This window comes from Polynucleobacter sp. AP-Nickl1-40-C4 (genome assembly GCF_035012665.1).
Lineage (GTDB): Bacteria > Pseudomonadota > Gammaproteobacteria > Burkholderiales > Burkholderiaceae > Polynucleobacter.
In genome coordinates, this window is the sequence record NZ_JAYGQR010000007.1 from 1 (window position 1) to 113,155 (window position 113,155).

Genomic DNA, 113,155 nt, shown 5'->3' on the forward strand with positions numbered 1-113,155 from the left:
GATCTGCCTCTTGTAATATCCGAACAATTTGTTCGTCTGAAAACCGTGCTCTCTTCATACCTGCTCCTTAGGTTGAAGGAGTCATTATCTCTAAAAGCTTTTGGTCTGAAAATCCTAGGGCAGGTCACCAGGTTTACCGCGACAAGGGATTGAAGTGGGAAAAGATTCATAGCATTCCTGTACCAAAAGATATTGATGCACTCTACTCATTTCGAGTTAGCAAATCAATCCGGGGCATTGGCTTCAGAGAAGATCATTTCCTAAGGGTTTTATTAATTGAACCAGATCATGATGCTGCTTATGGCAAAAAATAAACCGCCACACAAAAGCGTTGGTTACACCACTGTTGAGCAGATCCTCAATTCGCCTGATCCCGATATTGTTGGATCTTATTACGCCATGCAGCGTGCCGGTCAAGCGGCGATTGACCTAGCCATTAAACGAACACCGCAATCGTAACCATGGTTGATGGGAAGATCGTTCGGATCCCAGCTTCTGAGCTCATTAAAAAGCGCCAGCCTAGCGTCTAAGTGCCCTTGGTCGCGAGTTCGAATCTCGCCCGACCCACCAGTTATACAAAAGCCTCTAGAGAAATCTAGGGGCTTTTTCTTTAGATATAAAGAAAACCATAACTCTATATAAAATTCTTTAATGTCAAAAAAATACTCTAGCGAGCCTTTAAGGCGCCAATTTATTGTCAATAACGCTTTAGCATCTGCGCGTATTGAGGGATTTACGCCTTCAACAGAATTTGTTAAGAGTCTTTTAGACTACATTCAAGGCCATCGAAATATTGATGAATTGATAAAAATGGCTAAAACTCGTTATAAAAAAGAACTTTAAGTTTCTTTATCTAAATTTAGTAATTTTTTATCTTCAAAAATTCTTTGCTTGACAGATTTTTCTTCCATCTCATCTAAGAATGCAGTCTCTCGCAGGCGATAATCAATCGTAGGCATTGATAGTAATTTCGCCTTAAGTCCCTCTTGAATCCAAACGCGGTCCCGAATTTCACCGCGGGCGTATTTGGATATCGCGGCATCATTTAATTCTAAAAATAATGCCCTTACATCGCCAAAGTCATGAATCACAAAACGGTCTTCCCAACCATCTGGCAATGTTGGCAAGTCGGGACTAGCAGCATCTACATAGTATCCATACTCATCTTCAAACGGACTGCCCTGGCCAATTAGCGCAGCTATTTCGCCAGCGCGACCTGGATCATCCTTTGGGTACATGTCCACATCGATGGAGCGAACCATTTCATCCGGGGGATCCGCTTTCAGCCCAAGCGCAGTCAAACTACCAATAATGACGTAGTCAGTATGGTTGGTGATCTTTTTGGCTTCGGTGAGTACGTGATGAATATGGCTCAGATTCACTGAACTTCTTTCATCAGAAAACTAAATGGTGAATTTTGGGCTAGTGCATGTGCTTGCGGAGCATCTCCACAAACCTCTCGCTCCATTTCGGAGGGGTCTGAATTTATCAGTCTTCTCCAAGAGTCTATATAGAAGCGACTACATAAATCCCGCTCTTCCCACTTTTGAATACGGCCTTCAGCTTGATGTAATACATCATTCCGGCGATCGGAGCGGAGCAAAACCAAGACGTGTTGATGCAACCTACTGAGCTTTTCATACTTCTCGGCATCAGCCTTACGAGCTAAAACACGCATAGGAATGGAGGGCTTTGACTTAATGCTTTGCATTGTTCAAGTATATATAGGAGGCTATAGAAGGGCAAGATTGGCAAAAAACCCTTCATACCATCAAGTTTTAAGCAAAACAGAGGCTTTCAGTTACGTAAAATAATCAGATAAACAGGAGGAAAGATGAAGTCCATTGTTAAAGATATTCGTAACTTTCCAGACCCCGACATTGCGGGCTCCTACTACGCCATGCGACGTGCTGGGCAAGCAGCAATTGACTTAGCAATTCAAACGAACACCGCAATCGTAACCATGGTTGATGGAAAAATAGTTCAGATCCCAGCTTCTGAGCTCATTAAAAAGCGCCAGCCTAGCGTCTAAGTATCCTTGGTCGCGAGTTCGAGTCTCGCCCGACCCACCAGCTATGCAAAAGCCACCTTCTGAACTGACCCCCAAAAGTTGGACATTATGTCCAACCAAGGGGGTTTTGTTTTATGAGCAAGTACAGCAAGCAGTTCAAGCTAAAGGTAGTTAAAGAGTTTCTAAGGTCAGGCGGTCTTAGGCGGGTAGGTCACCTATTTAAGATTAGCCATTCAGATGTCCGCAAATGGACCTTGGCCTATCAAGCCCATGGTCATAGCGGTCTTAACCCCAGCTTCCAACGCTACTCCCCAGAGTTTAAAGTCCAAGTTCTGCAGCACATGGCTGCGCACCAGATATCAGCAAGGCCAGCTGCCGCCCACTTCGGCATTGGGAGTATGACTACGATTTTGCAGTGGCAAAAACTCTACAATGAAGGCGGTATTACAGCCCTTGCCAATCGACCGAGAGGACGACCGCCGATGTCTCAATTTAATATCAAAGCATTACTCAAAAAGCCGATCTCTGAGCTCACGCCGGCAGAGTTGCGAAGACGCTTAGAGTATGCCGAGGCAGAGAGTGCTTACCTAAAAAAGTTAGAAGCCTTAGCTCAGAGCAAAGCAGTAAAAGAGAGCAAGCCCAAGTAATTACTGAGTTAAGGCTGCATTACCGTTTACTAGATTTACTCCAGATTGCCAAGATGGCGAGAAGCGTCTATTACTACTGGCGGGATGCCAGTAGTAAAGCCGATCCTTATCAGGATGCTAAAGAGCATATCACCCAGATCTTTAATGCCCATCGGGGTCGCTATGGCTATCGGCGAGTGCTACTAGAGCTACGCAATCAACAGCAATACTTAAACCACAAGACCGTGCAAAAGCTGATGGGCCAACTTGGCCTAAAGTCCACTGTTCGCCCTAAGCGCTATCGGTCCTATAAAGGCACTATCGGTAAGGTGGCACCCAATTTACTAGAGCGTAACTTTGGAGCAAGCAAACCTAATCAGAAGTGGGTCACTGATGTCACTGAGTTCAATATCAAAGGTGAGAAGGTGTATCTCTCACCGATCTTAGATCTATACAACCAAGAGATCATCTCCTATGAGATTGCTGATCGGCCACAGATTAGCTCGGTCATGCAAATGCTCCAAAGCGCATTTAAACAACTGGGACCAAAAGACAGGCCTATGTTGCACTCAGACCAGGGTTGGCAATACCAGATGGGGCTTTATCAACAGGCCCTTCACCAGCAAGGCATTACTCAAAGCATGTCTAGAAAAGGCAATTGCCTAGATAACGCTGTCATGGAGAACTGGTTTGGGATTATGAAGACCGAGTTCTTCTACCAAAAGAAGTTTGAGGATGTTCAGTCATTTAAGGCAAAGCTAGAGGAATACATCCACTACTACAACCATGATCGAATCAAACAAAAACTAAAGGGATTAAGCCCGGTAAATTACCGAACTCAATCCCTCGTGCTAACCTAACTAAACTGTCCAACTACTGGGGGTCAGTTCATTCGGGTAGCTTTTTCTTTGGAATCTAGAAGCTTGGATTACGGAAGTTAATTTGGGGTAATGTATGCCTAATATTGCTTAATTTGGAGATGCAATAGTGCCATTCAAAAAATTACTGAGCATTACTTTGTTCGCCCTCTTGGCAGGATGTCAGAGCATGGGGTATCAGGAAGGCGCCGCCCCCGTGAATCCCGGCGGAGATGTCACCCTTACCTTTAATCGCACAAGTACGGTTTTTTTGGACTTGTGAAAAGTGCCCAAGTTTATGTGGATGGCCTTAAAGTCTGTGTCATCCCCAATGCAGGTAATTGCACCGTAAACATACCTTCAGGAAAACATATTCTTAAGGTAGACGGCACAATGTCCGGCTCTTTCGACGTATTTTCTCAAACCAATCAATTTGACAGCGGTAAAACCTATCGATTTGTTATTTCGCCAAATAGATCTGAAATGCTTTTAGAAGATCCTAGCGGCCCCGTAGGATTCATAGCTGAACCTACATACTACGAGCTCAATAAAACCGCTAACAGCAGCGATAACGGCGAGTTCACTATGAAACCAGCTGATTAGTCGTCAGTGATTGATTAGTCGCGAGTTCTAATCTCGCCCGACCTACTAGTTATAAAAAGGGATTACAGAAATGTGGCCCCTCTTCTGTTGATTGCTTGGAATGTGTCGGTAATTTGTGGTGGCAATAAGCGATCCGTTGGACTGTTGTTGCCTAGGATGGCAAACGACCAAATAAAAAACCACCCGAAGGTAGTTTAAGTATCTCTTGCTTGCCTGGGGCCACATCAAACAGGGCCTGCGATTCTTGGCAAATATTAATTTAACTTGCAGTTTTAAACCTCAAAGCTATCAATATCGTCTCTTAGGCGCACCAGCAAAAGATTGCTTCTTCTCAAGATGTCTAAATGTAATACGGCCTTTGCTCAAGTCATAAGCGGAGATCTCCAAAGAAACCTTATCTCCTGCCAATATACGGATGTGATTTTTTTTCATTTTCCCCGCTGTATAGGCAATAAGCTTATGGCCATTATCTAAAGTAATCCGATAACGAGAATCTGGCAGAATTTCATCAACCAGGCCTTCCATTTCAAGCAACTCTTCTTTTGCCATTTAACATCCTTTATAAAAATAAAAAGCCCAGTCATGCTGGGCTTTAGGCCAGGCAAATAAGTTCCGCCTGGCATTTGCTTCTGATTTAAACAGGTTGAATATTGGATGCTAACTTGCCTTTAGGGCCAGTAGTAATATCAAAAGTCACTTTTTGACCTTCAGCTAAAGACTTAAATCCGCTGCTATTAATTGCTGAAAAATGGGCAAATAAATCTTCGCCACCGAGTTCAGGGGTAATAAAGCCGAAGCCTTTAGCGTCGTTAAACCATTTCACAATTCCGTTTGCCATATCTGACTATTCCTTAAAAAAATATAAAAGGGGCTATGCCCCAAATGAGGCGAAAGTCAAGAATGGCGGGGGAGATGCTAAGAAGAACTATCGCAGAACTGCGGTATTAATTAATAGTACAACAACACTATTAGCTTGAAAGTCGCTAAATGTATTTTACTCTACTTTGGTCATAAAAGGGTTACTTACTAACAAATCACCTTCATAACAGCCATAGATAAAGGTAAAAGTGCTTTGGCAATCCGTTGGTCGCAAGCTCAAATCGCCTGACCCACCAGTAATATCAAGCTCCAAATGAAGGTTCGGGGACTTTTTCTTTGGAGTTCCGCTAATATCCAATAACAGGCGTTGCTTTCCGCTAAATATCAACCCAAAAAGAACTTTAAAAATGAGTATGGACCCAAAAATACTAGCCTTTGATGTCTTTGGAACAGTAGTTGACTGGCATGGATCAATCGCGGCTGAAGCCAAAAGACTCAGCCTGCCAGTTGATCCCAATGAATTCGCTACAGCATGGCGTAATGGTTATAAACCAGCAATGGCTAAGGTTCGCTCTGGAACTCTGCCATGGACAAAGATTGATGATTTACATCGTATGATTCTTGATGACATATTGAAGACATTCAACATTACCTCGCTGTCCGAATCACAAATACATGAATTAAATCTAGTTTGGCATCGCCTCAATCCCTGGCTAGATACAGTCGAAGGACTGACAAAATTAAAAAGTAAATTTACTATCGTTACCTTATCTAATGGAAATCTTGGCCTGCTTGCAGATATGGCCAAGAATGCAGGACTTCCTTGGGACTTAATTCTTTCAGCTGAAGTATTTCGTCACTACAAGCCTGATCCAGAAACTTATTTAGGTGTCGCGGAGATTTTCAATGTCCTACCCGAACAGGTGATGCTTGTGGCGGCTCACAAAGATGATCTTCTGTCAGCAAATGCCTGTGGACTTCAAACAGCTTTCATTGAAAGACCACTAGAGTTTGGCCCTAACTTCTCAAGGCAAGATTTGCATCGTGAAGAATTTACCACTTACCACGCCGAAGATCTTATGGACCTTGCAACACAATTGAATTGCTAATCCCAAATTATTGCAACAGGTATCAGGCAGTCGCTCAATCGCATATTCATCCAATAAGACCCAACCCGGGGATTACTCCAATATAGAACCACTCAATGCGGCTACTGAGTCCTGCAATATCGCCCATCAAAATGGCTTTTATCCAACACACCTAGTGGATCAGCGGTACATCAATCACTACACCCCAATTCTGGAGGCTAGACTTAAACTTGCAGGTGAGCGACTGGCTCAGTTACTCAATAAAACTCTTCAATAGACATCAAAGAGATTACGACTGAGGTTTTATTTGGTTCTATCCATTAATGCATCATAAATAGGCTCTTGTTTTAGCAAGACAGGAATGATGGAGCAAATCACACTAGTAATCAGCAGAGGAATAATTAAGCTAACTTTGCCGCTCATCTCTATTGCGAGCAAAATTCCGGTAAGGGGCGCTCTAACGACTACTGTAAAAAAAGCTGCCATGCCCACTAATGCATAGGCAATGGGATCAAGTTGACCTAGTGCAAGATGGCTCAATAGTGGGCTCATTGCAAGTACAAATAACACGCCAATACCAGAGCCCATCAACAGGATTGGTGAAAATATTCCGCCTGGCACTCCTGTGGAATAACTAATAGGCCCCAGAAAGAAACGGCCAAGTATCAAGAGCATGAGGGGCAGCAAGAAATAGCCTTTACTCAAGATGGATTGAACTTGTAAATCTCCTCCACCCACTAGATTTGGATAAAAATAAGCCAGTGACCCCACCCCAAAACCAATGATGAGCGCTTTGTTCACCGGAGAAATGCCAGAAAATGAATCGGTAATATTTAAGGCGCCAATAATCGTTCGACTATACAGAGTGGCTATGAAACTCAATAGCACTGCAAATACACCATAGCAATACAGACTAAAGCCAGAATCTGGCAACAGGTCACCAACTACAAATTCAATTGAATTTCCAAAGTAAGCTCGAAACACAATGACACCTGAAGCTACTGCAGCAATAGACACCATGAGTCTTTTAATGGAGATTTTTTTAGATATCTCCTCAAATGAGAATGCAATTCCCGATAGTGGCGCATTAAAAGCCACTGACAATCCTGCGCCAGCTACAGCGGTATATAAAAGTGATTGCTCAACCACTTTATGGCGGAATAATTTTCCACATTCGGAGCCAATAATGGCAGCCATCTGAACCGTTGGCCCCTCCCTGCCCAAAGCCATTCCAGATCCAATGGATAACAAGCCGCCAAAAAATTTAATTGGTAAGGCCCTAAACCTACTAGGTTTAGCTGCCCCGTGCATGACTGCCTCTACATGCTGAATACCACTACCGATTGTCGAAGGCTCTAACTGAACCAACATGCGAGCTATTCCTACACAGGAGCTAGTGATGAACCCCACTACGATAAATCCAGAAATGAACCATCCTGTATCGATGGTATGCAAATAGGCAATAAATGAAAGAAAGTGAATAGTGATGAAATTTAGTGCAGCTCTAAATGTGCCGCCCACTATGCCCACCAAAGCCCCTGCAAAGGCAGCCACCAACAACACCTTAAGAGTGTCGAATGGCGAATCAGGTAAATCTTCTGATTGAATGCTATTCATTATTCACAAAGCCCGGTCAAAAGCAGGCTTCCTGAAAAGAAACCAAATGGCTTCTTTTTTCCTTTTACAAACTCATCGATATTCAAATAATCAACAAAGGCTCCGCCACTACCTTCAGCCTTCTGCTCCCAAATTACTTTGTAGGAATTTTTCCCACCAATTGACGGAAATACTTTAGGATTATTAAGAGCATCCATTACGTCCCCAATCACCTCACCGGTACCCTTTATCACAGTAAACTTCTCCCCGACCCTTGGGCTATCTCGCAATACATCTAGAGAACCATCCGCCTTAATGTAGGCATCGCTCATCACTTGGCACTGGTAAAAATGAGGATCGGCATAGGCTTGCAATGGGGCGACTACTGCAGCCATAAAAAATAGAGTGGTTAAGCGATTCATAGTTTTATCTTTTGGCGACTGTTTAGAAATGAAAATTTGATGCGAATAGTTACACTCAGTCTACTAGAAATACAAAAGCCACCCTATGAACTGACCCCCAGTAGTTGGAAAGTTTAGTTAGGTTAGCACGAGGGATTGAGTTCGGTATTGCACCGGGCTCAATCCCTTTAGTTTTTGTTTGATTCGATCATGGTTGTAGTAGTGGATGTATTCCTCTAGCTTTGCCTTAAATGACTGAACATCCTCAAACTTCTTTTGGTAGAAGAACTCGGTCTTCATAATCCCAAACCAGTTCTCCATGACAGCGTTATCTAGGCAATTGCCTTTTCTAGACATGCTTTGAGTAATGCCTTGCTGGTGAAGGGCCTGTTGATAAAGCCCCATCTGGTATTGCCAGCCCTGGTCTGAGTGCAAGATGGGCTTATCTTTTGGTTTTAGTTGCTTAAAAGCCTTTTGGAGCATTTGTATGACTGAGCTAATCTGTGGCCGATCAGCAATCTCATAGGAGACGATCTCTTGGTTATAAAGGTCTAAGATCGGCGATAAATAGACGCTGCTCAGCTGGAATGCCATATTTATTAACCCAGGCATACAGGCTATGGGGTGAGGTGCCCAGCCTAGCAGCCACATCTCGAACACCAAAACCCCGTTCAACTACCTGTTTGACTGCTTCTAACTTGAACTCTTCAGTAAACCGCCTTCTTGTACTCATGACACACCTCCTAATAGACTAAATATTAGGCTAGAAAGTGTCTAGAGAAGTGGTAGCGATTCAGCTTAACCCACCTCATTCAAGCAAATGATAGGCCAACCATATTATTTCTTATTTATTGAGCGCGGCGTAATTCATCTACATAACTAGGCTCAGAATGCAATACGTTGGTAGTGCCGGCCTTTGCCACTTGCCCGGGAACCTCGTGCCCCACAATCTTTGGTAGTTCTCTTGCTAGTTGTATTAACTTAGGAATATTCATACCGGTGTCATAACCCATCGCATCAAGCATATGGATCGCATCCTCACTAGATATATTGCCGCTAGCTCCAGGCGCGTATGGGCATCCGCCCAGGCCACCTAGCGAACCATCAAAGCGAACAATACCAGACTGTACTGCAGCTAAGACATTGGCTAAGCCCATGCCTCTGGTGTTGTGGAAGTGCAATGTCAGTTGTAGATTTGAGAATTGCTTCTGCAATGAGTCGCACATTCTCTTTACTTGATCAGGATTTGCCATGCCCGTGGTGTCGCAGATTGTTACACCTCTTACACCGAGGTCTGCAAAACGTTTTGTAAATCCTTCAACCACCACTTGAGAAACCTCCCCTTCCATGGGGCAGCCAAAACTGGTGGAGAAGGAAACATTAATAGGCGTTCTGCCATCAACATACTTAATTACTTCAGCCAATCCAGCAAAGCTCTTTTCTCGACCCATTCGTAGGTTGGCTAAGTTATGAGTCTCTGAAGTGGACATCACGAGATTAAATTCATCGGCCTTAGATTCCAGGGCGCGCTCGGCACCTCTTAAATTGGGGACTAAGACGGTGTACTCCACTCCAGGTACGCGCTTAATGCGCCCCATCACTTCCTCAGCATCTCGTAGCATCGGAATAGCTTTGGGAGAAGTAAATGAGGTCACCTCAATTTTGGCAAAGCCACACTCACTGAGCGCATCAACCAGCTTTACCTTATCGTCCGTTGGTACAAAGTTGGGCTCAATCTGAAAGCCATCCCGCATTACGACGTCATTGAAATAAATTCTGGTCATGGTTTTATCTTTATTTAGTAAATGCAATGCCGCGCTCTTTTAAAGAGGCGACCTGATCATCACTCAAACCAATGCTTTTGAGTATTTCATCGGTATTTTGTCCAATATCAGGCGCAAGAGTCTTAATGGATCCCGGTGTACGCGATAACTTCGGAATCACGCCCGGTACATCCAACTTCGTGCCATCTTGCATCTGGATCGTTTGAATATTTTCACGGGCTTTGTAGTGTGGATCGCTTGCGATATCAGCAACGGTATAAATTTTTCCAGCTGGTACAGATACAGAATCCAGTGCTTCCAAAGCTTTGGTAGTACTCACTGTTTTAGCCCACTCACCGATAGCTTGATCAAGCTCAGCCACTCGTTTGACGCGACCATCATTGGTTTCCAGCTGGGGGTCATTGCCTAAATCTTCGCGCCCAATCACTGTCATCAGGCGCTTGAAGATGCTATCACCATTGCCAGCAACCAATACATAGCCGCCATCAGCGCACTGGTAGGCATTGGTTGGGGCAATACCAGGCAAAGCGCTACCAGCCGCTTGGCGCACCTCACCAAATGCGCTGTATTCAGGCAACAGGCTTTCCATGCAATTAAAGACTGCCTCATACAATGCAATATCAATAATCTGACCCTTGCCACTGTTATGGCGTTCTTGCAGAGCTAGCAAGATACCAATCACACCATGCAAAGACGCTAAAGTGTCACCGATGCTGATACCAACGCGCACCGGTACTCTGCCAGGTTCAGCAGTGAGATGTCGCAAACCGCCCATAGCTTCCGCAACCACACCAAATCCTGGTTTATCTCTGTATGGACCAGTCTGACCATAACCGCTGATACGAAGAACAATTAACTTGGGATTGAGTTGAAGTAATTTTTCTGGATCAAGACCCCAGCCCTCCAATGTTCCAGGGCGAAAGTTTTCGATTAATACATCCACCTCTTTTACCAGTGTCCTGACAATATCTTGAGCTTCTGATTTTCTTAAATCCAGGGAAAGTGATTTCTTATTGCGTGACTGCACTTGCCACCAGACTGAAGTGCCATCTTTAAGAAGGCGCCACTTGCGCAATGCATCGCCCTCTTTGGGTGGTTCGATCTTGATAACATCCGCACCAAAATCAGCCAAGGTCTTAGCAGCAAATGGCCCAGCGATGAGCTGCCCCATCTCCACGACTTTTAACTTTGATAATGGCTCCATCAAATCCCCTGAAATATGCTTTTGTGCCCTAAGTGGGTACTTTAAATCAATCAGCAATTGATCTAATAAAAGTCCATTTTCTTAGCCTAAAACACAGCTCTTTTTAAGGTGGGTGTTACTCAATCTTTCCAGGTGGGATGTTTTTGCATCACTGAATCGAATAAATCAGATTCAAGCTGCTGATTGAGCCATTTTTTGACTGCGGGTATAGGGAGTTGCTCAAACCTCTTGGAGTCAACCATTGAAAACTGCCTAATAAATGGGAAGATGGCCACATCCACCCAAGTTAATCTACCCCCCATTAGGTATTGGAAGTTTTGCAGCACCTGCTCCATAGGAATCAACATGACTTGCAATACTTCATCGAGAACTGCTTCTGGATCTAGCTCTGGGAATCGATTAGGGTATTTGTATTGATCCAATAGAGTCTTAAATGGGCCATCATTTTTTTCAATCCAAGAATTGGCAATAGACTCATCAACCTCTTTCCACCCATGCGGGTCAGACTGTTGCAATGCCCAGTGCAAGATATCCAGGCTTTGATCTATTACGAGATTATCCATCCGTAAAACAGGGACCGTTCCCTTGGGAGAGAGTTGCAACATCGATTGCGGTTTATTGCGTAACTCAATCTCTCGGTGTTCAACCTGAATACCCGCATACTTCAATGCCATGCGGGCTCGCATGGCATAGGGACATCTTCGATAAGAATACAAAGTGGGTGTCATGCAAGCACTTTACTCCTAGCATTTAATATGCCACTCGTTGCCAGCCACTTGGACAGGCCTGTGTCTGTGGATAGTACAGTCCATTTTCAGGGCAATAGGCAGCAGCTTGTGGTTGCGGTGGATAAACATATTGCGGGGTGTAATAAACGCGCGGAGGTCTGTAGTACGCATTGGCAACAGCCACTCCAGCCACAGCACCAACCGCAAAAGGCGCCCAGCCGCCACGCCAACCGCCATATCCACCATACCAACCCCTACCACCATGAGCACTGGCTGAGCTGGCCACCCCTGCAAGCATGACACCTGTAAGCAGGCATATTAGTATTTTTTTCATATAGACCCCCATTCATAAAGGCATTAAGCCTTTTCTTACATAACGGATCAGCTTTAAGGTGGGTTGACGCTATCAAATTAAATACTTTTGTAAGCATTAATAGGCAGGTCTTAAGGGAGTTTTTTCTTCCTACAAGCATCAGAGCAGTATTTGACCGATTCCCAATTTTTGGCCCAGGATTTTCTCCAGGTCATTTCTTTTTTGCAGGCAACACAAATCTTACTTGGGAGAGCGCTTTTGTTTCCCTTAAACGTTGTCTTCATGAGTGTTTTTATAGCGCGTCGAGCTGATTCAGAATCTTTTGGGCATGCAGCACAATTTCTTTTTGATCTTCATCACTAATTCTTTTGAGGTTGGCCGTCATTAACTTAGTACGTGGGCTCGCTTCAAATTGAGCACGATGCTTGATCAAAAAGTTCCAATACAAAGTTGTGACGGGGCATGCCTCTTCCCCATAGCGTATCTCAGGCTTGTATTTACATGAGCCACAATAATTGCTCATGCGTCTGATGTATGCGCCACTGGCGATATAAGGCTTACTGGTAAACCGTCCGCCATTCGCAAATAAGGCCATCCCAGCCGTATTAGGTAACTCCACCCACTCAATCGCATCTACGTAAATTGCTAGATACCAGTCACACACTTCTTGAGGCAGAATTTCAGCTAGAAGTGCAAAGTTTCCGGTCACCATTAAACGCTGAATATGGTGCGCATAACCATATTGCAGTGTTTGACCAATAGCATCTTGCATACAAGCCATCTGGGTCTGCCCAGTCCAATACCATTTGGGTAATGGGCGCTGATGTTGATAGTAGTTATCTTGTGCCATTTTTGGCATGTCAAGGTAATACATGCCCCGGACAAATTCTCGCCAGCCTAATATTTGTCGAATGAAACCCTCGATTGTTGATAGATCCAAGGCATACTTTTTCCAAGCAATGATGACCGCATCAATCACCTCACGAGGATTTACTAGCTTTAGGTTTAATGCGCTCGACAAAATAGAGTGCCATCCAAAGGGGGTATCCGTCCACATAGCATCTTGATACACACCAAAATTTCTGAGGCGGTATTCGACAAAATACTCCAGAGCTTGGAGAGCCTGGCTTCTGGTAACGGGCCAGTTAAATGACTCCAGAGATCCAGGATGATCTGGGTAAGTCTTTGTAACGAATGCCAATACTTCCTTGGTAATCACATCTACTTCAAACGCCGCAGGGGCATCGATGATGCCAGGTCCCTTTTTCGGATAGGGCTTGCGATTATCTTGATCGAAGTTCCACTGACCACCCTCGGGGTTACCTTCAGCGTCTATTAATACCTGGTGCTTCTTACGCATTAGGCGGTAAAAGTACTCCAGCCGGAGTTCTTTCTTGTTTGCCGTCCACTCCACAAACTCTTGTCGCGAGCAATAGAAATGCTCATCCTCAAGCATTACCAGCTCAATATTGAGTTCTTTTGCTAATGCCTCAATCGCCTGCTTGAGACGCCATTCACCAGGTTCAATACAAACTAAATGCTTTATCTTCTTTTGCAGAATATGCTCTTTGAGAACCTCGACAATAGGCAGATGAGAGCCTTGAACGTAAGTCAGCGTGTATTCCAGCTTTTTCAGCTCAACTGCAAAGTGACGCATTGCCGAGAGAAATAAAGCAATTTTGGCCTTATGAGACCAAACATACGGAGCCTCATTGGCCGATTCAATCATGATGATTTCATCTGCTTGAGAATCAAAGCCTCGTAATGCAGCGCTCTGTAAATTGAGCTGATCCCCTAGAATCAGAACTAAGCGCTTAGGCTCCGTGGTTTGCTGCTTGGCTTGCTGCTTGATTTGCTGCTTCATTTATTTTTATATTGAGTGGGGCAATAGGCTCGAGTCACATCCTCACTACGCAAGGCGCTATGTTTTGTTACTCTTCCAGTCACCCGCTTACGCCAAAGTTCAAAGGAGCTCCGTTTCAGCTCTTTACGCATAATGGCTATCACCTGAGGCTCACCTAGGCCAAAGGTTTTCTCAATGGCATCAAATGGCGTGCGATCTTCCCAGGCCATTTCAATAAGGCGAGATAAATCAGGTTCTGCGAGGGTCTTGGGGGCTAGTTTTGGCACCCTGCAAGTTTAAGACTTATTCAATAAACTAGTTTGAGCCCATGATTGGAAAAATTCGTCAAAAACTGATTTCTCAAGAAATTCCGGCCATACAAGAGCCGACGGTAATCATTTGCCCTATCTGTGATCGACCCATCCCAGATTCCCAGAAGGATGCCCACCACCTCATCCCCAAATCTAAGGGCGGGAAGACAACCGAATACCTTCACCGTATTTGCCATAAGCAAATACATGCCTTGTTTACCGAATCAGAATTAGCTCAGCATTACCATCATGCTCAGATCCTAAGAGAACATCCGGAGATGAAGAAATTTATTCAATGGGTAAAAGGCAAGCCCAATTCTTTTTATGAAAAAACCCGCAAGAGCACGCGCTTGAAAGGCTCTAGTTAAGTATTTACCTTGCCCTATTTAAGTGCATTAAAGAGTCTAATAGACTTATTAGCGACTCAAGAACCTTTTCTTAAAAGGCTGTCGAAGAGATTTCAATAAAAACCCCTCTTTGGTGCATGAGTTTTTGAGCTTGTGCAAACCTAAATATCGTTCTAATTATTAAAACCTAAGATACGTTATGCGTATAAAAATTACAAAAAGCCTGGTATTACCGGCCCAAACACTCGAGACCGAAAGCATTCCTGAGGCACTGTTTCCTGAGGGGGATTATCTTGCCAACCTCACCCCTGATGGGAAGATTGAGGTGATCAATACACGAAAAATAAAGGCCTTTTTTTCTTTCTCGCAATTTAGAGAAAGAGTCTCACTAGGTGAATTTATTGTGATGGAAGCCTGAGCTCAGATTTCAGTGGGCTAAATCTAGACTCACCACTACCGCCGTGATTGCAGCTATGGATTCAAATGCTTTTGAATTAACACCACTAATATCAATATCCTCCCAGTTGAACTCCAAGGAGAAATACGCGGACTCGACGATAAGCTCATAATTAGTAGACACCTTATTACTCTCAATCCCTTTAGGCTCATCACTCACAGGAACGCGTAAGGACTCGATAGCAGCAATTAATGTACTTACTTCGTTACCCGTTAACTCTCGAGTACGCAGCACATCATCTGTGCGCTTAATAGAAATCTTGGAGACCTCATCAATTGTCACTTCGTATTGATTAAGACCCAAATCTTCCCAAACGGTTAATTCCAGAGCAATCGGATATGTTTTCATCAATCTACCTCGTCAACATGGGGTTCATCAAAATGCGTCTTTTGAGGCCGGAGCTTTACAGCTAGCTGAGTCCATTTACTTTGATGGATTCGGTAGTAGCAATGCTCAGCATGATTCTCTAGCAAACCAAAAATAATGGTAGTTGGGATTTTGCAATGAAGGCACCGATAAGCATGTTGATCCTCTTCAATCTTCTCTTGGGGGTAGTCGATATAAAACGGTTTCAATTTGAGCCCCCTTTTTTTCTTAGCTAGATCAGGTCAATAAAACCATCTTACACCTGAGCTTTATTCAAGTGGGATTCATTTAAAGGTATTTAACTACCCCTCAAGCTCACCTTCCCATTTAGAGATCACGGCTGTTGCCAAGCCATTTCCCAATACATTAGTTGCTGAACGCGCCATATCCAAGAAGTGATCTACCCCAAGGATCAAGAGGACGCCTGCTTCTGGCAAGTTAAATTGGGATAGAGTTGCAGCAATGACTAACAATGAGGCTCGCGGTACACCTGCTATTCCCTTTGAGGTGATCATTAACACCAGCAACATCAAGAGCTGCTGGCTGAGCTCCATCTCAATACCGTAGACCTGCGCAATAAAGATGGCAGCAAATGTGCAATACATCATCGATCCATCTAAGTTAAAGGAATATCCCACCGGTAAAACAAAAGAAGCAATTTTGTTTTTACAGCCAAAGCGCTCCACTCTCTCTAAAGTCATTGGATAAGCCGCTTCTGAACTCGCAGTTGTAAACGCAAGTAAAGCCGGCTCACGCAGCATCTTCACTAAAGTCCAGGTGCGATTTTTTAATACCAAGGAACTAATCAGAATGATGACGATCCATAAGGTGAAAATAGCAGCATAAAAACTCAGCATGAATTTTCCGTAGGTCATCAATATGCTGACACCGTTTTCGGCAATAACGGATGAAACTGCCGAGAAGACTGCGATAGGAGCCATCTTCATTACTGCAGTCGTAATCTTGAGCATGATGTGGGAGAGCATATCCAGATTACGAATGAACTCATCTGCTCTAGCCCCCATGCCTGCTGCGCCAACACCAAAGAAAACAGCAAAAACTACGATCTGTAAGATCTCATTTTTAGCCATCGCATCAAAGATGCTGACCGGGAAAATATGTCTCACAAAATCTGGAAAATTAAGGCTCGCTTTATTTAATCCAGTATTGGCTGCAATCTCCGGCAGAGTTAATTCCACGCCAATACCCGGATGCAGAATATTGACCATGACCAAGCCCAACAATAAAGAAACCAGCGACATGGAAATAAACCAAGAGAAGGTTTTTAAACCCACTCTACCGATAGTCGAGGCATCACCCATTTTGGCTATACCAACAACCAAGGTGGCAAATACCAAGGGAGCGATGATCATCTTGATCAAACGCAAAAAGACATCCGTCAAGATTGAAATGTAAAGGACGTACTGATCGGGGAAAGAAGTTCCTGCACCGTATAAGTTGACGAGGTAGCCAACCAAGACACCCAAGACCATCGCCCCTAGAATAAAGTGAGTTAGCTTTTTAGAGTTCATGGATGGCCTAATTAATGAGGGGAACAGAAAGATTCTACCTACCTTTAGGCCCGCTAAAAATCAATCAAGACTGAAAAAGTTGATAATGAATGATTGAACATACATCATGGAAAATAAATATGCTGCCCTGCATCGAATTGGAAACCAGCCCGAATCCAACAGCTGCCGTTATCTGGTTGCATGGTCTTGGGGCCGACGGCAATGATTTCGTACCCATCATTCCTGAATTAAAACTAGCTGGATGCCCTGGTATTCGCTTTGTATTTCCGAGCGCCCCAAGCATGCCCGTCACCGTCAATGGCGGTTACGTTATGCCAGCCTGGTATGACATCATTGGCAGAAACCTGATGGATCAAGAAGATGCGGCAGGCATTCAAAAATCAGCAGCAGCGATTGTTCAGTTAATCGAAAATGAGGCTGAGCGCGGGATTGCCTATGACAAGATTGTTTTGGCTGGCTTTTCTCAAGGGTGCGCAATGGCCTTGCATATTGGCTTACGCTTTCCACACAAGCTTGCTGGCATTATTGCCCTATCAGGCTACCTACCCTTAGCAATGACTGCCAATATTGAAAAGCATACTGCCAATGCTAAGACACCGGTCTTTATGGCACATGGCACTTATGATCCCGTGGTTGCCCTTGACCGCGCCGAAGCATCGCATGCCTTACTAGAACAAATGGGTTATCCAGTAGATTGGAACGAATACCCCATGGAGCACTCCGTTAATCATGAAGAGCTCATGGATATCTCGCGCTTCTTACAAGAAGTATTGGCGACTAAATAAGTCCATCCGCTATTAACTTAATGCTGGCAATGAGTAAAAAGAATCTCACTGTTCGGTAATACCATTTCATTGAGATTCTTTTAGCTAAGTAAAAGCCAAAGTAGACACCTACTGGTGCACAAGGTAACAAGATAATTGAGGTTGCCAATTGCTTGTAATTTAATAGATCTAAATAGGCATAAGGCCCCAGCTTCCCAAAATTCATGACCGTGAAGAAGACTCCTAAAGTCGAGGTGTAAACCATTGGCAAGAGCTTTTCTCTGAGCATGTACACCGTAATCGGTGGCCCACCAATATGTGCAACAAAGGAAGTGAAGCCAGACGTCAACCCCATAGCTCGCCCAAGCCAAGGATAGGACTTTGTCTCCTTCACCTCGATGCGAGACATAGCAAGATTCTGAATCAAAAAGAGGAGGGTAAAAATACCAATCGACAGCGTCAATACCTGAGGCGTGATGGCAGTAAAGAAAATCATTCCCAATAGAAGGCCTGCTATGGCTGGCGGAATAACAATCTTAAGAATGTCCCAGTTCGCATTCTGAATGTATCGACGCAAACCCACTAAATCAATCACAATTAAGAGTGGCAACATAATTGCTAAAGCTTCATTAATTGGAGCCTGGCTAGCCATCAAAGGTAGTGAGAGGGTGCCAAGCCCGGCCCCAAAGCCGCTTTTAGATATACCTAGAATGGTGACGCTGATGACTGCACATACAAAAAAAGCAAGTGAGTGTGCGTTGAAAGATTGCACCAAGGAGGTAAAGAGTAAATCAAGCATCCAGCGATTTTACCAAGCTATGAATAGGTAGGCAGCGGCTACAGCCATAAAGCCTGTGGCTAGCCATCCGAAAATCCTCATACTCAAAGAGGCGACATGAGCCCCCATCACTGACTGTTTTGATGACAAAACCATAATGGCCACCATGAGTGGTACAGCGACGATTCCATTGATTACCGCACTCCAAAATAAGGCCTTCATAGGGCTAATGGGTGAGTATTGAATCGCCAGAGCAATCAACACGCTCAGAGCAATGATGGCGTAAAACTTGCTTGCTTGAGCAGCGCTATCCTCCAAGCTAGAGCGCCAGCCAAATACCTCTGACAAAGCATAGGCAGCCGAGCCAGCAAGAACAGGCACTCCCATCAGCCCGACGCCCAAGATCCCCAGCGCAAAAAGCAGAAAGGTAAACTCGCCGGCGAGAGGTCTCAGTGCTGATGCAGCTTGAGCAGCAGTATTGATGTCACGTATACCAGCAGCATAGAGAGTCACTGCCGTAGCGAGAATAATGCAGTACGCAGCCACATTGGAGTACAGCATACCGCTCCACGTATCCCAATGAATTCTTCTGAGTTCTGAAGTGATCACCTCGGGATTTTTCTGTTCAAGCAGACTGGGCTGACCACGCAAGTTCATATCCTCGACCTCCTGAGAAGATTGCCAAAAAAATAAATAAGGGCTAATGGTGGTGCCAAAGATCCCGACCACCACTGCAGCCGAATCTGCACTCCAAGTCAACTGAGGAAAGAAGGTGCTCCAGATGACATCGCCCCAAGAAATATGCACCGTAAAAAGGACGGCACCATACGCCAGTAGAGAAAGTGATAACCACTTCAAAAAGAAAACATAGTGGCGATAAGGAATCAGTATCTGCAAAACCAAAGTCAACAATACAAAGAGGCCGGTCATGATATGCCAATTAATACCCGTAACCAACTGTGCTACCTCACCCATCGCAGCAATATCTGCAGCGATATTGAGAACATTTGCAATCAATAGCAGCAACACTAGAGAAACCAATACAACTGGCGGAAAAGCTAACTTCATATTGGCGGATAAACCACGGCCAGTCACCCTACCGATACGAGCGCATAAGACTTGAATTGTCGACATCAAAGGATATGCAAAGGGCATTGTCCAAAGCATATTTAAACCAAATTGCGCACCCGCTTGAGAATAAGTGACGATCCCACTTGGATCATCATCCGCTACACCCGTCACCAATCCCGGACCTACCCGAGATAAAGGATGTTGCTTAATGCGGACCCAGATTTCCGAGAGATTCATATGGGTTTCGGTGAGAAGATCATTCTTTGAGTGTAGTCTTTAATAGGATATTCGGGAGGATCGGCTCAAAAGATAAGGGCTCATACAGAGCCCTTATGCTGATTGATTTAACTATCAAAGTTTCTTACTAAAACTATATTGAGCAAATGCTTGCTCAGCCACATTAAACCACTGCGCTTCCATGTTTCTAAATGCACGGTAGTCCTCAAAAATCTTTTTGAATTGCGGATTCTTGGCAGACTCCTCTGCATAGGTTTCTTGACTTGCTTTAAAGCACGCATCTAGGATAGAAGTATTGAACTTACGAAGTACGGCACCGTTTTGCAGGAGGCGTTGCAATGCAGGTGGATTAAGCGCATCGTACTTTGCGCACATATCGGTATGCGCTTCGAAACAAGCTGCCTCCCATGCTGCTTGATAGGCAGGCGGCAAAGAATCCCACTGCTTTTTATTGACCAAGAAAGAAAGTCCAGCGGCACCCTCCCAGAAAGCCGGGTAGTAGTAATTCTTGGCAACCTTTGCTAGGCCTAGCTTTTCATCATCATAGGGTCCAACAAATTCTGCAGCGTCAATCGTGCCCTTTTCCAGCGCCGAATAAATCTCACCAGCTGGAAGCTGCTGTGGCACTACACCGAGTTTTGCAAGTACCTGCCCTGCAAATCCAGCGATGCGGAATTTCAAACCCTTTAGGTCTTCTGGTGATTTAATTTCTTTGCGAAACCAGCCACCCATTTGTGTACCAGTTTGACCGCCTAAGAAATTCACAATGTTGTAGCTGGCATAGAGTTCGCGCATTAACTTCATGCCATTACCATGCAGCATCCAAGCAGATTGTTGGCGAGCAGTTAAACCAAATGGTGCAGCAGTATCAAAGATGAAAGCACTATTTTTACCTAGGTAGTAATAACTTGCGGTATGTCCACACTCTACGGTGCCGTTTTGTACGGCATCCAATACCTGAAGAGCTGGAACGACTTCACCAGCTGCAAATACCTTGACGTTAAATTTTCCGTCAGTAGCTTTACGCAAAGCGTTAGCAAATACTTCAGGCGTACCAAATAAAGTATCTAATGATTTAGGGAAGCTCGAAACCAAACGCCAGTTCAGAGTTGGCAAACTTTGTGCAAGCGATGGCGCTGCTAAGGCAGCAACTCCGGCACCAATAGTGGCTTTCTTTAAAAATGAACGTCTTTGCATTTCCGTCACCCCTTTTAAAAATAATGAAGTTTTATATTGATACTATTTTTAGAGTCCGCATTGATTGTCTTGCTTTATTTTCCACCAACCGTCATTGAGCCCAGCAAAATCGATCCCGTTTCTTTGGTGCCACGAATGAGGGTATCGCTCCCAATCAACTGAATATCCATCAGCATATCGCGTAGATTGCCAGCGATGGTAACCTCTTCAACAGGGTATTGAATAACTCCATTTTCAACCCAGTAGCCAAATGCACCGCGAGAATAATCACCCGTCACGTAATTGACGCCCTGCCCCATTAATTCTGTCACCAATAAACCGGTTCCCATTTCTTTTAATAGTGCAGGCAAGCCACCCTTAGGCGTTTTCTTACTTTGTAAAGTCAGGTGATGTGACCCACCAGCATTACCGGTGGTTTTCATGCCCAACTTGCGAGCAGAATAAGTCGATAAAAAATAACCTTCGAGTATTCCTTTATCTACCACTGTTCTAGCAGAAGTTTTGACGCCCTCTTCGTCAAAAGGTGCACTACCAGTCATTGACTTCAGATGTGGATCTTCAAACAAGCTGATATGTTTGGGCAACACTTGCTTACCCAAACTGTCGAGTAGAAAGCTGGAGCGGCGATACAAAGCGCCGCCTGAAACAGCTTGTACTAGACCTCCCAATAATCCCGCAGCGAGAGGCGCTTCAAAGATCACCGGGCAACGTCGAGTTGTCAAAGATCTGGCCTTGAGACGCGACAGGGCCCGCTGAGCTGCATACGTTCCGATTGCGGCAGGATCGGCCAACTCCTCAGGAATGCGGGAGCTGGAGTACCAATCGTCACGTTGCATGTGAGCTTTCTTGCCACCTTCGCTAGCGATTGGCGCACAAGAAATATAGTGACGAGAAAAAGGATAGCCGCTCATAAATCCATGCGACGTTCCCATCATGAAATGCGCATGGTGTGCGGATACCGATGCGCCATCACTATTTTTAATTTGTTTGCTCACTGAAAATGCCGCGCCCTCAGCACTACGTGCGATTTCTACTGCAGCAGCTGCATCAATATTCCATGGATGAAACAAATCTAAATCCAGCGGACTTTTTTCTAAGAGATCAGCCTCAGCAGGACCTGCACACAAATCCTCTGCCGTGTGTTGTGCGATGTGATAGGCAGCATCAACCGTTGCCTTTAATGATGCTTTTGAGAAATCGCTAGTGCTGGCGTTACCGCGGTGATGACCCAAAAATACGGTGACCCCCACTTGCTTATCCAGACTTTGCTCGATAGTCTCAACCTCACCCTTACGAACAGTAACGGAGAGGCCCTGACCCTCTGAAACCTCCGCTACGGCATCTGAGGCACCCCTTCTTTTGGCCTCTTTGAGCATGAAATCGATGATTTCTTGAAACTGGTTGGATGTATATGTAAACATACCCTAATAATAGCTAGAATAGAAACATGAAGCATACAGAAGCCCTGAAACGAAACAGCCCTAATGAGGTCAAAATTGGCCTCATCTCCATCTCGGATCGCGCTAGCAAAGGCGTCTACCAGGATGAAGGCATTCCCGCCCTACAAACCTGGCTCATTAAAGCCATTAGCAATCCCTGTGTTTTTCATGAACGCCTCATTGCCGACGAGTCTGAAGCTATTACCGAGTCGATTGTTGAATTGGTAGACGAGTTAGGCTGCGATCTAGTGCTCACTACAGGGGGTACTGGCCCATCCAGAAGAGATGTCACCCCTGAGGCTACTCGTGAAGCCGGCACTCGTGAGATGCCTGGTTTTGGGGAACAAATGCGTCAAATTAGCTTAAGTTTTGTACCGACCGCCATTCTCTCTAGACAGACAGCCGTCCTCAGAGAAATTGATGGTCATGCTGCCCTGGTCATTAACCTGCCCGGACAACCTAAAGCAATTGCAGAAACGCTTGAAGGCCTGAAAGACGAGAACGGTAAATCGATTGTTCCCGGCATCTTTGCAGCGGTGCCTTACTGTATTGATTTAATTGGCGGCCCGTATATCGAAACTAACGAAACAGTCATTAAAATCTTTAGACCAAAAAGTGCTCTTAAGAAAACTGGGGCTTGATTCGCTCCAACCATCAATAAAAAGGTCCGCATTGCGGACCTTTTCTTTTGAGATGGCTACTGAGGAAGCGGCACAATAAATTTCTCACGGTAATACTTTAGCTCTTCGATAGACTCTTCTATGTCTGCTAATGCTGTATGCGCCTGGTTCTTTGTGAAGCCTTTCACCAACTCAGGATGCCAACGCTTACAAAGCTCTTTCAAAGTAGAAACATCAATGTTTCGATAATGAAAGTAAGCCTCTAACTTCGGCATGTATTTCGCCATAAAGCGTCTGTCTTGCCCAATCGTATTGCCGCACATTGGGGCGATACCGGCTTTAATATATTTCTTTAAGAAGGCAATGCATTCTGTCTCCGCCGTTGCCTCATCTAGAGTGGATGCCTTCACTTTATCGATCAAACCAGATCGCCCATGCGTACCTTTATTCCAGGCATCCATGGCATCCAAAACGGCATCCTCCTGATGCACTACCCAGACTGGGGCCGTGGCAATAGTATTGAGGTGGGCATCTGTCACGATAATAGCAATTTCCAGAATCCGTTCGGTTTCCGGGTTTAGGCCTGACATCTCCATATCCACCCAAATCAGGTGTTCATTCGCTGGCGCCGCCTTGGTTGCCGCTGTGACTGCTGCTGTGGTTGTAGTGTTAGTTTGCTCGCTCATATCTATAATGATCTCATGACATTCACAATTATTTTTCTAATTGCCTTTATTGCTAGCTTTGGCTTACGCCACTGGCTTTCCCAACGTCAAATTCGCTATGTGGCGCAGCATCGTAATGCCGTCCCCACGGATTTCGCTGAAAAAGTGACTTTAGCTGAACATCAAAAAGCAGCTGACTACACCATCGCTAAATTACGCCTTGGTATTTTAGAGAATGGGGTCAGCGCTATCATTTTAATTGGCTTCACCTTATTGGGTGGCCTACAGATTCTGAACATGGCATTACTGCAATTTTTGGGCGAAGGCATTGCTCAACAAATTGCTCTACTGGTTTCCGTCGTGATCATTTCTGGCGTGATTGATATGCCTTTCTCCTGGTACAAGCAGTTCCATTTAGAGGAACGCTTTGGATTTAACCGCATGGGTAAAAAACTATTCTTCACGGATATGTTTAAAGGAATGGCAGTGGGCGGCGCGATTGGCATTCCACTACTGTGGGTCATTCTGACTTTAATGTCTAAGGCTAGTGAGTTATGGTGGCTTTGGGCATGGGCAGTGTTGACAGCATTTAGCTTGCTCATGCAGTGGATCTTCCCAACTTTTATCGCACCACTTTTCAATAAGTTTCAAGCCTTAGAAGATGGTCCTTTAAAAACACAGATTGAAGCGCTACTGAAACGCTGCGACTTTGCGAGCCAAGGTCTGTTTGTGATGGACGGCAGTAAACGTAGCGCTCACGGCAATGCATTCTTTGCCGGCATGGGTAAAGCCAAGCGCATTGTATTTTTTGACACCTTGATTGAAAAGCTTAATCCGGGCGAAGTCGAGGCGGTTCTCGCACATGAGCTTGGCCATTTCAAATGCAAACATATTCGTAAACGTCTCTTGGTCTCGTTCGCTCTCAGCTTTGGGATGTTTGCTCTATTGGGTTGGATCAGCACCAAAGTCTGGTTCTACACTGACTTAGGCGTGATGCCCAACCTCAATGGTTATAACGGTGGCCTCGCATTGGCACTCTTTATGCTGGTCTCACCTGTATTTAGCTTTTTCTTCACGCCACTTTCTAGCCTAGCCTCACGCAAGCACGAGTACGAAGCGGACGGGTTTGCTGCCGAGAAATCTTCCGCAAAAGATTTAATTGCGGCACTAGTGAAGTTATATCAAGATAATGCCTCGACCCTCACTCCCGATCCGATCTATACCGCTTTTTATAGCTCACATCCGCCTGCGCCCTTGCGCATTGCCAACTTACAGCGGTTTAGCTCATAACGATGGAGCAATTTCATGCGCTACTCATTGCCTCCTACGGAAGGCATTATTTAGCGCAGCGTTTAATTGCAGATGCTGCTGGTCAAGAATCACCTGATGGTCCATTAATACAAGTCAGCACGCCAGCTAAGCAACATATTGGCGCTGTGGGTGATCGCATGTTGCTTGAAATGACTTCAGCTGATCAAGCGCGCATTATCAAAATTGAGCCCCGAGAAAATCTTCTCTATCGCTCGGATGCATTTAAGAGCAAGTTGATTGCCTCGAATGTAGATCAAATCTTAGTAGTGCTTGCTACTCAACCCGCTTTCTCACCAGACTTATTGGGAAGAGCAGTAGTAGCTGCTGAAACCAATCAAATTGGTCTACATATTTTGCTCAACAAGTGTGACCTTAAAGACAATCTTGAGCACGCACGCAAAATCATCGCGCCCTATGCTCGTATGGGTTATCAAGTCAGCGAAGTCTCTGCCAAATTTGATCCAGCCTCAATCGATTCCCTACAGACCGCTCTACAGGGTAAGGTCTCCGTCTTTGTGGGCCAATCAGGCATGGGCAAATCCAGCCTATTAAATGCTTGGATACCGAATGCGGCCGCACTGACCCAAGAATATTCTGTGCGCCTAGATACCGGCAAGCACACTACTACTGCATGCCGTTATTTTGAATTGCCTGAGGCTTGGGGTAGAGATGCGACAGGTAAGCTTGGTGCTTTGATTGATTCACCAGGCTTTCAGGAGTTTGGTTTAGCGCACATGTCTGTTAGTGAATTGCAGCATGCCTTTAGGGAATTTAAAGACTTGCTAGGTAAGTGCCGCTTTCATAACTGCGCGCATTTGACTGAGCCAGATTGCGCAGTACGTGAAGCGGTAGATAGAAATGAAATAGCGCCAGAAAGACTGGCGCTATTTAGACAGCTGCACTCGGATTCAAAAACAGCTGATGTACAAATTCAGGGAATTAGCCAAGCCAAAGAGCGATGGTCAGCATTAGCAACAAAGCCATCCAAGCGATAACTAAGCGCCATACCAATCCTACGGCAGAGCGCATCGTACGCTCAGTAGGCTCAAGACCTACTTCATAAACAACCGGTTCACCGGCTTCAGCCATACGTAATGCCTCATCACTATCAGGCTCACTCATTGGCTCACCAAGACGCACACCCAATGCACCACTACCTGCGGCCAAAATCACTGCAGACAAAGAGTCTGACCATTTTTGCGTGAGATAGCGCCAGCCATATAGAGCACCTTCGAAATTGCCAACAATGGCAAAGCCCATTGCGGTAATGCGCGCAGGAACCCAATCCAATACGTAGAAGAAATGACGGGCAGATTCGCTGAGGTTAAAGTCACCGCGCTCTGACCAACGTTGAGAGGCAATATCAGCCAAGCGGTAGAGCACAACACCAGCCGGGCCCATTGGCATCATGAACCAGAACAACACACCAAACACATGGTGGTGTGAACCGATGATGGCGCGTTCTAGTGCCAAAGAAATCACCTCTGTCTCTGAAAGATTGGACGTGTCTAATTCAGGGCCATACCACTCACCCAAGGCCGCACGCGCAGCAGGTAAGTCATGCGCTTCAATTGCATCATGCACGGCAGTAAAAGAATGACTGAACTGACGAAAACCAAAAAACAAATAAGCGATGACGATATTCCAAAGAAAACCCAAGATTGGATAAGTCACCATACAAGTAACATACACAATGAAGACTAAAAAAGTTGGCAATATGAAGGCTACTAAACAGGCCATGCGAGCACCGACAGGGCTTGCACCGTCTTCAGTCTTGCCGCCGAATTCAGCAGCAACCCAATCTAACCAGCGAGCGCATACGCGCGCAATCCAATGGCTTGAAGTGACTGGGCGGTATTGCTCAGCAATAAGGGCGAAGAGAATAGAAAAGAAAGTCATACTTTTAATAAATGATAAAGGTTACGCAACATTCCCGCAGTGGCACCCCAAATAAAGCGGTTCTCATAAGGCATTGAATAAAAACGTCGTCCACCCTGCTCACTTTGCCACAATCTGACTTGATGATTAGCGGGATCTAACAAAAAACTCAGGGGCACCTCAAAGACATCGGCCACCTCAAACTCGTCTAAGACATATTCTGCCTGAGCTTGGACCAATCCTACTACTGGTGTAACGCTATAGCCAGAAACCGTTAAATACTGTGGCAAATGACCAATAATCTCCACTCGCCCAGGATCTAATCCGATCTCTTCTTTGCTCTCACGCAAGGCGGTGTCATTAGGACTTTGATCCTCAGGATCCATACGACCCCCTGGAAAACTAATTTGGCCCGCATGATCGCGCAAATGATTGGTTCTTTGCGTGAGCAATACTGACAAACCATCCTCCCCCAATAGAAGTGGAATCAGTACTGCTGCTTTAGTGACTTTTCCGACGGCTTGGCGCTTAGCAATAATGTCAGCCGCAATCACATGACGGTTTTCATCGGTAATCTCAGGCTCCCATTGAGGCGGTGATTGCAAACGCGCTTTTAACCCAGCGGGCGCCAAAAATTCAGGTGCTACCTTTTTTTCACCAGCACACACCGCATGAATCGGAATCGCCTGTGCATCAAACCCTGGAGGCGCAGCAACATTGATTGCATTATCTTCAGGTGTTGAGGTCTTGGGCATATTCATATTCTAAGGCAACAAAAAAGGCGACCGAGGCCGCCTTTTTAAATCAAGCCAGCATTAATTATGCAGCTGGAGTTGCTACTGCTACTTTACGTGCAGGAAGCTTCTCTTTAATACGTGCAGACTTACCTGAACGATCGCGCAAGTAGTACAACTTAGCACGACGTACATCACCGCGACGCTTCACTTCAATGCTAGCGATCAATGGTGAGTAAGTTTGGAATGTACGCTCTACACCTTCGCCAGATGAAATCTTGCGAACGATAAAGCTGGAATTGAGTCCGCGATTGCGCTTTGCAATCACAACACCTTCAAACGCCTGAGTACGCTTACGCGCACCTTCAACAACGTTCACACCAACAACTACTGTATCGCCAGGAGCAAAGCTTGGCAAAACCTTGTTAGCACTTAAGCGAGCAATTTCTTCTTGCTCAATTTTTTCAATTAAATTCATTTTTAATCCTTAAACATCGTATTAGCGTTTAATCCCGAGACCTAAATCAACGGACCTAATAGAGGATGCAGTTAAAACAATTTCACTAAACCAAAAACTAAACCACCCATTCACCACTGCACACTACTGAAAGTATTTACAGAGAGCGAAGAAATTGTTCATCTTCTCGGGTTAGCAACCCTTTGGCTCTGGCCGATTCAATTAAGTCCGGCCTTAACCTGAACGTCAGCTCTAAAGACTTCTGCCGACGCCAATCCGCTATTTTAGCGTGATGTCCGCCCAAAAGCACGTCCGGGACGGATAAATTTTCATATATTTCGGGGCGGGTGTAGTGCGGATAATCCAAAAGACCGTTCATAAAGCTATCCTGAGTGGCAGATTCACCATCTCCAAGCGCTCCTGGAATCAATCTAATTACCGCATCCATCATCGCCATAGCGGGGATTTCACCCCCAGAAAGTACAAAATCACCGATAGAAAGCTGTAAATCAACGTTTCGATCGACAAAACGTTGGTCAATGGCCTCATATCGACCACAAATAAAGCTCAAATTGCCGTAATCCAGGATATCTGCCGCTATCTTCTGAGTAAAACGCTCGCCCTGGGGTGCCAATAAGCAAATTGGGCCTGATTTGATGTTTGCCACCTGATGGGCTGCCTTAATTCCGGCAACTGCATCTTCTAAGGGCTTGGCCATCATCACCATGCCAGGTCCACCGCCATAAGCACGGTCGTCCACGGTTTTACGAGGATCAGAGCAAAAGTCACGAGGATTCCAAAGATGCACGCTGGCTAATGATTGTTCACAGGCGCGACCAGTAATGCCCCACTGCGTTAATGCAGAGAACATCTCAGGAAACAAGGTGACTACATCAAAGCGCATATCGGTGATTATTTTTTGAAATTGATCTTTGCGTTCTTATTGCCAGTCAGACTGCCAATCAAGAGTAATCGCTTTATTTGGCAAGTCGACGTTTTGCACTACTTCTTTTACAAACGGCACCAAATACACAATCGTTTTAGTTTCTGGATTACCAATCGCGATAACACCATGTGCACCATTCTCAGTGACATCAATCACTTCCCCAAGCGCTTCGCCTTGCAAATTCACGGCATGACAACCAATCAGATCAACCCAATAATAGGAATCACTATCCGCCTTTGGAAACGCATCGCGCGCTACCAAAATGCGAGAACCTTTTAGCGCAAGCGCCTGATCACGATCAGTTACCCCATCCAGAGTAAGCACCACATTACCGCTATGCATCTTGGCGCTTTTCACTTTGTATTGCGTCAAAGAGGCTTGTTCTAGTGACGCAGAAACGCCCGCATCCCCACGAGGAATCAGAGACAGCCAAATGGATTTAGAAGAAAGAAGTGCTACAGGCTCTGATGAGTGAGGTCTTACCTTCACTTGGCCTTGCAAACCTTGCGCCTCAGATATGGCGCCAAGCTCAATCAAATCATTCAGGGAAGGCGTACTCATTTGTAAGACACCTTATTTTCCCAAAATAGAACTACTATAAATTCTGCCGCTAAAAACCTCATCACATCGATGAAGTTTTTAGCAATCGAATATTAAACAGCTGGATTGTTTTTGATCAAACGAACTACTGTTGGGGAAACCTGCGCGCCAACACCAGTCCAGTATGTCAAACGGTCTTGAGCAATACGCATTGCTTGCTCAGTTGCCGCTGCTTGTGGATTGAAGTAACCAATACGCTCGATGAAATTCGAGTCACGACGGTTGCGTTTATCAGTAGCAACAATGCTGTAAAAAGGGCGCTTCTTAGAACCGCCGCGTGCCAGTCGAATGACGACCATACTTATTCCTTAAAATCTAAAATGAAAACAGGTTGATTACAACCCAATGAAATTTCTACAAAAAACCTTGGGCTCCAGCTCACCAAATACAGATACGGTAGAGCGGAAAACCTCATATTCTAGACGAAAACCCCTACTTCTTCCACCTATTTAAGCATCTAAGACAGTAGAATAGAATGTGTACTTAGATAAAAAATACATTAAAAACAATAACTTAGGTAAATATGATCCTTAAATCCAGACTTTTAGACTCCCTCAGAAGGCCTTCAAAAGGGTTCTTTCTGACACTTTCTTGCCTAAGTCTTGGACTTTTAAGTGGCTGCGCAAACGTCATACCTCCATGTGGAGCCAAAATAAGCCCACCAAGCAGCGAACTCAAAAATACCAAATGGGAGCTGACCCGCTGGAACTTACCCCCCAATAGCAATGGAGAGGTGCGTACCCGTCAAATTCCGCAAGGCGATGCCAGCAACCCGATTCAAATCATTTTTGATGCTAGCGGACAACGACTGAGCGGCTCGACAGGATGCAATCGGTTTACTGCAACCCTCGATGAAGACGCCCGCGGTTTTTCTCTTAAGCAAATCGCCAGTACCAAGATGGCTTGCAACCCTCAGCGTATGGAATTAGAAAATGATTTCCTCTATGAGTTAAATGACTATCGCAGCATTGTGCGCAATGGTGATCAATTACTCATGATCGGCACTGATCGTGAAGTACTCAGTTTTATTCAAAAGCCAAACAACACTAAGTAAGCACTCAATTATTCATTAGCAATATCACTGAAAGATTCATGAAAAAATCCAAACTTCTTTTTTGCGCACTCGGATTACTCCTTCCGGGCAGCGGCCTCAATTGTTTTTATCTACAAGGACTCAAATCTTTTTGGGCATGGGTTCAGCTATTTGCCTTGATAGGTGGCGCAGTAGGCTGGGTCATTCTTAAGGACGCCCACTTTCATTCGGCGCCAGGATGGGTGCTCGTTACTTTTGGTTTTATGGCTATTGAAGCAAGCTGGTTAACCACCATTGCCTTTGGTCTTCGCTTGGATGAGAAGTGGGATGCCCAATTTAATCCCGGCATTGAAGAACACCGACGGAGTCGCTCTGGCTGGCTCGAGATACTGACAGTAATTTTCTCTTTGGTATTGGGTGCTGGTGTAATGATGACTTTTTTAGCAGTCTCATTTGAGCAATTCTTCATTTCTCAAATCTATGAAGCAAAAAAGCTATCCCAATAATTACAGATAGCTTTCATTTTGCAAGAGCCGCTCTTAAGAGCGGTTTTTTTATTCTCTTTTGCGCCCCTTTAGAACTGCTCTACTTCTAGGGCATTGGTAGAGTGACCGCTTTCAACAATCGAAGTTGCCAGAGCTTGTGCTTGAGGCATGAGATTCTCAGCAAAGAAACGGGCAGTAGCAATCTTCGCGCCATAGAATTTTGGATCATCATCACGCAAACGCTCAGAAGCTAACAGTGCTCTCGCCATTTGCCAGCCGCCCAATACCAAGCCAGATAAGCGTAAGTAAGCAAAGCTACCGGCATAGACAGCCTTGATGTCCGTCTTTGCATTCGCAACAATGTATGCAACTGCTTGTTCGAAGGCCGCGCGTGCCAAAGTGAGTTGTTTGAGAACCGCTTTAGCATCAGCACTTCCACTGGCAGCTAAATCTTTTTCAGTAGCAGCAATTCTTTGGGAAAGCTCTTTGGCAATCGCCCCACCATCACGTACTGTTTTTCTACCAACTAAGTCATTCGCCTGAATTGCAGTAGTGCCTTCGTAAATCGTCAAGATGCGGGCATCACGGTAATACTGCGCTGCGCCAGTTTCTTCGATAAAGCCCATACCACCATGCACTTGAACCCCCAGACTAGCCACTTCAATCGACATTTCTGTAGAAAAGCCCTTAACGATTGGGACCAAGAATTCATAGACAGCTTGATTGGCCTTGCGAACCGCTTCATCAGGAGCAGCATGCTGTGCATCATATGCAGAAGCAGCGTAGTAGGCTAATGCACGCGATGCTTCTGTGTAGGCACGCATCGTCATCAACATGCGCTTCACATCAGGTTGATGAATAATTGCAACAGGGCCCGGTGAACCGGTTAGGTCACGGCTTTGTACTCGATCTTTGGCGTATTGCACTGCCTTTTGATATGCGCGTTCTGCAACAGCCACGCCCTGCATACCTACTGCAAAGCGAGCCGCATTCATCATCACGAACATATATTCAAGACCGCGATTTTCCTCGCCAACCAAGTAGCCGATCGCACCACCATGATCACCAAACTGTAGAACCGCAGTTGGGCTCGCTTTAATGCCTAACTTATGCTCAATCGAAACGCAATGAACATCATTACGTTCACCCAATGAACCATCTTTATTTACCATAAACTTCGGCACTACAAATAATGAAATACCCTTTACGCCCTCTGGCGCATCGGGTGTTCTGGCTAACACCAAATGGATAATATTCTTAGCCATATCGTGCTCACCATAGGTGATATAAATTTTGGTACCAAAAATCTTGTAAGTACCGTCACCCTCTGGAACAGCACGTGAGCGAACCATCGCAAGATCAGAGCCAGCTTGCGGCTCAGTCAAATTCATTGTTCCAGTCCACTCACCAGAAATCATCTTCGGAACGTATTGCTCCTGAAGTTCTGGGCTAGCAGCAGTTAAGAGAGCTTCAATAGCACCATCAGTTAGCAAAGGACATAATGCAAAAGAAAGATTGGCTGCATTCACCATCTCTAAACATGCAGTAGAGATCAATTTTGGTAAACCTTGTCCACCAAACTCTGCGGGATGAATGACGCCTTGCCAACCAGCAGCAGCGTATTGCTCGAAAGCTTGTTTGAAGCCGGGGGTAGTTGTCACTACACCATCTTTTAAGGAGCTTGGGGTTTGATCGCCAGCCCAATTGAGGGGGGCCACTACGTCTTGATTAAATTTGGCTGACTCCTCCAAGATCGCAGGGGCCAAATCTACATCCGCACCAGCATCAGCATAGGAGGGGTAGGCGACAACATCTGATAGCCCAGCTAGTTCATTCATCACAAACAACATATCTTTCACTGGGGCTACGTATGGCATTACAACTCCTCTTTATACAGTTAGATACTTAATTAATCTTTAGCTTCAATCTTCAACTCAACCAAGTGCTTTTGTTAACTCCGGCACAGCAATGTTCAAATCCGCCACTAGACCATAGTCAGCAACACCAAATATTGGCGCCTCTGGATCTTTGTTGATTGCTACGATAACTTTGGAGTCTTTCATACCAGCCAAATGTTGGATGGCACCAGAGATACCAACAGCGATGTAAAGCTGAGGAGCGACAATCTTGCCAGTCTGACCCACTTGATAATCATTGGGAACGTAACCCGCATCCACCGCAGCACGGGATGCACCCAAAGCAGCACCGAGTTTGTCGGCCAAAGGCGCAATGAGCTCCTGATACTTTTCACCGGAACCCAAACCACGACCACCAGAAACAATAATCTTGGCGGCGGTCAATTCTGGACGATCAGATTTAGTCAGCTCACGACCAACAAAGGATGATGAAACTTTACTATCAGCAACAGCAGCTTTTTCTACAGCAGCCGAACCACCAGTAGCGGCAACTGGATCAAAACCAGTAGTACGCACAGTAATCACTTTGATTGGATCGGTGGATTGCACGGTCGCAATCCCATTGCCCGCATAAATTGGACGCTCGAAAGTATCCACAGAGATGACTTTGGTAATGTCAGACAACTGAGCTACATCTAACTTAGCAGCAACGCGTGGCAAAACATTCTTTCCGTTGGCTGTTGCAGGAGCGAGAATATGGCTATAGCCATTCGCAATGGAGAGGATCTGCGCAGCCAAAGGTTCAGCCAATTGATCAGCCAAATTAGCGGCATCAATTTGAATGACTTTGCGCACGCCAGCAATTTGCGCTGCGGCAGCTGCAGCAGCATCAGCACCACTCCCAGCAACGAGCACATCCACCTCAGGAGAGCACTGCAAAGCAGCTGCTACAGCATTAAGGGTTGCCGCTTTTAATAATTGATTGTCGTGTTCAGCAATAACAAGTGCAGCCATTTAGATCACCTTCGCTTCATTTTTGAGTTTTTCTACAAGGGCTGCCATATCAGCAACCATCACGCCAGCAGAGCGCTTTGGCGGCTCTTCTACTTTAAGTGTTTTCAGGCGTGGGGCAATATCGACACCCAATTCTTCAGGCTTCACGATATCAATTGTTTTCTTCTTGGCCTTCATGATGTTCGGCAAAGTGACATAGCGTGGTTCATTCAAGCGCAGGTCAGTGGTAATCACTGCCGGCAAAGTTAGTGCAATAGTTTCTAAGCCGCCATCGACTTCACGAGTCACAGTGGCTTTGCCGTCTGCAACTACAACCTTAGAAGCAAAGGTTGCTTGAGGAATATCCAGCAAGCTAGCCAACATCTGACCGGTTTGATTGCTGTCATCGTCAATTGCTTGTTTACCAAGAATGATGATTTGCGCTTGCTCTTTATCAGAGAGCGCCTTGAGAATCTTCGCTACTGCTAAAGGTTGCAGCTCTACATCTGTCTCCACCAGGATGGCACGATCCGCGCCAATTGCTAAAGCGGTACGGAGGGTTTCTTGGCATTGGGTTGCACCAGCAGATACTACAACCACCTCAGTTGCGACACCCGCCTCTTTTAAACGCACCGCTTCCTCTACTGCGATTTCATCAAAGGGATTCATACTCATTTTGACGTTCGCTAAATCAACTCCAGAGTTGTCTGATTTCACCCGAATTTTGACGTTGTAATCAACAACGCGTTTTACAGCCACTAAGACTTTCATCCCTCAAACCTCTCCAATAATATATAAATCGAGGATAAACCCTCAATAAAAAGCACGATCGTTTTATTTTACCTGAATATTTGCCAAATTAAACATCAATTGCGGTAGCTGAACCCGCCTGTTTCCGAAGCTCAAACTTCTGAATCTTGCCAGTCGAGGTCTTTGGTAGTTCACAGAAGATAATAGCTCTCGGAACCTTAAAGCCTGCTAAATGCTTTTTACAGTGGGCAATAATCTCCTCGGCAGTCACCTCTGAACCAGGTTTGATTTCCAAGAAGGCGCAAGGCGTTTCACCCCATTTAGGATCAGGCTTAGCAACCACCGCAGCAGCGTTAATAGCTGGGTGTCGATAGAGTACATCCTCAACCTCTACAGAGGAAATATTTTCACCTCCAGAAATAATGATGTCTTTGCTGCGGTCCTTCATCTTCACATAGCCATCTGGATTCATTACTGCCAAATCGCCCGAGTGAAACCAGCCACCTTCAAATGCCTCTTGGGTTGCTTTTTCGTTCTTCAGGTATCCCTTCATGGCAATATTGCCCTTGAACATAATTTCACCCATGGTTTCACCATCTGCTGGAACCGCCTGCATGGTTTCTGGATCAAGAACAGCAATTGCCTGTTGCATGTGATAACGCACACCTTGGCGTGCATTTAAACGAGCACGCTCACCGATATCAACATTATTCCACTCGTCTTGTTTAACGCACACAGCTGCTGGCCCATAGGTTTCAGTCAAACCATAGACGTGCGTTAAATCAAATCCTAACTTTTCCATACCCTCAATAATCGATGCAGGTGGTGCGGCACCGGCGATCAAGCCTTTAACTCCTGTGGGCACTCCCACCTTCAGCTCATCCGGCGCATTGACCAACAAGTTATGCACGATAGGTGCTGCGCAGTAGTGGGTCACACCATGCTCTTTAATTGCCGCAAAAATATGTTGCGCATCAACCCGACGCAAGCAGACGTTGACACCAGCGCGAGCAGCGATAGTCCATGGAAAGCACCAACCATTGCAATGGAACATTGGTAAAGTCCAGAGGTAGATGGGATGCTTATTAATATCCCAGTCCAGCACATTGGAAACGGCATTTATTGCAGCGCCACGATGGTGATACACCACACCCTTAGGGTTACCAGTAGTTCCTGATGTGTAATTCAAGCAAATCGCTTGCCACTCATCTGCGGGAACTTGCCATGCAAAATTTGGATCCCCTTCGGAGAGTAATTTCTCATAAGTGAGTTTGCCTAACTTCTCGCCAGGAACTTCAAACTCTTTTTCTTCAACATCTACCACCAAGAAATGACGACCAGAATCTTTCTTAGCAATCTCAAGCGCTTTTTTCATCACCCCTGAAAATTCAGGATCAACAATGACTACTTTAGCTTCGCCATGATTCAGCATAAAGGCCACTGTCTCTGCGTCTAAACGAGTATTAAGAGCATTCAAAACTGCACCCGCCATTGGAATACCAAAGTGGGCTTCTACCATTGGAGGCGTGTTGGGCAACATCACCGCTACGGTGTCACCCAAACCAACACCATGCTTTTGTAAGGCGCTAGCCAAGCGACGGCAACGCTCATAAGTTTGTGCCCAGGTCTGACGCAATTTCCCATGAATAACGGCAGTTTTATCGGGGTAAATTTCTGCTGAGCGCTCTAAAAATAAGAGCGGTGTAATTGGGGTGTAGTTGGCTGGATTGCGAGCCAAACCTTGTTCATAAATATTTGCCATCTTCAGCTTTCGATTTCTGTTTTACTAAATTTTTTATTAAATATCTGCTAGCGCTTTAATATGGGCCACCACACTGCGGCCCAAAGCAGAGAGGTTATAACCACCCTCTAAGCAGCTCACAATGCGTCCTTGCGCATACTCATTAGCAATCTCTTTTAAACGTTTGGTAATCCAGACATAGTCATCCTCCACCAAGCCCATCTGACCTAAATCATCTTCGCGATGGGCATCAAACCCTGCTGAAATAATCACGAGCTCAGGCTCAAAATTACGCAAAGCTGGCAGCCATTGCTCTTCCACAATGGAGCGCACCACATCGCCCCGAGTTGCAGCAGGCAAAGGTACGTTGACCATATTGTTAGCATGATCAAGGCCGCTATAGGGATAAAAAGGATGTTGAAAAAAGCTGCACATCAAGACATTGGGGTCATTGAAAAAAGCAGCTTCAGTACCGTTCCCATGATGGACATCAAAATCAACGATGGCGACACGCTCAATGCCGTATGTTTCCATTGCATATCGCGCAGCAATCGCCACGTTATCAAATAAACAAAATCCCATAGAACGCGTTGGTTCCGCATGATGTCCTGGCGGTCTTACAGCACAAAATACGTTCTCAACCTCACCCTTCATCACAGCATCTACACCTGCAATAGCAGCGCCTGCAGCTCTGAGTGAAGCTCTGTAAGTATGGGGATTCATAATGGTGTCACCATCGAGCATGAAATACCCGCTCTCTGGGGCACGATCTCGAACAAAAGAAACGTGGTCAGGACTATGGACCAATTCCAATTGGTCTTCAGTGGCCAATGGCGCATCTAAATGATGCAAAAATTGATCAACACCGCTGCGAATCAGTTGATCATTGATCGCCTGAATTCTCTCTGGACACTCTGGATGATGGCTTCCCATCTCATGTTTCAGAAAGTCTGGATGAGTTATGTATCCTGTTGTCATTACTCGAAATCCTCAATAGCAAATTTGTAATTTTTATAATCTAATTAAACGTGCTCAACATTCGAAAATCCAATACCAATAAAAATACCTTAAGCATGAACTTTCGCGTCTCCTACCTACTGCTTGCTCTTGCGTTAGCAGGGTGCTCTAGCACCCCCACACAGCCAACCCAATCACAACAGCCCATCGTAAACCAGACTGACGATGCCGCTACCGAGGCGCGTTTTAGCCAGAACCTCAACGAACTCCTTACCCAGGTCTCCCAAAACCAAGAAATCCCACTCCCAGCCCTAGAAATGGGCTTCCTAGATGCTAAAACGGTTCCCTCAATTCGGAAATTGGTATTACCCCCATCGGGTACATTTAAGAAGAACTGGCTGGCTTATCGCAAACGCTTTATTGAGCCCGTACGCCTTAAGGCTGGCAGGGTCTTTTGGGACCAAAATCAAGCCTTTTTGAGCCAAGTTGAGCAAGAATCAGGGGTGCCAGCTGAGATTATTGTGGCCATTATTGGCATCGAAACCATCTATGGACGCCAAACCGGCAATTTCAGGGTGAAAGACGTTCTATCTACCCTCGCCTTTAGTTACCCAGATACCCCTAATAAACCAGCACGTGAGCAACTCTTCAAGGACCAACTCAAAGAACTCATTCTGATGTGCTGGACTGGGGCGGGTGGCAAGCTGCCCTCCAAAAACAGTAGCCAAGACATCAATAGCGCACGCTTTAGCGCCTGCCTAAATCAAAACAGCTCCTACGCTGGCGCCATTGGTCTGCCACAGTTCATGCCTAGCAGTATTCGCAGCTTTGCGGTCGATGGTGACGGCGATGGTCAAATTGATTTAAAGCAAAGCCCTAAGGACGCTATTGCGAGTGTTGCCAACTTCATGAAAAAACATGGCTGGCAACCCGGTATGCCGATTTCATTTCCAGTTCAAGAAAATGGCATCAGTGCTGCCAAAGCATTGGCTGATGGTGAACCGCAGTTGAAATTTACTGTACAAGAGCTCATTGAAAAGGGAATCTTGACTCAACAACAAGGCGATCTACAAAGTGGTGGTGTAGAGCCGCAAAGCAAAGCTTTCATCGTTGACCTACCGTATCCAGATAAAGATGGTGTAGACCAAGTGCAATATTTTGTTGGCTTAAATAATTTTCTGACGATAGTGCAATATAACCGTAGCTATTTTTATGCACAAAGTGTTGCAGAGTTTGCCCAAGCCCTAGGATATAAAAACCAAAGTGTTGTGCCAGTAGAAAACCCAAGCAAAGCTGGTGGCTCAAAGGCGACTACTGAAAAGTCTAAACCTAAGAAGTCCAGCGCTAAGAAAAAAGCAAAGTCTTAAGCTGGAAAAACGCCAGTAGATAGGTAGCGGTCACCACGGTCGCAGACAATAAAGACGATCGTGGCATTTTCAACTTGACGGGCAATGCGCAAAGCCACTACCAAGGCACCTCCAGCAGAAATGCCGCAGAAAATACCCTCTTCTGCTGCCAAGCGACGGGCCATCTCCTCTGCATCTGCTTGCGAAACATACTCAATTAAATCAACGCGATCACCTTGATAAATCTTAGGCAGATATGCCGGCGCCCACTTCCGAATGCCGGGAATTTGAGAGCCCTCTTCTGGTTGTGCACCAATAATCTGAATCGCAGGATTCATAGACTTCAGATAAGTGGAGACTCCCGTAATGGTTCCAGTTGTACCCATGGCGGATATGAAATGCGTAATCTGCCCATCAGTGTCTCGCCAAATCTCTGGTCCAGTAGTTTCTATATGTGCTCTAGGATTGTCAGGATTGGCAAATTGATCGAGCAATCTACCGCGTCCCTCTCTTTGTAACTGCAAGGCGTAATCTCTGGCAAATTCCATGCCACCAGAAGCTGCGGTCAATATTAATTCAGCGCCGTAAGCCGCCATGCTTTGACGACGTTCAATACTTTGATTTTCTGGCATTACTAAAATCATTTTGTAACCAAGCATAGCTGCAGTCATTGCCAAAGCAATGCCTGTATTACCGCTAGTTGCCTCAATTAATGTATCGCCCGGTTTAATCTCACCGCGCTCTTGGGCGCGTGAGATCATCGACAGCGCAGGTCGGTCCTTCACCGACCCGGCTGGATTATTTCCTTCCAACTTACCCAAGATTACATTATTGCGATTCTCGTTTTCCAAACCAGGAATACGCTGCAAACGAACTAAAGGCGTATTGCCCACAGTCTGCGAAATAGTAAGGTAGGAAGGTTTGCTCATGAAGCCATTTTAGCCATAAGCCGCCTTACACACGGAAGGGTTTAATTTCTGCGACCTGATCCCGAACGCTCCTGCTGATTGCGAGGGCTAGCTTGATTACGAGAATGGCGTCGGCCAGATGCTCCACCCTCTTTCTTCGTGCGGCCATTGGGCTCCCGAAAAGAGCTCGGTGCTTCAATGGTTAATCCGTTATCGACCATTTTTTCGACTGATTTCATACCAATGCCACGAACCCGCTTCTGCAGATCATTAGCATCCTGAAAATGGCCGCCATCCAAACGTTCAGCAATAATGGTTTTTGCCTTAGCGGGGCCAATACCCTTAATGCTCTCAAGCTCGGTTTGAGTGGCAGTATTGACATTAATGGGCGAAGCGTAAGCCGCCCCAGAACCCAATACCAATACAGATAATGCTAGTGCTACTGCTCTAACTAAAGCCTGAACTCTACCTAAAGTTAAATTTTTTCCCATCTTCTCTCCTGTAGTAAATAAAAAATCCACGGACACAAAGTGCGCGTGGATCGTTTACAACGAGGAGAAACTACTTTTGTTGACTGACTTACAAGGGGTTAGCCAGAAAACCAGCATTGGCCTCCAACCACTCAATATATTTTCCTACGCCCTGCTCTACATTGAGGAAGGGTTCCATATAGCCAGCCGCTCTAAGTTTGGTGAGATCAGCTTGAGTAAAGCACTGGTATTTACCTTTGAGTGCATCCGGAAATGGAATGTACTCAATCGCTTTTTCTTTGACTAGCTCTTGTAGAGTTGCGGGCGCTGCTTTATCAAGCTTACGCATGGAATTAGCTACAGCGTGGGCGACATCATTAAAAGGTTGCGCACGACCACTACCCAAATTAAAGATGCCACTGATTTCTGGATGATCTAAGAAGAATAGGTTTACTTTGACTACATCTTCAACCGATACAAAGTCGCGACTTTGCTCACCAGGCGCATAACCACCGTACTCACCAAACAGCTTTACATGACCATTAACTTTGTATTGGTGATATTGATGAAAGGCAACCGAAGCCATGCGGCCCTTATGTGATTCACGCGGACCATAGACATTGAAGTAACGAAAGCCTACAACCTGTGCCGCATTGGCTTTTTCAGCAAAGCGCTTACGCATGACTTGATCGAATAAGAACTTAGAGTAACCATAAATATTAAGAGGCTTCTCATGCTCACGACTTTCTACAAATACGTCCGAGCCTCCATAAGTTGCAGCAGAAGAAGCATAGAGGAGTTGTACTTTTTGCTCAGTACAGATATCCAATAAATCCATGGTGTAGCGATAGTTGTTCGCCATCATGAAAATACCATCTGTTTCCATGGTGTCGGAGCAAGCTCCTTCATGGAACACAGCCCTAACTTTTCCAAAGCGTCCACTTCTAAATGCTTCTAAAAACTCATCTTTATCGAGGTAATCAATGATATCCAAATCAGCAAGATTGCGATATTTATCTGCAGGACGAAGATCATCTACTGCAATGATATTTTTCTCGCCACGCATATTGAGCGCTTGAACGATGTTTGCTCCAATAAATCCAGCTGCGCCGGTTACGATAATAGTCACTGTAATTCCTCTGAAGTAACGGTAGCAGTTCCCAACTTGCCAACGACGATGCTACCAGCGCGGTTTGCAAGCGCCATGGCTTTTTCTAAAGGCCACTTCGCAGCTAATGCCACAGCCAATGTTGCAATCACAGTATCGCCAGCACCAGATACATCAAATACCTCACGTGCCTGCGCTTTAACATGACTCACGCCGGATTCAGTATATAGACTCATTCCATCCTCGGAACGCGTTAGGAGCAGGGCTTGTAAGTCAAGAGACTTTCTAAGATTTTGGGCTTTCTTAGTCAAATCTTCTTCGCTAGTCCACTGACCAACCACTTGACGTAATTCACTACGGTTGGGCGTTAAAACAGTAGCGCCACGATACTTCTCATAGTCTTCGCCCTTAGGGTCAACCAGGATCATTTTGTTTTGTGCTCTAGCCTGCTCAATCATATGAGCTACTTGGCCCAATGCACCTTTGCCGTAATCGGAAAGTATTACTACGTCAGCAGCACCAACAAGCTTTTCAAAACGCTCCAATTTATGAGCAAGCGCTTTTGCACTTGGGGTTTCTTCGAAGTCCAAGCGAATGAGTTGTTGCTGACGAGCAATTACACGGAGTTTCACAATGGTGGGAACATCTGCATCAATTTCTAATTGACTATCCACACCACCGGCTTTTAATAGCTCAACTACACGCTTGCCAGGTTCATCATCACCAACAATACCGAGAATAGTTGCTTTAGCATCGAGCGCAGCTACGTTACGAGCTACATTAGCAGCGCCACCAAGACGTTCGTCAATCTTGCCTACCTGCACTACTGGCACTGGCGCCTCAGGAGAAATGCGATTGGTATCGCCAAACCAATAGCGATCTAGCATGACATCACCGACTACTAATAAGCGGGCTTTAGAAAACTGTTCGCGATTTGCTTTTTCCATTTGCATCTACTTTAATTATGTCTACCAATACCATGGTACTCAATACCTAATTCTTGCATAGCAGCTGGCTCATACAGGTTGCGGCCATCAAAGATCACTGGACGCTTGAGTTTTTCCATCACTTGCTCAAAATCTGGGCTTCTAAAGGCCTTCCACTCCGTCACAATGACTAGAGCATCGGCATCATCTAGGGCTGCCATAGGACTTTCAGTCATTGATACCTGCTTACGCCCATCTGGGTTGCCATTAAAGTCAATCTCCAGGGCATGGCCTGCTTCAGGCATGGCGACTGGATCATGGGCAACTACCTGAGCACCACGTTTAACTAATTCTTGAATAATGACGCGACTGGGCGCTTCACGCATATCGTCGGTATTCGGTTTAAAGGCCAAGCCCCAGAGTGCAAACTTCATACCCTTGAGGTCTTTACCAAAGCGCTTTTCGATCTTTTCGACCAAGATGTACTTTTGCAATTCATTGACGGCTTCTACAGCATCCAAAATCTTCAGATCCCTGCCATGCTCTTTCGCAGTCTTTGATAAGGCAGACACATCTTTGGGGAAGCAAGAGCCACCATAACCAGTACCTGAGTACAAAAAGCCATAACCAATGCGTGAGTCCGAACCAATACCTTGACGCACTGCTTCAATATCAGCGCCTACTAAGTCAGCTAAGTTCGCTAATTCGTTCATAAAGGAGATGCGAGTAGCCAACATCGCATTGGCTGCGTATTTCGTGAGCTCCGCACTTTTGACATCCATGTAGTACGTCCGCTCATGGTGACGATTAAAAGGGGCGTAGAGCTTGCGCATTTGCTCTTTGGCGTGCAATCCTGCGAGGGTACTTTCTGTACCGATCACAATGCGGTCTGGGCGCATAAAGTCTTCTACAGCAGCACCTTCTTTGAGGAACTCTGGGTTAGAGACTACTGAACACAGTTCTGGCGATAAGTTTCTTTTTTCTAGCTCTTCAGTGATGGCTGCTTGAACTTTTTCAGCGGTACCCACTGGCACGGTGGATTTATCGACAATCACTTTAGGGGTAGTCATATGACGACCAATATTGCGCGCTGCCGCCACGACGTATTGCAAGTCAGCTGAGCCATCTTCATCGGGAGGTGTACCTACTGCAATAAATTGAATTTCACCATGAGCAACTGAGGCAGCAATATCAGTAGAGAACTGCAAACGACCTGCAGCGCGGTTACGCTCAATCATCTCTTTGAGACCAGGCTCATAAATAGGAACGCCGCCAGAGTTGAGAATCTCGATCTTTTTGGAATCGACATCGACACAAAAGACATTATTACCCTGCTCAGCTAGGCATGCGCCTGTCACTAGACCTACGTAACCGCTGCCGATGATGGTGACTTTCAATTTCTCTCCAAATCTTTACATGGAAGGGCCGCTAGGTGCCGCACCCTCACTCCGTCTCGGGGAGTATGCCTCCCAATGATTACAGCCAGGACATTGCCAATAAAATCTTCTCGCTCTAAATCCGCAATTACCACAAGTGTAGCGAGCTAGGCTGGTGGTACGCTGACGCAAAAGATTCAGAATGGACTGTAATTCCAAAAGTCTTTCTGGGCTGGCACTACCTTCTTCCAATGCAAGGCGAGTTTCAGCCATCTTAGACAAAGCAATCAAAGTCGGCGAATGCTGCATCACATCAGACAACATCGCATTTGCTGCCTGTGGACCACGAATTTTCATCAGGTGCTTATGCACAATATCGAGCAACTCACCAGTGGCTTGAGTTTTTAACAATTCACAGAGGCGATCTAAACCCTCACTCTCTTTATTAACTGCTGCGTGAGCAAGCATCCAACGATCGGCCAACAAATGCATATAAGCAGGGTGAGAACTAGCAATCACACTCCATGCCTCAATTGCTTGAGCGGGACGATCCATCGCCATTAAGTAATCGCCTTGCAAAATCAAAGCACGTGCATGATTCGGGACAGCCTGCAGAGCGCGCTGGATGGACTGCTCCGCCTCAACCAAGTCTTTGCGACGCAAGGCCTCTTGACCAAGCTCGCAGTGAAATTGAGCAATTTCAGTATGGTGCGATTTACCTTGCAGACCTTCAAGCTCACCTGCAGCAATGATGGCTTTTTTCCAATCATGCTCAATCTGATACATCTCCAACAAGCTCTCTTTTGCAGGCTCAGCATATTTGCCATCACCCACTCGATTTAGGGAGGCTTCTGCGCGGTCAAGCAAACCTGCCCGCAAAAAGTCACGGCCCAACTCATAGGCAGCATGATCACGATCGCGGGGCTTTAAATCATCGCGATTTGCCAGGTGTTGATGAATGCGAATAGCACGCTCCGTCTCACCACGGCGACGAAATAAATTACCTAATGAGAAATGTAATTCAATAGTCTCTGGATCTAATTGCGCAATTTTGACTAAGGTTTCAATCGCTTGATCAGGTTGCTCGTTGAGCAAAAGACTCAAACCTTTAAAGGTAGAGCGCTGCTGACGCATACGCTCACGTTCATCCATGCGATTTTCAAGACGCAAATCCCAGCGTGCAGCTAACCAACCGATACCAAACATCACCGGCAGTAACAATAACCAAGCGGTAGCTATCTGAATCATTGTGCGCAGAATTTAAATAAAAAAATGGCCCGAATGGACCACTGAGGTTGAGCCTGAATCTTAGGCACCAGAACCCTCTTTGGGGCCCGCCTGCTTCAAAGGCTTGTAATCTACTCGCTCACGCAACTCTTTGCCAGGCTTAAAGTGTGGAACGCGTTTTTCTGGAATCAATACTTTCTCACCAGACTTTGGATTGCGACCAGTACGCGCAGGACGATGGTGAAGTACAAAACTTCCCACGCCGCGCAGTTCAATGCGCTTACCCTCAGCCAAAGCATGAGTCATTGTATCTAGCAAAGTTTTCACCGCCAACTCTACGTCCCTAGGCAGAAGCTGCGGAAACTGTTCCGCGAGGCTCTCCACTAGTTCGGAGCGGGTGATTGCTTGTTGCTCTTGATCTGTCATGATCTATCAATAAAAAATCGCCGCTCCCCTAATGGAAAGCGGCGATATTGATTTAGCCTTGATTGTCCAATTTTGCTTTTAACAAAGCACCCAAATTGGTTGTGCCAGACTGCGCATCACCTTGGAGCTTGCTCATTGCATCTTGTTGATCAGAGCTGTCTTTTGCTTTGATTGAAAGATTGATAACGCGTGACTTACGATCAATATTAATGATCATTGCAGTAACGCTATCGCCTTCTTTCAATACATTACGTGCATCTTCAACGCGATCTGTTGAGATCTCAGAAGCACGTAAGTAAGCTTCAACTTCATCAGCCAAGTGAATAGTTGCACCCTTAGCATCAACCGCTTTCACAGTACCAGTTACGAGGCTACCCTTGTCGCTGACAGATGTGTAGTTGTTGAATGGGTCACCAGACAATTGCTTAATACCGAGAGAGATGCGCTCTTTCTCAACATCAATTGCCAATACAGTGGCTTCAACTTCATCACCTTTTTTGTATTTCTTAACAGCTTCTTCGCCTGGCTCATTCCATGAAATGTCTGAGAGATGAACTAAACCGTCGATACCGCCAGGCAAACCAATGAACACACCAAAGTCAGTAATAGACTTGATTGCGCCAGTTAACTTATCGCCTTTTTGTTGGGCACGTGAAAACTCTTCCCATGGATTAGCTTTGCACTGTTTAATGCCCAAGCTGATACGACGCTTGTCTTCATCAATGTCCAGAACCATTACTTCAACTTCGGTTCCTAATGCAGTAGCCTTGCTTGGAGCAACGTTCTTGTTAGTCCAGTCCATTTCGGAAACGTGTACCAAACCTTCGATACCAGATTCGATTTCAACGAATGCGCCGTAATCAGTCAGGTTAGTTACTTTGCCGAATAAACGGGTGTTTGGTGGGTAACGACGAGCGATACCAACCCATGGATCATCACCAAGTTGTTTCACGCCGAGTGAAACACGGTTCTTTTCTTGATCGAACTTCAAAATCTTCGCAGTAACTTCTTGACCAACAGTCAACATCTCGCTTGGGTGACGCACACGACGCCATGCCAAGTCAGTAATGTGCAAGAGGCCATCGATACCACCGAGGTCAACGAACGCGCCGTAATCTGTGATGTTCTTAACGAGGCCAGTAACAACTGCACCTTCTTTAAGGTTAGACATCAACTTAGCACGCTCTTCACCTTGGCTAGCTTCCACCACTGCACGACGTGACAACACTACGTTGTTACGCTTACGGTCAAGCTTGATAACCTTGAACTCCATCGTCTTACCTTCGTAAGGGCTGGTGTCTTTGATTGGGCGTGTATCAACGAGTGATCCAGGCAAGAATGCGCGGATACCGTTAACCATGACAGTCAAGCCGCCTTTAACCTTACCAGTAACAGTACCAGTAACGATCTCAGCTTGCTCAAGCGCTTTTTCCAAGTTCATCCATGATGCCAAGCGTTTCGCTTTATCACGGGAGAGGATGGTGTCGCCATAGCCGTTCTCAAGAGCGTCAATAGCAACAGAAACGAAATCGCCAGGAGCTACTTCAATCTCGCCAGCGTCGTTATGGAATTCTTCAACAGGAATAAACGCTTCAGACTTTAAGCCAGCGTTAACAACGACGAAGTTATGGTCGATGCGGAGAACTTCAGCCGAAATAACTTGGCCGGTCTTCATATTCGATCGGGTTAATGATTCTTCAAATAGTTCTGCAAATGATTCAGACATGTGTATTCACTTTGTGCCGTCAGAAGGCCTGACGGGTTAGATTGAAAAAGTCTTCAAGAAACACGCTAATGAAAAGTCGCGTTGTGGAGTTTCTTAAGACACCAAAAACTACTGCTTACAACTCACTGCTAAAACAACTACAAACTAAGCAATCGCAGATTGATACCAATCCAAAACTGTCTTAACTGCTTGATCTATCGACAAATTCGATGTCTCAAGCACTTTTGCACCATCTGCAACTAACAAGGGTGCGGTACCTCGACTACTGTCTCTAGCATCGCGCTCCTGCAAATCTTGCAGCAAGTCCTCAAGTTTAGCAGAAATTCCCTTAGCTATCAATTGCTTATAGCGACGCTCGGCTCTGGCAGCTGCCGTTGCAGTCAAGAAAACCTTCAAAACGGCGTCTGGGAATATGACACTTGCCATATCCCTGCCATCGGCTACCAACCCAGGAGATTGACGAAAACTGCGTTGCAGGCCCACCAAAGCGGATCTCACCTCAGGGTGGATGGCTAAAGCGGAGGCCCTTAAACCCATACTTTCAGTACGAATAGCATCTGTGACATCCTCGCCATTTAGCAAAATTCGCCCATTTTTGAATAAAATCAATAACTTAGGGACTAAAAGTCCAAGTTCTAGGCCATTTTCAACGTTAATTCCCTTTTTTTCGCTAGCTAAAGCCACTAAGCGATAGAGGGCGCCACTATCCAAATAATGAAAGCCCAGCTTTTCTGCAACGAGTGAGGCAACCGTACCTTTGCCCGAAGCAGTTGGACCATCAATAGCAATGACTGGGAAAGAGCTCATGAACTTAGTTCACTACCTTTGCAAACTCTGTGAAGTAAGTCGGGAAGGTTTTTGCTACGCAATTAGGGTCATTGATCTTGAGTGCATTTGGGCCAAATGCAGCAAGTGAGAAGCACATGGCCATGCGATGGTCATCATAGGTATCAATACCTTCAATCGGAGACTTCCAATCACCGGGTAATGCAGGGGCTTGCACAACAATATAGTCAGCACCTTCTTCAACGATTGCACCAACTTTTTTCAATTCTTTTGCCATTGCCGCAATGCGATCTGTTTCTTTAACGCGCCAGCTAGCAATATTGTTTAAACGCGTTGGGCCTTCTGCAAACAAAGCAGCAACAGCCAAGGTCATCGCAGCATCCGGAATTTCAGTGCAATCAATGGTGATGCCATTAAGCTTGCCATTGGCATTTTTCACACCAGATACTTCGATCCAATCTTCACCAGCATTGATCTTGGCACCCATAAGCGCAAGTGCATCAGCAAAAGCCACATCACCTTGAATACTATCCTTACCAACGCCAAGAACTTTTATGGGACCAGCGCCAATAGCACCAAGAGCCAGGAAATAAGAGGCTGATGAAGCATCGCCCTCAACAGATAACTGACCAGGACTCTTGTACACAGAATCCGAATGTTTTGCAGGAATAATGAATGACTGTTTATCGGGGCAAGCAACCGTCACGCCAAAGCGCGCCATCAGTTTCAAAGTGATATCGATATACGGACGTGAGATGAGTTCTCCAATTACCTCAATACGTACCGGCTCCATCGCAACCAAAGGCAAGGCCATGAGCAATGCAGTTAAAAATTGGCTTGATACATCGCCGCGCACTTTAACAACATCTTTAATCCGAATCGCTGCAGCGGATATTCTGATCGGTGGATAGCCTTCCTGCAATTCATAGTCGATCTTTGCGCCCACTTGACGTAAACCATCCACCAAATCCCGTATTGGTCGCTCATGCATGCGGGCAACACCAGATAAACGATAGTTACCACCTTGCATTGCTAAAGCTGCGGTTAATGGACGCATCGCAGTGCCGGCATTACCCATAAAGAGGTCCGCCTCCTGCACCGGGAACTTACCACCACAACCCTCGACTACGCATACTTGATTAGGTTGATCGGTAAAGGACAATCCTAATTGACGCAAGGCACTGCGCATGACTTGAGTGTCATCTGCATCTAATAAATTCTTGAGAGTGGTTGTGCCACTGGAAAGGGCTGCAAGTAGCAATGCCCGATTTGAAATACTCTTAGACCCTGGCAAAACAATCGAGCCTTGGGCTCGCTTGAATGGACCAATACTAATATCTGGCAAACCACTCATCAAAGTACATCCAAATCTTGACGCGCTTTACTCGCCTTATTGAATAATTTTTCTAATCCAGGGCCATCGTTCTCAGCAATCAGTTTACGCATATGACTCACAATCAACAGATACTGATCTAACTCTTTCAGAATTGCAGTGCGATTACCTAAGCAAATGTCGCGCCACATCTCGGGACTTGAAGCTGCAATACGGGTGAAATCTTTAAAGCCAGCACCCACATGACTAAGCTTTTGATCAGCGTCTTCAGAATTCACTACGCTAGCCATTAAGGCATAAGACAAGATATGAGGCAGATGCGAAACTGCTGCATAAATCGCATCATGTTGTACAACACCAATCTTTTTCACCTCAGAACCAACGGATTCCCAAAAACCCGTGATCAAAGAGGTATCTTCTGGTGAGTTTTCCTGCAAAGGACAAATAATGGTTTGCTTACCTTGAAATAAATCTGCCTTAGCCGCACTGGCCCCGTGCTGAGCGCCGCCTGCAATCGGATGAGCCGGCACAAATTGACATGCCTTCTTACCCAACACCTCCTTGGCAGCCAAAATCACATCGCCTTTAGTGCTGCCGGCATCGGTAATCATGGTGCGAGGCTCAAGATGTGGCTCCATCATTTCAAATGCAGCGCGCATTTGCGCTACGGGCACACAAAGTACGATGACATCAGATTGCTTGGCTGCCTCAACCAAATCCACCACACCATCAATCGCACCCATCTTTTGCGCTTGATCTAAATTTTCTTTGCTACGACCTACGCCCAAAACTTTTGTCACCACACCCGCCTGCTTGAGTGCCAAACCCAATGAGGCACCAATCAAACCAACACCAACGATGGTGACGGTACCGTAATTACTTGCTGGATTAATGATGGTCATTAGGACAGTATTTCTTTTAAAGCGGCAATGAAGGCTGCATTTTCTTCTGGCAAACCAATCGAGATACGCAACCATTGTGGCAAGCCGTAGTTACCCACTGGGCGAACAATAATGCCGCGCTTAAGTAATTCCAAATTAATGCGAGCACCAGCTTGGTCATCATCACCCACCTTAACGAGTACAAAGTTGCCTGCAGACGTCAGATAGCGTAAGCCTAGTTCATCGAAAGCTTTGGTGAGCTGGGCATAGCCAGCACGATTGAGTTCAAAACCTTGCTGCAAAAATTCTTTGTCCTGAAAGGCTGCAATAGCAGCAGCCTGGGCTAGACTATTCACATTAAATGGCTGACGAATACGATTCAGTAGATCAGTTAAATGCGGTTGTGCAACCCCATAACCAATGCGCAGACCGGCTAAACCATAAGCCTTGGAGAAACTGCGCGACAAAATCATATTAGGGAAGCGCTTTACCCAAGCAATGGCATCGTAGCGTTGCTCAGGCGTGAGGTACTCGTTATATGCTTCATCAAGTACAACAACTACATTTGATGGAACTGCAACTAAAAAGTCTTCAATCTCTTTAGCTGTCAAATAACTACCAGTAGGATTATTGGGATTAGCCACAAATACCAACTTTGCCTTGTCGCCAGATGCTTTAATTGCCGCCAACATGGCTGGTAGGTCGTGGCCATAAATATCCGTAGCAGCCACTTCAATTGCCTTAGCGCCAACAGCCTGAGTGGCTAAGGGATAAACAGCAAAGGCATGCTTTGAGAAGATCACTTCATCGCCCGCTTGCGCCACTGCACGGGCAGCCAATTCCAGAATATCGTTACTGCCATTACCTAAGGTAATCCAGTCTGTTGGCACACCCAATCGATCGGCTAAAACATTCTTTAACTCAAATCCATTGGAATCTGGGTAGCGGCCTAAGTCACCTGCAGCCTTGAGCATTGCATCTTGTGCGGACTTTGGCATGCCTAATGGATTTTCATTGGAGGCTAGCTTCACAATTTTATTTTCATCAAGGCCATACTCACGCGCAACTTCGCTGATAGGGCGACCACCAACATAAGGGGCGATCGCATGAATATGTTTTAAGCCAATCTTAGAAGTCATTCGAGCTTTACTAATTTATTTACTAATACACAGTTAGTTACAGTTAATCTTGGATTAGGTAGAGTGAGGATACGAGCCAAGGTTCTTATAGAAAGCTGCAACCCCTTTTAACTCTTCAAGCGCCTTCACCACTTTCGCATCATCTGCATGACCAGCAATGTCAATATAGAAGTGATATTCCCAAGTACCTTTGCGTGCAGGACGAGATTCGAAGCGATTCATAGAGACACTATGCGTTGCCAAAGGCGCTAATAAGCGATGAACGGCACCAGGCTGGTTATCAACAGAGAGCACCAAAGAGGTCTGATCTTTACCGGTTGGCTGGCAGGCGTAGTTACCAACCACAACAAAACGGGTGCGATTATGCGGATCATCCTGAATCTGTGCAGCCACTGCTTGCAAGCCATAAGCTTCTTGAGCGGGATCACCAGCAATTGCAGCCAGAGTAGGATCACTTGCCGCCATGCGAGCTGCTTCCGCATTACTACTCACCGCTTGACGCTTGAGTTGTGGAGCGTGCACGCTTAACCATTGCTGGCACTGCGCCAATGCTTGAGCATGAGCGCAAACGGTGGTTACACCATCCAAGTTACCGCTCTTAGTCAACAAGTGATGACGAATTGGCAATACGACTTCGCCGCTAATACGCATAGAAGAGTCGAGCAATAAATCCAATGTGCGAGAAATCGCACCTTCATTAGAATTCTCAACAGGCACTACGCCAAATTGTGCCGCGCCCTTCTCTACTGCTTTAAAAACCTCATCCAAACTGGCACAAGGCAATCCAGCAATGGAATGACCAAAATAAGTTTGCGCAGCTTGCTCAGAGAATGTTCCAACTGGGCCAAGATACGCAATGGTTTGACGTGCTTCTAATGCTCTGCAAGCAGACATGACTTCACGCCAAATTGCAGCAATGCCATCTGGCAACAACGGGCCTTTATTAATTTCTTGCAGGCGAGCAACTACTTGGCGCTCACGTTCTGGACGAAATACTGGCGAAGCAAAACCGCCTTTAATGTGCCCAACCTCTTGCGCTGCTTTAGCACGCTGAGTCAACAAATCTAATATTTGCGCATCTAATGAATCAATTTTTTCCCGCAAGGGTGCTAAGCGCTGTTCTTCAGTACTCATTAAGCCCGCCTTTCAAAGTCGCGCATAAATTCAACTAAGGCTTTTACACCCTCAATTGGCATTGCGTTATAGATGCTGGCACGCATACCGCCTGCAGCTTTATGGCCACGCAAGGCAACCAAGCCAGCTGCGTTTGATTGCGCCAAAAACTCTGCATTCTGGTTCTCATCTTTTAAGAAGAAAGTCACGTTCATGCGTGAGCGATATTCTTTGGTGACACGATTCTCATACAAGCTACTTTGATCTAAGAAGTTATAGAGTAAATCCGCTTTTTCTTGATTACGCTTTGCAATGGCTTTCACTCCGCCTTGCTTAAGCAGCCACTTAAAGCCTAGGCCAGCCATATAAATCGAAAATGTCGGCGGCGTATTGATCATCGACTGAGTATTGGCCTGCACAGCCCAATCCCAAATCGTGGGAGTAATGCCCATGCTGTGACCAATTAAATCCTTACGCACAATCACAATCGTCACGCCAGAGGGGCCGATATTCTTTTGCGCACCACCAAACCAAACGGCGCACTTGTTCACATCCATTTCTTTAGAAAGAATATTGCTAGAGATATCCGCAACTAGTGGAATATCACCAACGTCTGGCACATCTGGGAATTCAACACCGCCAATCGTTTCATTGGCACAGTAGAGAACGTAAGCAGCATCACCAGATAACTTCCAAGTTGATCTTGCCGGAATGGTATTGAATTTTTCTGCGGCTGAAGAGGCAGCTAAATTTGCAGTGCCATACTTCTGCGCTTCTTTATAGGATTTTTCTGACCACACGCCAGTAACGATGTAATCCGCCTTCGGTTCGCTCTTGGCCAAAGGCATCAGGTTCATGGGGATGGCTGCATTTTGCCCAAGACCACCGCCTTGCAACAGCAAAATTTCATAATTATCAGGAATATTCATGAGGGTGCGCAAATCTTGCACCACCTCCTCATACACTTCCATAAACTCTTTGCTGCGATGACTGATTTCCATCACGCTTGTACCAAGTCCACGCCAATTGAGCATTTCATCGGCAGCCTGCTTCAGCACCTCTTCAGGCAAGGTAGCAGGCCCCGCAGCGAAATTGAAAATGCGGCGGTCAAAAGTCATGATGTGTCTAGCCTAAAGGTGACGCTTAAGCGTCACCTGCCGTATCGTCATTAGAGTCGGTTGTTGGGTCAGCAGATACATCACCTTCTACTGCGCCATCAACTTCTTCGTCCGAATCGCTCTCAGCAATACGCTGCAGACCTGATAAGCGCGTACCTTCATCCACATTGATCAAAGTAACGCCTTGAGTAGCGCGCCCCATTTCACGGATTTCAGAAACACGCGTGCGAACCAAGATACCGCCAGTAGTGATCAACATAATTTGATCTTCTGGAGATACCAATGCAGCCGCAACTACCTTACCGTTACGCTCTGAAGTCTGAATGGCGATCATGCCCTTTGTGCCGCGTCCATGTCGAGTGTATTCAGCGATTGGCGTACGCTTACCGTAACCATTCTCTGTAGCTGTCAATACGCTACTTGGAATTGCAATTCCGTCCGCATCAACCACAGCCGCTTCAGCACCTTCTGCAGCTTCTGCTGGAGCAACCAACATAGCGATCACTTGATGACCTTCACCTAAGTTCATGCCGCGCACACCGCGTGCGGTACGACCCATTGGGCGAACATCGTTCTCGTCAAAGCGCACTGCTTTACCAGCGTCAGAGAACAACATGACATCGTGCTGACCATCGGTAATCGCTGCGCCAACTAAGAAGTCGTTTTCATTCAAGTCAACCGCAATGATGCCGGCCTTACGTGGGTTAGAGAAGTCAGACAAGCGAGTCTTCTTCACAGTGCCCAAGCTAGTAGCCATAAAGACGTAATGATCATCCTGGTAGCCCTTGATCGGCAGAATCACAGTGATCTTCTCGCCTTCAATCAGAGGGAACATATTGACGATTGGCTTGCCACGAGAGGTGCGACTACCTTGCGGCACTTCCCAAACTTTGAGCCAATACATCCGACCGCGATCGGAGAAGCACAAAATAATGTCATGGGTGTTCGCAACGAAGAGTGTGTCAATCCAATCTTCGTTCTTAGTAGCTGCAGCTTGCTTGCCGCGACCACCACGTTTTTGTGCGCGGTATTCACTCAGTGGCTGACTCTTCATGTAACCAGTATTTGAAAGCGTCACCACCATGTCTTGCGGTGTAATCAAATCTTCTGTGAAGAGTTCAGTGGCATTCATCTCAATAAATGAGCGACGACCTGTGTCGCCACCAGCAATACCAAACTCCGCTTGAACTTCTTTCAACTCGGATTCGATCACTTGAGTGACACGCTCTGGCTTTGCTAACAAATCAAGTAAGTCAGAAATCTCTGACATCACTTCTTTGTATTCGTTAACAATCTTGTCTTGCTCAAGACCAGTCAAGCGTTGCAAGCGCATCTGCAAAATTTCTTGCGCCTGACTATCAGAGAGACGATATAAGCCAGTAGTTTGCATACCATACTCAGGCAACAATCCTTCTGGGCGATAGGCGTTACGGCCGCCTGGTGTATCTGTCTCAGCACGTGCCAACATCTCACGCACCATCGATGAATCCCAAGCTTTGCCCATCAATTCTTGCTTAGCAATCACTGGGTTCGCAGCAGCTTTAATAAGCGCAATGAACTCATCGATGTTTGCCAATGCAACAGCCAAACCTTCTAAGACGTGACCACGATCACGAGCTTTGCGTAATTCAAAAATCGTGCGACGTGTCACTACTTCGCGACGGTGTTGCAAGAAGTACTCAAGCATCTGCTTCAAGTTCAACAAGCGTGGTTGGTTATCTACCAAGGCCACCATGTTCATGCCGAAGTTATCTTGTAACTGAGTGCTCTTATACAAATTATTGAGAACGACTTCGGGCACCTCGCCGCGCTTCAACTCAATCACAACGCGCATACCAGATTTATCTGACTCATCACGCAAATCAGAAATACCTTCTACTTTTTTCTCATTCACTAACTCAGCGATGCGCTCGAGCAAGTTCTTTTTATTTACCTGGTACGGCAACTCATCAACAATGATGGCTTGACGCGCGCCCTTATCCAAATCTTCAAAGTGAGTCTTAGCGCGCATAACCACACGGCCGCGGCCAGTGCGATAACCCTCGCGAACCCCTTGAACGCCATAAATGATGCCGGCGGTTGGGAAATCCGGGGCTGGGATGATCTCAATGAGCTCATCAATTGTGCATTCAGGGTTGTGCAGCACGTGCAAACAGGCTGTAACCACCTCATCGAGGTTATGAGGGGGGATATTGGTCGCCATACCTACAGCAATGCCAGAACTGCCATTTATGAGCAAATTAGGCACTTTGGCAGGCAGAATCAAGGGTTCTTTCTCGCTACCGTCGTAATTCGGCCCAAAATCGACAGTTTCCTTGTCCAAATCGGCCAAAAGCTCATGAGCTATCTTGCGGAGACGGATCTCGGTATAGCGCATTGCAGCAGCGTTATCGCCATCTACGGAGCCAAAGTTACCCTGCCCATCAACCAGCATATAGCGCAGAGAGAAGTCCTGGGCCATCCGAACGATCGTGTCATACACCGCAGAATCACCGTGCGGATGGTATTTACCGATTACATCGCCAACTATGCGGGCAGATTTTTTGTAAGCTCGGTTCCAATCGTTGTTTAATTCATACATTGCGAATAAGACCCGGCGGTGAACCGGCTTGAGGCCGTCACGCACGTCTGGCAGGGCTCTGCCGACGATGACGCTCATTGCGTAGTCCAAATAGGACCGCCGCATTTCGTCTTCGAGGGATATTGGTAGTGTTTCTTTAGCGGCTTGTTCCATCTAGAAATAATATCATTTTGATGACAGGTAGGCCCTATGCTAAGATTCTGTCAGTTTGTACGAAATTGAGATGTGTCGCTTTGCAGTTTTTGCATCAAGGTAGGGCGAATTACATTTAAGTTTGACTTTAATTAAAAAAGAGATTTTTGAGGACTAAAAATGAACAAAACCCTAAGAGTGTTGCTCGCTTCTGTTATTACTGTTTCTGCTACTGCAGCGATGGCTTCTGATAACTGGCAAAACGGCGATGGCGCCCTAAACTGGAAAAACGGCGATGGCACATTGTGCTGGCGCGATAACAACTGGACACCTGCTACTGCAGCTAAAGGTTGTGACGGTGCGTTGACTGCTGCTGCTGCTGCTGGCGTTAGCCAAAGCAAAATCACTTTGCAAGCTGACACACTTTATGACTTCAATAAGTCTGATTTGAAACCAGAAGGTAAAGCTACATTGGACAAGATCGCTGCTGACTTGAAGAAAATTAAGTTAGAAGTAATCATCGCTGTAGGTAACACTGACAGCGTTGGTACAGATGCATACAACATGGCCCTCGGTCAGCGTCGTGCTCAGTCAGTTAAGACTTACCTGACAAGCAAAGGTGTTGACGGTAGCCGCATCTACACAGAATCAAAAGGCAAGAGCAATCCAGTTGCATCAAATGCAACTGCTGAAGGCCGCGCTAAGAACCGCCGTACTGACATCGAAGTTGTTGGTACAGCAGCTCAGTAATTCACTTTACTTGTAAAAAAGCCCGCTTCTAGCGGGCTTTTTTATTTCCGCTATATTCATAAACTTCTCCTATAGCCTTACAGATAAGCAATTCATATGAACGTCGACCAGTCAGAAATCGCCAAATTTAGCGCTCTAGCCCATCGTTGGTGGGACCCTAATAGTGAATTCAAACCCCTGCATGCCATCAACCCACTGCGCTTGAACTGGATTAAGTCCTTTGTTAGCCTGGAAGGCAAGAAGGTTGTTGATATTGGTTGCGGCGGCGGCATCTTGGCGGAATCCATTTCTCAATCAGGCGCAGACACAACCGGTATTGATTTATCAGAAAAAGCACTTAAGGTTGCTGAATTGCACGCATTAGAAGTGGGCGCAAACCTCACCTATCGCTCTATCTCGGCCGAAGCGTTGGCTGATGAGCAGCCCGAACAATACGATGTAGTGACTTGCATGGAGATGCTTGAACATGTACCGGACCCAGCTTCAGTGGTGCGCGCTTGCGCCAAACTTTGTAAGCCTGGTGGCACGTTATTTTTTAGCACCCTCAACCGCAGCCCTAAGTCCTACTTATTTGCCATTATTGGCGCTGAATACATTCTGAAATTACTACCCAGAGGTACTCACGAATACGCTAAATTCATCAAACCCTCTGAACTCGTTGCTTTTACACGTCATGCAGGCTTAGAAATGCTCGGCATGAAGGGTATGAGCTACAACCCACTCACTCAGGTCTATAGCTTGAGTGATGATGTGGATGTGAACTACATGATTGCCGTTCGTAAATAATTCAAGATATGAGCAATCTTTTCAGCCCTTATGCCGGCATCTTTTTTGATTTAGATGGCACATTAGCCGATACTGCACCTGATTTAGTAGCGGCAACCAATCAATTGCTCGTTGCGCGCAATCTTGCGCCTAAGCCTTATGAATTTCTGCGTCCCTATGCCTCAGCTGGTGCTCGCGGATTACTCGAAGGCGCCTTTGGCATTAGCCCCGATCATGCAGATTTCACTCTATTGCGCGATGAATTTTTCAGTAATTATGAAAAAGCATTGCTGGTAGAGAGTAAATTATTCGATGACATGAGCCATTTACTCGATCAAATGGATCAAGCCAAGCTCCCCTGGGGCATTGTTACAAATAAAAGTGAGCGTTTCACCAACCCTCTTACTGAATTAATGGGTTTGCGCCAACGAGCTATTTCTACAGTTTCTGGCGATACAACACCGTATTCAAAACCCCATCCTGAACCTATCTTGCACGCCGCTAGAATAGCTAAAGTAGATCCTACAAAATCACTTTATATAGGCGATGACATTAGAGATGTTGTGGCAGGCAAAGCAGCAGGAATGAAGACTGTCGCAGCCGCTTATGGCTACTGTGGCTGTAAAGAGCCTCCAGAGGCCTGGGGAGCCGATTACATCGTTAATCAACCCCTCGAGCTATTGCAAATCATCTTTCCCAATAGGGAATAAAAGATATTCAACAATTTAAAGCTAGCGGCTTTAAAATACCCTTTCCTAAGCATGCAATCTGGGACCGACATGGTTTCGACGTGGGTTACAAAGCATCAAGGGCATACCGAGGACCCGTTATCTCGTAAATCAATGGGAATGTTTTAACTGCAAACGACGAACGTTTCGCACTAGCCGCTTAATTGCGGTTGCCCCTGAACTGATTCTCTCTTGGGTCAGCTAGCGCAAGCTAGATCAGGGTCATTTACAAGAGATAAGATCATTTCATGTCACGGGGAATGATTCGAAAACTTAGTGAATCGTCAGCGTGGAACGTGTCAATCTGTGCCTAGCTGGCTAAATTAAATGATATGACTAAGTATGTAGAACTTGTTGTGGAGGATTTGCGGACGCGGGTTCGATTCCCGCCGGTTCCACCATTTTGAAGTAACAGTCAAACGCCACCTATCTGGGTGGCGTTTTTCTTTGCTTTAGGAATCCATCATTCTTATTAATTGAATTGATAACTCATGCCAGCTTGGAAATTGAGAGGCGCTCCAGCAAAAATCCCGTCAGGACTCCGGCTGGAAATATATCTCTTATTAAATACATTATTAATCACTCCAAACACTTTCCAATCTTTGTTGATGGCGTAGTTAGCACTCCAATTGACTGTTGTAAAGGCAGGAACCTCGCCTAAAGTTCCAATGGCATTTTGCGCAACCGTATTTGCCGAATCCGCATACTGAGCAGAAACATAATTCAGATTGACTAAAGTATTGAAGCCATTCTTTTCGTAGCTAACACCCAAATTTGAGGTTAATTTAGGCGTGTACGGAATGCGATTACCATCTCGCCCCAAAGAGCTCGTGCCAACAAACTTAGCCACCGGGATATAAGTAGCATTACCATTAATGCCCCATCCCCCTCCTAGCGCATAAGCCAAGGACATCTCGGCACCTTGATGCAAACTTTTACCGCCATTGGCTTTAGAAATTCCGGCAGCTAAGCTCTGATTCACAACTTGATTACTGAAGTTCATGCTAAAAATAGCTGAATCATAAGTAAAAGCACCAGAGCGACCACGTAGACCGAGCTCCGTATTGGTTGAGCGTTCTGGGGCTAACTGCTGATCAACTCCTTTGTCATCAATTGCGGTGGCTAACTGTGCTGGCGCAAAACCTTTATAAACACTACCGTACGCCTGCACTTGGGGAACAAGCTGCCAGGTAGCACCAATTTGTGGAATAGTTTCTACATTCTTAGCGCTACCAGCTTTTCCAGTAGCAGCATTTGAACGGGTCTGGTTATAACTTTCCACTCGTACCCCAGGAATAAGGGCAAAGTCTTTGCTCAGCAAGAAACGGTTTTGCGCATAGACCGCCACTGAATTAGCCTTGTTATCTTCCTGCGAAGTGAGTCGACCAGAATAGGCTAGAGTTTTGGAACTCACTACTTGATTGATTTGAGATTCGGTATGCATGCGCAATCCAAACTCTGCTTCATTCGAAATCCCCAGAGCCTTATAGGCATGACTTACCCGAGAATCGATGCCCAGCATTTGAAACTCTCGATTTCGTCCAATCAGACAATCACCACCTACATTGCAGGCTCTAAAGACTGTCGATTCCTGTGTACGTTTAACAATACTTTGCCGCCAATAATCTCTAGATAACCTGCTCCAATACATCAAAGTATTGATTTTGGTCTCAGGACTAATTTCGATAGCATGATTGAGATCTACTGCATTTCTTTGGGTAATAAAGCGGTCATTTGACGCTGGATTATCTCTTGAGTGAGTGCTGTACTGATTTGGTCGCAGACCTACATATGAGGTATTGATATTGTTATCGTAATGGGTATATTTGAGACTTAACCACTGATTCTGTGCAATCTCCATCCCCCCTTTCACCAAGATGTCATACATCTTGAAACCATTGCCTTGGTATCCATTGGACTCAGATTGAATCAGATTTATTCCTCCAATGGCGCCATTCGATGATGATTTTCCCCCTGCCTCAAGCTCTGCTAAACGATATCCGTAGTTACCCACTTTGCCGGTTAACTTAAATCCTGGAGCAGGTGTTTTGCTAAGGTAATTCACCACGCCACCAATATTGGATGGGCCATATTTCAGGCCCGATGCGCCCTTTAAAACTTCAATCCCACCGATTTGCTCTACAGGTGGGCTGTAATAGGAAGCATTGGAAATGAAGAGACTTGGTTGAATGGGAGCGCCATCCTCCAGAAGAAGAACCTTGGAGCTGCGACTCGGATTTAATCCCCGAATACCAATATTCGGAATAGATCCTAGGCCACCCTCATCTCCACGGACATTGACACCAGGAACTGTCTTTAATACGTCTTGTAGCGACTGAGGCTGTAACTCCTCCATCCTCTGTTGGTTAATGACATCAACCGTTCCTGGAATTTTATAAAGGGCATTCTCCTCTCGACCAACAATATCAATCCTAGGTAACTCAATATCTTGAGCATTAGCCCAAACTGAAAAAGATCCTCCATATAACAATGCAAACGATGAAAACCAGGCCAACCGAATTCGAGGACGAACAACTTCTTGATGCTTCATATACCATCTCCAGTGATAAAAACAAAAAATCGCTGGCTATATGCATATGAAAATGCTCTTGCTGGCTAGTAAGTTAATTCATATTTACTTCGTCAAAATGAGCTTCCCTAATTTAGTGATGCGCAATTGATATGAATGCCCATCATGCAAAATGAAGATCTGTTTTGTTCGCCCCAATAAGATTTCGCTTGGAATGGTTATGGGAAAAATCTGGGTTGATCGAATGCATTTTGAATCAATATCTAAGATATTTTTCTCGCTCAAGTACTAGCCTTCCAAGGTAAATTGAATTGGTGTTTGAAAGCATTGCAAAGAAAGCTGGGTGGGAGTTATTGCAATAGGCGCAAATCTCCACTGAGCCAAAGCCTTGATGACTGAACGATCTAAACCCTGAAAGCCTGAGCTCTGGGTGATGCCAACTTCTTGCACAAGGCCTTGATCGCTGACACATAGTCTTGCAATGACCAAGCCTTGTTCCTTAAGCTGTCTGCTGACTAAGGGGTAATGTGGTTTAGGGCTGTGTATGGCCTGTCTAGCTGCGCCTGCTGCTAGAAGCCCAGCCCCCTTGCTATCACTATGCGCATGGGATTCATTTACAGCACTGGAACTATCAAGCTCACTTTTAGGGGGTGTTTTGACTTGGGATGCAACCAGAGATTTTTGCTGCTGAGGTGCCGGGGCACTTTTACCCACAAGATTTACCATCAGAAAATCTGGGGCAGATAAATTAGACCCCGCAAATGATCCCGATAAAAGCATCAATAGCGCTAATAAATGAGAGAAAGTTACCCCCGAAATTAGCAATACATTTCTAGACAATGCACCAGAAAGCAAATGACACCCTTAAAAAATAAATGAGAAAAACTATATTCAACTTACCGAAAAAATGTGTAGTAAGTTAACTACTGCTCTCAATGATTTTAAGGGTGATGTAGTGGATTAACAACCATGATCCCAATGGGGGCGGGGCTTGTAGGGCTATTTAATGTGGTACTACCTTTGGGTTAATCGCCAGAGTGAAGTGACTTCTTTAGATCTCGCTGCATGCAATGCATCAGCTTTATCAAATGCTTTTGGATGTGTTGGTTTGGTATCTAAATGCGTAATCACTTTCAAGCCTGCATGCTCAATCCAAATTAAAAGCTCTTCTCTCGTTCTCAATCCTAAGTGCTCTGCTAAGTCAGAAAGAATGAGCCAACCCTCACCATTTGGTAGTAGATGATCCTTTAATCCACTCAAGAAACCCTTCAGCATCTGACTCTCAGGGTCATATACAGCATGCTCTAGCGAAGAGCTTGGTCTGGCTGGAAGCCAGGGAGGATTACAAACAATGAGTGCAGCCTTTCCTTCAGGGAAAAGATTGGCTTTGTGAATTTGAATTTCAGAATTTAAACCCAAAAGATGAATATTTTCTTTCGCACAAGCAATCGCTCGATCACTTAGATCAGTCGCAATAATTTTTTGAATATCTCGTAGAGCCAAAATAACGGCTAACACTCCAGTGCCCGTCCCAATATCAAAAGCTATAGAGCTTTGTTTTATTGCTTCTGGTAACGGGGCTTTCAGAATCAAGCCAATATACTCACTACGCACAGGAGAGAAAACACCGTAGTGCGGATGAATGCGCACCTCTTGATCATCTCTGGTGAGAACTTGAACACCTGTCTTGCGCCACTCATGAGCGCTAATCACGCCAAGCAACTCACGCAAAGAAATTACATAGGAAGTTTCTTGCGTTCCATAGGCCTCAAGGCAGGCCTGCGCTACATCTGGGGCGCGTCTCAAAGGTATCGTATGGTCAGCATCTACCTGAATGAGAACCATACCCAAAATACGTGCGCGCTGAGATTGGGTGAGTCGATGCAGATTAAATGTATCTAAGGGGCTTTTGATTTTCTCTTTTGAAACTCTGTCAGCTCTCGTAGATTTCTTGGAAGGCTTATCCACCCTTCTTACCAAAGCTTGTAAGAGTTGCCGCGCATTCTGAAAGTCACCCCTATAGAGCATCGCAGTACCTTCACAAGCTAAGCGATAAGCAATATCAGCGGTCAGCGTGTCATCCGCAATCTGAATTTTTTTATGGGGGGCAATGCCATTTTCAGAATGCCATTGAGCACTATGAGTTTGTCCAGCATCCTCCCATTGAAGGGTTGTTGATTGATTCACCTAGGTAACCAAAAACCGATTGTTTTGATAATCATCGATGGCTTGTTCAATTTCAGAGCGAGTATTCATCACAAAAGGGCCGTACTGAACGATAGGCTCATGCAAGGGCAAAGCTGCTAGAACAATAAATTGTGCGCTTATAGATCCTGATCTTGCCTTTAAAAGATCGCCATCACCAAGAACAATGGCTGCCTGCTTTGGAGCTGGCATCATTGGGCCGCCTAATTCCAGCCCGCCTTCATATACATAAACAAATGCATTGAGCTCTTTTGGAATGCGTTGCTCAAACTCTGCGTTGGGTGGTAAATGCACATCTAAAAATAGAGGTGCAGTGGTAATCCCCTGAATCGGGCCTTGAACTGCTTTACCGACATCATCATATGCACCCGCAATGATCTTGACTGAGCCCCCATTTGCCAAAGCAATCTTCGGAATATCTTCAACCTGGATATCTTTATAGCTAGCCGGCTTCATCTTCTCTTTTGCAGGTAAATTAATCCACAACTGAAAGCCGCGCATGGCACCGCTCACTTGCTGTGGCATCTCAGAATGAATAATGCCGCGCCCAGCCGTCATCCATTGCACGCCACCAGTTTTCAGATGCCCTTGGTTTCCCAAATGATCCTCATGCAACATGTGACCTTCCAGCATGTAGGTCACCGTCTCAAAACCCCGATGGGGATGTGCCGGAAAGCCCGCTACATAATCATTTGGATCGCTGGAGGAAAACTCATCAAGCATCAAAAAAGGATCTAATCTGACTTGATTTTGACCGCCCAGACTACGACGCAATTTCACACCCGCACCATCAGAAGTGGCAATGCCAGGAATAATGGTTTGGATGTTGCGGATCATATTGATGAATGCTTTGACTTGGCTTTGGCTAAGCTTTAACTTTAAGCCGGAGGATGATCTTCAGGATTGACATCGAGGGCTATCAAGAATCGAGAAACCATATTGTAAGCGGCGATTACCGTGACTAATTCCACGGTATCCGTGCTTCCCAAAGCCTTTTGCAAGCGCTTCATTAATTCAGGATCCACTTTGATATTGCGCGTCATCTGAAAAGTGAGTTCGGCAGCGTCGTTCTCCACCGGAGAGTACAGATCTTTTGGAAAATTCGGTTGCCCAATGAGTCGCAAGCCTTGGACCTGCTCTTCAGTACCGCCCGCTTTCTTAAAAGGTGGCGCATGGTGAAAGAATTCATATTCAGCACCATTCAAGACGGCTACGCCACACATAGCCAACTCGCGCAACTTCGGATCCAAAGACAGGTTATTACGAATCTCTCCAATGAAATGATTCCAGCCCTCTGCAATTGGAACGCTATGCAAGAGCATGCGATCTAAATTAATAAACTGACCGCCTCGTCTTTTGCGAATAGCTGCAACCAACTCTGCTGGCTCTGCCAAATCCATTGGCTGATACGGAATTAAACGTTCTGACATGTTTACCTTTTATCAATACTGCTTATCAACAACTCTTACTGAGCAGTTTCTTTAATATTGTTTTCAATCACAAACTTACCCCAGATACCCATTTGCTTGCCGATAAAGTCTTGTGCAGCAACTGGGGTGCCACCAACAATTTGAATGCCTTGCATTTTGAACTTCTCAGCGACAGCAGGCGTCTTCAGGGCTTTATTTAATGCCTTATTCATTGCATCGATCACTGCCGGAGAGGTCTTACCGGGGGCCAATACCGCCCACCAAGCTGGCGCACTAAAGCCTGGGAAGCCGCTCTCAGAAATTGTCGGCACATTAGGCAAGGATGGTGAACGCTTGGCAGTTGTAATCACTAGCGGAATAACTCCACCGTTATCGATATGAGGCTTCACCAAAAATTCCGAGCCAACAGCCAACTCCACTTGACCGCCCAAAGCATCTTGCATTAAAGGACCGCCACCACGATAAGGGATGTGATTCCAATCAAAGCCCGCTTGTTTTGCCAGACGCGCCATTGCTAAGTGACCCAAGCTACCAATTCCAATGGAGCCGTAACTAAATTGCTTGCCTGTCTTGGAAAGATCCACTAATTGCTTAAAACTGGTGATACCAGATTTTTTGCTGGCAACCAACACCATCGGTGATGTGCCAACCAAAATCACGGGAGCAATATCTTTTATCGTGTCATAGGGAAGTTTGTCTTTGAGACTAGGGTTCACACCATGGGTATCAAATACTACTGCAAAGGTATAGCCATCCGGATCGGACCGAGTCATTGCGGAGGTACCAATTACACCAGAGGCGCCACCAACATTTTCCACAATCACGTTTTGCTTCAACTCTGCTTGCAAAGCAGGTGCCAATATACGAGCAACCTGGTCAACTGAGCCACCTGGCGGAAAGACCGCAATCAAACGAATTGGCTTTTGGGTGGGCCATGTGCCAACACCCGCATTTTGCGCCAGAGCAACACCGCTTACTCCTAAGGCCATCAAAGTGGCTAATAGGCTGTTTTTAATGGCTTTTTTAGCCATTTTCACTAAATCCTGCATGGACTTGTCTCCTCTAGATAAGACCTCAAGATTAACACCCCCTCAGCCTATTTGCTCGATAATGCAGCTGTAGCCCAGTGAGAGAAAAATGAAGTCGATTCTAAATATTGCCGCCTATTTATTTGTCAGCCTAGATGGCTTGCCAGAGCTGCGCGCCAAAATGCTGGATGAATGTACTGCGCGCCAGTTGAAGGGAACAATTCTTTTGACTGGTGAAGGCATCAATATGTTCCTTGCCGGTAAAACAGATGAGCTACGTGGATTTATGGATTGGCTCCGTACCGATCCCCGTTTTGCCCCACTTCAAGCAAAGGAGAGTTGGTCCGAGGATCAGCCCTTCAAGAAGATGTTGATCAAACTCAAAAATGAAATTATTCGCATGAATCACCCAGCGATTCGTCCTGAGGAAGGTCGCGCTAATTTCATTAGCCCCAAAAAACTGCAGGAGTGGTTAGATCGCGGCACTGACGATCTAGGTCGCCCTGTAGTGATGGTTGATACTCGCAACGCCTTTGAAGTCGACTACGGCACTTTTGAGAATGCATTGCATTTCAATATTGAAAAGTTCACCGAGTTTCCAGCGGCAATTTCTGCACATAAAGATGATTTAGCCGATAAGACGCTGGTCAGCTTTTGTACGGGTGGTATTCGCTGTGAAAAATCTGGCTTATATATGCGGGAAATTGGCATGGAGCACAGTTACCAGCTAGAGGGAGGTATTTTGAAATATTTCGAGGAAGTGGGTTCCGCACATTACCAAGGCAGCTGCTTTGTCTTTGATGAACGTGAGGCGCTGGAGCCAAACCTAGACTCCATCCCCGTAGAGCACTCCATTCGAAAGAAACTCAAAGCTAGCCAAGCCTGAGCAGGGCTAACGCTACCAATAGTAAAATAACTTGGCTGTACAAAACTAACTTATAACAATAATTCGGACTCGAGACATGTCTAATACGATCAATCGGCAAAAGCCGATTTTTTTGTCATCCCTTCTCTTTGCTTTTTTGGGATTGGCATTCCATTTCAATGCGCAGGCGCAAAGTGCAGCAGTAGCCTACCCAACCAAACCTATCAAACTGATTGCACCAGTAGCTGCTGGTGGCGGATTAGATAATATTGCACGAGCTGTTGCGGAAAAACTCTCTAGATCTATTGGTCAAACAGTAGTTGTAGAAAATATGGGTGGCGGTGGCGGATCAATTGCTTCACAAGCAACTGCTAAAGCGCCAGCCGATGGCTACACACTCATGATTGCTTATGTAGGGACACACGGCACCAACCCTGCTGTCCGTAAATTACCCTACGATGCCATTAAAGACTTCACACCGATTGGCATGATTGGCGCAACACCTAACGTACTCATCATTAATCCTGATCTGCCCATCAAGAGCTTCAAAGAGTTTGTGGATTACGCAAAAAAGAATCCCGCCAAGTTAAGCTATGGATCTGCTGGCCCCGGAACACTGACACATCTCGGCATGGAGCAACTGAAGCTAGCTGCTGGAATATTTATGGTGCATGTGCCCTATCGTGGCGTAGGTCCTGCTTACACGGATCTACTGGCTGGACAGACCCAGGCAATGTTCCCCACTCTATTTGCAGCATTACCTTATATCACCACCAATAGGGTTCGCGGGCTTGCCGTTACTGGTGCCAAACGCAGCCCAGTAGCGCCTAATATTCCGACCTTCAAAGAGCTTGGCTATAACGGCTTTGATGGCCAACAGTGGTATGGCTTGGTAGGTCCTGCAAATCTTCCACCCGCGATTGTTGCAAAGCTCAATGCTGAATTAAACAAAGTTCTAGCATTGCCAGACTTCTCAGAAAAAATGATGAGCGAGGCTTTGACTTTAATGCCAATGACACCTCCTCAATTTACCAATTACATCAAAGAAGATATTGCACGCTGGGCTAAGGTTGCCAAAGACCGTAATATTGAAATCGATTAATTTTCAATATCCACTTATTTAAAAATACTCACACTTATTCATAGGAAATTGATATGTCTCACGCTATTGCCGCAGCAGCTGATCTCAATGCACCACCAGTCACCAAAATTTTGGCGGAGTTTGTTAATACTCATCCAAGTCAAGGATGGACTCCAGAGGTTGAGCACGAAGCGCATCGTACATTCTTAAACTGGCTTGGTTGTGCGATCGGTGCAGCCAATCATGAGAGCGTTGAATCATCATTAGCCGCTATTCGTGAATTTCAACCAGCGCCACAAGCCAGCATCCTCGGCCGCAAAGATAAAGTGGATATGGGTGGAGCGGCATTGATTAACGGCATCAGCTCACATACTTTTGACTTTGACGATACTCACCTCAAAACCGTGATTCATCCAGCGGGTCCGGTAGCATCTGCAATCCTAGCCTTAGGCGAACACATTGGTGCCAACGGTCGTCAAATGATTGACTCTCTAGTTCTTGGCATTGATGTTGCCTGCCGCGTTGGTAACGCAATGTATCCAGATCACTACCATCGTGGCTGGCACATCACTGGCTCTACTGGCATGCTGGGATCTGCTGCGGCATGTTCACGCTTAATGGGTCTTGATCTGCAAAAAACAACTATGGCTTTAGGCATTGCAGCCTCCCAACCGGTTGGTATGCGCGAGCAATTTGGCACGATGACCAAACCCTTTCATCCGGGTGGCGCAGCACGTGCAGGTCAACTTTCTGCACTGTTGGCAAAACATGGTTTTACTGCAAGTCCTAAAGCACTTGAAGCGGGTCGTGGCTATATGCAAACCGTTTCTACTAAGTGTGACTGGTCAGAAATTGATCGCGCCCTCGGAAAATCTTTTGAGATTTCCTTAAATACCTATAAACCTTTTGCTTGCGGAATTGTGATTCACCCAGCCATTGATGCTTGCGCCCAATTACGCGCCCAAGGCGTGAAGGCAGGAGAGGTTGAACGCATTGAGTTGCGTGTTCACCCACTGGTACTCGAATTAACTGGCAAGAAAACACCTAAAGATGGACTAGAAGGCAAGTTCAGCGTGTATCACGGCTGCGCTGTAGGCTTGATGTTTGGTCAAGCAGGTGAAGGTGAATATGCGGATGACATCGTTAACCGTCCTGATGTCGTAGCTTTGCGCGCTAAAGTGAACGCGACTACCGATACCTCTATTAGCGAAGCATCTGTGGACGTTAAAGCCTTCCTAAAGGATGGCAAAGAAGTGCATATCTTTGTAAAGAATGCGATTGGCTCTGTAGAAAATCCAATGAGCGATGCCAACTTGGAGCAAAAATTTACAAGCTTGGCAGAGCCAGTAATTGGCAAAGAGAAAACGATTCAGTTAATTTCTGCACTCTGGAAATTAGGACAAGCGCCTGATCTCAAGCAAATCCTGAACCTTTGCACACCAGACTAATATTCAACTGAAAGATTTTCATCCATGGCCTCATTACCTAATATCGTTATTCTCGGAGACTATGAGCGTGCGTTGCGCCGTTTTTCTAATTGGGAAAAATTAGATCAACAGGCTAAGCTCACTATTCATCATGAGCCGCTTCGAGATGAGGCCTTATATGCAGCAGTCAAAGATGCTGATGCAATTGCTATCGTGCGAGATCGCTCGCCTTTTAATGAGGCGATGATTGCACGCTTACCCAAGCTAAAGTTCTTAATGTTTACTGGTGAACGTAATGGCACCCTTGAAGCATCAGCCTTAGTGTCTAGAAATATCCCCATGGCATGCACTCCTGGTGGACCTTCCAAAGAAACGACCGCAGAACTTACTTGGGCCTTAATCCTGGGCGCCTCTAAGCGTCTTATTGAAGAAAATAAACTCATTGCCTCAGGTGGCTGGCGTGATGCCTTGTCTTTACTGCCAATGCTCTCTGGCGAACGTTTAGGCATCATGGGCTTAGGCGCTATCGGTAGTCGTGTAGCACGTGTTGGCGCTGCCTTTGGCATGGATGTGGTGGCTTGGAGTCCTCGCATGACGCCTGAACGCGCCGCAGCTGAAAATGCAAAGGCGGTCAGTCTTGATGAACTCCTTAAAACTTCCAAAGTCGTCTCTATGCACTTGGTGGCCGGCCCCGGAACTAAAGGTTTAATTAGCGCGGATCAACTAGCGCTCATGCGCCCAGATTCGATTCTGATCAATACTTCACGTGCTGCACTGATCAATATGCCTGATCTAAAAAAAGCGCTAGCCGCAGGTAGACCTGGGCAAGCAGCAGTGGATGTTTTTGATGTTGAACCCCTTCCAGAAAAAGACGCGCTTCGAAATACCCCAAATCTTTTGGTGACACCTCATCTTGGTTTCATTGCTGAGCCTATTTTTGCTACCTTCTCAAAAGGCATTACCGAAACACTAGAAGCGTGGCTAGAAAATAAACCAGTGCCACATCCTTTTAAGCCACAGTAAGCGCCTTCTATTAAAAGATGCCATCCCAACCTAAAACACTGACACCCAAGCAACTCTTTATTGGGTTTAGCAAAATCGGAATGTCTGGGTTTGGCGGCGTACTCCCTTGGGCGCGCCGCATGCTTGTTGAGCAAGAGAGGTGGCTAACTGCTGAAGAGTTCAGTGCCATGCTGGGCATCTGCCAAATTGTTCCAGGACCCAATATCGTCAATCTCGGTGTTTGTGTAGGCAGTCGCTTTGCCGGAGTACCGGGCGCTTTTGCAGCGGTACTCGGTTTAATGTTGGGACCTGTAGCTATCGTCATTCTGCTGGGCATTCTCTACGAGCATTACAGCTATATGCCGATTGTCCAGGGATTGCTAAGAGGTATCTCTGCAGTAGGTGTAGGTCTAATTGCAAGCACCGGCTTCAAAATGATGCGCTCAGAACTGAAATACCCACCCATGCTATCCGTCATCCTCTTGACTGTATTGGCTGCAACCTACTTTCATTTAGGTCTGGGTTGGGTAGTTTTACTTGCCTCACCTTTGGCTTTCTTTTTAGCATGGAAGAAGATTAAAGAATGATGGGCACTCTCATCAGCCTCTTTCTGAAACTATCCGCTTTTTCCTTGGTGGCATTTGGAGGTATTAATGCACTCCTCCCCACACTATATGACTTATCGGTCAATCAAGAACACTGGATTAGCTCCCAAACCTTCGCCGATTACTTTGCTATTGCCCAGGCTGCACCCGGGCCCAACCTCATGACAGTCACATTGATTGGCTGGAAAGTGGGCGGCGTGATTGGTGCAGCAATAGCGACCTTAGCTATCGCCTGGCCATCCTCGATCATGATTTATTTCTTGCAACGCTCTATTATGGGAATGCAGGATATTCGGAAGCAGAAAATCATCCATGCAGCAGCCGGCGCTTTAGCGGTAGGCTTAGTTTTATCTGCGGCCTGGGGAATAGCGCTCCAGATTAATAGCAGCACAGCCGCATACTTGCTGACCTTTGGTACGATTGCTATCACCTTGTTTACACGCTGGCATCCACTCTATCTCATTGCAATTGGCGGCGCTTTAGGAATTCTGGGTTTTATTTAAATCACTTTTCTTGGGATCAATATGCGACTCATTCGGAACTGTTCAGTCTGTTTAATAAGTCTAAGTACCTTATTTTCAACCGCTGCTTTTGCGCAAAACAACTACCCTAGCAAACCCATCAATTTCATCGTCCCTTATGGTGCCGGTGGTGGCGCAGACTCACGTAGTCGTCAGATTGCCCAAAAAATGAGTGTCATTCTCAAGCAACCCATCATCGTCGATAACAAACCGGGGGCTGGCGGCAACATTGGTACAGAATTCATTTCTAGAGCTGCTCCGGATGGCTACACCATTGGCATGGGCAACTTCGCGCCCATGGCTGTTAATAAAACACTCTTTGGCAATTTGCGCTACGACCCAGAAATAGATCTCACTCCTATCATTTTGATTGAAAAAGGGCCTCTAGTACTGGTGGTCAATCCAAGCTCCCCATACAAAACAGTTCAAGAAATTGTTGCGGCCGCCAAAGCTAAGCCGGGCACTCTTACTTTCTCATCAGGCGGCATTGGAGGAAGCCATCAACTATCCGGTGAGCTCTTTAAACAAAGCGCCAGCATCGATATGATTCACGTCCCGTATAAGAGTGGATCTGCTGGCTTAACCGATCTAATGGCCGGGAACGTCACCATGATGTTTGATCAAATGTATTCAGCGATGCCCAGCATCAAAGCCGATAAGTTACGCCCCATTGCGATTACTAGCAAGAAACGCTCTCCACTTCTACCGAACGTGCCTACTTTTGCTGAGGCAGGCTACCCCAAGGTTGAAGTTCTCAACTGGCAAGGACTCATCGCGCCCAAGGGAACACCTAAGGCCATTATTGATAAATTGAATGCTGCTGCAAATGAGACGCTCAAAGACCCTCAACTACGCGAACTCATGCTCTCTCAAGGGAATGAGATTGGTGGAGGGAGTCCAGCTGAATTTGCTAGCCTGATTAAAGCTGAGAGCGCCAAATGGAGTGCCGTTGTAAAAACAGCCAATATCAAGCCAGAGTAACAAATTCTATATTGAATGGCATTGGGGGCTTAGTGCCCCGAATTTTATTTGAAAGCCTGGTAGGTCAAGATGCCCAAGAAGGTCAGCACAAGTGACCCAACGAGATTGAGTAGTGCCGTACCCAAAGCCCAAGTAAATTCGCCACGTTGCATAAAGCCAACTACTTCAGCAGAAAAGCTTGAGAAGGTGGTTAGACCCCCCAAGAAGCCGGTAACCACTAAGAGTTTCCACTCTGGAGAAAGACTTGGATTGTTGCCAAAGAAAGCAACTGCAATACCAATCAAATATCCACCAACCATATTCGATATAAAAGTGCCCAATGGCAGTGAAGAAGCTATCCCTACGGTGACGTAATTAAAGCCAGCCCTTAATAAAGCGCCGAAGCCTGCTCCAAAAAAGATTGCAAAGATAGGAAGCCACATAATCTGCTCTTGTTATTGAATTGAAAAACCCAGCATACCAATTGAACTCATCTCAATTCCATCTGTATAGATTTTGGCCTGCTCTCCTGCCTCCTGCAAGGCCAAGGTATACAAGGCTGGCCAATAGTGTTCTGCGGTCGGAATAGAGAGGTGCGCTGCATCACCAAAACGCTCCCAGTCAACCAATGCCTCATGATGATTGGCGCGAATTTCTGAAGCAAAAAAATCATTGAACTCTTTTGCCCATGGGTAAGGCTCAGCACCCTCTTGCCAATGGATGGTGCGCAAGTTATGCACCACATTACCACTAGATAAAATCAAAATATTTTCATCGCGCAAGGGGCGTAATTGCTTAGCAAGCTCATAGTGTTCACGTGCTGACATCGCACCATCGAGACTCAGCTGCACCACAGGCACATCCGCATTTGGATACATGTATTTCAGTACCGCCCAAGCGCCATGATCAATACCCCATTCATTCTCTTCAAGCACGACAGGGACGCTCAATAATTCTTGCACGCGATCAGCTAATGCAGGGCTACCTGGCGCCGGATATTGAACATCAAACAGTGCTTGTGGAAAGCCACCGAAATCATGAATCGTTTTTGGTTTAGTCATTGCAGTAACCCAAACTCCGCGGGTTACCCAATGTGCTGAGATCATCAAAATAGCGTCAGGACGCTTTAATGATTTTCCAAGAGCTGACCATGCCGCTGTATAGCGGTTGGGCTCTATGGCATACAATGGACTGCCATGGCCAGCAAATATTGCAGGTTGGCGATGGCTAGTCATTAATACTGATTAACCGAATACGTAACCTGTATGAGCCGCAACCAATGCAAACAAAATAGCCAAGCTAGTAGCAGCGGCCAACATCACGACCAATGTAATGATCTTTTTGTTGATCTCTTCTTTAGATTCGTTATGCCATTCGTTCATGCTAAATCCTCTATAAACACATTATTGAATAGGGTAATTATCCACTATCGACCGCGACCGGCCTTGCGCATCATGCCTTTTCCCCCACCAAAGCCTGCCTGAGGCCTTCCGGCTGGGCCAGAGGGTCCTTTTGGGACGGGTGGGCGTGCTGGCGGCTTCGCTGCTAGCGCTTTTGCCGGGGTTTTTGAATCGGGTTTCTTTTCGTCAGTCACTTTGAGCTCCTATGGATATCATATTGCCATGATTACTGACTATTCTATCCAAGCTGTCGCAATTAATGCGATTCCCCTGATTTTTGCCATCACCATCCATGAGGCAGCCCATGGCTACGCAGCTCGCAGGTTTGGCGATAACACCGCCTACATGCTGGGACGGGTGAGCCTCAATCCCGCAAAACATATAGACCCTGTGGGTACCATATTGATTCCACTCGTCTTAATTCTGACGGGGTCTCCTTTTTTGGTGGGGTATGCCAAGCCGGTACCAGTCAATTTTGGGCGACTCAGAAACCCCAGAATTGACTCGATTTGGGTGGCCTTAGCGGGACCGGGATCGAATTTTGTACAGGCAATCATTTGGGCGGTCTTTTGGGTTCTAGTGCAGGGCTTCGGAATTGATGAGCCCTTCCTGACTTCTATGGCAAAAGCAGGGGTAATGTGGAATATCGGTTTACTGGCATTTAATCTGTTTCCACTACCACCCCTCGATGGCGGAAGAATTTTGGCTGGTCTTTTGCCCGCACGCCAATCCATCGCCCTCGGTAGATTAGAGCCCTGGGGATTTTTTATTGTGCTTGGCCTCGTCTTTACTGGAATTATTGGCACTCTGTGGATGGAGCCCCTCAGCAGCTTTTTCCTGGGCATCATCAATCTTCTCATGACCCCCCTCAGAATGATTTTTTAAGCGGGCAAAAATTACTATTCTGGGATATGCTCAAAATAAGCAGCCCAACTGATCAATGGAGAGCAATCATGAAACTACAAAAATTTATTTTGGCAGGCACTGCAGCTGTTTTAGCCATTGGCGCAGGCGCTGCCTTTGCTCAATTTCAAACGGCAGAAAAAGCAATTGAATATCGTCAAAGCGTCATGACAGTGATTGGCACTCATTTCGGAAGAATTGGTGCTGTTGTTAAAGGTGCGGCACCTTATAACAAAGACGATGTGAGCAAAAATGCAGAGATCGTAGCAATGATGTCTACTTTGCCTTGGCAAGCCTTTGGTCCTGGCACTGAAGGCGGTAAGGCAAAACCTGAGGTCTGGTCAGACAACGCAAAGTTCAAAGCTGCCGCAGACAAAATGCAATTAGCTGCTCTTGATCTCAATAAAGCCGCTCAGTCAGGCGACTTAGAAAGTATTAAAAAATCTTTTGGCGCGGCGGGTGCAACCTGCAAAGGCTGCCACGACGATTTCAAAAAGAAATAAGCGATTTTTATTGATCGTTATTTCGTAATTAAGTAACCGACCGCTACCGCGATCACGCTTAAAAGTATCAAAGCGAAACCGCGCTGCAACACTCCATCCTTGGAGTCACGATCCAAGTCAGCAGGCAGGTATTTAGCCTCTTCGCTTGGGTCGATTTCTTTATCGCCACTAATCATTGGCTTAATCAGATTCTCACCTTTGAATTTCTTGTAATACCAAATCGCTGCGATATGAATTGCAATAAGGGTGTAAATCACCACTTGATTACCTTCGTGAATCTCCGATAAAAATGAAGATATCGAACCAGACACATACTTTGCTAGCGGCCCTTGAAAGGAGACCTCATCATCAACAAATAAGCCAGTCAGTACTTGAACGCATAAAACAAAAATGAGTGCAAATACAGAAATTGCTCCAATGGGGTTGTGTCCAAGAACGCGGGGTGGACTTCCACTTAAGTAATCAAAAATCGCTTTTTTAGTTGGCAAGAAAGAGGCGAAGCGCGCATGGGTAGATCCAACAAAACCCCAGCCAATCCTAAAGATCAACAAGGTCAAAATGCTGTAACCGAAATAAGCATGCCATTGAATGAATTCATCACCCAAATTGATGGTCACAAAGCTACCGACTATACAAACCACCAGCAACCAATGAAATAAGCGGATTGGAAGATCCCATACTCGAATGATTTTCTTCATCCCTTAAGGATAATCCTCTTCTCCTCTAAAATGGAGGGATTCATGAATCCCGGCAAAGCTTTTAGAACCCTACTGCTGTATCGCGTTGGCGCAACCCTAAGCTACCAAATTACGATGGTAGCGGTAGGTTGGCATCTTTACGAAATCACTAATAGCGTAGTTTCACTCGGGCTGATAGGTCTTGCAGAGCTCGTTCCCTACTTTGCGCTAGCTCTATATTCGGGTCATGCGGTCGATCACCACTCCCGCAAGTGGATTGCTGCAATCGCCTGCCTCATTCATATTGCGGTTGGATTATTTTTAACAGTCATCGCATTGGGATGGCTTAGCCCACCGATACCATTGATCTACACCGCAGTAGCATTTATTGGTATTGGGCGCGCTTTATTAAGGCCTTCTTATCAAGCGCTTTTCGGACAAATCATTCCGAGAGATCAATTGCCTCGTTACACAGCGTATGCATCTTCAGCGTTTCAGATTTGCGTAGTGGCGGGCCCAGGATTAGGCGGACTGATGATTGGCTTTGCCGGTCTTGAATGGACCTATCTGCTCGCCGCCTTCTGTGGAGGAGTTGGTTTATACGGAATTACTTTCATCACCGCTGTGCAAGAAAAATCGAGCAACTTATCTAAGCACTTTCTAAAGAGCTTTTTGGAAGGGTTTCATTACGTCAGAAAACATGAACTTATTTTGAGCATCATGGCGCTCGATATGTTTGCCGTTCTCTTCGGTGGTGCGGTGTCTATTCTTCCAGCCTTTGTGAAGGAGGTACTCAATGCGGGCCCAGAAACTCTAGGAATACTGCGTGCAGCCCCGGCAGCTGGGGCTGTACTTACTGGAATCTACCTCGCTCGGCGTCCCGTGCTAAACGACTCAGGAAAATATCTTCTGATGTCAGTGGCAGGATTTGGTGCGGCGATTATTGCCTTTGGCATCTCCAGTAATTTATGGGTCTGCGCATTCTTTCTATTTATCTCTGGATGCTTTGACTCGATATCAGTAGTGATTCGAGGCAGCATCATGCAGCTCACCACACCAGATCATATGCGCGGCAGAATTAGCGCCATTAATGGCATCTTCATTGGCTCATCCAATGAGTTAGGCGCACTTGAGTCTGGCATTGCTGCCAGCATGATCGGTTTAGTGCCATCCATCGTATTTGGTGGGGTCGCGACGATTGCTATTGTTCTGATTACTTATCGACTCGCCCCACACCTAGGCAAACTTCATCTGAAAGATATTTCTTAGTGAGCAACTAAATAACTAGTTGCTATTTAATTTCAGGAAGATCTTTCTGAATAATCTTCAAGCCAGCACGTAATGCTTTTTGATAGCGCTCACGTTCAGCCTTAATCGTTTCAGCAGTCCAGGTGAAGAAGCCTTCGCCAGTTTTCATACCAAACTTGCCACTAGCGATGCGATCACTCAAGCACTTCGCTATCGTTGGTGAATTGTTTAAGGTTGGATAGATGGTTGCGCCTCCAGCACCGTGCACCTCAAGGCCAGCATGATCTCGTTGCATGGCTGGGCCTGCGGCGATATAGCGAAAGCCAAAACCAAAACGAACGGCTTTATCAATATCTTCTGGCGTACAGATGCCTTCATCAACCATTGAAAAAGCCTCACGCGATAAAGCATGCTGCAAACGATTAGCCAAAAATCCTGGAAGATCTTTTTTCACAGTAACAGGCACCATGCCACACGCTGTCATTAAACGTGAGAGGCTTTCGCCAACCATTGGCGAAGTCTTTGCACCATATACCACTTCTACACAAGGCACTAGATGGGCAGGCATAAAGAAATGTAAGCCAATCATACGAGCAGCTGTTTTTAGGCCGTTGGCAATTTCACTAATTGGGAAGCTCGTACTATTGCTCGCCAATACCGCCTCAGGTTTTGCATATTTTTCCAACTTAGCAAATAACTCTCGCTTGATTTCTAAACGCTCAGGCACACACTCAATCACCAAATCAATATCAGACCAATCAACCTCTTCGAGCGAACCCGCCACAGACAGCAAATGAATGCGATGCTCATAACCGAGATCCACCATGGTGCTTGCAAAGTAATCCGGCAGAAGGGCTCGCCGCTCTGTGGTTGGCTCAACCACCTGGACTGCACAGCCACCGCGTGCACAAACGGCTGCAACGTCTGCACCCATAGTGCCGCCACCGACAATAACTACCTTGGTTTCAGCTGGGGTAAATAACATGAATACTCTCCTAAAAGGGGAAGGACTTTTTCTGAAAAATCCTCTTACAATGGGGTCATTATTTCAATAAAAAAGTTAGCGAGACATGATCCCCGTCAATTCAGTGCTACAGGTCGGCCATTTCCCTGAGATTATGCAGGCAGAAATAGATCGGCGCTTTACCCCTTTTCATCATCCCGATCCTCAAGCGCCTGCTCCTGCCGGAAACTTTCAGGCGATTTTGATTCGCTCCAATATCAAGCTGCCCGAGGCCCTAGTTAAACAGATTCCCAGTATTCGTATGGTTGCCACTTGTGGGGTTGGTTATGACAACCTTCCTTTGGCTTATCTCAAAGAACAAGGGATTAAAGCAAGCAACACGCCTGACGTTCTAAACGATGCCGTATGCGAACTGGCCATTGGCATGATGCTAGCCCTACTGCGCCAACTGCCCGAGGCTCAGGAATATGTCAAAAGCACTGCTTGGTCAAAAGCGCCCTTTAGGCTCACCACCACCTTGGCTGGTAAACGAGTGGGTATCGCTGGCATGGGTCGTATTGGGCAAGACCTGGCTAAACGATTAGAGCCATTCAAAGTGGAGATAGCGTATTCAGGGCCCAATAAAAAATCTTTGCCCTACGCTTACTATCCAGATGCTCAAGAATTAGCCAAGGCCTGCGACATCTTATTTTTAGCTTGCCCAGCAACCTCCGATACAGACAACATGATTAATGCCAAGGTTCTAGAAGCTTTAGGGCCCTCAGGATATTTAATCAATATTGCCCGCGGAAGTGTGGTTGATGAGGGGGCACTTTTATATGCACTGCAACATAAAAAGATTGCTGGTGCAGCCTTGGATGTTTTTGAGAACGAACCTAACCCAAGTCATGAATTTTTAACACTTGATAATGTATTGTTAACACCGCACATTGGGAGCGCTACCTCGGAAACACGGATAGCCATGACCAACTTAGCCGTAGATAATTTAGAAGCCTTCTTTAACCAACAAACACTTCCATCTGAAGTAAGTAACTAAAAACGGAGCCAGCATGACGATTTCTCTGCACCCTTCCACCTTGCCAGCGGTGTTATCCCCTGTCATCACCCCATTTAAGGCGGACGGTAGTCCAGATGCTCCTAAGTTATTAAAACAATGCCAATGGCTAGAAGCTAATGGTGTTGGGCAGGCTATCTTTGGCACGAACTCAGAAGCAAACTCAATGTCTGCCCCGCAGAAGATGAGCACCTTAACAGCATTAGTCGAAGGCGGATTAAAGCCTGAGCACTTAATGCCCGGTACCGGAGCAACATCGATTGACGCCACTGTGAATATGACACGTCACGCAGTCAACCATAAATGCGCGGGCGTATTAATGTTGCCGCCCTTCTACTACAAAGATGTTACTGATGATGGTCTATTCGCTTATTTTTCTGAGGTGATTCAAAAAGTAGGTAGCACTGCTTTGCAGATTTATATCTACAACATTCCACCAGTTACTAAAGTGACCTTAAGTCTCTCTTTGCTTGAGCGCTTAGCAAAAGAATATCCAAAGACAGTTGTGGGCATGAAAGACAGCTCTGGCGATTGGTCTTACACAGAATCGGTCATTAAATTATTATCGCCTTCAGGCTTCCGCGTCTATGCAGGCAGCGAAGTATTCCTAATGCGTGCCTTGCGCGCTGGCGGTGTTGGCTGCATCTCCGCTACTGCCAACGTCAATCCAAAAGCGATTGCCGATTTAGCGGCACACTGGAGAGAATCAAATGCTGATACTCTTCAAGCAAACTTGGATCAAGTGCGTGGAATTTTTGCTAAGTACCAAATGATTGCAGGCATGAAGACTGCTGTAGCCCACTACACCAAGGATTCTGAGTGGCTCAGAGTGCGTCCACCATTGATGCAGTTAAGCGCTGAGCAACAAGCGCAAATGCTCAGCGAGCTCAAAGCAATTAACTTCAGCATGCCAGGTTTGTAATTTAAAAAAATAAAAATAATTAGGAGACAACAATGAAACTACTCAAAGTCATTGCCTTATCGCTTAGCTTTCTTTGTGCGAGTGTTAGCGCTCAAAACATCTCTATCGCCACTGGCGGTACGGGTGGCGTGTACTACCCAATGGGCGGTGGCCTTGCCTCTGTTCTCTCGAGCAAGGTGCCTGGAATGTCTGCTACTGCAGAAGTGACCGGGGGCTCGGTAGATAACTTAAACCTCATCGGTACAGGCAAGCCATACGTTGGTTTCTCGATGGCTGATGCCGCTAAAGATGCTCAGATTGGCGAAGGTAAGTTTGTTGGCAAAAAAGTGGACTTACGTACTCTGGTAGTTCTTTATCCAAACCTGATGCACGTAGTAACCGTTGACTCCACTGGCATCAAATCTATGAAAGACCTCAAGGGCAAGCGCATTAGTACTGGCGCTCCTGGTAGCGCAACAGAAGTGATGGCCTTTCGCTTATTAGAGGCCGCTGGTCTTGATAAGGATAAGGATGTTAAGCGTGAGCGATTAAGCGTTGCCGAATCCGTTAATGCCATTAAAGACCGCAAAATTGATGCATTTTTCTGGGTGGGTGGATTACCAACAGCAGCAGTAACTGATTTAGCCAATACTCCAGGAACCAAGATTGTGATGGTCGACACTGGCGAAGAGGTGGCTGCAATGAATAAAAAATATGGCAACCTTTACTTTGTAACTACCATTCCAAAGGCTACTTATAGCGGCATGGCTAGAGACAATAAAGTCGCAGCAGTCGCCAATATCTTGGTGGTCAATGCCAATATGCCTGACGATCAGGCCTATAAGATTGTTAAGGCGATCTTTGATAACAAATTGGAATTGGTGCGCACTCATCAAGAATTTATGAGTGTCAGCCTAGAAAACCAGAAAACAAAATCAACCCCAGTTGACTTTCATCCAGGCGCACTTAAGTACTTTAAAGAAAAGAACGTCAAACTCAATTAAGTTGATGTTTGTATCGGGGGTGAGTGAATCTCACCCATTTCGTTTTACGGTAGTGAAAAAATAAAGTAGTACATAAAAATAAATATAGAGGTTGAGACATGAATCAAAACGTTATTGACAACGAAACCCAAGAAAAATTAGACGCCTTTATTAAGCAAGAGGAAGGCGATTCAAATGATTACAAAGGCCTGCTAGCCAAATTCATTACCCTTGTAGCGGTAGGCATGTCGCTCTTTCACTTATATGCCGCGTATTCGATTGTGCCAACGCAAGAGTTGCGCGTCATACACGTTGCTCTAGTTTTATTTTTAGTATTCCTCAGCTTTCCAATAGCTGATCGCTTCAAAAATCGCTTAATGCCCTGGGATATCGTTTTTGCGCTTGTATCCGTTGGAATTGCCTATTACATTCTGAGTGGTGGCGATGATTTTATGGACCGCAATACTGCGCCTAACTCTACCGATGTCATGGTGGGCATTGCATTAATTCTCCTAATCTTAGAAAGTGTGCGCAGAACTAATGGCATGATCTTGGTGACGGTAACAGTCCTGTTTCTGCTCTATGCATTATTTGGCAACTACTTACCAGCACCTTGGACTCACAAGGGTTACGATCTTGATCGTTTGGTAGGCTATATGTATATGACTCTAGAAGGCATCTATGGCACTGCTGTTGATGTTTCTGCAACCCTCATCATTCTTTTCACCATCTTCGGCGCTTTCTTGCAATTTACTGGCGCAGGAAAGTTCTTTATTGATTTCTCATTCGCGGCAATGGGTGGAAAATCTTCTGGGGTTGGCAGAACCATCGTAATGTCCTCCTTCTTGCTCGGCGGACCATCAGGATCCGGTGTAGCAACAACAGTTACCGTGGGCTCAGTTGCAGCACCCATGCTAGACAAAGTGGGTTACGAGAAAAATGCTGCCGGCGGCCTTTTGGCAGCAGGTGGTCTTGGTGCCATTATCTCGCCTCCTGTACTGGGCGCAGCTGCATTCCTAATTGCAGATTTTCTGAAGATTTCGTATTTAGACGTATTGCTGATGGCAACCATCCCAACCATCCTTTTCTATCTTGGCTTATTCGTGATGGTCGAAATTGATGTACGCAAATATGGCATGAAAAATATTCACTTTGAGTCTTCCGAAACAGCTTGGCAGCTCACTAAGAAATATTGGTTTCACTTCTTCTCCCTCATCTCGATTGTGGTGTTTATGCTGATGGGCTTCTCCCCTGTCATGTCCGTATTCTGGGCGACAGTAGTTTCGGCCTTATCCAGCATGTTGCGTGAAGATACTGCCATTATTCCTTGGGCATGGTTTAAAGGTAAAGAACCGATTCTCTCTGGCCTATACAACTCCAACCTGACTAAGGCACTTGCAACTGGTTCAACTGGTGTCTTAGCTATCGCCGCCACCTGTGCTGGTGCCGGCCTCATTGTGGGTACCGTTACCTTAACCGGTCTTGGCCTAAAATTTAGCTCGATTGTTATTCAGTACGCAGGTGGCTCGCTCTTGCTAACAACCATCTTTACCGCCCTTGTAGTTTGGGTGGTTGGCCTTGCTGTTCCAGTAACTGCTTCTTACATTATTTGTGCGGTAATTGCAGCGCCTGCTTTGATTAATTTAGGCGTGCCTGATTTTGCAGCTCACATGTTTATCTTCTATTACGCTGTACTTTCTGAAGTGTCGCCACCGACTGCACTCTCGCCATTTGCTGCGGCAGCGATTTGTAAAGGTAATCCCTATAAGACTACTTTGCAAACTTGGAAATATGTTGCTCCGGCCATTCTAGTTCCATTTATGTTTGTGTTAGATAAGTCAGGCGTCAGCTTGTTGTTGATGGGATCAACTAGCGCTCTTGAGCAAGCAGACTGGATGCAAATTGCTTGGGTCTCTTTCACGGCCGTTGTTGGAATCATCTGCCTAGCCGGTGGATTACAAGGTTGGTTCATTGAGAAAACCAAGATCTTTGAGCGCGTCATCATGGTGTTCTCTGGGGTTGCTCTTGCCTACCCTTCCACAGAGGCGGACTTAGTTGGCTTTGTTGGATTTGGTTTGGTGCTGGTGACTCAAACAATTACCCATTTCAAACTCAATCCCAGATCTTCTTAAGGTACACCCAATAGGTGGGAGGATCTCATCCTCAAAACAATAAGGCCCGCTTGAGCGGGCCTTATTGTTTCTAGCAATTGCTTATCTTAAGAGATCTTGGTCCAAGCGGCTTTACCTGCATATTTCTTGACAGCAGATTCATCGAACTCGAAACCTAAACCAGGGGTTTTATGCAAAATCAAGTCCCCATTCTTAAATGTCAGCTGCTTATTGATCAATCTACGGAAGTTCAGCACCTGATCATCCAAGAAGAATTCGACAAAGCGTGCATTGGGCGTGGCTGCCACCAATGGTGCATGCAAATCATGCATCCAGTGCGGACAAACTATGACGCCCTTCAAATCAGCATATGCAGAAATTCTTCTCCACTCGGTAATACCACCGCAGACAGCCGCATCAGATTGCAGGATGGCAGCACCACCGGCATCAATCAATTCTCTAAAACGCCAGCGTCCCGCTTCCATCTCACCGGTAGCAACGTTGATTTTGGTTTGGCGCGCCAAGGCAGCATGTAAATCAATCGCATCTGGAGAAAAAGGTTCTTCAATCCAATACGGGTTGTATGGTTCAAAGCGACGTACATACTCAAGAGCGGTGGGTAGATCGCGCCAGGCATTATTTGCATCAAGCGTGAGCAATACATCATCGCCCACTGCTTTACGAGCCGCTTTCACGCGTGCCTCTTCTTCCGATGGCGATAAACGCCCCACCTTCATCTTGACTGCCTTAAAGCCCTGCTTTACGTAAGACTCCATTTCTTTGCCTAATTTGGCAGGCGTTTTACCTTCAAGATAGTAACCACCACTAGCATAAGCTGGCACCCGATCATCAACCACTGAACCCAAGTATTGATGCAAAGGTAAGCCAACTGAGCGTGCATTTAAATCCCACAAAGCCGTATCCAAAATCGAGATACCACGCATTACTGCGCCTGCACGACCTTGGAGAATAGATTCGTTATACATCTCCATCCAGAGACCTTCACTGCGGTGACTATTTTGACCAATGAGTTTGGGGGCCAGTAATTGCTCAACAGCAAGTTTGGCAATATCTCCGCCGGCACTGCCGACATAGCAAAAGCCGATGCCCTCATTACCATCCTTGCCGCGAACTTTTACCAGGCAATAGTGACGCTCAGAAACAGTGCGAGTGGAAAATGAAGTGACTTTATCCAAAGGTACTGCTACAGAGGCAACTTGGATGGATTCAATAATCGGCATCTAAACTCCTTAATCAAAAATTGATTGTATCGAGAATTTAATGTGCCGACAGGTGCCTAAATAAAGAATAATTAATCCATCCCATTACAAATGCACATGGCGAAAATGAGCCGAGTTGTTGTTATCCGAACAAGTATCTTGTATGTTAGATTTGCTGCAAAGTTGATACATTCACCCCCCCCAATATCCTCAAACCACCATGTTGTGCAACAGATTTAGTTAAAAGTGGCAAAACTGATATTGCTAAAGCTGCCGGTTTTAGACCTTGGCCAGTCGATGAGGCGGTCGCTGTAAAGCAAAATTATGGGCAAAGGCTGAAAGCAGCCTTTGAAGCTCTCAAGCTAGCGCCCGATCAAGATTAAGTCTAATTTGCTGCAGCACAGCATATTTATTCAAAGATGCTCTCACATTATTAGATAATTGAGGGGTGAATAAAAAAGTATCTCTTGGCTCCCTGTTCACTAAGGGGGTAATCATTTTTTCTGGCTGCGCCTTTCTTAGCTCAACCCCGGGCTTGGCGTATGCAGCTCAAGCCCAAAGTAGCCAAACCCAAAGCACGACCCAAGCACGCAAGAAGATTACCGTCCAAACCAGTAGGCAGGTTGGCTTCAAAGATAAATCAGCGGGTACTGGCTCAAAAACCAATAGCATGAGCCTGAACCCATCGCTATTCCAGCGAAAAGCCCCAGATGAGTTGATGCTCGATAGCGATGCAAACCTTGACTATCGAGTAGCCCAAGGATGTCTAAGACGTAATTTTAATGAAGATAGCCTGCCGGCTAGCGTAGGCATTGATAATCGGCAGTTCGCTGAATTCTTCAAAAATCAGACCAAAACATTTTTTGATCACATGCGTGGAGATTGCATCCCTTATGCGGTTGCCTTTGGAAGTCGTAATCGTTTCGACTCATTGAGCATCATGAATGGCCCAATCCAAGATAGCAAAACTGAAGTATGGACATTTACACCATCAGCTGTTGGTGGGTTTTTAATTCAGCAAGACTATCTCAAAGATGAGTCCAAGCGTTTAACCGAGATTCGCATTCCTTTGAGAGATGTCTTGTATGACACTCGAAAAGTAAGCGATCAATTGCCAGTTGAGCTGGTTTGGGAATTAAATTCCCTGATCAAGCAAATCTATCCTGAAGAAAATAATTCTCTTGAAAATACCAACAGCGTTGTGCGCTTGATTGTTGACTTTGGTGATCGAGAAAGATGGGCGCAAATTTGGGCTGTAGAAATTATTGACCCCGCCACCAAAGACGTCTATGCGAATGCTTTTTGGATGGAGCGCAATGATATTCCTGGGGGCTTCTATACTGGAACCGGAGAATCACTTGAGCGCTCCTTCTGGACTAACCCATTAAGCTATCGCCGTATTTCTCGGGGAGTTGGCATGGTAAGAGCCTCTTCGAGTAAGCGCAGCAAGAATCCTGCGCCAACAGCTCCAACCCAGGCGCCAGCAACAAAGCAACGCTATCGCGCCCACATGGGGATTGACTATGCCGCCCCAATCGGCACCCCCATTTTTAGTGTTGCCAATGGCAAAGTAGTGCACATAGGCTTTAGCGGTGCATTTGGAAACTTAATTGTTTTAGAGCATCCGGGTAATTACCACACATACTATGCGCATTTGAGCAGTTACAACGTAGAGCTTGAGTTGGGTAACGAAGTGCGGCGCGGCTTGGAAATTGGCTATGTAGGAACAACCGGTAGGTCAACGGGGCCACACCTTCATTTTGAATTAAGAAAAAATGGAATTTACGTAGACCCCTATGGCTCCAAAACACAACTTGATTTATGGTCTATGCGTGATAACGAAAGCGGGCAACTGACTAGAGAGATGCTTCTGCTAGGTAGCCCTATTAAGCACAACTAAATGAATTCAGGAATGCTGCTGAAATAAAAAAGGGTCCACTTGGACCCTTTTAACTTGATACTAGGTAAATTAACCCAGAACTAATACTGGCAATGTGGAATGCACAATGACTTCATGGGTCTCGCTACCCAACAGGATCCCTTTGATACCTGTGCGCTTATGAGACGCCATAACAATCACATCCGCTTTCGCTTTTTTTGCGCCAGCCAAAATACCTTCAGATAAGTTGCTATTTTCGATGTGAAGACTTTTCACCTTAGCGCCAGCTCCCAGTGCGGTTGTCGACCTCTTAAACACATCCTGCGCATAAGCTGAACAAGCTTCTGTGTGCTGTTTCTTCGAAATTCCATAACCCATGGTGCTATCTGAATAAACCATCGGAGGCGTAGGATCAGAAACATATACCAACGTAATTGCAGCGCCATCTGCCTTAGCAAGTGCGGCGACTTTCTTTAAAGATTTTTTGCTGACATCTGAACCGTCTACAGGCACCAATAAATGCTTAAACATGTTGACTCCCTTTAAATTGAACTACTCATTTGCTCTTTCCATCATAATACTAATTATTAGCCTATAAAAGAATAAAGGTAACTTAATTGATCAAGAATTTTGCTATCTATCTCTCATTTTTAATTGCCCTCATTGCAATCGATTTAGTGTGGCTTTTGGGAATCGCGAAAAACCTCTATCGCAATGAGATGGGTGACTTAATGGCCAGCGAACCTAAGCTTCTAGCTGGACTAGCGTTCTACCTGATTTACGCCTTGGGCGTCTGTATTTTTGTGATCGTTCCGGCATTATCAAAACAGTCTTGGATATATGCACTGCAATATGGCGCTTTGTTTGGCCTGTTCTGCTACATGACCTATGACCTCACTAATCTGGCGGTGGTTAGAAACTTTCCAACACAATTGGCTTTCATCGATATTGCATGGGGCAGTTTTGTTACCGCCTTGTGTGCGAGTTTTGCTTACTGGGTTGGCAACCGTATCTCTTAGGCCATTGAAACATTCATCTTATGTTTTTTCGCCCCCGACTTTTTGACTCATTTTCTGGCTATAGCCGCGCCCTTTTCACTAAGGATGTTTTTGCTGGATTAACAGTTGGGATTGTTGCACTCCCATTGGCCATGGCTTTTGCAATTGCCAGCGGACTTAAACCCCAAGCAGGCATTTTCACTGCCATTATTGCTGGCGGGCTCATCTCTTTACTTGGAGGTAGCCGCGTACAAATTGGCGGACCGGCCGGAGCCTTCATCGTCATTGTTTACGGCATTGTGGAGCGCTATGGCATTCCCAATTTATTACTAGCAACCGCCATGTCAGGAGTATTTTTATTTTTGATGGGAGTATTTCGTCTTGGAACGCTAGTGCGCTTTATTCCGATTGCAGTCATTGTGGGCTTTACCAATGGCATTGCCTTTTTGATTGGACTATCTCAAGTCAAAGATTTCTTCGGATTTCAAATCGAAAAAATGCCGGCTCAATTTTTTCAATCAGTGCATGCGCTCTACTTAGCAGCGGACACCTTTAACCCCATTGCGCTTAGTTTAGCTTGTGGGAGTCTTGCCTTACTCATTTTATGGAAGATATTTCAGGATCGCTTAGGATGGCTCTCCCACCTTCCTGGCACAGTGGTAGCAATGGTGGTGGCAACGATCGTTACCAGTATTTTTAATTTACCAGTAGATACGATTGGTAGTCGCTTTGGCGGTATCCCTTCAGGGCTCCCCGCTTTTGAATGGATTCCGATAAGCTGGGATAGCGCTCAATACATGGTGGCACCAGCCTTAACACTTGCCCTATTGGGTGCTATTGAATCCTTGCTATGCGCGCGCATTGCCGATGGCCTCATTCATGATCGCCATGAATCAAATCAAGAGCTAGTAGCTCAAGGCATTGCTAACTTCACGATTCCATTTTTTGGTGGCATGCCAGCGACCGGAACGATTGCTCGCACGGTTACTAATATAGAGAGTGGCGGCACTACACCTGTCTCTGGACTCGTGCATGCAGCAACCTTACTAGTCATCGTTTTGTTTGCAGCGCCGCTCGCCAAAAACATTCCTTTAGCCAGCCTTGCTGCTATCTTGATATATGTGGCCTGGAATATGGGTGAGTGGCAGAAGTTCATTGATCTTAAGCAATTCCGGTTGCCGTATCGAATCACCATCCTGAGCGTCTTTATTCTCACTGTTGTACTAGATCTCACGATTGCAGTTGAAGTAGGTTTGCTGCTCGCCTTTATTACCTTCATTTACCGCATCTCCAGTCTTTCGCGTTGCGAGCCTGCTCTAGCCAGCGATTACCCGGGACTAAATAATCAGCAAGGTCGAATTGATGCCTATCGGATTCATGGTGCCATCTTTTTTGGGGCAGTAAAACTCCTTGAAAAGATTGAAACGAATTTACCCTCACAAATACTCTTGCTCGATTTAAAGAACGTAATCTACATTGATACTTCTGGGATGGATACGATCATGGAACTAGCGCACCTGTGCAAGATTCGTAATATTCGATTGATCATTTGTGGCTTAGCGCATCAACCATTAGAGATGGCAGAGCGCAGTGAATTTCTATCGGCACTACCCCAAGATTCTTTCTACCCAGATCTAAGCTCCGGAATAGAAGCAGCAACAGCTTAATAGCGACTTAAGAAATACAGAAGCCACCTTTTAATAAGACTTCCGGCAATACCCAGGCACGATACATACCAAAGCCGCCTGCAATCAATAGAAGTGCAGCAGCCAAATACCTCACCCATAGATATTGCCCAAACTGAGTCAGTGCCGCTGAAAATTTAGAGATCAGCAATAGGTTAGGCAATGTGCCCAAACCAAATGCCAACATCAGTGCGGCACCAGTTAAAACATCACCAGATAAAAAGGCGAGTGGTAAAACGCTGTAGACCAATCCACAGGGCACCAAACCCCATAGCATGCCGCTAAACCAACGCGAAGGACCACTAGCCATAGCGCCCAAGTATTTAGCCCAATAAGCTGCAATTTTTGTACTTAACCATTTGCCGCCAAGCAGACCTTCTGACTTGCTTATTCTGAGTAGACGTATACCCATCAGAATTAAGATCAGGGAGGTTAAAGCAAATAAGGGACGCTGGATTGGAATGAGGTTTTGCTGCCAAACAACCACCCCTACTGACGCGGCAAGAGCGCCCAATAAGACATAAGTTGTGACGCGCCCCAAATGCATGATTAATTGGAGGTAAAAAAGCTCAGATTTTGGTCTTAGAGGGGTCTCCAGGGCTTTGGGCCGCTCTATGGCAGCCGCTATCCCACCGCACATCAGGGCACAGTGCCAGCCACTCACAAGAGCGCCCAGAAAGACCGCAACGAGTAAGCTAGTTGTCAGCATGAAATCAACAGAAAATAGGTAAAAGCCATAATCTTCATACTTATAGAATAAACTGAACCCATAGATCAGCCCTAATATGAACTACAAACCTACCGATAGCCCAACCAGCAAATGCTCAGTTTGCGTACTGGGTCAGTTTTGCCTTCCGGTTGGATTAAATAGTAGCGAAGTTTCCCAGATTGATACCTTAGTTAAAGAGCGCGTTCATCTTCAAAAAGGTGAAAGCCTTTATCGTCACGGCGATCCACTTAGTTCTGTATATAGCGTTCGTTTTGGCACCCTTAAAACAGAGTTCTGTCTGCAAGATGGTCGGCAACAAGTGATTGGATTTCATCTGCCCGGTGAAATTCTAGGTCTTGATGGCATTGGTGAAGGACATTATCAGTCTGATGCGATTGCACTTGAAGAAAGTGAAGTCTGCATTATTCGTTACGATGCTTTTGAAGATTTGGCTCGGCAGATCCCTGTATTGCAAAATCAGTTCCACAAAATAATGAGTCGTGAGCTGACTCAAGATCAGCGTCACCTACTGTCACTTGGCACGATGCGTGCAGAAGAAAGATTGGCAGCCTTTTTATTGAGCCTCTCGCAACGTCTTGCTGCACGCGGCTATTTAAATAATGAATTCGACTTGCGCATGAGTCGTAATGATATTGGTAGCTATCTTGGGATTCAAATCGAAACTGTCAGTCGCATGCTCTCACGCTTTGCAGAGTCAGGCCTCATTCAAATTAAACAACGCCACATCAAACTTATTGATATGGACGGGTTATATGAACTAGCAGGCATTCCAAACCCAGATCGCCACGGCTGCACAAGCCCAGAAATCCCAATCAAACAGGCTTAAATTAAGCCGCGGTCGACTTCCTTGCTATCAGATGACTCAATCCCAGGCAGGATATAAGCAGTAAGCGCGCTAGAGATCGCACAGAAGGTCCAAATCACGAAGAACCCGACTGTATAAATACCCTCATCAGAAATATCTGGGTGATAACCAAAAAATAAAAGGTCTTGTGGGTGGATCACAGTAAATAACAAGCCCTCTGCCATACCGGCCACCAAAAATGAGGGCCACAAAATCCAGATTAGTAGGCGGCACTTCATTTTGTTGCCTGCGTATCTTTAATCTGTTCAACTTTTAAGCCCTGTTTCACAACGCCACCACGCAATGGTTTATCTGCATACAAATTTATAGCCAAGTAAATAGTGATAGCGCAGCCAATCACGGCGACAGCTGGTCCACTAATTAAAAGCCATGGCCATAGTTGCTTGAACCAGGGTTTAGTAGTTTGTTGTTCTGTCATATCCATCCTCTCCATTGCCTTCTAGCTTAACGGGGAATAATAAAAGTAGATTTCTCTTCGCGGGTTCTAATCACTTCCTTATATCCCGTTAATTCTTGCGCAGTCACATCAAAATGAATTGGGTAATTTCCAGACTCATGCTCACCAATCGTAGTGCTGACTTTAATAGGCAGCAATTGATTGCTTGCTGGCGCAACTTCAATTTCTTTAATTTCTTTGCCTTGTGAATTCAGGATCTTTAAATCATCTAAACCTGTAGCCTTGACCTGCACCCTCATTGGATGCTCAGAGGCATTCATAATCTGAATGCGATAAATGTTTTCGATACGGACGCCTTCTACCTCACGAGCTAAAGCACCACGATCACGCATCACATCAACCCTTAATGGGTTTCGGGTGGCGAGAGAAACTAGAAAAGCGGCTGTAAGCACAGTAATAAAAGCGGTGTAGATCAATACGCGCGGGCGCAAAATATGACGAATCGCACTTTGATTGGACTCTTTATCCTCAATGGCACGCTCAGTCGTATAGCGAATGAGTCCTTTTGGATAATCTACCTTCTCCATCACTTGATCGCATGCATCAATACAGGCACCGCAACCAATACACATATATTGCAAGCCATCACGAATATCAATTCCCGTCGGACATACCTGCACACAAATACTACAGTCAACACAATCACCCAAGCCCAAAGAAGCTTGATCTGCGGATTTGCTACGACTGCCTCTTGGTTCGCCACGCACTTTATCGTATGTCACCAAGAATGTATCTTTATCTACCATCACACTTTGGAAGCGTGCATATGGGCACATATATTTACATACTTGTTCACGCATGAACCCTGCGTTACCCCATGTTGCAAAACTATAAAACCCTAACCAGAAGGTTTGCCATGGGCCTAGGGAAAGGTGCAGCAATGATGCGCCCAGAGTTTCAATCGGAGTGAAGTAGCCAATAAAGGTAAAACCGGTCCAGAAGGCGATCAGAAGCCAAAGGAAATGCTTTGTGATTTTGATGCGCCATTTACGCAAACCCCAAGGCCACTCTTCACCATCCAAACGAATCCGCGCAAAACGGTCTCCCTCGACCTTGCGCTCGATCCACATAAAGATTTCGGTGTAGACGGTCTGGGGACATGCGTATCCGCAGAATAAGCGTCCAGCCACTGCAGTAAACAGAAATAAAGCGAGCGCAGAAAGTATGAGTAAGAGTGTGAGATAAATCACATCTTGCGGCCAAAGAACTAGGCCGAAGATATAAAATTTACGTTGAACCAAATCAAAGAGAACTGCTTGACGGTCATTCCAACTCAACCAAGGCAAACCATAAAACAATAGTTGAGTTGCAAAGACCAATATGAAGCGCCAGCGGGCAAAGAGCCCAGATACTGAACGCGGGTAAATCTTTCGCCGGACCTCATAAAGAGATTCTTCAATGACTTCTATCGGAACAGGTTTACCACCCGGCAAAATATCTGACACCAATGACTAATCTTATTTGGCTGCAGCTGGTTGTTTATTGTTAGATAAACCCCAGACATAAGCGGTTAACAGCTGAATCTTCTCAGGACTCAATACTTTGTCTTGAGCAGGCATCATAGCCATACGGCCTTTAGTGACAGTCTCCACGATCGTTGCTTCTGATGCGCCATATAACCATACTTTATCTGTCAAATTCGGAGCACCTAAGGCGATATTACCTTTACCGTCAGGACCATGACAGGCCACGCAGTTTGCGCTAAATACCTGCGCACCTCGAGCTGCTTTAGCGTTATCTGCTGGCAAGCCCGAAAGACTACGAACATAGTTGGCGACATCAATAATTTGATTGCTATCCAATTGCGGGAATGGAGGCATTACACCGCCGCGCCCATAAGTAATGGAGGCTTTGATATTTTCTGGTGAGCCGCCATATAGCCAGTCGCCATCAGTCAAATTCGGGAAGCCTTTAGCGCCTCCAGCATCAGAGCCATGACACTGTGCACAAGAATTCAGGAAGAGGCGTTGACCCATTTCGCGGGCTTTAGGATCGGCTGCCACTTGCTCAACATCCATCTTGACGTACTTCGCATAGACAGGCTTGAGCTCATCATTTGCAGTAGTCATTGACTTCATCAAAGCGCCATCAGTACTGTAGCCTAAGAGGCCTGGGTATGAACCAAGCCCTGGATAGAGAACTAAATACACTAAAGCAAAGATACAAGAGATCAAGAACATCCACATCCACCAACGTGGCAATGGGTTATTTAACTCACGCAGATCGCCGTCCCAAACATGTCCAGTATCAGCTACTTGGCCGTCAGGCTTTAGCGTTACCTTGGTCTTACGTTGAGAAAATAATAGCCAGATGCACCAAAAAATACCGACCAATGTTACTAAGGCGATATAGGCACTCCAACCGGCACCAAGAAAGTCACTCATGATTTATCCTTACTGAATTCATCGGGAAGATCGAACGGAAGTTCGGCGGATTCTTGATTAGCAGGCTGTCTTTTTGCAGACCAAGCCCACCAAACGATTCCAATAAAAACTACCAAGCCAAGCACGGTAGAGATTGCTGAGAGGTAAGGAGCAATATTTTGCATATTTCTCAATTGCCAAGAATTACTTAGCAACCACCTCATCAACAGTGATGTATCTACGGTTAATGCCAAGACCCTGCAAGTAGGCAACCAATGCATCTAATTCGGTTTTACCTTCAAGCTCTTTGGGTGCATTAGCAATTTGCTCATCAGTGTACGGAACACCTAAACGACGCATAGCAACCATATGCGATTGAATGCTATCTGCATCAGCAGCATTCTTACCCAAGTATGGGTACGCAGGCATATTGGACTCTGGAACTACGTCGCGTGGGTTATTCAAGTGAATTTGATGCCATGCATCTGAATAGCGCCCACCTACACGTGCCAAATCTGGGCCGGTACGTTTGCTGCCCCAGAGGAATGGATGATCAAATACTGACTCACCAGCCAATGAATAGGGGCCGTAGCGCTCTACTTCAGATCGTAGTGTACGAATTTGCTGTGAATGACAACCCATACAGCCTTCTCGCTGATAGATATCACGACCAGCTAAACGCAAAGCGGAATATGGCTCAACGCCTGGGCTTGGCTCAGTAGTTGAGTGTTGGAAAAATAATGGCACGATCTGTACCAGACCGGCAATCGAGATTGCCGCAATAGTAGCAATAATCAGCCAACCAACATTACGCTCAAGCGTTTCGTGGGAGAAAAATCGACGTTGTTCTGACATGTTCTTATCCTTAATGAGCTGCTACAGACGCTTGTGGAATTGCAGCGTCAATGAATTTTTTACCAACCACTGTTTTGTAGACGTTATAAGCCATTACAAACATACCGCTTAAGTAGCACAAGCCGCCTAACAAACGAATGACATAGAAGGGATAAGTTGCTTTAACAGACTCAACGAAGCTGTAAGTCAAAGTTCCGTCTGGCTCGAATGCTCTCCACATCAAGCCTTGCATTACCCCAGCAATCCACATAGCAGCGATATAGATCACCACGCCGATAGTTGCAATCCAAAAATGCACTTCAATTAACTTGGTGCTGTACATATCCTTCTGACCTACTAAACGTGGAATAAGGTAATAAAGGGAACCAATCGTAATCATGGCAACCCAGCCTAAAGCACCTGAGTGAACGTGACCAATAGTCCAGTCTGTGTAGTGAGACAAGCTATTCACTGTCTTGATAGACATCATGGAACCTTCGAAGGTAGACATGCCGTAGAAAGACAAGGCAACTACCAAGAATTTCAAGATCGGATCACGGCGCAATTTGTACCACGCGCCAGACAATGTCATGATGCCGTTGATCATGCCACCCCATGATGGTGCCAATAAGATCAATGAGAAAACCATCCCTAAAGACTGAGTCCAGTCTGGCAAAGAGGTGTGTTGCAAGTGGTGAGGACCTGCCCACATATACGTAAAGTTCAAAGCCCAGAAGTGAACAATAGACAAACGATATGAGTAGATTGGACGTTCAGCCTGCTTAGGAATGAAGTAATACATCATGCCCAAGAAGCTGGTAGTCAAGAAGAAGCCTACCGCATTGTGGCCATACCACCACTGAATCATGGCATCTTGTGCGCCAGCATATGCTGAATAAGACTTAAAGAGGCTAGCTGGCATTTCCATATTGTTAACGATGTGCAATACCGCAATCGTCAAGATGTAAGCACCAAAGAACCAGTTAGAAACGTAAATATGTTTAGTCTTGCGCTTGATCACAGTGCCGAAGAACACAATCGCATAAGCAACCCAAACGATTGTGATCAAGATATCAATTGGCCACTCTAGTTCAGCGTACTCTTTGGAAGTAGTAATACCTAACGGCAAAGTAATGGCAGCAGAAACAATCACCGCTTGCCATCCCCAAAAAGTAAATGCCGCTAACTTGTCACAGAAGAGTCGAACCTGGCATGTGCGTTGCACAATGTAGTACGACGTTGCGAATAGTGCAGAACCGCCAAAAGCAAAAATCACTGCATTGGTGTGTAAAGGACGCAAGCGACCATAACTCAACCAAGGAATATTAAAAGTGATTTCAGGCCAGATCAACTGGGCTGCGAGGATAACCCCCACGAGCATGCCAACAATTCCCCAAAGCACAGTAACGATGGCAAATTGGCTGACAACCTTGTAATTGAAGGTATCTTGATTACTCCCCACGGTAAGTCCCATGGTTTCTCCTTTTTTGTGACCAAACTGCGACATAATCCAAATAGACTGGATTGATTATCAAAGTAGAGCCCCAAGGGGGATTTGATCTATATCAAAAAGGGTGGGGCAAATTCACCCTGCACATCTAAGGGAAACCCTAGATTGCTTGGGCTATTTAAATATATAGCTATTATTGAGAGTATTTACTAACTTATTTGGATTTTGGAGTGTCATCATCCATCAAAATCGCCTCACCAGGACCATCCAAATCATCAAATTGCCCACTCTTAATGGACCAGCGCAAAATCCAAGCCAAAAGGCCGACTAAGACCAGCGATAAAGGGATTAGAAGAAATAAACTTTCCATTCCTATAGTCTAAGCCTTTCGTAAACGCCAGGCATTTAAAGTCACGGCTAACGAAGAAAGCGACATCCCGATCCCAGCAACCCAGGGATTTACTAAGCCCATCATTGCAGCAGGAATAGCCAGCAAGTTGTAAGCCAAGGCCCACCATAAGTTTTCTTTGATGATTGCCTGAGTTTTATCGGCCAACAATAAAGTCTTTGCTAAAGGCTCTAGAGAACTAGCCGTCAGAATTGCATCGGCTCCAGCAGCTGCCAACGGTGCACCAGCGCCAACTGCAATAGAAATATCAGCACGAGCAAGCAAAGGTGCATCGTTCACACCATCGCCGATGGCCCATACAAAACGATTTTCTTTTTGCAGTCTTGCAATGTAGCCATACTTATCCTCAGGCGTACAGCCACCTTGATAATGCTCGATGCCAACATGCTGGGCCCACCATGCAACCGTGGCGCGATCATCACCAGAAACTAAATGCACTGCAATCTTTCTAGACTTCACTACTTTTAGGAATTGCTCTAATCCTGCTCTAGGCGTGTCCAAAAATACAAAGCTGGCTATCAATCCTTGTGCATCTGCTAAATGCACCTGACCGTATTGCCCTAATTGCGCACTCTGCTCTACCCCCAGCCACAAGGCGCTTCCCAAGCGATACTCGCCCGAACTTAAACCTTTTCCCAGTTGATTAATCACTGGTTCACTCAATGTAGGTAAAGATAAATTTTCAGCAGTAGCGGCACGCATCAAAGAAAGTGCCAACGGATGCCTTTGCCCCGCCTCTAATGCCGTAGCTAAGGCCAAGGCATCTTCACGTCGATAGCCCGTACGCAAATTAATGACCTCTTGCAACTCTGGCTGACCCATCGTTAGTGTGCCGGTCTTATCCAACACCAAATCAGTTGCTTTTGCCAAACCTTCCATCACATGACCACGCACAATTAGTAAACCTAATTTAGTTACCGCACCTTGCGCTGCTGCCATAGCGGTTGGAACTGCTAGCGATAAAGCACAAGGGCAACTGGCAACTAGAACAGAAACTAAAACTGTCCACGCACGACTAGGGTCAAAGTACAGCCAAATAGCGGACGAAGCAAACGCACCGAATAGTAAAAAGGCAACAAAATAAGCAGTCCACTTTTCAGCAAGACTCACCATGACTGGTTTAGCAAGTAATGCTTGATCTAATAAGGAAGCAATTCCGGCGATACGGGTTGATTGCCCCACTGCCTCAATTCGCATGAACAATGGATTCAGTATGTTGTGAGTACCAGCGTACACACGGTCACCAATCTTTTTCTCAACCGGCTTAGATTCGCCTGTGAGCAAAGACTCGTCTAAAGCACTCACATTTTCAATCAGGATACCGTCAGCAGGCACCACTTCCCCTGGAGAAACTCGTAACACTTCCCCAGGATTGCAATTAACCACGGGAACCACTTCAATTTCTTGTGATGCTGGATAGTTCAATGCCCGCTCACATGTTGCAGGCAGTTGTTTAGCTAAAGCCTCTGCTCCACCTTGCGCATCTTGTCTTGCTAATAGCTCCACATATCTGGCCGCCAAGATAAATGCCACAAACATGGTGATGGAATCAAAGTAAGTATGCCCAACACCGGTAACTAAATTAATAGTGCCCGCAATAAATGCCAAAGCTAAAGCTAATGCAATAGGAACATCCATTCCCAACATATGCGTTTGCTTAAAAGACTGCACACTTCGCCAAGCCGACTGGAATATTGGACCTGCTGAGTAGACCATCACAGGAACAGTCAATAACCAGCTAGTCCAACCTAAAAGAATCTCAAATTCTGGAGTGATATCAGCACCAACATACGTTGGCCAGGCATACATCATGACCTGCATCATGCCGAGCATTGCTACCCCCAGTCGCAAAAGAAGGTGGCGCCTTTCCTTTTTAGCGCGATCTAATGATTGGGAGGGCTCAAATGGCCAAGCCTCATAACCAATGCGCTCAATTTCAAAAAGTAGTCGTGCTAAGCTCGTTTTATCTGGAGAAAAACGCACCATTACTTTTTGAGTAACGTAATTGATTTGCACATCCTGAACACCTGCATTACGACGTAAATGTTGCTCACACAGCCAAACACAAGCTGCACATCGAATTTTTTCTAAACGTAGAGTGGTTTCAAGATCACCCTCCCCTCCAGATGAACGGGTGAAACGGCCTCGCAATGAAGGATCGTCATAAGGCTTGAGCTTCACCGGAATCTCATCACTTGCAAGATAGGCTGCTGGCTTATCACCCGACTGAGAACGCCTAGCATAAAAAACTTCTAGGCCTTCTCCATGAATTGTTTGCGCAATTGCCATACAACCTGGACAACAGAATGGACGCGTCTCACCACCCAGTTCCGCCTCAGTTAATTCCCCCGGGAGAATCTGGCTTGAACAGTGATAGCAAACTAAAGCATTCTTTTTATTCATCCACTCATTTACCTACTTATTTATCTGCTTATTTATCTGCTTATTTATCCGATTACTCATACGCGCACTGAGCTACCCCAGCCCCTACGTCGTTCGTAAATCACAAATAGAACGCCCCACATGACTACAGCAACGTATGCCCACACCCAGGCAACTTGTGAAGTACGAGAACCAGAAATATCCAAGACGAAACCAAAAATGGCAGGCCCCAATAGGCCGCCACCAAACCCCATCAATGAGTGCAGGCCCATTGCAGCGCCCTTGATATTTTCTTGCGCACTAATTACCAAGCCCGCAGTGAGCGTTGAGGAATCTGCCATGATGAATATGGCATGCCCAATAGCCAGAGCAACAATCAACCACCACGACTGACCAGTTGAGCAAGCAAATGCAATCCCCAGTACTGCACTAGTCAGCATCACAATGCACACCCATTTTTGACGCCCCACTCTCAAAGCAATTTCATTACCCAATATGGACGATGGCACACCAAAGAAATTAATCACCCCAGCTAAAGTAGTAGCCGTTAGGAAAAAATCTTCGCCAGAAGCAACTGCACAAAAAGCAAAGAAGGCAACAATCCAGCTTCTCGATGCAAAGAGCTCTAGAGTGTGAGCGGTGTAACCGAAAATAAATCCTGCAGCATTTTTGTCCTGCAAAACCAACTTCCATTTATCCACCGGAAAGATATCGTGCAGACGAATATTGATTGGTCCTTGCCATTTCTCATGCTGAAGCGCTGGAATAAGCAACAAGACAATCAGGAAAGCGCTGAACGGGCCCAAAGCAATCAAACCAAATACATAGCGCCAGCCAAGCCCACTTAGAATCCAGCCAGAACACAAATACGAAAATCCAGTGCCAATGCCAAAGAAAGCGGTATAGAACGCGATGTGCCGCGTTAACTCACCAGACTGGATGCGATCAGACAAAATTTTCAGGCCAGGCATATAGGTACCAGCAAGACCGGCACCATTTAGAGCCATAAAAAGTAGAGCCGTCCAAAAGTTATAAGCGAACAAACCCATGCCTAAAAGACCACAGCTTGCTGTGAGACCGCCTATTAAATAGACCTTACGCGCGTCCACCCGATCTGTTAAAGCCGTTGCTAAAGGAACGGCAAGCATGTAACCAAAGAAGAAAGCACTCGCAATCAGGCCCGACTGCAAATTACTGAGATGCCACTCCTCTTGCAAAGTCGTTAACACGACAGCGTAGCAAGCAAAACCTAATAAAGCACAGGTTTGCGCTAGAAGCATAAGAGGGGTATAGCCAGCTGAACGAAAGCGCATAGTTAGTCAGTAGAAACGTGAACTCATTCTACTCGCCCAGAACCAAATAGACCCGCTACACTACAGAAAACAAGATGGAGACAGCATGAATAGCAAATCTTTAATAGTTCGTTTATTGCAGATCGGGGCCGGCCTCATCATTGGCTCAGCAAGCCCCCTGGCATCAGCGGAAAACTACCCCTCAAAACCTATTAAAGCGATTGTTCCTTTTGCCCCTGGTAGCACAACCGATCAAATTGGACGTGCTTTTGCTGCAAAAATGTCTGAGTCATTAGGCCAGCCCGTAGTTGTTGAAAATCGCCCTGGCGCAAATGGCCTGATTGGCGCAGATTTTGTGGCCAAGGCCCCCGCAGACGGCTATACGATTCTGTTCGGAACCAATAGCACCAACGCCGCCCTGAAGAGCTTGGTCAAAAATTTACCCTATAACCAAGACACCGCCTTTACTCCCATTGGATTTTTTGGATCTGCTCCACTCATTATTGCCATCAATAATGATGTGCCTGCTAAATCACTCAATGGGTTTGTTTCTCTAGCCAAAGCCAATCCAGGAAAAATGACTTTTGCTTATGCAAGTACATCACAGCGCGTTTCATCAGAAATGCTGGCAAGCTTTGCTGATATCAAAATGATTGGGGTCTCATACAAGAGCGGCCCCAATGCTATGACTGATTTAATTGGCGGTCAAGTGAATATGTTCACATCCGACTTTGGAGTTTCATTACCTCAGGTGCAAGCAGGCAAAATCCGTGGCCTAGCTGTAACCTCCTTGAAGCGCTCGCCGGCTATTCCAGAGCTACCTACGGTAAATGAAGCATTAGGTATCAAAGGCTATGAACTGATCGCCTTCTTTGCGGCATTTGGTCCAGCGGGCATGCCGAAGGATGCCGTCCTCAAGCTCAATCAAGCCATTAACAATGCAGCTAAATCAAAAGACCTAGTAGAGCGACTCTCTGCAAATGGTTTTGAAACTCAGCCAGGAACGCCTGAAGCCCTTAGCCAAAAGATCAAACTAGAAACTGCTAAGTGGGCAAAAGCGATTAAAGAAGCTGGCATGGAGCCAGAGTAAATCAGCTGGCTTATTGCTGACTTCGATTTGGAGAGTCTTGGAAACCATTTGAGCGGTAGGTAAGAACCAAGGTATCTCGATAGCCATATTTTGCTAATGGCTGAATTGGGGTTGATTCATGAATCATGCGCTGATCATTCATTAACAAAAGAGACCAAGGTTGTGTGAGGGTGAAACGCAATCCTGCGGAGCCAGAGGTATCAAATATTCTGGTCTCACCACCTTTAATACCCTCTCGACCCAATAAGAAGACTGCTACAAAATCAACGCCATCGCGATGCGCGCCTTCAGGTGTTGGACGTCCGATACCATCAGTGGTATCAATTCGAAATTGATGCGCTTCAACAAACCAAGTATTCACAGGCTTTAGGCTATTCAAGATATGCGCAAGCCCGAGCAAGACAGATTGCCAAGCAGTATTACTTAATAACTCACCTTGAATGGGCTCAAACCAGCGCTCAATTCCACCATGCAATGCGTTGTAATCTAGTGATTGCCAGTGTGCACGATGTGGAACCAATGTGAGCTCATCACCTTTAATCTCATAGCTAGCATGTCGACGAAAGCGATAGCGCCCACCATCTTTTAAATAAGGATCGCGGGGCAAGTTTTCCCAATACTTCGTGAGATCTTGAAGCTTGGACAGATCTACATTACTAAACTCAGCAACCGTCTCAGCAGACACCACAGCAAAGCCGTCATCACGCAAAGCTTGATCGATCTGCTTTAAGGGGGTCAGTGTAGGCGCAACGCCAGTAATTGTCATGGGTCTATTTTAGGTCAAGCAGCAAAAAAGCGTTAATCCAACTGCGCTCCAGATGCCCTCACAATTTTTGCCCACTTAGCCAACTCATCCTTTAGTAAAGCGCTCAACTTATTAGTTGGAACGGGTGCAAGATCCAAGCCCTGTGCAGATAGCCTCTCACGCACTTCTGATTTAGATAGGGCCTTCTCCATTGCCGCCTGCACCTTCTTTATTACATCCACACTAACGCCAACAGGGGCAAAGATGGCCACCCACACCTCACCAACACAATCAGGGTATGTTTCTGCAATCGTTGGAATTTCAGGCGCAGCACTAGAACGCTTTGCAGAACTAATCGCGATCGCCTGAAGCTTCCCCGCTTTAATGTAATTGAGTGCAGAGGGCAAGCTCGCAAATGCCAGCGGCACTTGTCCACCTAATACATCATTAATTGCTGGGGCTACCCCCTTGTAAGGAATATGTTGCATTTCAATGCCAGCGCTCGCATTAAGCATAGCGCCTAATAAGTGACTAATCGTGCCATTACCAGCTGAGGCATATGACAATTCTCCAGGCCTCTTCTTAGCCGCAGCCACAACATCCACCAATGTTTTATAAGGAGATCCCGGTGGAGAAACTAATACATAAGGCGTTGCCCCAATGTAATACAAAGGCACAAAATCATTTATAGGATCAAAGCCAGGATTTTTATATAAAGAAGGATTAATAGCTTGCGCACTATTAATGGTAAGCAGTAAGGTATAGCCATCCTTAGGTGAGCGTGCAACACTTTGGGTACCAATATTACCGCCAGCACCTGGTCTATTTTCAACCACAATCGATGCGCCAATAGCTTCACCAAAAGATGGCGCAATTAGACGAGCCACAATGTCGTTAGTGCCGCCTGCCGCCTGAGGAACCACCAGGGAAATAGGCTTGCTTGGGTAGGCCTGTGCCTGAACCCCAATAGATACAAGCAGGCCTACAGCTAAAAATAGATAATGAATTAGCCTATTCATCTCCAGATCCCTTTAATGAACCAAATTCAGGCGGTGACGGACTTCACCTACATGCCCTTTGAGGTCATATAGCTCTTTAGCATCCAACATGGATACCTTGATATTTCCAACGCGCCTCTCTATATCCTCAAGATCTTTGAAATTCTTTTCTTTTAGCGCTGGATTTTGGGCATTCTTCTCAATCACCTTGAGCTCTTCATATACCTGAGCCAACTTCAATCGTAAGAAGAAGTTCTTAGTCGACGGAATATAAGTAAATAGCGGAATCAGAATAACCAATAATGGAATGACAATTTTGACAAAACGTCCAGCCCACACCGCTGTCCAGAATGGTAAGTGGCGATGTAAGAATGAAGGCCCATCTTTTAAATAGATTTCTGCATCTACATGCAAGGGGAAATCCAAGCCTGAGCTAGATGGAAACTCACCCACTTTTTGTAGGCGAGAATAGGTTTTCAAAATATCGTAGGAAGCCCCAAGCAAAAGCGATACCAGGGCCGGACTGACATTATCATGGGCAACCAAAGTAGCAGTAGGGGCCATTACCTGAATATCTTGACGTGGCTGATCAAACTCAATACTCAACAAACCTCTAGGAACAATCACTTTAGATAGGTAGGTTAAGTTGCGGGTATAAGCATCTGCCTGGTCAAAGCTCATCAAACGAATACCGGGTACAGAGTAAAACTTATGCAAAATCGGCGCCTCAGCTGCAGCCACAATAAATACGGCATCTAATTGGCCATTATTTAATTTCTCGATAGCATCATCTGGCTTAAGTTTTTCCAGCTTAATCTCATTTTCAGAAATGCCACTAACTCGCAATAAATCTTTAGCGAGCACTAAAGTACCACTTCCTTCATTGCCTATAGAAACTCTCTTGCCTTTTAATTGTTTCAAGATAGTGAGTTGACCACCATCAGTTTTAAATGCAGCATCGCGATACCAAACCCAAATAGGCTCGTAAAACATGCCTGCAATCGATACTAATTTTGGATATTCATTCAGATTGGCGACCCCACCCTGCACCATTGCAAAATCAATCCCAGACTTGGGGTCATTTAAAAGAGCTAAGTTATCTAAGGTCCCACCAGTAGATCGCACATTAAGATCAACACCCTCTTTAGCTATTTCCGTTTTTAGACGCTCACCAAACTGGTAATACAGCCCCGTAGGAAAGCCAGTGGCCATTTCAATCGACTTGGGAGGCGGAGGAACCAAGATCCAGAGTACGGCAAAGAAAATGATCAGCAGCGCAAAAAAGCTGACTACCAGAGCTATAGGGTTATAAATTTGTCTTTTGATGAAATTCATGGAAATCTCTTGTGTTTTTTGCATTATGCCCCGAGCAAAGCAATAGGCAAAGGTTTCAAAACAGGCCTAATAAACCACGATAAGATAATACTTTTAAGCAGCCCTAAAGAACATGATGAATTCAGCAAAAACTAAGGTAGCCCTAGTAACTGGTGCAGGAACTGGTATTGGGCGAGCGGCTGCCAAAGCCCTTCTCAAGGGAGGCTATCAAGTGGTCCTAACTGGACGCAATCTAGATAGATTAGAAAAGGCTATTGCTGATATCGGCGGCAATCAAAGTAACTGTCTAGCGGTCGCTTGCGATGTTGGCAAACCCGATGAAGTCAAAAAGCTATTTACAGCACTTAGCCATAAATTTGGCCGCATTGATTTGCTCTTCAATAACGCTGGTATGGGAGCCCCTGCCATTCCAATGGAGGACCTGAGTTATGAGCAATGGATGAATGTAGTGAATAGCAACCTCTGTGGTGCGTTCTTGTGTTCACAGGAAGCGATTCGCATGATGAAAGCGCAATCTCCACAGGGAGGCAGAATTATCAATAATGGCTCAATCTCTGCACACGCACCTCGTCCAATGTCAGCGCCCTACACGGCAACCAAACATGCCATCAGCGGCTTAACCAAAACCATTGCATTAGATGGACGTCCTTTTAATATCGCGTGCGGTCAAATCGATATCGGCAATGCTGCAACAGAGATGACTGAACGTATGGCTGCTGGGATCCTGCAGGCAGATCAATCGATTAAGGTAGAGCCACGCATGGATGTTGATCATATTGGTGAGGCCGTACTGCATATGGCCCAACTGCCACTCGAAAGCAATATTCTGTCGATGACCATTATGGCAACCAATATGCCGTTTGTGGGTAGAGGCTAAAACCTTACTGGCGAACTTGGTCGACTAGTAGGCGAACATTGGTTGTGCCGACTTTAATTGTCTGCACTGAAGAGATTAAATCCCCCGCTTCCGGTTTCGCCATCCCAGTCTTAGAAATGCGCACCTCGACACTCGCCTCAGATAGTTGAGACAGAGGCGCACTGGGATTCATGGCCAATGAATCATTCAATATAAAGCCCATTGGAAAGTCAGTTGCAGATGCCTTCAAGACAGCAACAGGCATACGCTCACCAGGTTTGCGTGCAATCACCATCACAATGTCGCCAGGCTTAATCTTAGATTTAAGGTCAGCAGACAATTCAATCTTGCCGCTAATGCCTTTTCCGGTTGGAGCAACCGGCGCTGAAGTAGTCAGACCACCTTTAGAGCGCGCCTCAGCAATAGATCCTTGAATGGCACGCGCCTCATCCGTATTGGGCGGAAGTTGTTGCACAAGCTTCTCCCAGGACTGCGCCGCTGCCTTGTAATTTTTAGCGTTATAAGATGCGGTTCCAGAAAGCCAAAGTGCCATCATGTTATTGGGGTCCAGCTTTAATGCCTGATTAATCAACTGCGAAGGCTTCCCAACAAAACTCCCATTTGCATTGCTTGCCAGAACATCTGCATAGTCAGCTAACAATTGCGGATCAGAATCAATAAAGTTACCTGCACGTGCATACGCTTTAGCGGCATCCTGATCGCGGCCCAAGATTCGATAGGAGCGAGCTAACATCGCCCAGCCCTTTAAGTTGCCAGGATCTTTTTCCATTTTGATGGCAAATTCAGCCACCATTTTTTCGACACCTTCCTGGGTGACTGGTTTTTCAGAATTGTTTTGGGCTACCCGAACAACATCCCCCAAGGAGAAATACAGTGCCGATGAGAGCAAGACGATAAAGATACAAAGGCCGATTGCAGTCTTCTTTGAAGAGCCCGCAACCTCTCGGTCATCCTCTTCAATAGTGTCTTGAAAGAGTCTTTGACGCATTTCTGCATGCGCAATTTCATAATCAATAGAATTGATTACACCAGCTTTATATTCAAGCTCTAATTTATCCAACTCTTCTCGGTATATGGTGGCATTCATCTGACGACGCGATGTCGACGAGCTCTTCGCGGGAAAGATGAATGGGCGCAGCAATAGCACCAATACCAGAACCAGGAGTAAAAAGGCGGGGATCAAAAAGCTAGTCACTTATTTCATCCCTCTTTCTTATCGCTTGCATTTAATAGTGCATCGATTTTTTGATTATCAGCATCAGTCAGCGCGACATTAGGCACGCTGCTATCTCTGCGTCTTAAATACATTAATAAACCAGCAACGCCCAGACCCAAAATAACAAATGGGCCAATCCATAACAACCAGGTCAGTGGTTTCACTGGCGGGCGATACAGTACAAAATCGCCATAGCGCTCAACCATAAATGAGCGGATTTGATCATCGCTCTTACCTTCTTTGATCAATACCCGAATTTCACGACGCAAATCATTAGCTAAATCCGAGCGCGAGCCAGCTAAAGACTCGTTCTGACACACCAAGCAGCGCATTTCTTCTGAAATACTAATAAGACGCTGCTCTGTTATTGGATCATCCGCGAGTGGTGCAGCATCTTTGGCAAACGCGTTGCCTAAACTAAAGACGCAAACGGCGATTAATAAAATCCGCCTCATGATTTCTTTAACTCATTCAACATAGGATAAATTTTTTGATTCAATAAATCCATTGTTAACGGGCCAATGTGTTTAAAGCGAATCACACCTGCCTTATCAATGATGTAAGTCTCAGGCACGCCATAGACGCCGTAATCAATACCAACACGCCCATTGCCATCAAAAGCGGAGAGTGTATAAGGATTGCCTTGTTTTGCCAGCATAGCTACAGCATCTTCACGCTTATCTTTATAGTCCAAACCAATCACTGGCGCTATTTGGGACTTAGCAAGCTCAACCAACACCGGATGTTCTTCGCGACAAGCTACGCACCAGGATGCCCAAACATTCAGAATCCACACCTGTCCCTTCATACTTGCCGGTGAAAATGTTTTATTAGCATCAGCCAATTGAGACACTTCAAATGCAGGGGCAGACTTGTTAATTAGCGGTGAAGGCACTTCATGTGGATCACGATTTAAGCCAATAGCCAAAAAGACTACCAAACCCACAAACAAGATCAGGGGGATTAAAAATTTTGCTTTCATATGAACTTGCTCTTTAATTTCAGTCGATAGCGCTTATCAGACATAGCGAACACGCCACCTAAAGCCATCAACAAGCAACCGCCCCAAATCCAATCCACAAAAGGCTTGTAGTAAACACGTACAGCCCAGGATTGATCGCTGAGTTCTTCACCTAGTGATACATAAATATCGCGGGTGAGTCCAGCATTAATCGCTGCTTCAGTCATCGGCATCGTCGAAGAAAAGTAGCTTCTCTTTTCTGGATAAAGACTTCTCTCAGCAATACCATTTTTGGAGAGCTGGAAAGCGCCTCGTATCGCTTGATAATTTGGGCCAAGTACTGTATTCACTCCCTGCATCTGGATTTGATATCCACCAACACTTACTGTATCGCCAGCGGACATGCGCACATCTTTTTCTTCTTGATAAGCACCCACCATTGTGACGCCAATCACAAATACCGCAATGCCCAAATGCGCCACCTGCATACCAATAAAAGAACGGGTTGGTTTACCGGCTTTGGCTTGTCGAATAATTTGCATGAAGCCCGAAGCGATCACCCAAAATGCCAACATGAAGCCCATGCCTGCAAGCCAAGTAAATTGGCCCATAATTAAAGGAATTCCAACGCCTGCAATTAGAGCGACTGCGCCTGCAATCCATAAACGCTTGATGATGGTAATTAAATTACTTTGCTTCCAGCTTGCCCATGGACCGATACCCATCAATACCAGTAATGGCACCATGATGGGAACAAATACGCTATTGAAATAAGGAGGGCCTACAGAAATCTTACCTAGATGCAAAGCATCAATCAGCAAAGGATATAGGGTGCCTAGCAAAACAGATCCGGCAGAAACCACTAAAAAGACATTGCCAAGCAAAATCAATGTTTCTCTGGAGCTCAAACTAAATTTGCCGCCCATCGAACTCTTAGGCGCACGCCATGCGTAGAGCATCAGAGACGAACCAACGACGAGTGATAAGAAGATCAGAATAAAGATGCCGCGCCTTGGATCGGTTGCAAATGCATGAACCGAAGTTAGGACACCCGAACGAACTAAGAAGGTTCCTAGTAGCGATAAAGAGAATGCAGTAATTGCTAAGAGCACAGTCCAGCTCTTAAAGCCGCCGCGCTTTTCGGTAACCGCCAAAGAATGCAACAAGGCGGTACCCACGAGCCAAGGAATAAAGGAGGCATTCTCAACGGGGTCCCAAAACCACCAGCCGCCCCAACCCAATTCGTAATAGGCCCACCATGAACCCAAAGCAATACCGAGGGTCAGGAAAACCCAAGCAGCGGTTGTCCAAGGACGCGACCAACGAGCCCAAGCAGCATCTAATCTTCCAGACAATAAAGAGGCAATTGCAAATGCAAAAGCCACTGAAAAACCAACGTAACCCATGTACAACATTGGCGGATGAAATACTAAGCCCGGATCTTGCAAGAGTGGATTTAATGAGCGGCCATCTTGAGCAGCAGGCAATAAACGCTCAAACGGATTTGAGGTTGTTAAAACAAACAGGAGTAAGCCACTAGTGACCAGCCCCAAAACACCAATTACTCGCGCCACCATAAAGTCATCTAATGCTTTAGAAAGTTGAGCAACCAAAATGGTCCAGGTAGCCAGCAAGAAAATCCACAATAAGAGAGATCCTTCATGCCCACCCCATACTGCGCCTAATCGATAAATCACCGGCAGCTGTGAATTGGAGTGCTCAGCAACATAAAGTACAGAAAAATCATTGGCGTAAAAACTCCAGGCCAAGATTCCAAAAGCAATCGCCAACAATAAGAAGGTCGTTTGCGCGGCAGGCCTTGCTAGCACCAACCAATCGCGTCGGCCATAATGCGCGCCTAGCAATGGCAAAACCCCCTGAATGAGAGCAATGCAAAGCGCCAGAACTAGTGCGTAATGCCCAAACTCAGGAATCATTTATTTGTTCCGTTTTTTTGAGCTTGCTCTAAAGCATGTTTTGCTTCAGGAGGCATGTAGTTCTCGTCATGTTTTGCCAATACTTCACTGGCAATAAATTCACCATTGGCATTCATGCGGCCTTGGATTACAGCACCTTTACCCTCTTTAAACAAATCAGGAAGGATGCCGGTATAGGCCACTGGAATATCTTTCACCAAATCAGTAATCACAAAGTGCACGGTTAGGCCATCGCGCTTTAAAGAGCCATCCTTCACCATGCCACCAATTCGGAAAGCTTGACCTTGAGGCGCTTTGCCTGCTGACACTTCACTTGGAGTGACGTATAAGGCAATATTACTATTAAGCGCATTCAAAATTAAGAGTGCAGCTACACCAATTACGATCAGCGCTGCAACAATCATCAATGCACGTTTATGTCTAGGCTTCACTTACTAATCTCTTTATCAAACTGCTCAGCTAATTGCTCTTGCTTCAACCGCCGTACGATTGCTCTAAAGCGAGCACGCGCCATGAGGGGCTCCAATATCAATACCAGCGCACAAACACCAAAACTACACCACACATACAGTGCGTAGCCGCCCATGGCAAAAAACTCAGAAGGGCTATTCCACATCAGATTTTCACCTCAATTGATTGTCTCACCCAATCAGCATGGGCTTCACGCTCCAAAATGATTGCCCTCACTCGCATTAAGGTGACTGCAATGGTGTACATCCAAAGACATAAAGCCATCAACAGCATTCCCAAGAGCATGGTTTGTGCCATCGCCGGGGCTTTTGTGAGAGAAACGGAGGCGCCTTGATGCAAGGTGTTCCACCATTTCACCGAGAAATAAATGATCGGTACGTTTACAACACCTACCAAAGCCAAAATGGCGCTCGCCTTATCGGCACGGCGAGGATCATCAATAGATGCTCGCAAGGCAATAAAGCCCAAATACAGAAAGAGAAGAATTAACTCTGAAGTAAGGCGAGCATCCCAAACCCACCAGGCACCCCACATGGGCTTGCCCCAGAATGCACCGGTCCACAAGGATAGAAATGCCATCCAAGCACCTATAGGGGCAAGAGCCTGCGCCATCATGGCAGACAAACGTGTATTAAAGACCAGTCCTAATCCTGCCCATGCAGCCATGACTAAATAAATAAACATCGACATCCAGGATGCGGGCACATGAATAAAAATGATGCGATAGCCCTGCCCTTGCACGGCATCGACGGGCGCAACAAAGAAGCTAACCCACAAACCAGCAGTGCCAAATAAAAAAGTCAAGACCCAGAAGAATGGGATGAGCTTACCCGCCAACGGATAAAAAGTGCTGGGGCTAGATAACTTAAACCAGTTAACTAAGCGGTGATTAGAAAAAGTATTTATCGGATTCATTCAATTGCAATCTTTACAGCAGCACTACTTACCCAAGGAACAAATGCTAAAGCCAAAATCAATAATGCGCCTAGCAATGAAAAATGGCCTGACGTATCCAAACCCACACTATTAGCATATACGGCGCCAGCGCCAAAAATGAGAACCGGAATATATAAAGGCAATATCAATAAGCTCAATAACAAGCTACCGCCTCTGACACCCAAGGTTAAGGCCGCACCTATGGATCCCAGTAAGGATAGCACCGGGGTACCTAATAATAGGGTTCCCATCAGTACATACAAAGAACTAGCATCCAGATCAAACTGAATACCAATGATCGGGGCCAAGAGCACGAGCGGTAGTCCACTCACAATCCAATGGGCAACAATTTTTCCAGTTACGAACAAGACCATAGGCTGCGGCGACAAGGCAAGCTGCTCTAAAGCGCCATCTTGATAATCGGCAGCAAACATCCGATGCAAGCCTAATAAGGTAGACAGTAAGGCTGCAACCCAGAGAACCCCAGGAGCAATCTTGCGAAGTAAAGCAGCATCCGCACCAATACCCAATGGAAACAAACTAGTCACTACGACAAAAAAGAAGAGGGCTGTGAGCACCTCGCTCTTGCGGCGCATAACCAAGAGCAAATCACGGCGAATGATGGCTAGTAAAGCATTCATAGATCTAGCACCCTCACATGCGGAAGATCCACCGCTTGATGGCTAGTCAGTACCACTAGACCACCTTGCTCTACATGCTCTGCTATTAGTCCTTGTAAATCTTGAACAGCATGAATATCAAGTGCGTTGAACGGCTCATCCAAGATCCACAACTTGGCTTGACGTGTCAACATGCGAGCCATTAAGACTCGACGCTTTTGTCCAGCCGATAAACAACTGACCGGTAGGTTCTCGCGCCCACGCAAACCAAAACGCCAGAGCGCTGCTAAAGCCTTATCACCTGGCAAATGAATGTCGTCCAGGACTGCATACAGCTGCAGATTTTCCAAGGCAGTCAGATCTTCCTTCAGAGCATCACGATGCCCCAGGAATAAAAGTTCCCGATGATATATAGAAGGATCTTTAGCGATTGATTGATGATTCCAAAGAACCTCCCCCGCCTCTGGTTTAGAAAGTCCCATCAGGAGTCTTAAGAGGCTAGTTTTTCCGACCCCGTTCTCACCGCGCACATGCAGGCACTCTCCAGCCGCCACTGTCAGATTCAGATTCAGAAATAATTGTCGCTCCCCACGAATACAAGTCAGCGCACGAGCTTCAAGCATCAAATGCGGTGTATTGGAGGAGGAATGAGTATCAACTGTCATGAGGGCTTGGGGCTTGAATCAACCACCCATGGCATTGTCCAAGAGCCTCTAAGAGCTGTCAAACCAGCAAAAGTGGAATTAAAGGAATAATCCCTTTTAATTCAATTACTTATGTAATTATAAACCAAGTCGGCCGAGAATGAAAAACCACCCGTAGGTGGTTTTTCAGATGACATCAGCCCAACAAAAGGAATTAATCCTTTTTTGAACCCTCAATAGCAATCATGATGGTTACATCGTCACCTACGTTCGGCGCGTATTTACCCATATTAAATTCTGTGCGCTTAACTTTTGTTTCAGCATTGGCACCGCAATAATCAGCGCCAGACATTGGATGTTTTTTGCACTCAAAATTAGTGATATTCAATGTAACTGGCTTACTTACACCCTTCAATGTCAACACACCTTTTAAAGCAACTGGTTTGTCACCTTTAAAAATCATATCGTTTGATTGAAAGCTAGCAGTCGGAAATTGGGTTGTAGATAAAAAATCTTCACCTTGGATGTGATTGTTAAATAAAGCAGATCCTGTATCGACAGATTTCGTATCAATAGTGATATCTGCACTGCCTTTTTTAGCTGCTTGATCAATCGTTACAGTTCCAGTAACCGCATTAAAGCGGCTGGTCTGCTTAGAGAATCCTAAATGGTTATATTCAAACTGAGCAAAGGTATGGTTAGCATCAGTAGCATAAGTTACTGGCGCAGCAAAAGCAGAGCTAAGACCAATTGTTGCAAATAAAGCGATAAGTAATTTTGATTTCATGTAATTCTCCTGATTAAAAATTGAATAAGTAAGTTAGTAAAGGTAAGTTTAGGTAGGTTAATTTGTAAAACTATTTTTGATTTAAGACTAAGTGAACATTGACTGGCACCTCATTGGCGACTGCAGAAGTGTCTGCCCAATTTCCAGCACCCAAGCCAAAATCCAGCCTCAACACCTGAAAGCTAGCATCAAAGACCATCTGCTTGCCTTGCAGCTGATACTTGACGGATATCAACAGTGGCACAGCTTTGCCCTTGATGGTTAGGGTTCCATGGGCATCCAAACTATTGGGGCCTGTAATCTTTACAGAATCCGTTACATAGCTAGCAGTTGGAAAGAGCTTTGTACTGAACCAGTCTTTTCCTTTTGCCTCTTCTTGCAACTCTTCCCCACCTGCATTAAAACTTGAGATTTCAATAATGAGATTAGCCTTCGCTTTTTCTGGCTCGTCTGGATTAAATAAAACCTTCCCAGAAAATTTTCCAAAACTTCCAGAGATCTTTGAGCCCATCAATTTACTTGTAAAAGTAATTTTGCTTTTCGAGGCATCAATAGATGAATACTCCACCGCATAAGCTGAGCTTGCAGCGCCAATAAATAGCATAGCTAATAAAGCTTGTGCCAATATCTCAAAACGTAATGAGAATTTACTTTTCACGGTTTGATCCTCCAAAGGTCATACGACTTAATAAGTCATCTTTATCGATAAATTGATGCTTTAGCGCAGCCAAAATATGAAGTCCAACCAAAGCCATTAATCCATTGGCCAGAAACTCATGGATCTCCTTCAGCTGATGGCCAAGTGCCTTATCCTTATCTACCAGATCCGGCAATTCAAATAAGCCAAAGTAGTTGACGGTATAGCCCTTAGCGGAACTCATTAACCAGCCCACAATCGGAATCAGAAGCATTAGTAAGTACAGTGCAAGATGGGTTAGCTTCATTGCACGCTCTTGCCATGCTGGCATTGCGAGGTTTAATGCAGGAGCTGGATGAATTGCGCGCCACAACAAGCGCAGAACCACCAAAAAGAATATGGTGACACCAAGCCATTTGTGCCAGCTAATTCCCGTAATTCTGAGTGGACTCAATGGCATATCATCCACAGCAATTGCAATTGACCATGTTGCAAATATCAAGAGCGCCATCACCCAATGCAAGATGATGGCAACAGAGGTGTATCTGACTTTATTCATTATCCGCGCAACTGTTTGGTAATTTTTGCAATGCGCTCGCCATACAGTCTTGCAGTCTCTAGATCGCCTGCATTTACTTCGTCAGCACTTGCATCAGATGGTGTTTGCATCATTGCACCCGCAGATGAACCCACATAGTTAAT

General features: G+C 45.7%; 125 protein-coding genes, 1 other RNA gene and 3 pseudogenes (1 of these 129 cut by a window edge). 39 read left to right on the forward strand and 90 right to left on the reverse strand.

What is annotated here, in order from left to right:
• Positions 1 to 288: 288 nt before the first annotated feature.
• Both VC182_RS08395 and VC182_RS08400 read left to right on the forward strand, forming a co-directional pair.
• A complete protein-coding gene (locus VC182_RS08395; RefSeq protein ID WP_323485041.1) occupies positions 289 to 459 on the forward strand; it encodes a hypothetical protein in 171 nt (56 codons plus the stop codon).
• Between the two features lie 192 nt (positions 460 to 651).
• Complete coding sequence (locus VC182_RS08400) at positions 652 to 843, forward strand: antitoxin VbhA family protein (protein WP_072583613.1); 192 nt, start codon at positions 652 to 654, stop codon at positions 841 to 843.
• On the opposite strand, the gene VC182_RS08405 is transcribed toward VC182_RS08400, so the two are convergent.
• Both VC182_RS08405 and VC182_RS08410 read right to left on the reverse strand, forming a co-directional pair.
• On the reverse strand, positions 840 to 1,382 hold the full coding sequence (locus tag VC182_RS08405; RefSeq protein ID WP_216243423.1) for a DUF6036 family nucleotidyltransferase: 543 nt from the start codon (positions 1,380 to 1,382) through the stop codon (positions 840 to 842). The genes VC182_RS08400 and VC182_RS08405 overlap by 4 nt on opposite strands.
• Complete coding sequence (locus tag VC182_RS08410; RefSeq protein ID WP_072583615.1) at positions 1,379 to 1,711, reverse strand: hypothetical protein; 333 nt, start codon at positions 1,709 to 1,711, stop codon at positions 1,379 to 1,381. The genes VC182_RS08405 and VC182_RS08410 overlap by 4 nt, the downstream gene beginning before the upstream one ends.
• 123 nt (positions 1,712 to 1,834) lie before the next feature.
• Here VC182_RS08410 and VC182_RS08415 point away from each other — a divergent pair, with 123 nt between their 5' ends.
• From VC182_RS08415 to VC182_RS08425, 3 genes are all read left to right on the forward strand, one after another.
• Positions 1,835 to 2,032: a hypothetical protein gene (locus tag VC182_RS08415; RefSeq protein WP_323485042.1), complete on the forward strand. Its 198-nt coding sequence runs from the start codon at positions 1,835 to 1,837 to the stop codon at positions 2,030 to 2,032.
• A gap of 113 nt (positions 2,033 to 2,145) precedes the next feature.
• A protein-coding gene (locus VC182_RS08420) for an IS3 family transposase (RefSeq protein WP_416350580.1) occupies positions 2,146 to 3,497 on the forward strand; the annotation gives its coding sequence in 2 pieces (ribosomal slippage) (positions 2,146 to 2,608 and positions 2,608 to 3,497; 1,353 coding nt in all).
• A gap of 276 nt (positions 3,498 to 3,773) precedes the next feature.
• Complete coding sequence (locus tag VC182_RS08425) at positions 3,774 to 4,097, forward strand: hypothetical protein (protein ID WP_323485043.1); 324 nt, start codon at positions 3,774 to 3,776, stop codon at positions 4,095 to 4,097.
• A gap of 288 nt (positions 4,098 to 4,385) precedes the next feature.
• Here VC182_RS08425 and infA read toward each other — a convergent pair whose 3' ends face one another.
• Positions 4,386 to 4,646: a translation initiation factor IF-1 gene (infA, locus tag VC182_RS08430; RefSeq protein WP_072583618.1), complete on the reverse strand. Its 261-nt coding sequence runs from the start codon at positions 4,644 to 4,646 to the stop codon at positions 4,386 to 4,388.
• 85 nt (positions 4,647 to 4,731) lie between these two features.
• Positions 4,732 to 4,935 (reverse strand): cold-shock protein, encoded by a 204-nt coding sequence (locus VC182_RS08435; RefSeq protein WP_072583619.1) that lies wholly within the window; start codon positions 4,933 to 4,935, stop codon positions 4,732 to 4,734.
• Between the two features lie 388 nt (positions 4,936 to 5,323).
• On the opposite strand from VC182_RS08435, the gene VC182_RS08440 reads away from it, so the two are divergent.
• A complete protein-coding gene (locus VC182_RS08440; RefSeq protein WP_416350581.1) occupies positions 5,324 to 6,025 on the forward strand; it encodes a haloacid dehalogenase type II in 702 nt (233 codons plus the stop codon).
• A gap of 282 nt (positions 6,026 to 6,307) precedes the next feature.
• Here the strand turns inward: VC182_RS08440 and VC182_RS08445 are convergent, their stop codons facing one another.
• From VC182_RS08445 to VC182_RS08495, 11 genes and pseudogenes are all read right to left on the reverse strand, one after another.
• Positions 6,308 to 7,621, reverse strand: coding sequence for a ClC family H(+)/Cl(-) exchange transporter (locus tag VC182_RS08445; protein WP_323485044.1), 1,314 nt, complete (start codon positions 7,619 to 7,621; stop codon positions 6,308 to 6,310).
• Complete coding sequence (locus tag VC182_RS08450; RefSeq protein ID WP_072583622.1) at positions 7,621 to 8,022, reverse strand: hypothetical protein; 402 nt, start codon at positions 8,020 to 8,022, stop codon at positions 7,621 to 7,623. The genes VC182_RS08445 and VC182_RS08450 overlap by 1 nt, the downstream gene beginning before the upstream one ends.
• A 117-nt stretch (positions 8,023 to 8,139) precedes the next feature.
• Positions 8,140 to 8,574: pseudogene (locus VC182_RS08455) on the reverse strand (IS3 family transposase); the annotation flags it as partial.
• Positions 8,573 to 8,734: pseudogene (locus tag VC182_RS08460) on the reverse strand (transposase); the annotation flags it as partial. The pseudogenes VC182_RS08455 and VC182_RS08460, both read right to left, overlap by 2 nt.
• A gap of 115 nt (positions 8,735 to 8,849) precedes the next feature.
• Entirely contained in the window at positions 8,850 to 9,785 is a 936-nt protein-coding gene (locus VC182_RS08465) for a hydroxymethylglutaryl-CoA lyase (protein ID WP_072583740.1), read from the reverse strand.
• Positions 9,786 to 9,795: 10 nt separating this feature from the next.
• Entirely contained in the window at positions 9,796 to 10,989 is a 1,194-nt protein-coding gene (locus VC182_RS08470; RefSeq protein ID WP_323485046.1) for a CaiB/BaiF CoA-transferase family protein, read from the reverse strand.
• 119 nt (positions 10,990 to 11,108) lie between these two features.
• Entirely contained in the window at positions 11,109 to 11,717 is a 609-nt protein-coding gene (locus tag VC182_RS08475; protein WP_072583629.1) for a glutathione S-transferase, read from the reverse strand.
• Positions 11,718 to 11,739: 22 nt separating this feature from the next.
• Positions 11,740 to 12,051, reverse strand: a complete 312-nt coding sequence (locus VC182_RS08480) for a hypothetical protein (RefSeq protein WP_216122632.1) — start codon at positions 12,049 to 12,051, stop codon at positions 11,740 to 11,742.
• A gap of 110 nt (positions 12,052 to 12,161) precedes the next feature.
• The gene (locus VC182_RS08485) at positions 12,162 to 12,314 is read right to left on the reverse strand and encodes a DUF2256 domain-containing protein (protein ID WP_216122634.1); all 153 of its coding nucleotides are present in this window, start codon (positions 12,312 to 12,314) and stop codon (positions 12,162 to 12,164) included.
• Positions 12,315 to 12,322: 8 nt separating this feature from the next.
• Positions 12,323 to 13,894 carry a cryptochrome/photolyase family protein gene (locus tag VC182_RS08490; protein ID WP_323485047.1) on the reverse strand — a complete coding sequence of 524 codons (1,572 nt, stop codon included), beginning with the start codon at positions 13,892 to 13,894 and terminating at the stop codon, positions 12,323 to 12,325.
• Positions 13,891 to 14,160 (reverse strand): TIGR03643 family protein, encoded by a 270-nt coding sequence (locus VC182_RS08495; protein ID WP_323485048.1) that lies wholly within the window; start codon positions 14,158 to 14,160, stop codon positions 13,891 to 13,893. Before VC182_RS08495 ends, VC182_RS08490 begins: the two co-directional genes overlap by 4 nt.
• A gap of 41 nt (positions 14,161 to 14,201) precedes the next feature.
• Here VC182_RS08495 and VC182_RS08500 point away from each other — a divergent pair, with 41 nt between their 5' ends.
• The gene (locus tag VC182_RS08500) at positions 14,202 to 14,552 is read left to right on the forward strand and encodes an HNH endonuclease signature motif containing protein (RefSeq protein ID WP_323485049.1); all 351 of its coding nucleotides are present in this window, start codon (positions 14,202 to 14,204) and stop codon (positions 14,550 to 14,552) included.
• Between the two features lie 178 nt (positions 14,553 to 14,730).
• Positions 14,731 to 14,949, forward strand: coding sequence for a hypothetical protein (locus VC182_RS08505; protein WP_323485050.1), 219 nt, complete (start codon positions 14,731 to 14,733; stop codon positions 14,947 to 14,949).
• A 9-nt stretch (positions 14,950 to 14,958) separates the two neighbouring features.
• On the opposite strand, the gene VC182_RS08510 is transcribed toward VC182_RS08505, so the two are convergent.
• Together VC182_RS08510 and VC182_RS08515 are read right to left on the reverse strand one after the other, a co-directional pair.
• Complete coding sequence (locus VC182_RS08510) at positions 14,959 to 15,336, reverse strand: hypothetical protein (protein ID WP_323485051.1); 378 nt, start codon at positions 15,334 to 15,336, stop codon at positions 14,959 to 14,961.
• A gap of 320 nt (positions 15,337 to 15,656) precedes the next feature.
• Positions 15,657 to 16,886 (reverse strand): dicarboxylate/amino acid:cation symporter, encoded by a 1,230-nt coding sequence (locus VC182_RS08515; RefSeq protein ID WP_323485052.1) that lies wholly within the window; start codon positions 16,884 to 16,886, stop codon positions 15,657 to 15,659.
• An 89-nt stretch (positions 16,887 to 16,975) separates the two neighbouring features.
• Between VC182_RS08515 and VC182_RS08520 the strand changes: the two genes are divergently transcribed.
• On the forward strand, positions 16,976 to 17,671 hold the full coding sequence (locus VC182_RS08520) for an alpha/beta hydrolase (protein WP_323485053.1): 696 nt from the start codon (positions 16,976 to 16,978) through the stop codon (positions 17,669 to 17,671).
• Here VC182_RS08520 and VC182_RS08525 read toward each other — a convergent pair.
• The 4 genes from VC182_RS08525 to pmbA all read right to left on the reverse strand — a co-directional run bounded on the left by VC182_RS08525 (position 17,664) and on the right by pmbA (position 22,354).
• Positions 17,664 to 18,449, reverse strand: coding sequence for a sulfite exporter TauE/SafE family protein (locus VC182_RS08525; RefSeq protein WP_323485054.1), 786 nt, complete (start codon positions 18,447 to 18,449; stop codon positions 17,664 to 17,666). The genes VC182_RS08520 and VC182_RS08525 overlap by 8 nt on opposite strands.
• 9 nt (positions 18,450 to 18,458) lie before the next feature.
• On the reverse strand, positions 18,459 to 19,736 hold the full coding sequence (locus VC182_RS08530) for a divalent metal cation transporter (protein WP_323485055.1): 1,278 nt from the start codon (positions 19,734 to 19,736) through the stop codon (positions 18,459 to 18,461).
• 114 nt (positions 19,737 to 19,850) lie between these two features.
• Positions 19,851 to 20,933, reverse strand: coding sequence for a TRAP transporter substrate-binding protein (locus VC182_RS08535; protein WP_072583642.1), 1,083 nt, complete (start codon positions 20,931 to 20,933; stop codon positions 19,851 to 19,853).
• Positions 20,934 to 21,007: 74 nt separating this feature from the next.
• Positions 21,008 to 22,354 (reverse strand): metalloprotease PmbA, encoded by a 1,347-nt coding sequence (pmbA, locus tag VC182_RS08540; RefSeq protein ID WP_323485056.1) that lies wholly within the window; start codon positions 22,352 to 22,354, stop codon positions 21,008 to 21,010.
• Between the two features lie 26 nt (positions 22,355 to 22,380).
• Here pmbA and mog point away from each other — a divergent pair, with 26 nt between their 5' ends.
• A complete protein-coding gene (gene mog, locus VC182_RS08545; protein ID WP_323485057.1) occupies positions 22,381 to 23,013 on the forward strand; it encodes a molybdopterin adenylyltransferase in 633 nt (210 codons plus the stop codon).
• Between the two features lie 56 nt (positions 23,014 to 23,069).
• Here mog and orn read toward each other — a convergent pair whose 3' ends face one another.
• Positions 23,070 to 23,678 (reverse strand): oligoribonuclease, encoded by a 609-nt coding sequence (gene orn, locus VC182_RS08550; protein ID WP_072583645.1) that lies wholly within the window; start codon positions 23,676 to 23,678, stop codon positions 23,070 to 23,072.
• 15 nt (positions 23,679 to 23,693) lie between these two features.
• Here orn and VC182_RS08555 point away from each other — a divergent pair, with 15 nt between their 5' ends.
• On the forward strand, positions 23,694 to 24,947 hold the full coding sequence (locus VC182_RS08555) for a M48 family metallopeptidase (protein ID WP_072583646.1): 1,254 nt from the start codon (positions 23,694 to 23,696) through the stop codon (positions 24,945 to 24,947).
• Positions 24,948 to 24,949: 2 nt separating this feature from the next.
• A complete protein-coding gene (gene rsgA / locus VC182_RS08560) occupies positions 24,950 to 25,963 on the forward strand; it encodes a ribosome small subunit-dependent GTPase A (protein WP_072583647.1) in 1,014 nt (337 codons plus the stop codon).
• Here the strand turns inward: rsgA and VC182_RS08565 are convergent.
• From VC182_RS08565 to rpsP, 6 genes are all read right to left on the reverse strand, one after another.
• On the reverse strand, positions 25,908 to 26,867 hold the full coding sequence (locus tag VC182_RS08565) for a CobD/CbiB family protein (protein WP_072583648.1): 960 nt from the start codon (positions 26,865 to 26,867) through the stop codon (positions 25,908 to 25,910). The genes rsgA and VC182_RS08565 overlap by 56 nt on opposite strands.
• On the reverse strand, positions 26,864 to 27,601 hold the full coding sequence (locus VC182_RS08570) for a CoA pyrophosphatase (protein ID WP_323485058.1): 738 nt from the start codon (positions 27,599 to 27,601) through the stop codon (positions 26,864 to 26,866). The genes VC182_RS08565 and VC182_RS08570 overlap by 4 nt, the downstream gene beginning before the upstream one ends.
• A gap of 64 nt (positions 27,602 to 27,665) precedes the next feature.
• A complete protein-coding gene (rplS, locus tag VC182_RS08575; RefSeq protein WP_072583649.1) occupies positions 27,666 to 28,058 on the reverse strand; it encodes a 50S ribosomal protein L19 in 393 nt (130 codons plus the stop codon).
• 136 nt (positions 28,059 to 28,194) lie between these two features.
• The gene (trmD, locus tag VC182_RS08580) at positions 28,195 to 28,941 is read right to left on the reverse strand and encodes a tRNA (guanosine(37)-N1)-methyltransferase TrmD (protein ID WP_323485059.1); all 747 of its coding nucleotides are present in this window, start codon (positions 28,939 to 28,941) and stop codon (positions 28,195 to 28,197) included.
• 36 nt (positions 28,942 to 28,977) lie between these two features.
• A complete protein-coding gene (gene rimM, locus VC182_RS08585; RefSeq protein ID WP_323485060.1) occupies positions 28,978 to 29,544 on the reverse strand; it encodes a ribosome maturation factor RimM in 567 nt (188 codons plus the stop codon).
• Positions 29,545 to 29,636: 92 nt separating this feature from the next.
• Entirely contained in the window at positions 29,637 to 29,882 is a 246-nt protein-coding gene (rpsP, locus tag VC182_RS08590; RefSeq protein WP_072583652.1) for a 30S ribosomal protein S16, read from the reverse strand.
• Between the two features lie 224 nt (positions 29,883 to 30,106).
• On the opposite strand from rpsP, the gene VC182_RS08595 reads away from it, so the two are divergent.
• Together VC182_RS08595 and VC182_RS08600 are read left to right on the forward strand one after the other, a co-directional pair.
• Positions 30,107 to 30,637, forward strand: a complete 531-nt coding sequence (locus tag VC182_RS08595) for an META domain-containing protein (protein WP_216243515.1) — start codon at positions 30,107 to 30,109, stop codon at positions 30,635 to 30,637.
• 38 nt (positions 30,638 to 30,675) lie between these two features.
• Positions 30,676 to 31,122 carry a hypothetical protein gene (locus VC182_RS08600; protein WP_072583654.1) on the forward strand — a complete coding sequence of 149 codons (447 nt, stop codon included), beginning with the start codon at positions 30,676 to 30,678 and terminating at the stop codon, positions 31,120 to 31,122.
• Between the two features lie 68 nt (positions 31,123 to 31,190).
• Here the strand turns inward: VC182_RS08600 and VC182_RS08605 are convergent, their stop codons facing one another.
• From VC182_RS08605 to VC182_RS08625, 5 genes are all read right to left on the reverse strand, one after another.
• A complete protein-coding gene (locus VC182_RS08605; RefSeq protein WP_216122648.1) occupies positions 31,191 to 32,978 on the reverse strand; it encodes an acyl-CoA dehydrogenase in 1,788 nt (595 codons plus the stop codon).
• A 57-nt stretch (positions 32,979 to 33,035) separates the two neighbouring features.
• The gene (locus VC182_RS08610; protein WP_323485061.1) at positions 33,036 to 33,971 is read right to left on the reverse strand and encodes an electron transfer flavoprotein subunit alpha/FixB family protein; all 936 of its coding nucleotides are present in this window, start codon (positions 33,969 to 33,971) and stop codon (positions 33,036 to 33,038) included.
• Complete coding sequence (locus VC182_RS08615; protein WP_323485062.1) at positions 33,972 to 34,721, reverse strand: electron transfer flavoprotein subunit beta/FixA family protein; 750 nt, start codon at positions 34,719 to 34,721, stop codon at positions 33,972 to 33,974.
• A gap of 88 nt (positions 34,722 to 34,809) precedes the next feature.
• Positions 34,810 to 36,462, reverse strand: coding sequence for an acyl-CoA synthetase (locus tag VC182_RS08620; protein ID WP_323485063.1), 1,653 nt, complete (start codon positions 36,460 to 36,462; stop codon positions 34,810 to 34,812).
• 36 nt (positions 36,463 to 36,498) lie between these two features.
• On the reverse strand, positions 36,499 to 37,419 hold the full coding sequence (locus VC182_RS08625; RefSeq protein WP_072583659.1) for a histone deacetylase family protein: 921 nt from the start codon (positions 37,417 to 37,419) through the stop codon (positions 36,499 to 36,501).
• A 95-nt stretch (positions 37,420 to 37,514) separates the two neighbouring features.
• On the opposite strand from VC182_RS08625, the gene VC182_RS08630 reads away from it, so the two are divergent.
• Positions 37,515 to 38,765: a lytic murein transglycosylase gene (locus VC182_RS08630; RefSeq protein ID WP_323485064.1), complete on the forward strand. Its 1,251-nt coding sequence runs from the start codon at positions 37,515 to 37,517 to the stop codon at positions 38,763 to 38,765.
• Here the strand turns inward: VC182_RS08630 and cysM are convergent.
• The 15 genes and pseudogenes from cysM to gyrA all read right to left on the reverse strand — a co-directional run bounded on the left by cysM (position 38,762) and on the right by gyrA (position 56,015).
• Entirely contained in the window at positions 38,762 to 39,673 is a 912-nt protein-coding gene (gene cysM, locus VC182_RS08635; protein WP_323485065.1) for a cysteine synthase CysM, read from the reverse strand. The two genes, VC182_RS08630 and cysM, sit on opposite strands and share 4 nt — an antisense overlap.
• A gap of 41 nt (positions 39,674 to 39,714) precedes the next feature.
• Positions 39,715 to 40,143, reverse strand: a complete 429-nt coding sequence (locus VC182_RS08640) for a ComEA family DNA-binding protein (RefSeq protein ID WP_323485066.1) — start codon at positions 40,141 to 40,143, stop codon at positions 39,715 to 39,717.
• Between the two features lie 88 nt (positions 40,144 to 40,231).
• Positions 40,232 to 41,251 carry an ADP-glyceromanno-heptose 6-epimerase gene (gene rfaD / locus VC182_RS08645; RefSeq protein ID WP_323485067.1) on the reverse strand — a complete coding sequence of 340 codons (1,020 nt, stop codon included), beginning with the start codon at positions 41,249 to 41,251 and terminating at the stop codon, positions 40,232 to 40,234.
• Positions 41,248 to 42,177 carry a D-glycero-beta-D-manno-heptose-7-phosphate kinase gene (rfaE1, locus tag VC182_RS08650; protein WP_216122660.1) on the reverse strand — a complete coding sequence of 310 codons (930 nt, stop codon included), beginning with the start codon at positions 42,175 to 42,177 and terminating at the stop codon, positions 41,248 to 41,250. Before rfaE1 ends, rfaD begins: the two co-directional genes overlap by 4 nt.
• Before the next feature lie 11 nt (positions 42,178 to 42,188).
• Positions 42,189 to 43,553, reverse strand: a complete 1,365-nt coding sequence (locus tag VC182_RS08655) for a UDP-glucose/GDP-mannose dehydrogenase family protein (protein WP_323485068.1) — start codon at positions 43,551 to 43,553, stop codon at positions 42,189 to 42,191.
• Between the two features lie 15 nt (positions 43,554 to 43,568).
• The gene (gene lapB, locus VC182_RS08660) at positions 43,569 to 44,780 is read right to left on the reverse strand and encodes a lipopolysaccharide assembly protein LapB (protein WP_323485069.1); all 1,212 of its coding nucleotides are present in this window, start codon (positions 44,778 to 44,780) and stop codon (positions 43,569 to 43,571) included.
• 66 nt (positions 44,781 to 44,846) lie between these two features.
• Positions 44,847 to 45,185: pseudogene (locus tag VC182_RS08665) on the reverse strand (integration host factor subunit beta); the annotation flags it as partial.
• 52 nt (positions 45,186 to 45,237) lie between these two features.
• Positions 45,238 to 46,911 (reverse strand): 30S ribosomal protein S1, encoded by a 1,674-nt coding sequence (gene rpsA / locus VC182_RS08670; RefSeq protein WP_072583667.1) that lies wholly within the window; start codon positions 46,909 to 46,911, stop codon positions 45,238 to 45,240.
• Between the two features lie 144 nt (positions 46,912 to 47,055).
• The gene (gene cmk, locus VC182_RS08675; protein WP_072583668.1) at positions 47,056 to 47,718 is read right to left on the reverse strand and encodes a (d)CMP kinase; all 663 of its coding nucleotides are present in this window, start codon (positions 47,716 to 47,718) and stop codon (positions 47,056 to 47,058) included.
• Between the two features lie 4 nt (positions 47,719 to 47,722).
• The gene (aroA, locus tag VC182_RS08680) at positions 47,723 to 49,042 is read right to left on the reverse strand and encodes a 3-phosphoshikimate 1-carboxyvinyltransferase (protein ID WP_216122687.1); all 1,320 of its coding nucleotides are present in this window, start codon (positions 49,040 to 49,042) and stop codon (positions 47,723 to 47,725) included.
• Between the two features lie 8 nt (positions 49,043 to 49,050).
• The gene (locus VC182_RS08685; RefSeq protein ID WP_323485070.1) at positions 49,051 to 49,932 is read right to left on the reverse strand and encodes a prephenate dehydrogenase; all 882 of its coding nucleotides are present in this window, start codon (positions 49,930 to 49,932) and stop codon (positions 49,051 to 49,053) included.
• Positions 49,932 to 51,050, reverse strand: coding sequence for a histidinol-phosphate transaminase (hisC, locus tag VC182_RS08690; RefSeq protein WP_216122671.1), 1,119 nt, complete (start codon positions 51,048 to 51,050; stop codon positions 49,932 to 49,934). Before hisC ends, VC182_RS08685 begins: the two co-directional genes overlap by 1 nt.
• Positions 51,051 to 51,104: 54 nt before the next feature.
• Positions 51,105 to 52,184 carry a prephenate dehydratase gene (gene pheA / locus VC182_RS08695; RefSeq protein WP_323485071.1) on the reverse strand — a complete coding sequence of 360 codons (1,080 nt, stop codon included), beginning with the start codon at positions 52,182 to 52,184 and terminating at the stop codon, positions 51,105 to 51,107.
• Entirely contained in the window at positions 52,184 to 53,281 is a 1,098-nt protein-coding gene (serC, locus tag VC182_RS08700) for a 3-phosphoserine/phosphohydroxythreonine transaminase (RefSeq protein WP_323485072.1), read from the reverse strand. Before serC ends, pheA begins: the two co-directional genes overlap by 1 nt.
• A 25-nt stretch (positions 53,282 to 53,306) precedes the next feature.
• Positions 53,307 to 56,015 (reverse strand): DNA gyrase subunit A, encoded by a 2,709-nt coding sequence (gene gyrA, locus VC182_RS08705; protein ID WP_323485073.1) that lies wholly within the window; start codon positions 56,013 to 56,015, stop codon positions 53,307 to 53,309.
• A 159-nt stretch (positions 56,016 to 56,174) separates the two neighbouring features.
• Here gyrA and ompA point away from each other — a divergent pair, with 159 nt between their 5' ends.
• From ompA to ssrA, 4 genes are all read left to right on the forward strand, one after another.
• A complete protein-coding gene (gene ompA / locus VC182_RS08710) occupies positions 56,175 to 56,744 on the forward strand; it encodes an outer membrane protein OmpA (protein ID WP_323485074.1) in 570 nt (189 codons plus the stop codon).
• A gap of 96 nt (positions 56,745 to 56,840) precedes the next feature.
• Positions 56,841 to 57,530: a bifunctional 2-polyprenyl-6-hydroxyphenol methylase/3-demethylubiquinol 3-O-methyltransferase UbiG gene (ubiG, locus tag VC182_RS08715; RefSeq protein WP_323485075.1), complete on the forward strand. Its 690-nt coding sequence runs from the start codon at positions 56,841 to 56,843 to the stop codon at positions 57,528 to 57,530.
• Positions 57,531 to 57,538: 8 nt separating this feature from the next.
• A complete protein-coding gene (locus tag VC182_RS08720; RefSeq protein WP_216122677.1) occupies positions 57,539 to 58,219 on the forward strand; it encodes an HAD family hydrolase in 681 nt (226 codons plus the stop codon).
• A 60-nt stretch (positions 58,220 to 58,279) separates the two neighbouring features.
• Positions 58,280 to 58,638, forward strand: a transfer-messenger RNA (tmRNA) gene (gene ssrA / locus VC182_RS08725).
• Positions 58,639 to 58,709: 71 nt separating this feature from the next.
• Here the strand turns inward: ssrA and VC182_RS08730 are convergent.
• The 7 genes from VC182_RS08730 to VC182_RS08760 all read right to left on the reverse strand — a co-directional run bounded on the left by VC182_RS08730 (position 58,710) and on the right by VC182_RS08760 (position 65,451).
• A complete protein-coding gene (locus VC182_RS08730) occupies positions 58,710 to 60,788 on the reverse strand; it encodes a TonB-dependent receptor family protein (RefSeq protein ID WP_323485076.1) in 2,079 nt (692 codons plus the stop codon).
• A gap of 84 nt (positions 60,789 to 60,872) precedes the next feature.
• Positions 60,873 to 61,052 (reverse strand): hemin uptake protein HemP, encoded by a 180-nt coding sequence (gene hemP / locus VC182_RS08735; protein ID WP_072583679.1) that lies wholly within the window; start codon positions 61,050 to 61,052, stop codon positions 60,873 to 60,875.
• Positions 61,053 to 61,055: 3 nt separating this feature from the next.
• Entirely contained in the window at positions 61,056 to 61,493 is a 438-nt protein-coding gene (locus VC182_RS08740; protein WP_323485077.1) for an energy transducer TonB, read from the reverse strand.
• Between the two features lie 288 nt (positions 61,494 to 61,781).
• Complete coding sequence (locus tag VC182_RS08745; RefSeq protein WP_323485078.1) at positions 61,782 to 62,954, reverse strand: class I SAM-dependent methyltransferase; 1,173 nt, start codon at positions 62,952 to 62,954, stop codon at positions 61,782 to 61,784.
• The gene (locus tag VC182_RS08750) at positions 62,955 to 63,809 is read right to left on the reverse strand and encodes a pirin family protein (protein WP_323485079.1); all 855 of its coding nucleotides are present in this window, start codon (positions 63,807 to 63,809) and stop codon (positions 62,955 to 62,957) included. It abuts the gene before it with no gap.
• 41 nt (positions 63,810 to 63,850) lie between these two features.
• Positions 63,851 to 64,402, reverse strand: coding sequence for a carboxymuconolactone decarboxylase family protein (locus tag VC182_RS08755; protein WP_072583683.1), 552 nt, complete (start codon positions 64,400 to 64,402; stop codon positions 63,851 to 63,853).
• A gap of 35 nt (positions 64,403 to 64,437) precedes the next feature.
• Positions 64,438 to 65,451, reverse strand: coding sequence for a tripartite tricarboxylate transporter substrate binding protein (locus VC182_RS08760; RefSeq protein ID WP_216120579.1), 1,014 nt, complete (start codon positions 65,449 to 65,451; stop codon positions 64,438 to 64,440).
• Positions 65,452 to 65,539: 88 nt separating this feature from the next.
• Between VC182_RS08760 and VC182_RS08765 the strand changes: the two genes are divergently transcribed.
• The 7 genes from VC182_RS08765 (at position 65,540) to VC182_RS08795 (ending at position 71,912) form a co-directional block, all read left to right on the forward strand.
• Positions 65,540 to 66,316 carry a sulfurtransferase gene (locus VC182_RS08765; RefSeq protein WP_216120577.1) on the forward strand — a complete coding sequence of 259 codons (777 nt, stop codon included), beginning with the start codon at positions 65,540 to 65,542 and terminating at the stop codon, positions 66,314 to 66,316.
• Positions 66,317 to 66,392: 76 nt separating this feature from the next.
• Positions 66,393 to 67,397 carry a tripartite tricarboxylate transporter substrate binding protein gene (locus VC182_RS08770; protein WP_323485080.1) on the forward strand — a complete coding sequence of 335 codons (1,005 nt, stop codon included), beginning with the start codon at positions 66,393 to 66,395 and terminating at the stop codon, positions 67,395 to 67,397.
• A 53-nt stretch (positions 67,398 to 67,450) separates the two neighbouring features.
• On the forward strand, positions 67,451 to 68,824 hold the full coding sequence (locus VC182_RS08775; RefSeq protein ID WP_072583686.1) for an MmgE/PrpD family protein: 1,374 nt from the start codon (positions 67,451 to 67,453) through the stop codon (positions 68,822 to 68,824).
• Between the two features lie 24 nt (positions 68,825 to 68,848).
• The gene (locus VC182_RS08780; RefSeq protein WP_323485081.1) at positions 68,849 to 69,826 is read left to right on the forward strand and encodes a D-2-hydroxyacid dehydrogenase family protein; all 978 of its coding nucleotides are present in this window, start codon (positions 68,849 to 68,851) and stop codon (positions 69,824 to 69,826) included.
• A gap of 17 nt (positions 69,827 to 69,843) precedes the next feature.
• Positions 69,844 to 70,392 carry a chromate transporter gene (locus VC182_RS08785; protein ID WP_072583688.1) on the forward strand — a complete coding sequence of 183 codons (549 nt, stop codon included), beginning with the start codon at positions 69,844 to 69,846 and terminating at the stop codon, positions 70,390 to 70,392.
• A complete protein-coding gene (locus tag VC182_RS08790) occupies positions 70,389 to 70,913 on the forward strand; it encodes a chromate transporter (protein WP_216120573.1) in 525 nt (174 codons plus the stop codon). Before VC182_RS08785 ends, VC182_RS08790 begins: the two co-directional genes overlap by 4 nt.
• A gap of 21 nt (positions 70,914 to 70,934) precedes the next feature.
• Positions 70,935 to 71,912: a Bug family tripartite tricarboxylate transporter substrate binding protein gene (locus VC182_RS08795; protein WP_216120571.1), complete on the forward strand. Its 978-nt coding sequence runs from the start codon at positions 70,935 to 70,937 to the stop codon at positions 71,910 to 71,912.
• A gap of 44 nt (positions 71,913 to 71,956) precedes the next feature.
• Here the strand turns inward: VC182_RS08795 and crcB are convergent, their stop codons facing one another.
• The 4 genes from crcB to VC182_RS08815 are packed head-to-tail and all read right to left on the reverse strand — an operon-like array spanning position 71,957 to position 73,485.
• Entirely contained in the window at positions 71,957 to 72,334 is a 378-nt protein-coding gene (gene crcB / locus VC182_RS08800; RefSeq protein WP_072583691.1) for a fluoride efflux transporter CrcB, read from the reverse strand.
• A 12-nt stretch (positions 72,335 to 72,346) separates the two neighbouring features.
• The gene (gene ygiD, locus VC182_RS08805; protein WP_323485082.1) at positions 72,347 to 73,126 is read right to left on the reverse strand and encodes a 4,5-DOPA dioxygenase extradiol; all 780 of its coding nucleotides are present in this window, start codon (positions 73,124 to 73,126) and stop codon (positions 72,347 to 72,349) included.
• A gap of 9 nt (positions 73,127 to 73,135) precedes the next feature.
• On the reverse strand, positions 73,136 to 73,273 hold the full coding sequence (locus tag VC182_RS08810; RefSeq protein ID WP_169709848.1) for a hypothetical protein: 138 nt from the start codon (positions 73,271 to 73,273) through the stop codon (positions 73,136 to 73,138).
• A gap of 44 nt (positions 73,274 to 73,317) precedes the next feature.
• Entirely contained in the window at positions 73,318 to 73,485 is a 168-nt protein-coding gene (locus VC182_RS08815; RefSeq protein WP_158009059.1) for a hypothetical protein, read from the reverse strand.
• A 28-nt stretch (positions 73,486 to 73,513) separates the two neighbouring features.
• On the opposite strand from VC182_RS08815, the gene VC182_RS08820 reads away from it, so the two are divergent.
• Together VC182_RS08820 and VC182_RS08825 are read left to right on the forward strand one after the other, a co-directional pair.
• Positions 73,514 to 74,176, forward strand: coding sequence for a site-2 protease family protein (locus VC182_RS08820; RefSeq protein WP_072583693.1), 663 nt, complete (start codon positions 73,514 to 73,516; stop codon positions 74,174 to 74,176).
• A 68-nt stretch (positions 74,177 to 74,244) separates the two neighbouring features.
• A complete protein-coding gene (locus VC182_RS08825; RefSeq protein WP_072583694.1) occupies positions 74,245 to 74,697 on the forward strand; it encodes a c-type cytochrome in 453 nt (150 codons plus the stop codon).
• Between the two features lie 17 nt (positions 74,698 to 74,714).
• Here the strand turns inward: VC182_RS08825 and VC182_RS08830 are convergent, their stop codons facing one another.
• A complete protein-coding gene (locus tag VC182_RS08830) occupies positions 74,715 to 75,395 on the reverse strand; it encodes a cytochrome b/b6 domain-containing protein (protein ID WP_216120567.1) in 681 nt (226 codons plus the stop codon).
• A gap of 42 nt (positions 75,396 to 75,437) precedes the next feature.
• On the opposite strand from VC182_RS08830, the gene VC182_RS08835 reads away from it, so the two are divergent.
• Positions 75,438 to 76,643: an MFS transporter gene (locus VC182_RS08835; RefSeq protein WP_072583696.1), complete on the forward strand. Its 1,206-nt coding sequence runs from the start codon at positions 75,438 to 75,440 to the stop codon at positions 76,641 to 76,643.
• A gap of 22 nt (positions 76,644 to 76,665) precedes the next feature.
• Here the strand turns inward: VC182_RS08835 and VC182_RS08840 are convergent, their stop codons facing one another.
• Positions 76,666 to 77,607: a 3-hydroxyacyl-CoA dehydrogenase family protein gene (locus VC182_RS08840; protein WP_323485083.1), complete on the reverse strand. Its 942-nt coding sequence runs from the start codon at positions 77,605 to 77,607 to the stop codon at positions 76,666 to 76,668.
• 85 nt (positions 77,608 to 77,692) lie between these two features.
• Between VC182_RS08840 and VC182_RS08845 the strand changes: the two genes are divergently transcribed.
• From VC182_RS08845 to VC182_RS08860, 4 genes are all read left to right on the forward strand, one after another.
• Positions 77,693 to 78,622 (forward strand): 2-hydroxyacid dehydrogenase, encoded by a 930-nt coding sequence (locus VC182_RS08845; RefSeq protein WP_323485084.1) that lies wholly within the window; start codon positions 77,693 to 77,695, stop codon positions 78,620 to 78,622.
• Between the two features lie 13 nt (positions 78,623 to 78,635).
• Positions 78,636 to 79,562, forward strand: coding sequence for a dihydrodipicolinate synthase family protein (locus VC182_RS08850; protein ID WP_323485085.1), 927 nt, complete (start codon positions 78,636 to 78,638; stop codon positions 79,560 to 79,562).
• A 32-nt stretch (positions 79,563 to 79,594) separates the two neighbouring features.
• On the forward strand, positions 79,595 to 80,545 hold the full coding sequence (locus VC182_RS08855; protein ID WP_072583700.1) for a TAXI family TRAP transporter solute-binding subunit: 951 nt from the start codon (positions 79,595 to 79,597) through the stop codon (positions 80,543 to 80,545).
• A 98-nt stretch (positions 80,546 to 80,643) separates the two neighbouring features.
• Positions 80,644 to 82,656: a TRAP transporter permease gene (locus tag VC182_RS08860; RefSeq protein ID WP_216120565.1), complete on the forward strand. Its 2,013-nt coding sequence runs from the start codon at positions 80,644 to 80,646 to the stop codon at positions 82,654 to 82,656.
• Between the two features lie 86 nt (positions 82,657 to 82,742).
• On the opposite strand, the gene VC182_RS08865 is transcribed toward VC182_RS08860, so the two are convergent.
• The gene (locus VC182_RS08865) at positions 82,743 to 83,876 is read right to left on the reverse strand and encodes a mandelate racemase/muconate lactonizing enzyme family protein (protein WP_323485086.1); all 1,134 of its coding nucleotides are present in this window, start codon (positions 83,874 to 83,876) and stop codon (positions 82,743 to 82,745) included.
• A gap of 427 nt (positions 83,877 to 84,303) precedes the next feature.
• On the opposite strand from VC182_RS08865, the gene VC182_RS08870 reads away from it, so the two are divergent.
• The gene (locus VC182_RS08870; RefSeq protein ID WP_323485087.1) at positions 84,304 to 85,755 is read left to right on the forward strand and encodes a M23 family metallopeptidase; all 1,452 of its coding nucleotides are present in this window, start codon (positions 84,304 to 84,306) and stop codon (positions 85,753 to 85,755) included.
• Positions 85,756 to 85,824: 69 nt separating this feature from the next.
• Here the strand turns inward: VC182_RS08870 and VC182_RS08875 are convergent, their stop codons facing one another.
• Positions 85,825 to 86,265: a universal stress protein gene (locus tag VC182_RS08875; RefSeq protein ID WP_323485088.1), complete on the reverse strand. Its 441-nt coding sequence runs from the start codon at positions 86,263 to 86,265 to the stop codon at positions 85,825 to 85,827.
• A gap of 86 nt (positions 86,266 to 86,351) precedes the next feature.
• Between VC182_RS08875 and VC182_RS08880 the strand changes: the two genes are divergently transcribed.
• Positions 86,352 to 86,753: a DUF2177 family protein gene (locus VC182_RS08880; protein ID WP_072583704.1), complete on the forward strand. Its 402-nt coding sequence runs from the start codon at positions 86,352 to 86,354 to the stop codon at positions 86,751 to 86,753.
• Between the two features lie 20 nt (positions 86,754 to 86,773).
• Entirely contained in the window at positions 86,774 to 88,399 is a 1,626-nt protein-coding gene (locus VC182_RS08885; RefSeq protein WP_323485089.1) for a SulP family inorganic anion transporter, read from the forward strand.
• A gap of 7 nt (positions 88,400 to 88,406) precedes the next feature.
• On the opposite strand, the gene VC182_RS08890 is transcribed toward VC182_RS08885, so the two are convergent.
• Positions 88,407 to 89,126, reverse strand: a complete 720-nt coding sequence (locus VC182_RS08890; RefSeq protein ID WP_323485090.1) for a sulfite exporter TauE/SafE family protein — start codon at positions 89,124 to 89,126, stop codon at positions 88,407 to 88,409.
• Positions 89,127 to 89,202: 76 nt separating this feature from the next.
• Between VC182_RS08890 and fnr the strand changes: the two genes are divergently transcribed.
• Positions 89,203 to 89,973 (forward strand): fumarate/nitrate reduction transcriptional regulator Fnr, encoded by a 771-nt coding sequence (gene fnr, locus VC182_RS08895; protein ID WP_215361797.1) that lies wholly within the window; start codon positions 89,203 to 89,205, stop codon positions 89,971 to 89,973.
• On the opposite strand, the gene VC182_RS08900 is transcribed toward fnr, so the two are convergent.
• The 10 genes from VC182_RS08900 to VC182_RS08945 all read right to left on the reverse strand — a co-directional run bounded on the left by VC182_RS08900 (position 89,970) and on the right by VC182_RS08945 (position 99,220).
• The gene (locus VC182_RS08900) at positions 89,970 to 90,230 is read right to left on the reverse strand and encodes a hypothetical protein (protein WP_323485091.1); all 261 of its coding nucleotides are present in this window, start codon (positions 90,228 to 90,230) and stop codon (positions 89,970 to 89,972) included. The two genes, fnr and VC182_RS08900, sit on opposite strands and share 4 nt — an antisense overlap.
• The gene (locus VC182_RS08905) at positions 90,227 to 90,430 is read right to left on the reverse strand and encodes a hypothetical protein (RefSeq protein WP_323485092.1); all 204 of its coding nucleotides are present in this window, start codon (positions 90,428 to 90,430) and stop codon (positions 90,227 to 90,229) included. Before VC182_RS08905 ends, VC182_RS08900 begins: the two co-directional genes overlap by 4 nt.
• Before the next feature lie 26 nt (positions 90,431 to 90,456).
• Positions 90,457 to 91,914 carry a cytochrome c oxidase accessory protein CcoG gene (ccoG, locus tag VC182_RS08910; RefSeq protein WP_323485093.1) on the reverse strand — a complete coding sequence of 486 codons (1,458 nt, stop codon included), beginning with the start codon at positions 91,912 to 91,914 and terminating at the stop codon, positions 90,457 to 90,459.
• 12 nt (positions 91,915 to 91,926) lie between these two features.
• On the reverse strand, positions 91,927 to 92,853 hold the full coding sequence (gene ccoP, locus VC182_RS08915) for a cytochrome-c oxidase, cbb3-type subunit III (RefSeq protein ID WP_072583708.1): 927 nt from the start codon (positions 92,851 to 92,853) through the stop codon (positions 91,927 to 91,929).
• Positions 92,850 to 93,017 carry a cbb3-type cytochrome oxidase subunit 3 gene (locus VC182_RS08920; RefSeq protein ID WP_072583709.1) on the reverse strand — a complete coding sequence of 56 codons (168 nt, stop codon included), beginning with the start codon at positions 93,015 to 93,017 and terminating at the stop codon, positions 92,850 to 92,852. The genes ccoP and VC182_RS08920 overlap by 4 nt, the downstream gene beginning before the upstream one ends.
• Positions 93,018 to 93,036: 19 nt before the next feature.
• Positions 93,037 to 93,687, reverse strand: a complete 651-nt coding sequence (ccoO, locus tag VC182_RS08925; protein WP_072583710.1) for a cytochrome-c oxidase, cbb3-type subunit II — start codon at positions 93,685 to 93,687, stop codon at positions 93,037 to 93,039.
• 10 nt (positions 93,688 to 93,697) lie between these two features.
• Positions 93,698 to 95,140, reverse strand: coding sequence for a cytochrome-c oxidase, cbb3-type subunit I (ccoN, locus tag VC182_RS08930; protein WP_072583748.1), 1,443 nt, complete (start codon positions 95,138 to 95,140; stop codon positions 93,698 to 93,700).
• Positions 95,141 to 95,330: 190 nt separating this feature from the next.
• On the reverse strand, positions 95,331 to 95,486 hold the full coding sequence (gene ccoS / locus VC182_RS08935; RefSeq protein ID WP_323485094.1) for a cbb3-type cytochrome oxidase assembly protein CcoS: 156 nt from the start codon (positions 95,484 to 95,486) through the stop codon (positions 95,331 to 95,333).
• Positions 95,487 to 95,495: 9 nt separating this feature from the next.
• On the reverse strand, positions 95,496 to 97,928 hold the full coding sequence (locus VC182_RS08940) for a heavy metal translocating P-type ATPase (protein WP_323485095.1): 2,433 nt from the start codon (positions 97,926 to 97,928) through the stop codon (positions 95,496 to 95,498).
• Positions 97,929 to 97,984: 56 nt separating this feature from the next.
• Positions 97,985 to 99,220 (reverse strand): MFS transporter, encoded by a 1,236-nt coding sequence (locus VC182_RS08945; protein ID WP_323485096.1) that lies wholly within the window; start codon positions 99,218 to 99,220, stop codon positions 97,985 to 97,987.
• Between the two features lie 85 nt (positions 99,221 to 99,305).
• On the opposite strand from VC182_RS08945, the gene VC182_RS08950 reads away from it, so the two are divergent.
• Complete coding sequence (locus tag VC182_RS08950; protein WP_323485097.1) at positions 99,306 to 100,289, forward strand: tripartite tricarboxylate transporter substrate binding protein; 984 nt, start codon at positions 99,306 to 99,308, stop codon at positions 100,287 to 100,289.
• Between the two features lie 10 nt (positions 100,290 to 100,299).
• On the opposite strand, the gene VC182_RS08955 is transcribed toward VC182_RS08950, so the two are convergent.
• The 3 genes from VC182_RS08955 to VC182_RS08965 are packed head-to-tail and all read right to left on the reverse strand — an operon-like array spanning position 100,300 to position 103,367.
• Complete coding sequence (locus VC182_RS08955; RefSeq protein ID WP_216120554.1) at positions 100,300 to 101,055, reverse strand: 2OG-Fe dioxygenase family protein; 756 nt, start codon at positions 101,053 to 101,055, stop codon at positions 100,300 to 100,302.
• Positions 101,056 to 101,087: 32 nt separating this feature from the next.
• Positions 101,088 to 102,053, reverse strand: coding sequence for a tripartite tricarboxylate transporter substrate binding protein (locus tag VC182_RS08960; RefSeq protein WP_323485098.1), 966 nt, complete (start codon positions 102,051 to 102,053; stop codon positions 101,088 to 101,090).
• A 12-nt stretch (positions 102,054 to 102,065) separates the two neighbouring features.
• Positions 102,066 to 103,367 (reverse strand): TAXI family TRAP transporter solute-binding subunit, encoded by a 1,302-nt coding sequence (locus tag VC182_RS08965; RefSeq protein ID WP_323485099.1) that lies wholly within the window; start codon positions 103,365 to 103,367, stop codon positions 102,066 to 102,068.
• 115 nt (positions 103,368 to 103,482) lie between these two features.
• On the opposite strand from VC182_RS08965, the gene VC182_RS08970 reads away from it, so the two are divergent.
• Positions 103,483 to 104,244 carry an SDR family oxidoreductase gene (locus VC182_RS08970; protein WP_323485138.1) on the forward strand — a complete coding sequence of 254 codons (762 nt, stop codon included), beginning with the start codon at positions 103,483 to 103,485 and terminating at the stop codon, positions 104,242 to 104,244.
• A 4-nt stretch (positions 104,245 to 104,248) separates the two neighbouring features.
• Here VC182_RS08970 and ccmI read toward each other — a convergent pair whose 3' ends face one another.
• The 13 genes from ccmI to VC182_RS09035 form a co-directional block, all read right to left on the reverse strand.
• The gene (gene ccmI / locus VC182_RS08975) at positions 104,249 to 105,439 is read right to left on the reverse strand and encodes a c-type cytochrome biogenesis protein CcmI (protein ID WP_323485100.1); all 1,191 of its coding nucleotides are present in this window, start codon (positions 105,437 to 105,439) and stop codon (positions 104,249 to 104,251) included.
• Between the two features lie 5 nt (positions 105,440 to 105,444).
• The gene (locus VC182_RS08980) at positions 105,445 to 105,915 is read right to left on the reverse strand and encodes a cytochrome c-type biogenesis protein CcmH (RefSeq protein ID WP_072583718.1); all 471 of its coding nucleotides are present in this window, start codon (positions 105,913 to 105,915) and stop codon (positions 105,445 to 105,447) included.
• Positions 105,912 to 106,442, reverse strand: coding sequence for a DsbE family thiol:disulfide interchange protein (locus VC182_RS08985; RefSeq protein ID WP_072583719.1), 531 nt, complete (start codon positions 106,440 to 106,442; stop codon positions 105,912 to 105,914). Before VC182_RS08985 ends, VC182_RS08980 begins: the two co-directional genes overlap by 4 nt.
• Entirely contained in the window at positions 106,439 to 108,358 is a 1,920-nt protein-coding gene (locus VC182_RS08990) for a heme lyase CcmF/NrfE family subunit (RefSeq protein WP_323485101.1), read from the reverse strand. The genes VC182_RS08985 and VC182_RS08990 overlap by 4 nt, the downstream gene beginning before the upstream one ends.
• Entirely contained in the window at positions 108,355 to 108,789 is a 435-nt protein-coding gene (gene ccmE, locus VC182_RS08995; RefSeq protein ID WP_072583721.1) for a cytochrome c maturation protein CcmE, read from the reverse strand. The genes VC182_RS08990 and ccmE overlap by 4 nt, the downstream gene beginning before the upstream one ends.
• Positions 108,786 to 108,974, reverse strand: a complete 189-nt coding sequence (ccmD, locus tag VC182_RS09000) for a heme exporter protein CcmD (RefSeq protein WP_072583722.1) — start codon at positions 108,972 to 108,974, stop codon at positions 108,786 to 108,788. The genes ccmE and ccmD overlap by 4 nt, the downstream gene beginning before the upstream one ends.
• Positions 108,974 to 109,744, reverse strand: a complete 771-nt coding sequence (gene ccmC / locus VC182_RS09005) for a heme ABC transporter permease CcmC (RefSeq protein WP_072583723.1) — start codon at positions 109,742 to 109,744, stop codon at positions 108,974 to 108,976. Before ccmC ends, ccmD begins: the two co-directional genes overlap by 1 nt.
• The gene (gene ccmB, locus VC182_RS09010) at positions 109,741 to 110,406 is read right to left on the reverse strand and encodes a heme exporter protein CcmB (RefSeq protein WP_216120548.1); all 666 of its coding nucleotides are present in this window, start codon (positions 110,404 to 110,406) and stop codon (positions 109,741 to 109,743) included. Before ccmB ends, ccmC begins: the two co-directional genes overlap by 4 nt.
• Entirely contained in the window at positions 110,403 to 111,050 is a 648-nt protein-coding gene (gene ccmA / locus VC182_RS09015; protein ID WP_323485102.1) for a cytochrome c biogenesis heme-transporting ATPase CcmA, read from the reverse strand. Before ccmA ends, ccmB begins: the two co-directional genes overlap by 4 nt.
• Positions 111,051 to 111,243: 193 nt before the next feature.
• Positions 111,244 to 111,816, reverse strand: a complete 573-nt coding sequence (locus VC182_RS09020; protein ID WP_216120546.1) for a YceI family protein — start codon at positions 111,814 to 111,816, stop codon at positions 111,244 to 111,246.
• Between the two features lie 70 nt (positions 111,817 to 111,886).
• Positions 111,887 to 112,474 (reverse strand): YceI family protein, encoded by a 588-nt coding sequence (locus VC182_RS09025; RefSeq protein WP_323485103.1) that lies wholly within the window; start codon positions 112,472 to 112,474, stop codon positions 111,887 to 111,889.
• Entirely contained in the window at positions 112,464 to 113,012 is a 549-nt protein-coding gene (locus tag VC182_RS09030) for a cytochrome b (protein ID WP_323485104.1), read from the reverse strand. The genes VC182_RS09025 and VC182_RS09030 overlap by 11 nt, the downstream gene beginning before the upstream one ends.
• Positions 113,012 to 113,155: the 3' end of a flavodoxin family protein gene (locus VC182_RS09035; protein WP_072583728.1), read on the reverse strand. Its footprint extends 411 nt past the window's final position; the window shows 144 of its 555 coding nt (coding positions 412-555); the start codon falls outside the window, past its right edge — the gene reads right to left on this strand; the stop codon is at positions 113,012 to 113,014. The genes VC182_RS09030 and VC182_RS09035 overlap by 1 nt, the downstream gene beginning before the upstream one ends.

Bases quoted from the DNA above. Each gene is read 5' to 3' on its own strand.
- VC182_RS08395 (WP_323485041.1), top strand. From the start codon at position 289: ATGATGCTGCTTATGGCAAAAAATAAACCGCCACACAAAAGCGTTGGT.
- VC182_RS08400 (WP_072583613.1), top strand. From the start codon at position 652: ATGTCAAAAAAATACTCTAGCGAGCCTTTAAGGCGCCAATTTATTGTC.
- VC182_RS08410 (WP_072583615.1), bottom strand. From the start codon at position 1,711: ATGCAAAGCATTAAGTCAAAGCCCTCCATTCCTATGCGTGTTTTAGCT.
- VC182_RS08415 (WP_323485042.1), top strand. From the start codon at position 1,835: ATGAAGTCCATTGTTAAAGATATTCGTAACTTTCCAGACCCCGACATT.
- infA (WP_072583618.1), bottom strand. From the start codon at position 4,646: ATGGCAAAAGAAGAGTTGCTTGAAATGGAAGGCCTGGTTGATGAAATT.
- VC182_RS08435 (WP_072583619.1), bottom strand. From the start codon at position 4,935: ATGGCAAACGGAATTGTGAAATGGTTTAACGACGCTAAAGGCTTCGGC.
- VC182_RS08440 (WP_416350581.1), top strand. From the start codon at position 5,324: ATGAGTATGGACCCAAAAATACTAGCCTTTGATGTCTTTGGAACAGTA.
- VC182_RS08445 (WP_323485044.1), bottom strand. From the start codon at position 7,621: ATGAATAGCATTCAATCAGAAGATTTACCTGATTCGCCATTCGACACT.
- VC182_RS08450 (WP_072583622.1), bottom strand. From the start codon at position 8,022: ATGAATCGCTTAACCACTCTATTTTTTATGGCTGCAGTAGTCGCCCCA.
- VC182_RS08465 (WP_072583740.1), bottom strand. From the start codon at position 9,785: ATGACCAGAATTTATTTCAATGACGTCGTAATGCGGGATGGCTTTCAG.
- VC182_RS08470 (WP_323485046.1), bottom strand. From the start codon at position 10,989: ATGGAGCCATTATCAAAGTTAAAAGTCGTGGAGATGGGGCAGCTCATC.
- VC182_RS08475 (WP_072583629.1), bottom strand. From the start codon at position 11,717: ATGACACCCACTTTGTATTCTTATCGAAGATGTCCCTATGCCATGCGA.
- VC182_RS08480 (WP_216122632.1), bottom strand. From the start codon at position 12,051: ATGAAAAAAATACTAATATGCCTGCTTACAGGTGTCATGCTTGCAGGG.
- VC182_RS08485 (WP_216122634.1), bottom strand. From the start codon at position 12,314: ATGAAGACAACGTTTAAGGGAAACAAAAGCGCTCTCCCAAGTAAGATT.
- VC182_RS08490 (WP_323485047.1), bottom strand. From the start codon at position 13,894: ATGAAGCAGCAAATCAAGCAGCAAGCCAAGCAGCAAACCACGGAGCCT.
- VC182_RS08500 (WP_323485049.1), top strand. From the start codon at position 14,202: ATGATTGGAAAAATTCGTCAAAAACTGATTTCTCAAGAAATTCCGGCC.
- VC182_RS08505 (WP_323485050.1), top strand. From the start codon at position 14,731: ATGCGTATAAAAATTACAAAAAGCCTGGTATTACCGGCCCAAACACTC.
- VC182_RS08510 (WP_323485051.1), bottom strand. From the start codon at position 15,336: ATGAAAACATATCCGATTGCTCTGGAATTAACCGTTTGGGAAGATTTG.
- VC182_RS08515 (WP_323485052.1), bottom strand. From the start codon at position 16,886: ATGAACTCTAAAAAGCTAACTCACTTTATTCTAGGGGCGATGGTCTTG.
- VC182_RS08520 (WP_323485053.1), top strand. From the start codon at position 16,976: ATGATTGAACATACATCATGGAAAATAAATATGCTGCCCTGCATCGAA.
- VC182_RS08525 (WP_323485054.1), bottom strand. From the start codon at position 18,449: ATGCTTGATTTACTCTTTACCTCCTTGGTGCAATCTTTCAACGCACAC.
- VC182_RS08530 (WP_323485055.1), bottom strand. From the start codon at position 19,736: ATGAATCTCTCGGAAATCTGGGTCCGCATTAAGCAACATCCTTTATCT.
- VC182_RS08535 (WP_072583642.1), bottom strand. From the start codon at position 20,933: ATGCAAAGACGTTCATTTTTAAAGAAAGCCACTATTGGTGCCGGAGTT.
- pmbA (WP_323485056.1), bottom strand. From the start codon at position 22,354: ATGTTTACATATACATCCAACCAGTTTCAAGAAATCATCGATTTCATG.
- mog (WP_323485057.1), top strand. From the start codon at position 22,381: ATGAAGCATACAGAAGCCCTGAAACGAAACAGCCCTAATGAGGTCAAA.
- orn (WP_072583645.1), bottom strand. From the start codon at position 23,678: ATGAGCGAGCAAACTAACACTACAACCACAGCAGCAGTCACAGCGGCA.
- VC182_RS08555 (WP_072583646.1), top strand. From the start codon at position 23,694: ATGACATTCACAATTATTTTTCTAATTGCCTTTATTGCTAGCTTTGGC.
- rsgA (WP_072583647.1), top strand. From the start codon at position 24,950: ATGGAGCAATTTCATGCGCTACTCATTGCCTCCTACGGAAGGCATTAT.
- VC182_RS08565 (WP_072583648.1), bottom strand. From the start codon at position 26,867: ATGACTTTCTTTTCTATTCTCTTCGCCCTTATTGCTGAGCAATACCGC.
- VC182_RS08570 (WP_323485058.1), bottom strand. From the start codon at position 27,601: ATGCCCAAGACCTCAACACCTGAAGATAATGCAATCAATGTTGCTGCG.
- rplS (WP_072583649.1), bottom strand. From the start codon at position 28,058: ATGAATTTAATTGAAAAAATTGAGCAAGAAGAAATTGCTCGCTTAAGT.
- trmD (WP_323485059.1), bottom strand. From the start codon at position 28,941: ATGCGCTTTGATGTAGTCACCTTGTTTCCTGAGATGTTCTCTGCATTA.
- rimM (WP_323485060.1), bottom strand. From the start codon at position 29,544: ATGAGTACGCCTTCCCTGAATGATTTGATTGAGCTTGGCGCCATATCT.
- rpsP (WP_072583652.1), bottom strand. From the start codon at position 29,882: ATGGTCGTCATTCGACTGGCACGCGGCGGTTCTAAGAAGCGCCCTTTT.
- VC182_RS08595 (WP_216243515.1), top strand. From the start codon at position 30,107: ATGATCCTTAAATCCAGACTTTTAGACTCCCTCAGAAGGCCTTCAAAA.
- VC182_RS08600 (WP_072583654.1), top strand. From the start codon at position 30,676: ATGAAAAAATCCAAACTTCTTTTTTGCGCACTCGGATTACTCCTTCCG.
- VC182_RS08605 (WP_216122648.1), bottom strand. From the start codon at position 32,978: ATGCCATACGTAGCCCCAGTGAAAGATATGTTGTTTGTGATGAATGAA.
- VC182_RS08610 (WP_323485061.1), bottom strand. From the start codon at position 33,971: ATGGCTGCACTTGTTATTGCTGAACACGACAATCAATTATTAAAAGCG.
- VC182_RS08615 (WP_323485062.1), bottom strand. From the start codon at position 34,721: ATGAAAGTCTTAGTGGCTGTAAAACGCGTTGTTGATTACAACGTCAAA.
- VC182_RS08620 (WP_323485063.1), bottom strand. From the start codon at position 36,462: ATGGCAAATATTTATGAACAAGGTTTGGCTCGCAATCCAGCCAACTAC.
- VC182_RS08625 (WP_072583659.1), bottom strand. From the start codon at position 37,419: ATGACAACAGGATACATAACTCATCCAGACTTTCTGAAACATGAGATG.
- VC182_RS08630 (WP_323485064.1), top strand. From the start codon at position 37,515: ATGAACTTTCGCGTCTCCTACCTACTGCTTGCTCTTGCGTTAGCAGGG.
- cysM (WP_323485065.1), bottom strand. From the start codon at position 39,673: ATGAGCAAACCTTCCTACCTTACTATTTCGCAGACTGTGGGCAATACG.
- VC182_RS08640 (WP_323485066.1), bottom strand. From the start codon at position 40,143: ATGGGAAAAAATTTAACTTTAGGTAGAGTTCAGGCTTTAGTTAGAGCA.
- rfaE1 (WP_216122660.1), bottom strand. From the start codon at position 42,177: ATGGAAAAAGCAAATCGCGAACAGTTTTCTAAAGCCCGCTTATTAGTA.
- lapB (WP_323485069.1), bottom strand. From the start codon at position 44,780: ATGATTCAGATAGCTACCGCTTGGTTATTGTTACTGCCGGTGATGTTT.
- rpsA (WP_072583667.1), bottom strand. From the start codon at position 46,911: ATGTCTGAATCATTTGCAGAACTATTTGAAGAATCATTAACCCGATCG.
- cmk (WP_072583668.1), bottom strand. From the start codon at position 47,718: ATGAGCTCTTTCCCAGTCATTGCTATTGATGGTCCAACTGCTTCGGGC.
- VC182_RS08685 (WP_323485070.1), bottom strand. From the start codon at position 49,932: ATGACCATCATTAATCCAGCAAGTAATTACGGTACCGTCACCATCGTT.
- hisC (WP_216122671.1), bottom strand. From the start codon at position 51,050: ATGACTTCTAAGATTGGCTTAAAACATATTCATGCGATCGCCCCTTAT.
- pheA (WP_323485071.1), bottom strand. From the start codon at position 52,184: ATGAGTACTGAAGAACAGCGCTTAGCACCCTTGCGGGAAAAAATTGAT.
- serC (WP_323485072.1), bottom strand. From the start codon at position 53,281: ATGACTTTTGACCGCCGCATTTTCAATTTCGCTGCGGGGCCTGCTACC.
- gyrA (WP_323485073.1), bottom strand. From the start codon at position 56,015: ATGGAACAAGCCGCTAAAGAAACACTACCAATATCCCTCGAAGACGAA.
- ompA (WP_323485074.1), top strand. From the start codon at position 56,175: ATGAACAAAACCCTAAGAGTGTTGCTCGCTTCTGTTATTACTGTTTCT.
- ubiG (WP_323485075.1), top strand. From the start codon at position 56,841: ATGAACGTCGACCAGTCAGAAATCGCCAAATTTAGCGCTCTAGCCCAT.
- VC182_RS08720 (WP_216122677.1), top strand. From the start codon at position 57,539: ATGAGCAATCTTTTCAGCCCTTATGCCGGCATCTTTTTTGATTTAGAT.
- VC182_RS08730 (WP_323485076.1), bottom strand. From the start codon at position 60,788: ATGAAGCATCAAGAAGTTGTTCGTCCTCGAATTCGGTTGGCCTGGTTT.
- VC182_RS08740 (WP_323485077.1), bottom strand. From the start codon at position 61,493: ATGGTAAATCTTGTGGGTAAAAGTGCCCCGGCACCTCAGCAGCAAAAA.
- VC182_RS08750 (WP_323485079.1), bottom strand. From the start codon at position 63,809: ATGATCCGCAACATCCAAACCATTATTCCTGGCATTGCCACTTCTGAT.
- VC182_RS08755 (WP_072583683.1), bottom strand. From the start codon at position 64,402: ATGTCAGAACGTTTAATTCCGTATCAGCCAATGGATTTGGCAGAGCCA.
- VC182_RS08760 (WP_216120579.1), bottom strand. From the start codon at position 65,451: ATGCAGGATTTAGTGAAAATGGCTAAAAAAGCCATTAAAAACAGCCTA.
- VC182_RS08765 (WP_216120577.1), top strand. From the start codon at position 65,540: ATGAAGTCGATTCTAAATATTGCCGCCTATTTATTTGTCAGCCTAGAT.
- VC182_RS08770 (WP_323485080.1), top strand. From the start codon at position 66,393: ATGTCTAATACGATCAATCGGCAAAAGCCGATTTTTTTGTCATCCCTT.
- VC182_RS08775 (WP_072583686.1), top strand. From the start codon at position 67,451: ATGTCTCACGCTATTGCCGCAGCAGCTGATCTCAATGCACCACCAGTC.
- VC182_RS08780 (WP_323485081.1), top strand. From the start codon at position 68,849: ATGGCCTCATTACCTAATATCGTTATTCTCGGAGACTATGAGCGTGCG.
- VC182_RS08785 (WP_072583688.1), top strand. From the start codon at position 69,844: ATGCCATCCCAACCTAAAACACTGACACCCAAGCAACTCTTTATTGGG.
- VC182_RS08790 (WP_216120573.1), top strand. From the start codon at position 70,389: ATGATGGGCACTCTCATCAGCCTCTTTCTGAAACTATCCGCTTTTTCC.
- VC182_RS08795 (WP_216120571.1), top strand. From the start codon at position 70,935: ATGCGACTCATTCGGAACTGTTCAGTCTGTTTAATAAGTCTAAGTACC.
- crcB (WP_072583691.1), bottom strand. From the start codon at position 72,334: ATGTGGCTTCCTATCTTTGCAATCTTTTTTGGAGCAGGCTTCGGCGCT.
- ygiD (WP_323485082.1), bottom strand. From the start codon at position 73,126: ATGACTAGCCATCGCCAACCTGCAATATTTGCTGGCCATGGCAGTCCA.
- VC182_RS08810 (WP_169709848.1), bottom strand. From the start codon at position 73,273: ATGAACGAATGGCATAACGAATCTAAAGAAGAGATCAACAAAAAGATC.
- VC182_RS08820 (WP_072583693.1), top strand. From the start codon at position 73,514: ATGATTACTGACTATTCTATCCAAGCTGTCGCAATTAATGCGATTCCC.
- VC182_RS08825 (WP_072583694.1), top strand. From the start codon at position 74,245: ATGAAACTACAAAAATTTATTTTGGCAGGCACTGCAGCTGTTTTAGCC.
- VC182_RS08830 (WP_216120567.1), bottom strand. From the start codon at position 75,395: ATGAAGAAAATCATTCGAGTATGGGATCTTCCAATCCGCTTATTTCAT.
- VC182_RS08835 (WP_072583696.1), top strand. From the start codon at position 75,438: ATGAATCCCGGCAAAGCTTTTAGAACCCTACTGCTGTATCGCGTTGGC.
- VC182_RS08840 (WP_323485083.1), bottom strand. From the start codon at position 77,607: ATGTTATTTACCCCAGCTGAAACCAAGGTAGTTATTGTCGGTGGCGGC.
- VC182_RS08845 (WP_323485084.1), top strand. From the start codon at position 77,693: ATGATCCCCGTCAATTCAGTGCTACAGGTCGGCCATTTCCCTGAGATT.
- VC182_RS08850 (WP_323485085.1), top strand. From the start codon at position 78,636: ATGACGATTTCTCTGCACCCTTCCACCTTGCCAGCGGTGTTATCCCCT.
- VC182_RS08855 (WP_072583700.1), top strand. From the start codon at position 79,595: ATGAAACTACTCAAAGTCATTGCCTTATCGCTTAGCTTTCTTTGTGCG.
- VC182_RS08860 (WP_216120565.1), top strand. From the start codon at position 80,644: ATGAATCAAAACGTTATTGACAACGAAACCCAAGAAAAATTAGACGCC.
- VC182_RS08865 (WP_323485086.1), bottom strand. From the start codon at position 83,876: ATGCCGATTATTGAATCCATCCAAGTTGCCTCTGTAGCAGTACCTTTG.
- VC182_RS08875 (WP_323485088.1), bottom strand. From the start codon at position 86,265: ATGTTTAAGCATTTATTGGTGCCTGTAGACGGTTCAGATGTCAGCAAA.
- VC182_RS08885 (WP_323485089.1), top strand. From the start codon at position 86,774: ATGTTTTTTCGCCCCCGACTTTTTGACTCATTTTCTGGCTATAGCCGC.
- VC182_RS08890 (WP_323485090.1), bottom strand. From the start codon at position 89,126: ATGCTGACAACTAGCTTACTCGTTGCGGTCTTTCTGGGCGCTCTTGTG.
- fnr (WP_215361797.1), top strand. From the start codon at position 89,203: ATGAACTACAAACCTACCGATAGCCCAACCAGCAAATGCTCAGTTTGC.
- VC182_RS08900 (WP_323485091.1), bottom strand. From the start codon at position 90,230: ATGAAGTGCCGCCTACTAATCTGGATTTTGTGGCCCTCATTTTTGGTG.
- VC182_RS08905 (WP_323485092.1), bottom strand. From the start codon at position 90,430: ATGACAGAACAACAAACTACTAAACCCTGGTTCAAGCAACTATGGCCA.
- ccoP (WP_072583708.1), bottom strand. From the start codon at position 92,853: ATGAGTGACTTTCTTGGTGCCGGTTGGAGTGCCTATATCGCCTTAGTA.
- VC182_RS08920 (WP_072583709.1), bottom strand. From the start codon at position 93,017: ATGCAAAATATTGCTCCTTACCTCTCAGCAATCTCTACCGTGCTTGGC.
- ccoO (WP_072583710.1), bottom strand. From the start codon at position 93,687: ATGTCAGAACAACGTCGATTTTTCTCCCACGAAACGCTTGAGCGTAAT.
- ccoN (WP_072583748.1), bottom strand. From the start codon at position 95,140: ATGGGACTTACCGTGGGGAGTAATCAAGATACCTTCAATTACAAGGTT.
- ccoS (WP_323485094.1), bottom strand. From the start codon at position 95,486: ATGGAAAGTTTATTTCTTCTAATCCCTTTATCGCTGGTCTTAGTCGGC.
- VC182_RS08940 (WP_323485095.1), bottom strand. From the start codon at position 97,928: ATGAATAAAAAGAATGCTTTAGTTTGCTATCACTGTTCAAGCCAGATT.
- VC182_RS08945 (WP_323485096.1), bottom strand. From the start codon at position 99,220: ATGCGCTTTCGTTCAGCTGGCTATACCCCTCTTATGCTTCTAGCGCAA.
- VC182_RS08950 (WP_323485097.1), top strand. From the start codon at position 99,306: ATGAATAGCAAATCTTTAATAGTTCGTTTATTGCAGATCGGGGCCGGC.
- VC182_RS08955 (WP_216120554.1), bottom strand. From the start codon at position 101,055: ATGACAATTACTGGCGTTGCGCCTACACTGACCCCCTTAAAGCAGATC.
- VC182_RS08960 (WP_323485098.1), bottom strand. From the start codon at position 102,053: ATGAATAGGCTAATTCATTATCTATTTTTAGCTGTAGGCCTGCTTGTA.
- VC182_RS08965 (WP_323485099.1), bottom strand. From the start codon at position 103,367: ATGAATTTCATCAAAAGACAAATTTATAACCCTATAGCTCTGGTAGTC.
- VC182_RS08970 (WP_323485138.1), top strand. From the start codon at position 103,483: ATGAATTCAGCAAAAACTAAGGTAGCCCTAGTAACTGGTGCAGGAACT.
- VC182_RS08980 (WP_072583718.1), bottom strand. From the start codon at position 105,915: ATGAGGCGGATTTTATTAATCGCCGTTTGCGTCTTTAGTTTAGGCAAC.
- VC182_RS08985 (WP_072583719.1), bottom strand. From the start codon at position 106,442: ATGAAAGCAAAATTTTTAATCCCCCTGATCTTGTTTGTGGGTTTGGTA.
- VC182_RS08990 (WP_323485101.1), bottom strand. From the start codon at position 108,358: ATGATTCCTGAGTTTGGGCATTACGCACTAGTTCTGGCGCTTTGCATT.
- ccmD (WP_072583722.1), bottom strand. From the start codon at position 108,974: ATGTGGAATAGCCCTTCTGAGTTTTTTGCCATGGGCGGCTACGCACTG.
- ccmC (WP_072583723.1), bottom strand. From the start codon at position 109,744: ATGAATCCGATAAATACTTTTTCTAATCACCGCTTAGTTAACTGGTTT.
- ccmB (WP_216120548.1), bottom strand. From the start codon at position 110,406: ATGAATGCTTTACTAGCCATCATTCGCCGTGATTTGCTCTTGGTTATG.
- ccmA (WP_323485102.1), bottom strand. From the start codon at position 111,050: ATGACAGTTGATACTCATTCCTCCTCCAATACACCGCATTTGATGCTT.
- VC182_RS09020 (WP_216120546.1), bottom strand. From the start codon at position 111,816: ATGAAATCAAAATTACTTATCGCTTTATTTGCAACAATTGGTCTTAGC.
- VC182_RS09030 (WP_323485104.1), bottom strand. From the start codon at position 113,012: ATGAATAAAGTCAGATACACCTCTGTTGCCATCATCTTGCATTGGGTG.